This is a genomic window from Escherichia sp. HH091_1A, from assembly GCF_030295175.1.
GTDB lineage: Bacteria > Pseudomonadota > Gammaproteobacteria > Enterobacterales > Enterobacteriaceae > Escherichia > Escherichia coli_F.
Genome location: NZ_AP025747.1, coordinates 4887698 through 5003040, shown reverse-complemented (window position 1 = coordinate 5003040; position 115343 = coordinate 4887698). Strand labels below are relative to the sequence as shown.

Sequence of the window (115343 nt, the reverse complement as noted above, 5' to 3'; positions counted from 1 at the left end):
ATTTCCCACCACGTTCGAAGCGGCGGAAGCTTCGCGCAAGCATGGCATGAATGTATTGATGGGCGCGCCCAATATCGTGCGCGGCGGTTCGCACTCCGGCAACGTGGCGGCAAGTGAGCTGGCGCAGCTTGGCCTGCTGGATATCCTCTCTTCCGACTACTACCCTGCCAGCCTGCTGGATGCGGCGTTCCGCGTCGCCGATGACGAGAGCAACCGCTTTACGCTGCCGCAGGCGGTGAAGCTGGTGACCAAAAACCCGGCCCAGGCGCTGAATCTTCAGGATCGCGGGGTGATTGGCGAGGGCAAACGCGCCGACCTGGTGCTGGCGCACCGCAAGGGCAATCACATTCATATCGACCACGTCTGGCGTCAGGGAAAAAGGGTGTTTTGATGATGGGAAAACTGATTTGGTTGATGGGGCCGTCCGGCTCCGGGAAAGATAGCCTGCTGGCGGAGCTCCGCCTGCGGGAACAAACTCAGTTACTGGTGGCGCATCGCTACATCACGCGCGATGCCAGCGCCGGAAGCGAAAATCATATCGCCCTGAGTGAGCAGGAGTTTTTTGCCCGCGCGGGGCAGCAACTCTTCGCATTAAGCTGGCATGCTAATAGCTACTATTATGGTGTCGGGCTGGAGATTGACCTCTGGCTGCACGCCGGATTCGACGTGGTGGTCAATGGCTCACGTGCGCATCTGCCGCAGGCGCGGGCGCGCTATCAATCGGCGCTGCTGCCCATCTGTTTACAGGTTTCGCCAGAGATCCTGCGCCAGCGCCTGGAAAACCGTGGCCGTGAAAACGCGACAGAAATTAACGCCCGCCTGGCGCGCGCCGCCCGCTATACTCCTCAGGATTGCCATACGCTCAATAATGACGGCAGCCTGCGCCAGTCGGTCGACACGCTGCTGACGCTGATTCATCAGAAGGAGAAACACCATGCCTGCTTGTGAGCTTCGCCCGGCTACGCAGTACGACACCGACGCAGTTTACGCGCTGATTTGTGAGCTAAAACAGGCGGAGTTTGACCACCACGCGTTTCGCGTGGGGTTTAACGCCAACCTGCGCGACCCGAACATGCGCTACCATCTGGCGCTGCTGGATGGCGAAGTTGTCGGCATGATCGGCCTGCATTTGCAGTTTCATCTGCATCATGTCAACTGGATCGGCGAAATTCAGGAACTGGTGGTGATGCCGCAGGCGCGCGGTCTGAACGTCGGCAGTAAATTACTGGCATGGGCCGAAGAAGAAGCCCGCCAGGCCGGGGCCGAAATGACCGAGCTTTCCACCAACGTCAAGCGCCACGACGCGCACCGTTTCTATCTGCGCGAAGGCTACGAGCAGAGCCACTTCCGCTTCACCAAGGCGCTGTAACATGAGCCTGACCCTTACGCTCACCGGCACAGGCGGCGCACAGGGCGTTCCCGCATGGGGCTGCGAGTGCGCGGCCTGCGCCAGAGCGCGGAGCTCGCCGCAGTATCGCCGCCAGCCCTGCAGCGGCGTAGTGAAGTTTAACGAGGCGATCACCCTGATCGACGCCGGGCTGCACGATCTCGCCGATCGCTGGTCGCCCGGATCGTTCCAGCAATTTTTACTGACACACTACCATATGGATCATGTGCAGGGGCTGTTCCCGCTGCGCTGGGGCGTGGGTGATTCGATCCCGGTCTACGGCCCGCCGGATGAACAGGGCTGCGACGATCTGTTTAAACATCCGGGCCTGCTTGATTTCAGCCACACGGTGGAGCCATTTGTGATGTTTGATTTGCAGGGATTACAGGTCACGCCGCTGCCGCTCAACCATTCGAAACTCACTTTCGGCTATCTACTGGAAACGGCACATAGCCGGGTGGCGTGGCTGTCTGACACCGCAGGCCTGCCGGAAAAAACGGTGAAATTTTTACGCAATAATCAGCCGCAGGTGATGGTGATTGATTGCAGTCACCCACCGCGCGCGAATTCGCCACGCAATCACTGTGATTTAAACACCGTGCTGGCGCTGAATGAAGTTATCCGCTCGCCGCGCGTGGTTCTGACACATATCAGCCATCAGCTTGATGTGTGGCTGATGGAGAACGTACTGCCGTCAGGGTTTGAGGCGGGGTTTGATGGGATAGAGATTGGGGTGGAGTGATGGGTGAGGGGCGATGCCTGCTCTAAACTCAACATCACCGCCCATACTCATCTTCCATTCTCCGCTCTTCATCTTCTAGCTGCCGACGCTCCTGATCCAGCTGGCGCTGGCGATCGTCCAGCTGCCTGCGGCGATCTTCAAACTGGCGGCGGCGATCGTCATATTGTCTGCGCCGATCGTCGTTCACTTCACGCTGCCAGCCGTCGTCGCGCGAATCTTCATAGTCTCGCCCACGGTCAGGGTTATAAGCATCGTTAATCGCCTGCTGAATATTGCCAATGGTGTCGTCGATAATATCGGCCTGGGCCGGAACGGTGGACAGCGTGAGCAGGGTGAATAAAAGAAATAGCGGAAAACGTTTCATTAGCCAACCTCAAAAAGAAACTCTATCCACATTAGTCATTACTCATCCATGCAAGTAGTGGATGAATCTCAATTTTTCCGCTGCTCTATTGCCGTAATCGCCTCCACGCGTTGTTGATGACGACCGCCTTCGTACTGCGCGCCCAGCCACGCATCCACAATCATTTTTGCCAGTTCGAGGCCAACCACTCGTGAACCAAAAGCCAGTGCAACTTCACTGGCGTAATGCGGATAATCAGTGCGCTCTGACGACCTGGTTTCTTTATCAATCCCCTCACTCATTGACCATGAATAAAAGGCTGGCACAGCAACGCAGAATCCTGCGGTGCCAGCGACATGACCGCCCATTGCTCCGGTACGTTTTTTAATAAGAAACACCGGTTGCATTGATTAATTGTGCTCAGTATTTGCCGAAGTACAATATATATAATAAATATATAAAACACCTCATATTATTTACAGAGATAATGAATTCGCGTACTTTTCCCTCTTCAGCACAAATGCCTAATAAAATGGCTCGTTCCGCTCACACTTCCACTTATTAAAGTCGCAAATTCCCAATTATGATAACGCCAGCTTTAAATGACGTATTTTGCATGGATTACATATTTACGACATAAATGATAAATGGAGATTTATATGAATAACTCTCGGTTATTCCGTTTGAGCAGGATTGTTATTGCGTTAACTGCCGCCAGCGGCATGATGGTAAATACCGCTCACGCAACAGATGAAGCGAAAGCCGCGACTCAATATACCCAGCAGGTTAATCAGCATTACGCAAAATCATTACCGTTTAGCGATCGTCAGGACTTTGACGATGCCCAGCGCGGATTTATCGCCCCGCTGCTGGATGAAGGTATTCTGCGCGATGCGAATGGCAAAGTTTACTACCGCGCGGATGATTACAAATTTGATATTAATGCCGCTGCGCCGGAAACCGTAAACCCCAGCCTGTGGCGTCAGTCGCAGATCAACGGCATTTCTGGCCTGTTCAAAGTCACCGATAAAATGTATCAGGTACGCGGCCAGGATATCTCTAACATTACATTCGTTGAGGGCGAGAAAGGCATTATTGTTATCGACCCACTGGTAACGCCGCCTGCCGCAAAAGCCGCACTTGACCTTTACTTCCAGCATCGTCCGCAAAAACCGATTGTTGCTGTGATTTACACCCACAGCCACGCCGACCATTATGGCGGTGTGAAAGGCATTATCTCTGAAGCGGATGTTAAATCTGGCAAAGTGCAGGTGATCGCTCCGGCAGGCTTTATGGACGAAGCCATCAGCGAAAACGTGCTGGCGGGTAACATCATGAGCCGCCGTGCGCTCTACTCTTACGGTCTGTTACTGCCGCACAACGCGCAAGGCAACGTGGGCAACGGCCTGGGCGTGACGCTGGCAACGGGCGACCCGAGCATTATTGCGCCAACCAAAACGATTGTCAGAACTGGCGAGAAGATGGTTATCGACGGTCTGGAGTTTGACTTTCTGATGACTCCGGGTAGCGAAGCGCCAGCCGAAATGCACTTCTATATTCCGGCCCTGAAAGCCCTGTGTACCGCCGAAAACGCCACGCATACCCTGCACAACTTCTACACCCTGCGCGGCGCGAAAACCCGCGATACCAGCAAGTGGACAGAGTATCTGAACGAAACGCTGGATATGTGGGGTAACGACGCGGAAGTACTGTTTATGCCGCACACCTGGCCGGTCTGGGGCAATAAGCATATCAATGATTATATTGGTAAATATCGCGATACTATCAAATACATTCACGACCAGACCCTGCACCTGGCGAATCAGGGTTACACCATGAATGAAATCGGCGACATGATTAAGCTGCCACCTGCGCTTGCCAATAACTGGGCCAGCCGCGGCTATTACGGTTCTGTTAGCCACAACGCCCGTGCAGTGTATAACTTCTATCTCGGCTATTATGACGGCAATCCAGCTAACCTACATCCGTACGGTCAGGTGGAGATGGGCAAACGTTACGTGCAAGCGCTGGGCGGTTCCGCCCGTGTCATCAACCTGGCGCAAGAAGCGAACAAGCAAGGGGATTACCGCTGGTCAGCAGAGTTGCTGAAACAGGTGATTGCTGCCAATCCGGGTGACCAGGTGGCAAAGAATCTGCAAGCGAATAACTTTGAGCAGTTGGGTTATCAGGCCGAGTCCGCCACCTGGCGCGGTTTCTACCTGACCGGCGCGAAAGAACTGCGCGAAGGAGTGCATAAGTTCAGCCACGGCACCACCGGTTCTCCGGACACCCTTCGCGGGATGTCGGTCGAAATGCTGTTCGACTTTATGGCCGTTCGCCTCGATAGCGCGAAAGCCGCAGGTAATAATATCAGCCTGAACTTCAATATGAGCAACGGCGATAACCTCAACCTGACGCTGAACGATAGCGTGCTTAACTACCGTAAAACGCTGCAACCTGAAGCCAACGCCTCTTTCTACATCAGCCGTGAAGATCTTCACGCCGTGCTGACCGGACAAGCCAAAATGGCGGATCTGGTAAAAGCGAAGAAAGCCAAAATTATTGGCAATGGCGCGAAACTGGAAGAAATTATTGCCTGTCTGGATAATTTCGATTTGTGGGTGAATATCGTAACCCCAAATTAATGCCACTCACTTTTGGGGGCGCTTAAGCCCCCAAAAGTATTTATTTTAAAAATACATACAACCAATTAATACATAAAATATATAAGTTATGAATGCGGTGGCTGAATAAAGCTATTTTTATTCATCGAGAAAATAGCCATACTGACGCCTTCAATGGATATTGATATTCACTACAGATATTGTTCGCAGCAGACAGGATGTATTTAATATGCCAACAGTTCTCTCTCGCATGGCGATGCAACTCAAAAAAACAGCCTGGATAATTCCCGTCTTCATGGTTTCGGGATGCTCATTATCTCCGGCAATCCCGGTGATCGGCGCTTATTATCCCAGCTGGTTTTTCTGCGCCATTGCCAGCCTTATTTTGACGCTCATCACGAGGCGAATTATTCAGCGGGCAAATATCAATCTGGCATTTGTCGGAATTATTTATACCGCCCTTTTTGCTCTCTACGCCATGCTGTTCTGGCTGGCATTTTTCTAATCTATTTGAGACGCGCTCATGGAAAGTACGCCGAAAAAAGCTCCTCGCAGTAAATTCCCTGCTCTGTTAGTGGTTGCGTTGGCGCTGGTTGCCCTTGTTTTCGTTATCTGGCGCGTAGACAGTGCGCCATCAACTAATGACGCCTACGCGTCAGCAGATACCATTGATGTGGTGCCGGAAGTCAGCGGTCGCATTGTAGAACTGGCGGTCACCGACAACCAGGCGGTGAAACAGGGCGATTTGCTGTTCCGCATCGACCCGCGCCCGTACGAAGCCAATCTGGCGAAAGCCGAAGCCTCCCTCGCGGCACTGGATAAGCAAATTATGCTCACCCAACGTAGCGTTGACGCACAACAGTTTGGTGCCGACTCGGTTAATGCCACGGTAGAAAAAGCCCGTGCCGCCGCGAAACAGGCCAGTGATACATTACGCCGCACCGAGCCATTACTGAAAGAAGGTTTCGTCTCAGCGGAAGACGTTGACCGTGCAAGAACGGCGCAGCGCGCCGCAGAAGCCGATCTTAACGCCGTATTGTTGCAGGCGCAGTCAGCCGCCAGCGCCGTCAGCGGCGTGGATGCGCTGGTGGCGCAACGTGCGGCAGTGGAAGCGGATATTGCGTTGACGAAACTGCATCTGGAAATGGCGACCGTTCGCGCGCCGTTTGATGGCCGGGTCATTTCCCTCAAAACCTCCGTCGGGCAATTTGCTTCTGCCATGCGCCCTATTTTCACCCTAATCGACACCCGTCACTGGTACGTGATCGCCAACTTCCGCGAAACCGATCTGAAAAATATTCGCTCGGGTACACCCGCAACGATTCGCCTGATGAGCGACAGCGGCAAAACCTTCGCAGGTAAAGTGGATTCGATTGGCTACGGCGTGCTACCGGATGACGGCGGCCTGGTGCTGGGCGGCCTGCCGAAAGTGTCTCGTTCTATTAACTGGGTCCGCGTTGCCCAGCGTTTTCCGGTCAAAATCATGGTTGAAAAACCTGACCCGGAAATGTTCCGCATCGGCGCTTCGGCAGTCGCTAATCTTGAGCCGCAATAATGAGCGCGCTCAACTCCCTGCCATTACCGGTGGTCAGGCTGCTGGCGTTCTTTCATGAAGAGTTAAGCGAGCGGCGACCAGGCCGCGTGCCGCAGACTATGCAACTCTGGGTAGGCTGCTTGCTGGTGATTCTGATCTCGATGACTTTTGAGATCCCTTTTGTGGCGTTATCACTGGCAGTGCTGTTTTACGGTATTCAGTCGAACGCGTTTTACACCAAATTTGTCGCGATCTTGTTTGTGGTCGCCACGATGCTGGAAATCGCCAGCCTGTTTTTGATCTACAAATGGTCATATGGCGAACCGTTGATCCGATTGATCATTGCCGGACCGATCCTGATGGGCTGTATGTTTTTGATGCGCACCCATCGGTTGGGGCTGGTTTTTTTCGCCGTCGCCATTGTCGCCATTTACGGGCAAACATTCCCCGCCATGCTCGACTATCCGGAAGTGGTCGTGCGCTTAACGCTGTGGTGTATCGTTGTCGGCCTCTACCCGACGTTATTGATGACGTTAATCGGCGTGCTGTGGTTTCCCAGCCGCGCTATCACGCAGATGCATCAGGTGCTTAATGATCGGCTTGATGATGCCATTAGCCACCTGACGGACAGCCTCGCACCGCTACCCGAAACGCGGATTGAAAGAGAGGCGCTGGCGCTGCAAAAACTCAATGTCTTTTGCCTCGCGGACGATGCCAACTGGCGAACTCAGAGCGCATGGTGGCAAAGCTGCGTGGCAACGGTAACCTACATTTACTCGACGCTGAATCGCTACGATCCCACCTCTTTTGCTGATTCTCAGGCAATTATTGAATTTCGGCAAAAATTAGCCTCAGAAATCAACAAACTGCAGCATGCCATTGCCGAAGGTCAGTGCTGGCAAAGCGACTGGCGGATCACTGAAAGTGAAGCGATGGCGGCACGGGAATGTAACCTGGAGAATATCTGCCAGACATTGTTGCAACTGGGTCAGATGGACCCGAATACGCCGCCAACGCCCGCCGCCAAACCGCCATCAATGGTCGCCGATGCTTTTACCAATCCAGACTATATGCGCTACGCGGTAAAAACGCTGCTCGCCTGTTTGATCTGTTACACCTTCTACAGCGGCGTGGACTGGGAAGGCATTCACACCTGTATGCTGACCTGCGTGATCGTCGCTAACCCGAATGTTGGTTCGTCGTATCAGAAAATGGCGCTGCGTTTTGGCGGTGCCTTCTGCGGTGCAATTCTGGCGCTGTTATTCACGTTACTGGTCATGCCCTGGCTGGACAATATTGTCGAATTGCTATTTGTGCTGGCACCGATTTTCCTGTTGGGCGCATGGATTGCCACCAGCTCTGAACGCTCTTCTTATATCGGCACACAGATGGTGGTCACCTTCGCGCTCGCCACGCTCGAAAACGTTTTTGGCCCGGTGTACGACCTGGTGGAAATTCGCGATCGCGCCCTGGGTATCATCATTGGTACCGTGGTGTCCGCGGTGATTTACACCTTTGTCTGGCCTGAAAGTGAAGCGCGCACACTGCCGCAAAAACTGGCTGGCGCGCTGGGTATGTTGAGTAAAGTAATGCGGATCCCACGCCAGCAGGAAGTCACGGCTCTGCGCACTTATCTGCAAATTCGCATAGGTCTGCATGCGGCGTTTAATGCCTGTGAAGAGATGTGCCAACGCGTGGCGCTGGAGCGTCAACTGGACAGCGAAGAACGCGCTTTACTGATTGAACGTTCGCAAACGGTTATTCGTCAGGGCCGCGATATTCTTCACGCCTGGGATGCAACCTGGAACTCGGCGCAGGCACTGGATAACGCACTACAGCCGGACAGAGCAGGTCAGTTTGCCGACGCACTGGAGAAATACGCCGCCGGTCTGGCAACCGCACTCAGTCGTTCTCCTCAAATAACGCTTGAAGAAACACCCGCCTCGCAGGCCATCCTGCCGACCTTATTAAAACAGGAGCAACACGTCTGCCAGCTTTTCGCCCGCTTGCCAGACTGGACAGCCCCGGCATTAACGCCCGCCACGGAACAGGCACAAGGAGCCACGCAATGATCAATCGTCAACTTTCACGCCTGCTGTTATGCAGCATTCTCGGCAGCACGACGCTGATTTCCGGCTGTGCCCTGGTACGTAAGGATTCTGCCCCGCATCAACAGCTCAAACCGGAACAAATCAAACTGGCCGATGATATTCATCTTGCCAGCTCCGGCTGGCCGCAGGCGCAGTGGTGGAAACAACTCAATGACCCGCAGTTGGATGCTTTGATCCAACGGACGCTAAGTGGTTCACATACCCTCGCCGAAGCGAAACTGCGGGAAGAAAAAGCGCAGTCGCAGGCGGATTTGTTAGATGCCGGTTCACAATTACAGGTGGCAGCGTTAGGGATGCTAAACCGTCAGCGCGTTTCGGCGAACGGCTTTTTAAGCCCTTATGCTATGGATGCGCCAGCACTGGGTATGGACGGGCCGTACTATACGGAAGCCACAGTCGGTTTGTTTGCCGGACTGGATCTTGATTTGTGGGGTGTGCATCGCTCAGCGGTTGCCGCCGCCATTGGCGCGCATAATGCAGCGCTGGCAGAAACCGCAGCAGTAGAGCTATCGCTGACCACGGGCGTAGCGCAGCTTTATTACAGTATGCAGGCCAGCTATCAGATGCTCGATCTGTTAGAACAAACACGCGATGTGATTGATTACGCGGTGAAAGCGCACCAGAGTAAAGTGGCGCACGGTCTGGAAGCGCAAGTGCCTTTCCACGGCGCGCGGGCACAGATTCTGGCGGTCGATAAACAAATTGCTGCCGTTAAAGGGCAAATCACCGAAACGCGAGAATCTCTGCGTGCATTGATTGGCGCAGGAGCCAGCGATATGCCGGAGATCAAACCGGTGGCATTACCGCAAGTCCAGACCGGCATTCCAGCGACACTCTCTTATGGGTTGCTCGCCAGACGCCCGGATCTGCAAGCCATGCGCTGGTATGTTCAGGCGTCATTAGATCAGGTGGATTCCGCGCGGGCGCTGTTCTATCCGAGCTTTGATATCAAAGCGTTTTTCGGCCTGGATTCTATCCACCTGGATACCTTATTCAAAAAAACCAGTCGCCAGTTCAACTTTATCCCAGGTCTGAAATTGCCGCTGTTTGACGGTGGACGGTTGAATGCCAATCTCGAAGGCACTCGCGCCGCCAGCAACATGATGATTGAACGTTACAACCAGTCAGTGCTGAATGCGGTGCGCGACGTTGCAGTCAACGGCACGCGTCTGCAAACGCTCAACGACGAGCGGGAGATGCAGGCAGAACGCGTAGAAGCAACGCGCTTCACCCAGCGCGCTGCCGACGCCGCCTACCAACGCGGCTTAACCAGTCGCTTACAGGCCACCGAAGCCCAGTTGCCGGTGCTTGCCGAAGAGATGTCATTACTGATGCTGGACAGCCGCCGGGTGATCCAAAGCATTCAGTTGATGAAATCGCTGGGTGGCGGGTATCAGGCGGCTCCCGTCGTCGAGAAAAAATAAAATGTCAGCCGCGTGATGGCTGTCACGCGGTATTTCGTTTCGTCACGTCAAAACTGACGACAGCCTGTTTTTCGTCAGAGTTTTGAATAAATAGTGCCCGTAATATCAGGGAATGACCCCAAATAAAATGTGGCATAAAAGATGCATACTGTAGTCGAGAGCGCGTATGCGTGATTTGATTAACTGGAGCGAGACCGATGAAAAAAGTCGTCACGGTTTGCCCCTATTGCGCATCAGGTTGCAAAATCAACCTGGTCGTCGATAACGGCAAAATCGTCCGGGCGGAGGCAGCGCAGGGGAAAACCAACCAGGGTACCCTGTGTCTGAAGGGTTATTATGGCTGGGACTTCATTAACGATACCCAGATCCTGACCCCGCGCCTGAAAACCCCCATGATCCGTCGCCAGCGTGGCGGCAAACTCGAACCTGTTTCCTGGGATGAGGCACTGAATTACGTTGCCGAGCGCCTGAGCGCCATCAAAGAGAAGTACGGTCCGGATGCCATCCAGACGACCGGCTCCTCGCGTGGTACGGGTAACGAAACCAACTATGTAATGCAAAAATTTGCGCGCGCCGTTATTGGTACCAATAACGTTGACTGCTGCGCTCGTGTCTGACACGGCCCATCGGTTGCAGGTCTGCACCAATCGGTCGGTAATGGCGCAATGAGCAATGCTATTAACGAAATTGATAATACCGATTTAGTGTTCGTTTTCGGGTACAACCCGGCGGATTCCCACCCTATCGTGGCGAATCACGTAATTAACGCTAAACGTAACGGGGCGAAAATTATCGTCTGCGATCCGCGCAAAATTGAAACCGCGCGCATTGCTGACATGCACATTGCACTGAAAAACGGCTCGAATATCGCGCTGTTGAATGCGATGGGCCATGTCATTATTGAAGAAAATCTGTACGACAAAGCGTTCGTCGCTTCCCGTACAGAAGGCTTTGAAGAGTATCGTAAAATCGTTGAAGGCTACACGCCGGAGTCGGTTGAAGATATCACCGGCGTCAGCGCCAGTGAGATTCGTCAGGCGGCGCGGATGTATGCCCAGGCGAAAAGCGCCGCCATCCTGTGGGGCATGGGTGTAACCCAGTTCTACCAGGGCGTGGAAACCGTGCGTTCTCTGACCAGCCTCGCGATGCTGACCGGTAACCTCGGTAAGCCGCATGCGGGTGTAAACCCGGTTCGTGGTCAGAACAACGTGCAGGGTGCCTGCGATATGGGCGCGCTGCCGGATACGTATCCGGGATACCAGTATGTGAAAGATCCGGCTAACCGCGAGAAATTCGCCAAAGCCTGGGGCGTGGAAAGCCTGCCTGCTCATACCGGTTATCGCATCAGCGAGCTGCCGCACCGCGCAGCGCATGGTGAAGTGCGTGCCGCGTACATTATGGGCGAAGATCCGCTACAAACTGACGCGGAGCTGTCGGCAGTACGTAAAGCCTTTGAAGATCTGGAACTGGTCATCGTCCAGGACATCTTTATGACTAAAACCGCATCAGCGGCGGACGTTATTTTACCGTCCACCTCGTGGGGCGAGCATGAAGGCGTGTTTACTGCGGCTGACCGTGGCTTCCAGCGTTTCTTCAAGGCGGTTGAACCGAAGTGGGATCTGAAAACGGACTGGCAGATTATCAGTGAAATCGCCACCCGTATGGGTTATCCGATGCACTACAACAACACCCAGGAGATCTGGGACGAGTTGCGTCACCTGTGCCCGGATTTCTACGGTGCGACTTACGAGAAAATGGGCGAACTGGGATTCATTCAGTGGCCTTGCCGCGATACTTCAGATGCCGATCAGGGGACTTCTTATCTGTTTAAAGAGAAGTTTGATACTCCGAACGGTCTGGCGCAGTTCTTCACCTGCGACTGGGTAGCGCCAATCGACAAACTCACCGACGAGTATCCGATGGTACTGTCAACGGTGCGTGAAGTCGGTCACTACTCTTGCCGTTCGATGACCGGTAACTGTGCGGCACTGGCGGCGCTGGCTGATGAACCAGGCTACGCACAAATCAATACCGAAGACGCCAAACGTCTGGGTATTGAAGATGAGGCATTGGTTTGGGTGCACTCGCGTAAAGGCAAAATTATCACCCGTGCGCAGGTCAGCGATCGTCCGAACAAAGGGGCGATTTACATGACCTACCAGTGGTGGATTGGTGCCTGTAACGAGCTGGTTACCGAAAACTTAAGCCCGATTACGAAAACGCCGGAATACAAATACTGCGCCGTGCGCGTCGAGCCGATCGCCGATCAGCGCGCCGCCGAGCAGTACGTGATTGACGAGTACAACAAGTTGAAAACTCGCCTGCGCGAAGCGGCACTGGCGTAATACAGTCCTTTCTACAGCCTCCTGTCGGAGGCTGTTTTTTTATCCATTCGAACTCTTTATACTGGTCACTCCCTACCCAATCGTATTATCAAAATGAAAAAAATTATCGCATTGATGTTGTTTTTGACATTCTTTGCCCATGCGAACGGCTCCGAGCCTGGCAGTCAGTATCTCAAGGCTGCAGAGGCTGGAGACCGACGCGCACAATATTTTCTTGCCGACAGCTGGTTTAGCTCCGGCGATTTGAGCAAAGCCGAATATTGGGCACAGAAAGCCGCCGACAGCGGTGATGCTGATGCCTGCGCGCTGTTGGCGCAGATCAAAATCACCAATCCGGTCAGTCTGGACTATCCACAAGCAAAAGTTCTTGCAGAGAAAGCGGCGCAAGCGGGCAGTAAAGAAGGTGAAGTAACGCTGGCGCATATTCTGGTAAATACGCAAGCGGGTAAACCGGATTATCCAAAGGCGATTTCGCTGTTAGAAAACGCCTCTGAAGATCTGGAGAACGACTCCGCCGTCGATGCTCAGATGCTGCTTGGTTTGATTTACGCTAACGGCGTGGGCATTAAGGCCGACGATGAGAAGGCAACCTGGTATTTCAAACGCAGCTCTGCGATTTCACGAACCGGTTATTCCGAGTACTGGGCGGGAATGATGTTCTTAAATGGTGAAGAAGGTTTTATCGAGAAGAACAAACAGAAGGCGCTGCACTGGCTGAACCTGAGCTGTATGGAAGGGTTTGATACCGGGTGTGAAGAGTTTGAAAAATTAACTAACGGTTAATGTAGGCCTGATAAGGCGCGCCAAGCGTCGCATCAGGCATTGATGTCGGATGCGGCGTAAACGCCTTATCCGACCTACAAAATCACGCTAAATCAGGCTATTGCGCAGTCTGGCGTAGGCCTGATAAGACGCGGCAAGCGTCGCATCAGGCATTGATGTCGGATGCGGCGTAAACGCCTTATCCGACCTACAAAATCACGCTAAATCAGGCTATTGCGCAGTCTGGCGTAGATACTGTTATGGCCTGCAAGTTTTTTTCTACCCTGGTTTCCCAGATTGCAGGCATGCCAGACACAGCGCCGTCAGGCGCTGTTTTTTTCATCCCTTCCGCGATTTTTACGCAGCTACCGGATTATGCCGTGACGCATCGAACGGTACGCCTGACTTCAGCACTCCATACGCCACCTGTGCCAGCTTGCGCATCATCGCGCCGAGAATCACTTTTCCTTTCTTGCCATTAGCCGCCAGACGGTCGCGGAACGCCCGTCCCCACTCAGTCTTACTGGTGGCTACCATTGCAGGCATATACAACGCCCTGCGAAGCGACACATGTCCGGCTTTACTCAACCGGCTTGCCCCTCTCACACTACTGCCTGATTCATAACGCCGTGGTGTCAGACCCGCAAAAGCGGCGAACTGTCTGGCATGGGCGAAGCGGTCCTTCAGACCGATATAAGCCAGTAATACCGCAGATGTTTTCTCTCCGATACCCGGGATACTTTCCAGCAGTTTCCTGCGGTGTTTCATATCCGGATCATCGTCTGTCAGGTCTTTTATCTGCTTCTCAAGACGCTTCAGCTCTGCTTCAAGCCACAGAAGGTGAGCATCAATGCTCGGTCTCTGGACTTCCCGCGCCGTTTCAGTGCGGTTCAGTTCCTGCGTGTGCATATCTGTCAGCGCCTGGTGGCGTACTACCAGGGCACGCAACGCGCGTTCAAGCGGGTGAGGCGCTTCCCAGGCTGCAGGGCGCTTCTGACGACAGAACTCTGCCAGCATGCGCGCATCCACGGTATCAGTCTTGTTACGCAGTCCTTCACTCTGAGCGAAAGCTTTACCCAACGCAGGATTAATGACTGACACTATGTAGCCTGCATCGTAAAGGCACTCTGCGACAGGTTCCATATAGGTGCCGGTCGCTTCGATGCAGATATGCGCATGGTCAATCTTGTGACCCTTCAGCCAGCTCACCAGCTCATCGTGCCCTTTAGTGGTGTTAGCGAATTTTTTGGTGCGATGACGACCATCAGGACGCAACACATCGACATCCAGTTTCTCTTTAGCGGTGTCGATACCGATATAATGAAGTTCATGTTCCATCGTGAAACCAACCTTGCAAATACGGATTACCGGGAAAACCGGTCCATGATACTGTCCGGTTTATCACTTTGGGAGAAAGGCAGTCCGCTGCATAAATCTACGCAACAGGTTGAAAACCTAAGGCCCGATACGGCATGCGGACTGCAGGCAGAGAAAACTGGCCGATTTTCTCTGCACAGGAGGGATAATACAAGGCCTGATAAGACGCGGTAAGCGTCGCATCAGATATTGATGTCGGATGCGGCGTAAACGCCTTATCCGACCTACAAAATCACCCTAAATCAAGCTATTGCGCAGTCTGGCGTAGGCCTGATAAGACGCGGCAAGCGTCGCATCAGGCATCCACACATTGCCGGGTGTATGTCCCCGGCAATCCTCAATTATTGATCCGCAGTTTTATCAAATTTGCCCAGCACTTCGCGCTCATAAGCCAGCGCTTTCTTACGGTCAAATTTGTGTTCCCACTTGGCAATCACCAGCACCGCCAGCGCATTACCCACCACGTTCAGCGCAGTACGCGCCATGTCGAGGATACGGTCAACACCGGCAATAAACGCCAGACCTTCCAGCGGGATCCCTACGCTGCCCAGCGTTGCCAGCAACACCACAAACGACACGCCCGGCACGCCAGCAATCCCTTTCGAGGTCACCATCAGCGTCAGCACCAGAATGATTTCCTGCCAGATGGACAGGTCAATGCCATACAACTGCGCGATGAAAATAGCGGCAATACTTTGATATAGCGTTGAACCGTCAAGGTTAAAAGAGTAACCGGTCGGCACCACGAAACTGGTGATCGACGCCGGTGCACCATAGGCTTCCATCTTCTCAATAATTCGCGGCAGCACGCTTTCAGAGCTGGCAGTGGAGTACGCCAGAATCAGCTCATCTTTCAGAATACGAATCAGGATCCAGACGCTTAACCCGCACAGGCGCGCCACAATTCCCAGCACTACCAGCGCGAAGAACAGAATGGCGAAATGCACCAGCAGCACCAGTTTCGCCAGTGGCCACAGAGACGAGAAACCAAAGTTAGCCACCGTCACCGCAATCAGCGCAAACACACCCACCGGCGCATAACGCATCACCATATGAGTCACTTTAAACATGGTTTCAGAGATGGAGCGGAACACGGTCACCAGCGGTTCACGATGCGTTGCGGGCAGGGAGGAAAGCCCCAGACCAAACAGTACCGAGAAGAAGATGATCGGTAACATTTCGCCTTTCGCCATCGACGCCACAATGTTCGTCGGCACCAGCGACAAAATCGTGCCCATAATGCCGTGGGAACTGCTCTGTACCGCTTCTGTAGTGCTCTGATATTTCGAGATATCGACGGTCGCCAGCTGCGACATATCCACCCCGGCACCGGGCTGGAAGACGTTCGCCAGAGTGATCCCCAGAATGATGGCGACAGTGGTGATCACCTCGAAGTAAATAATGGTTTTCGCGCCAATACGCCCGAGCTGTTTGGCATCACCAACACCCGCAATACCCACCACCAGCGTGGAGATCACAATCGGCACAACAATCATTTTGATCAGATGGATGAAGATATCACCCGCCGGAGAGAGCAAATTGACGACCAGCCATTCGCGACTGTCGCTATGGTAGTGCAGGTAGCTTCCCAGGAGAATGCCCAGCACCATAGCAAACAGAATCTGCCAGGCCAGGCTGAATTTTATATTTTTCATCAGAATAACTTCCTCAATGGAGCGCCGTTCCCGTTCAGAAACGCGAGAACGTGACATACTGCCAGGGCATGAATTGTGTTGCGTTGGTTTGTAGATTTTTTTAACGCTTATAATCAGTATCATTTGCGCGGTATGTTGCGCAACCCTTTAACAACAGAGCTTTTCGCTGCATTAATGCATAATAACGCGAGTTTATGGTAGGATTAATGAATAACCATTTGTTATGGAAAGATTTTTATTTGTTTAATCCGCAATAATACTGATTGGTGATTATTTTTGGTATATGTTCATTCGATTGTTTTTTATGCAGCTCAATAACATAATCTTCATCACCAAATGATTAATCCGATCTTCGCTGCAACAATTTCGCCATATTAATCGACTCGACCAGCTGTGTCCGGTTGATCCGGGGTGAGTTGAGATCCATCACTTTTTGCCATAATCCGATGGCCTGCGCGTAGTTCGCCTGCATAAACGCATCGGAAGCCAGCAGCATCAGAGCGGTGATTTCGTTAGAGTCCAGCGCGAGGGCTTTGTCGATCATTGCGCGAGTCTGGGCGGTCATATGCTGGCTGGCCTGGTAATACAGCACCGTCGCCAGCGCCGCATACAGTTCAGCGTTATCGCCACGTAGTTGCAACGCCTGACGGTACGCCAGCAGCGAATTGCTGTAATCGTTTTGCCACAGATAATACTCGCCCAGTAACGCCCACTGTTCGCTGTTTTGTGGATTAGCGCGAATTTTATCCTGTAATGCCTGAAGCTGCGCTTCCGGGGTTTGCTGGCTGGCAAACTGATGTAGCGGATCGCGCTGACGCTGATACTCCGCACGTACCGCCTGCCATTTTGGGCTTAACAGATAACTGCCGATACAGAGAAATACCATCAATATCGTGAGTGTTGTCAGCATTTTCACCGGTATTTGAGGCTGTTTCATCGCTTCGCCCTTACCCGCCAGAGGATCAGTATCATCAGCAGTAACAACACCACTGGCAGCGCCCACAACACCAGCGTCTGACCGGTTAACGGTGGGTTATAGCGAACAAAATCTCCGTAGCGTTCGGTCATCCAGCCAATGATTTCGACTTCACTTTTCCCCTCCGCCACCATGCTGTAAACCTGATGGCGCATACTGACTGCCACCGGCGCATTGGATTCCAGTAAGTTCTGATTCTGGCATTGCGGGCAGCGTAACTGGCTGGCAATAGTTAACGCCTGTTCCTGTTGTTGCGGGTTGGCGAATTGCCATGTGTCTACGACCTGAGCGCGCGCAAAACAGGTAAATAACAGCAGTAGCGTGAGAAGACCTTTATTCATCGCGCTTCCTTCCCCGCCATCCGCTTAACAATGCGCCCACAATCATCAACAATCCTCCCCCCCAGATCCAGCGCACACCGCTTTGTACATACAAACGAAAAGCGTAACGATCCGCTCCGGTTTTCTCGCCCATGACCGCATACCAGTCATGGATGCCGTTCCAGCGAATTGCCGGTTCCATCATTTGCTGACGACGTGCTTCGTAAAAACGCCGCTCCGGCGTCAGTTCACCAATGCGTTGCTGATGGTCAAACAGCGCCACTATCGCTTTTTCGCTGGTGTAATTACCTTTGGCTTGCAGATCGAGGCGCTCAAAACGGAAGGCATATCCTGCCAGAGTCACCTGCTGACCCGGCTGTAAATTCAGGCTGATCTCCTGACGGCTGACGCTTGAAACCACGATCCCCGCGGCAAATAACAGCACGCCCGCATGAGCCAGCAGCGCCGGAAGCTGCACGCGTTTGCCAGAGACAAACGTCGCCAGCACAATCACCACCAGCATCAACAGACCAAACGGTAACGTCGCGCGGTTAAAATACGGCGCGCCAACGGAGAGGCGTCCCCAGCCCAGCAGGCCGTAAATCATCGGATAAAGCGTTCCCACCAGCACGATCAGTAGCACTGCGCAAAACAGCAACAGCGTAGCGAGGATTAACATTTCCCGCGATAACCCCGAAAAATGCACCGCCGGGCCACCGTCCCGCGCTCGCCAGCCATACAGAGCCAGAGACACAAGGCTAATCAACGCAAACAGGCTGAACAACGGCACGGCGCGGACGTTATCCAGCGCGAACGCATGAACCGAAACCAGAATGCCAGAACGAACAATTAAGGTGCCCAGCAATGACAGCATCAGAGTAACTATCGCCAGTAACAGCGACCAGTGGCGGAAAATCCCCCGCTGGCGTGTCAGGGACAAACTGTGCAGCAGCGCAGTGGCAGAAAGCCAGGGTAATAAAGAGGCGTTTTCCACCGGATCCCAGAACCACCAGCCGCCCCAGCCCAGTTCGCAATAGGCCCACCAGGAACCTAGGATGATCCCCGCCGTTAATGCGCTCCAGCCAGGTAGTGCCCAACGCCAGCAAATTCGGGCGCTGACACCATCAAACTCGCCGCGCAGTAGACTCGCCAGCGCCACGCTCGCCGCTACCATCAAACCGCCATAGCCAAGATAAAGCAGGGGCGGATGGAAGATAAGGCCAGGATGTTGCAGCATCGGATTGAGATCGCGACCTTCGATTGCTGGCGGAAATATCCGCGCAAACGGATCGGACCACAGCACCACAAACAGCAACAGTGCGGCGAGCATAAGAGATAAAACGGCTAATGTCAGCGGAAATAGCGGATCGGTTTGCTGCCGATAATGCCAGGCAAACAGCGCACTCCACGCGGAAAGGAGTAGCACCCAAAGTAGCAACGAACCTTCATGCCCTCCCCACACTGCCGCCAGTTTGAGTTCCCACGACAGCAGGCTATAGCTATGTTGGGCGACATAAATGACCGAGAAATCGCTGATGAGAAAACAATACGTCAGTACGCCAAAGGCGAGCAGCAGGAGCGCGAACTGCGCCAGAATGCCGATGCAAGTGAGTCGCATCATGGCAGGCCAGCGCAACCGCACTCCCGCAAAGGTTGTCAACGGGGTCAACACGTTGACCCCAAGACTTAACAACAACGCCAGAAAACCGACTTCAGGAAGGAATACGTCCAGAAACCACCTCTTTTCTGGCTTACGCCACCGTTAACTGCCCGGCGTAGAGAATGAAAAAGCGCAGCATCAACACCCCGACCAAGCTGGCCCCACACGCCGCCAGCACGGCAGGAATGCCGGAACTGCGATTCACACACGGTTTGAGCAACATTGGCACAATCAGCCCCAACCCGGCGACACCAAGCCAGAACCACCACGTCCAGAAACCACCGCCCAATGCTGCCACCAGCGCACGCACTTTGCCGTCATCGCCCAGCGCCAGTCCAACAAAAAACGCCACCAGCAGGAAGATTTCGCCCCATACCACAGGGATTTCCATACGGTGAACAAAGTGCGCTTCCGTGGAATGCGGATTACTGCGCTGGCGTATCGCCATAGCGATCAACGCCACCGCCGCACCGGACGAAATGCCGGAGAAGAGGAACAGCACCGGTAAAATCGGATTATTGAGGAACGGATATGATTTCAGCGCAGACAGCAGAAAGCCGGTATAAGCCCCCAGCAACACCGCCAGCACCAGCATCAGCGTTTCCAGTCCGCGGTGAACGGGCGTCAGCAGGCTCAGAACCTTTTGCACAATTCCCAGCTTCGGCAACCAGCGTTGTTGCAGGGCAAGCAAATCATGTTCAAAGATTTTCGCCAGCCACAGCACCAGCACCACCATGTAGAGCTGAAACAGCATCACCCCCATCGACATCACCGAGGTAAAACTGTAATGGAACATCAGCTTCCAGAAGGTCCACGGTCTTGTCAGGTGGAAGACGAGAATCAACAGACCGAGGATCACCGCGCCAGGCCCGACAATCAGCGTGGTTCGCAGCAACGTACTGTCTGCACCACCCGCCTGCGGGTAGAAGCGACGTAACAGCACGGCCAGCGTCACCAGACCGGCAGAAATACCAATCAAAAACAGGTAGATGGCAATCGGCCAGTCCCACACCAGCGATTCAAAATGAAATGCGGAAGTCTGCGTCATTGGCTCACCTCCCCGTATTTAAACGGTACGCGGTACAGCTTCGGTTTGGTTCCCAGCGCCAGCTTGTAGCGGTAAGTGGGCTTCTGGCATAGCAGTTGCGAAATCTCACTGTTGGGATCGTCCAGATTGCCAAACGTCAGCGCCTTCGTCGGGCAAGCCTCAACGCACGCGGGGAGCTTACCGGCCTGCAAATTGGTCTTACGGCAGAAATCGCATTTGTCCGCCGTCTTCGTGACCGGATGGATAAAGCGCACGCGGTACGGACAGGCGGCGATGCAGTACTGACAACCGACGCAGAGATCCGGGTTAACATCGACAATCCCGCTGGCAGCATCGCGAAAAGACGCACCCGTTGGGCAGACGTCAACGCACGGTGCATGGTCGCAGTGCTGGCAAGACTTACGAAAGAAGCGATATTTCACATCAGGAAATTCGCCCTGCGGCTCGCTACGAATAATTGTCAGGCGCGAGACGCCTTCCGGCACCTTATTCACTTCCCGACAAGCATCCATACAGGCAGTACAGCCGATGCATAACGACTCGTCATGCACCATGCCGTAACGCACCCCATTGATATTCAACGTTTTCGCCACCACGCGTCCTGCGGTGCCGCTGACGGCTGCCAGCACGCCGACGCCGGTGAGAAACTGGCGACGAGACCAGGTCATGGCTGCTCCTTAAGCAACGGAACAGACGCCGGGTTAAAGTTCGGATTGGTGCGCTGATCGCTGTGGCAATCGACGCAAATCTTAATCCGTCCTTTGTCACTTAACGTCTGCATCGTATCTTGCTGTGGATGCAGGGAATGGCAGCTGGCGCACGCCACTTTGGTTACGTGGACATCGTGCGGCCAGAACGCTTTTTGCAACTGTTCCGGCAGATGGCAGGACATACAGACGCTGTTCTGCTCTCCAACCTTGTACATCGGCTCGTTAAAGCGCATCACATCTTTCACCCCTTCGCGGTGTTGCGGTGATGGCTGGCCGTGACAGTTGGTGCAGGTGACCGGCAGTTTGTTATTCGGGTTGATAACGGAAGCATGTTTGCCATGCATACCTTCGGTATCTGGTTTATGACAGTCCAGACAGGCGACATCCGGGTTACGCTGCTGGGTAACTTCGTAGCGATCACCAGATGCCTGCGCCGCAGGGGTAGCGGTAATTCCGTTCAGGCTCCACAACAGGCCCGACGCCAGCACCCCGGCAGTTAATAACGAACGTAATACGCTCATATTCACTCCATTGTGTTTTCCGCCCCTTGCGAGGCGGAACGGGGTTATTGGCTTAACAGACCGTTTTTACGTGCCTGCGCTTCCCACTGCGGGATCACCGTTTTGATGAAGTCCTGCTTCTCAGCCTTGATTTGTTCCATGTTCAGGCCAATTGCCTGCTGGGCTTTCTCTTTGGTTGAGATATCCGGGATCGGGATTTCATGGGTGATGCCTTTGGTCGCCAGCAGGCGCGCCAGTTTGGTGCGCGCATCCGCCGCTTTATCCATCGCCGTACCGAGCATCCTCAGACCTTCTTCCGGTGCGTGCATATGAATGCCGTGGGAAGCGATCGCCAAATCCCAACGCCACTGAGCATGACGGATATCGTCCTGAATCGGTTTCATTTCGGCTTCCGTCGCGCCTGCATCCAGCGCCGCTTTCGCTTCGAAGTGAGCGTGAACCAGTTGATCTTCAACCTTGATTTTCAGGTCGTTAATTGACTGCTTACGTTCCGCAACCACTTTTTGCAGGGCAGCTTTGTCCTGGGTATGGCAGTTCGCACAAGTCTGGGCGAAGTTATCAAACGGATTACCAATTTTATGGTCGGTGTAGAGTTTGCCTTCAGCGTTCTGCACTTTTGGCATATGGCAGTCGATACAGGTCACGTTGTTTTTGCCGTGAATGCCCACTGTCCAGGTTTCATATTCCGGGTGCTGCGCTTTCAGCATTGGCGTTTTCGACAGGGAGTTAGTCCAGTCAGAGAAGGCAATTTTGTCGTAATACTGCTCCATATTTTCGACTTTCATGCCGTCATCCCACGGGAATTTAACGGCTTTGTTTTTGCCATCGAAGTAATACTCCACATGGCACTGACCGCAAACCATCGATTGCTGGTCGAAGCGTCCGGCTTTCTCAAAAGGTTTACCAATGGCTTCCATCGCGCGAGCCGCATACGGACGGGAAAGGGTTAACTCCGGTTTGCCTTTGGCGAACTCTGGTGAGGCAGTGTTATGGCAATCGGCACAACCTAAGTTGTTGACGATTTCCGGGCCGCCGCGCGCCCATTTACCGTGGAAGTAGCCATCTTCGCCGTCTTTCTGGATCAGACGCGCCACATCCGGGCTTTTACAACTCCAGCATGCCATCGGTAGCGGACCATCTTCAGCGTTTTTCGGCGCACCGGTACGCAGGGTTTCACGAACATCGGTTACCGCAAAGGCATGTCCGCGCGGCTTGTTGTAATCGCGCGAGAAAGGATACCCCGCCCACAGAATCACCAGTCGTGGATCTTCCGCCAGGGCGTCAACACGCTCTGACTGTTCCGAGGTGGCTTTCCAGGAGAGATATTGATCGGGATGCTGCGGAGCGAAGGTTTCATTCTTCGCTTCCACGGTTACAGGTTTCGTGGGAGCGGCCGTTTGTTCAGCGTGAACAGAAGTGAAAAAGAAAAAAGGAATCAACAAGCTGAAGATACGGCGTGCGTTTATTTTTATCCTTGTCATAGGGGCTTCATCCGAATTGCGCCATTGTTGCAATGGCGGTTTTTATTGTTTTTCACGACAGTAACCGCACCTACACTGTCATGACATTGCTCGCCCCTATGTGTAACAAATAACCACACTGTGAATGTTGTCTTTAATCAATTGTAAGTGCATGTAAAATACCACTTTAGAGTTAGTCAGTATTTTCCTCTTTTTCAATAGCATGCATAACTGCATGTTCCTCAAAGAATTAATCAACTTTTGTTGCTGACCTTCAAAAATTACCCTGCCGTTTATTTGCACAATTCTACTTTTGCGTGATCTGTCGCCCAAATACTAAACAAAACTGCCAATACCCCTACATTTAACGCTTATGCCACATATTATTAACATCCTACAAGGAGAACAAAAGCATGAGTCAAATTCACAAACACACCATTCCTGCCAACATCGCAGACCGTTGCCTGATAAACCCTCAGCAGTACGAGGCGATGTATCAACAATCTATCAACGCACCAGATACCTTCTGGGGCGAACAGGGAAAAATTCTCGACTGGATCAAACCTTACCAGAAGGTGAAAAACACCTCCTTTGCCCCGGGTAATGTGTCCATTAAATGGTACGAGGACGGCACGCTGAATCTGGCGGCGAACTGCCTTGACCGCCATCTGCAAGAAAACGGCGATCGCACCGCCATCATCTGGGAAGGCGACGACGCCAGGCAGAGCAAACATATCAGCTATAAAGAGCTGCATCGCGATGTTTGCCGCTTCGCCAATACCCTGCTCGAGCTGGGCATTAAAAAAGGTGATGTAGTGGCGATTTATATGCCAATGGTGCCGGAAGCTGCGGTCGCAATGCTGGCCTGCGCCCGTATTGGCGCGGTGCATTCGGTGATTTTCGGCGGCTTCTCACCAGAGGCCGTTGCCGGACGCATTATCGATTCCAACTCACGGTTGGTGATCACTTCTGACGAAGGTGTGCGCGCCGGGCGCAGTATTCCGCTGAAGAAAAACGTCGATGACGCGCTGAAAAATCCGAATGTCACTAGCGTTGAGCATGTGGTGGTACTGAAGCGTACTGGCGGAAAAATTGACTGGCAGGAAGGGCGCGATCTGTGGTGGCACGACCTGATTGAGCAAGCGAGCGATCAGCACCAGGCGCAAGAGATGAACGCTGAAGATCCGCTGTTTATTCTCTACACTTCCGGTTCTACCGGGAAGCCGAAAGGCGTGCTGCACACTACCGGCGGTTATCTGGTGTACGCGGCGCTGACTTTTAAATATGTCTTTGATTATCATCCGGGCGATATCTACTGGTGCACCGCCGATGTGGGCTGGGTTACCGGGCACAGTTATTTGCTGTACGGCCCGCTGGCATGCGGCGCGACCACGCTGATGTTTGAAGGCGTACCGAACTGGCCGACGCCTGCCCGTATGGCCCAGGTGGTGGACAAGCATCAGGTCAATATTCTCTATACCGCGCCCACGGCGATCCGCGCGCTGATGGCAGAAGGCGATAAAGCGATCGAAGGCACTGACCGTTCGTCGCTGCGCATTCTCGGTTCCGTAGGCGAGCCAATCAACCCGGAAGCGTGGGAGTGGTACTGGAAGAAGATCGGCAACGAGAAATGTCCGGTAGTCGACACCTGGTGGCAGACCGAAACCGGCGGTTTCATGATCACGCCACTGCCTGGTGCTACCGAGCTAAAAGCAGGTTCTGCAACGCGTCCGTTCTTCGGCGTGCAACCGGCGCTGGTCGATAACGAAGGTAACCCGCTGGAAGGGGCTACCGAAGGCAGCCTGGTGATCACTGACTCCTGGCCGGGTCAGGCGCGCACGCTGTTTGGCGATCACGAACGTTTTGAACAGACCTACTTCTCCACCTTCAAAAATATGTATTTCAGCGGCGACGGCGCGCGTCGCGATGAAGATGGTTATTACTGGATCACCGGGCGTGTGGACGACGTGCTGAACGTCTCGGGTCACCGTCTGGGAACAGCGGAGATTGAGTCGGCGCTGGTGGCGCATCCGAAGATTGCCGAAGCCGCCGTAGTAGGTATTCCGCACAATATTAAAGGTCAGGCGATCTACGCCTACGTCACGCTTAATCACGGGGAGGAACCGTCACCAGAACTGTACGCAGAAGTCCGCAACTGGGTGCGTAAAGAGATTGGCCCGCTGGCAACGCCAGACGTGCTGCACTGGACCGACTCCCTGCCAAAAACCCGCTCCGGCAAAATTATGCGCCGTATTCTGCGCAAAATTGCGGCGGGCGATACCAGCAACCTGGGCGATACCTCGACGCTTGCCGATCCTGGCGTTGTCGAGAAGCTGCTTGAAGAGAAGCAGGCTATCGCGATGCCCTCGTAACTCTCAATTGCCGGATGCGATCCGGGCAACAAGTCGGAAACGATTTGTAGGCCTGATAAGACGCGACAGCGTCGCATCAGGCATTGATTGCCGGATGCGGCGTATAACGCCTTATCCGGCCTACATAAGGCAAGGGTTACCTGGGCGTTAACCCGCTCCCATAAGGGCGCGGGAATTAAAACAATCCCTACATTACCTCTGGAGAATCTGTGATGAATGGCACTATTTATCAGCGGATAGAAGACAATGCGCATTTCAGGGAGTTAGTCGAAAAACGGCAACGGTTTGCCACCATCCTGTCGATTATTATGCTGGCAGTTTATATCGGCTTTATTTTACTGATCGCCTTCGCGCCCGGCTGGCTGGGCACTCCGCTGAATCCGAACACCAGCGTCACACGCGGTATTCCGATTGGTGTTGGAGTAATTGTGATCTCCTTTGTTCTCACTGGTATCTACATCTGGCGGGCGAACGGCGAATTCGACCGTCTTAATAATGAAGTCCTGCATGAGGTACAAGCATCATGAAAAGAGTTCTGACGGCGCTTGCCGCCACACTCCCTTTCGCAGCTAACGCCGCGGATGCTATTAGCGGGGCCGTAGAGCGCCAGCCAACGAACTGGCAGGCGATTATTATGTTCCTGATTTTCGTCGTGTTTACGCTCGGCATTACCTACTGGGCGTCAAAACGCGTACGTTCGCGTAATGACTACTACACCGCAGGCGGCAATATCACCGGTTTTCAGAACGGGCTGGCGATTGCCGGGGACTATATGTCCGCTGCCTCATTCTTGGGGATCTCCGCGCTGGTGTTTACCTCCGGCTATGACGGCTTAATTTACTCGCTGGGCTTCCTGGTGGGCTGGCCGATCATTCTGTTCCTGATTGCCGAACGTCTGCGTAACCTCGGTCGCTACACCTTTGCCGATGTAGCCTCGTACCGCCTGAAACAGGGGCCTATCCGTATTCTTTCGGCCTGTGGTTCTCTGGTGGTGGTGGCGCTTTACCTTATCGCTCAGATGGTAGGCGCAGGTAAACTCATCGAACTGCTGTTTGGCCTTAACTATCACATTGCGGTAGTGCTGGTCGGCGTGCTGATGATGATGTACGTCCTGTTCGGCGGTATGCTGGCGACCACCTGGGTACAGATTATCAAAGCTGTGCTGTTACTGTTTGGTGCCAGCTTTATGGCCTTTATGGTGATGAAACACGTCGGCTTTAGCTTCAACAATCTGTTCAGCGAAGCGATGGCGGTACACCCGAAAGGTGTCGATATCATGAAGCCGGGCGGATTGGTGAAAGATCCTATCTCCGCGCTGTCGCTGGGTCTGGGGCTGATGTTTGGTACGGCTGGCTTACCGCACATTCTGATGCGTTTCTTTACGGTCAGCGATGCCCGAGAAGCGCGTAAGAGCGTGTTCTACGCCACCGGATTTATGGGCTACTTCTATATCCTGACCTTTATTATCGGCTTTGGTGCGATCATGCTGGTCGGTGCGAATCCGGAATATAAAGACGCGGCGGGCCATCTGATTGGTGGTAACAACATGGCGGCAGTTCACCTGGCCAATGCTGTGGGCGGCAACCTGTTCCTCGGCTTTATTTCAGCGGTTGCTTTCGCCACCATTCTTGCGGTGGTTGCGGGACTGACGCTGGCGGGTGCTTCTGCGGTTTCGCATGACCTGTACGCTAACGTCTTCAAAAAAGGTGCGACCGAACGTGAAGAGCTACGGGTATCGAAAATCACCGTGCTGATCCTCGGCGTGATTGCCATTATCCTCGGCGTGCTGTTTGAGAATCAGAACATCGCATTTATGGTGGGCCTGGCGTTTGCCATCGCGGCGAGCTGTAACTTCCCGATCATTCTGCTTTCCATGTACTGGTCGAAACTGACCACCCGTGGCGCGATGATGGGAGGCTGGCTGGGGCTGATTACCGCAGTGGTACTGATGATTCTCGGCCCTACCATTTGGGTACAGATCCTCGGTCACGAAAAAGCCATCTTCCCGTACGAATACCCGGCGCTGTTCTCTATCAGTGTGGCATTCCTCGGCATATGGTTCTTCTCGGCAACCGATAACTCAGCGGAAGGTGCGCGCGAGCGTGAACTGTTCCGTGCGCAGTTTATCCGTTCCCAGACCGGCTTTGGCGTTGAGCAAGGCCGCGCGCATTAATCTCTCCCCTTCCCCGGTCGTCTGACCGGGGAATACTCTTCCTCTCCAATATGCATCATCTTTTCCCATAATATTAAACAAATAAACTCATTAAAAAAATGAGCGATTTTTGACAGTCGTAGAAAATGATAATGCAGAGAATATGCCTTTTCTTTCTTGTTAATTATAAGGATATTTTATGCGCTATAATGGTTTAAATAATATGTTTTTCCCTCTTTGCCTGATTAACGATAACCACCCTGTCACAAGTCCATCACATACAAAGGAAACAAAATCAGATAATTATAGCAAACATCATAAAGACACGTTAATTGACAATAAAGCCCTCTCTCTTTTCAAAATGGATGATCATGAAAAAGTGATAGGCTTGATTCAGAAAATGAAAAGAACTTATGATACTTTACCATCAGGAAAAATCACTAAAGAAACTGACAGGAAAATTCATAAATATTTTATAGATATAGCTTTATATGCAAGTAATAAATATGACGATAGAATTACGAGAAGAGTTTACCTTAATAAAGATAAGGAAGTGTCAATTAAGGTAGTGTATTTTATAAATAATGTCACTGTCCATAATAATACTATCGAAATCCCACAGACAGTAAATGGTGGTTACGATTTTTCACACCTTAGCCTGAAAGGTATCAGGATTAAAGATGAAGATTTATCCAATTCGGATTTTGCAGGTTGCAGACTACAAAATGCTATTTTCCAGGGCTGTAATATGTATCAAACGAATTTTAATTTTGCCATAATGGAAAAAATAATTTTTGATAATTGTATTCTCGATGACTCAAATTTCGCTCAGATAAAAATGACTGACGGAACTCTAAATGCATGCTCCGCTATGCATGTTGAATTCTTCAATGCAACAATGATTAGAGCTAAAATTAAAAATACCTTCCTTGACTATTCAAATTTTTATATGGCGTACATGGCTGAGGTGAATCTTTATAAAGTAATAGCGCCATATGTTAATTTATTTAGAGCCGACCTTAGTTTCTCTAAACTCGATTTAATTAACTTTGAACATGCTAATCTTTCTCGCGTCAACCTGAACAAAGCAACCCTCCAGAATATAAACTTAATTAATAGCAAACTCTTTTTTACGCGGCTGACAAATACGTTCCTCGAAATGGTTATATGTACCGATTCTAATATGGCTAATGCTAATTTTAATAATGCCAATTTAAGCAATTGCCATTTCAACTGTTCTATTTTAACAAAAGCCTGGATGTTTAATACCCGTTTCTATCGGGTTAATTTCGATGAGGCTATCGTCCAGGGAATGGGCATATCCATTCTCCGTGGGGAGGATAATATTCCCATTAATAGTGATATCCTGATAACACTACAGCAACTCTTTGAAGAGGATTGTGCCACTCATACTGGCATGTCACAAACTGAGCATAATATTCAGGAAGTGTCTATGAATACCACTGAAGATACTATGCAATACGCAGATTGAGATTAAGCCGAAGAATAGCCAATGAATTGACTTTAAAAGAGAGATACTCACGGACTTCTGACTTATTTATTTTAGAATCATGAATGTTAGCCCGAGGTAATCTGAAAAAGGTGCAAAAGATTGCACCTTTTTCAGATTACCTCGGGCTTGGTTACGTCGCTTTCGGCTTACTGATTTTCCTCAATCAACAACGCTTCAAGCAAATCGAGATCGTGCAATAATTTTTGCAGCGTTTCATTGCTGATCTCCCGCGTGGCGCGCAGGTGGTACAGTTCAGCACGTTCAGAACGCAATGCCGCCAGACGGAAGCGACGCTCAAGGTTCTCTTCCTGCACGGAACTTTCAACGTCGTTACGTCCATCGGCGCGACGACGCAGGTTACCAATGACGCGAGAACTGACCTCCGTGAGCAGCTGGTTATCGATATTCTCTTCGGTATCCGCCGCCAGACGCTCCTCCATTTTCTGGATTGCCACAATCGCCACTTCTGCCGTTGCCGCTCGCGCAATACGCTCCTCTTTCAACTGCTGCGAATGGTCTGCGACTTCAATGTGTTGCAGCAAAATGGGCAACATCACCACGCCGACAAACAGCGAGAAGAGAATGACGCCAGCCGCCAGGAACACCAACTCATAGCGCGCCGGGAAGACGTTGCCATCCGGCAAGAGCAGCGGGATAGAGAGCACACCGGCTAGTGTGATCGCCCCACGCACCCCGGCAAAAGACGCAATCAGGATTTCTCGTGTGGTCCACGAACCAAACTCCATCGGCTTCTTCTTCAGAAAACGGTTGCTGAACTTTTTCATCGTCCACAGCCAGCCAAAACGGACCAGCATCAGCGCCGCATAAATCAGAATGATATCGGTAAACAGCATCCAGATTTCGACGTTAGGGTCGATTTCTGCCGCCATCAGCGACGTCTCCAGAATACCCGGCAACTGCAGACCTAACAGCAGGAATACCATGCCGTTGAAGACAAATTCCAGCATCGCCCAGGTGCTGTTTGCGCGCAGGCGCATCGCCAGCGGCGCACGGCGCATTACACCGGAGCGGGTGATGGTCATCCCGGCGGCAACCGCAGCAAGAATACCGGAAACGCCAATATGTTCGGCAATCAGATAAGAAGCGAATGGCAGCAGGAACAGCAGTACAATCTGCGTCGCGGGTTCATCACCGCCCCAGCGGCTGAGGAATCGCAGCGAACGACCATACAGCCAGCTCACCACAAAACCGGCGAGAATACCGCCTATTGCCACTTTCATAAATTCCACCGTTGCACCGCCGACGGTGAAGATCATCGTCCCCATCGCCACTGCCACAGCAAACTTTAATGACACCAGGCCGGAGGCGTCATTCATCAACGCTTCGCCCTGCAAAATACCCATGATTTTTTTCGGGATGCGCCCTTCGCCAACAATACCGGAAAGCGCCACAGCATCGGTCGGAGAAAGCACCGCCGCCAGCGCAAAGGCGGGAATCAGCGGAATGCCCGGCACCACCCAGTAAATAAGGAAGCCAATGCCAACCACGGTGACCACCACCAGCGCCAGCGCGAGGCCGAAAATCTCCCGACCATGTTCGAGAAATTCACGGGTCGGCGTTTTCCAGCCATCTGCGAACAGCAACGGCGGGATAAACAAGACTAAAAAGAGTTCAGGATCAAACTCCACATGCAAACCAAACGTCGGCCACGCCAGTAGCGCACCGATGGCGATTTGCATAAGCGGAAGCGGGATCTGAAAGGGCATGACACGAGTGACCACCCCGGACAGCGAGACCACGAGGGTCATTATCAGTATGGTGAAGAAGATTTCCATGCGTTCCCTGTTTGCGATGTTTTTTTATGATCTGAGAAAGGCGTTATGCCTGAATTCTCATTTTTTCAGAATATCGCAAAAGCTCACACAATGTGCGGAGAAAATAAAAACGGGCAGCCATTGCCACCCGTTTTCAGAATCTTATTAAAGCTTAGATAGCCCAGCCGCCCGCATAGAAGGTCACCAGCGCCACGGCGATAACGACCGTACCGATGTTCAACTTGCGCCATTCGCCGGAAACCAGACGACCAATCACCAGAGTCGCGAAGCCGATCATGATGCCTGTTACGATGTTACAGGTCAGCACGATGAATACCGCCGTAACCAGACCCGCCATCGCATCAACAAAATCAGCAAAGTCGATTTTCGCCACGTTGCTCAGCATCAGCAGGCCCACGTACATCAGCGCCGGAGCCGTTGCGTACCCAGGAACGAGGTAAGAGAGTGGAGAGAGGAACAGAATCAGCAGGAACAACACGCCAACGGTGATAGCCGTCAGACCGGTTTTTCCGCCCGCCGCTGTACCCGCCGCAGACTCGATGTATACCGCTGCCGGTGCTGCACCCACAAGGCCAGAGAAAACACTGCTCATGGAGTCGGTGGTCAGTGCTTTCCCGCCGTCGATAATTTGCCCGTCTTTATCCAGCAGGTTTGCCTGGCCCGCGACGGCACGGATAGTTCCGGTGGCATCAAATACTGCCGTCATCACCAGTGCCAGCACGCTCGGCAGAACCACAGGGTTCAGCGCGCCCATAATGTCCAGGCTGCCAATCAGTGAATTGCCGTTTTCATCGCTCAATGAAGGCATGGCGAAAACGCCAGAGAAGTGGACGTTAGGATCGAAGATCAAACCGACAATTGAGATACCGATAATGGTCAGCAGAATGCCACCGGGGACTTTCAGTTTTTCCAGGCCGATGATCACAGCCAAACCTACCAGTGACATAATCACCGGGAAGGTCGCGAAATCACCCAGCGCAACAGGCAGACCATCAAGCGGGTTTTTAATCACCAGACCGACACCATTAGCGGCAATGAGCAGCAGGAAAAGACCGATACCGATCCCCGTGCCGTGCGCCACACCGTGCGGCAAGTTGCGCAAAATCCAGCTACGAATACCCGTGGCAGAAATTATCGTAAACAGCACACCCATCAGGAACACGGCACCCAGCGCGACAGGTACGCTAATATGTTGCCCCAGCACCAGACTGAATGCGGTAAACGCCGTCAGGGAGATAGCGCAACCAATTGCCAGCGGCAGATTAGCCCACAGCCCCATCACGATAGAACCGAGTCCAGCAACCAGACAGGTTGCAACGAAAACTGCCGCTGGCGGAAAGCCCGCTTTACCCAACATGCCTGGAACGACGATAACCGAGTAGACCATCGCCAGAAACGTTGTTAACCCGGCAACCACTTCCTGACGGACAGAGCTTCCACGTTGTGAAATTTTAAACCAGGCGTCGAGTGAACCGCCGGTACGCGCTGATGGCGTAGACATAAGAAAACATCCCCTGAGAGTTTAATTTTCGTCAAGATGCGTGGCGGACAATCCCCTGCCAGCGAAACGTTATCTTCCTGCTCCAGGTTTGCGACAAATTGGTGCGTCGCAAAAAAGCAAACGTTTAGCTCCGCGCATACAAAACGGGTGGTAAAAAAAGCAAACGATTATCCGGCGATCATAGCGGCTTTTTCAACCGAAGTTTGCTGCTTTTTTCTCTTTTATGGTCTTGACGATGAAAAACCAGGCAATTGATGCGCAAACGTTATCGTCGATGCGCAAGATTGCAGCGTTATCGAGCCGTATACCGTTCACGATTGCGATAAAAAATCGTCTGAGATGACAAAAATATTGCGGCTAAAAAGTATACTTTTACACTGGCGAAGAAACGCCGGTGACATACAATTAAAGCATCAACACCAACCGGAACCTCCACCACGTGCTCGAATGAGGTGTGTTGACGTCGGGGGAAACCCTCCTGTATACCAGCGGGATAGAGAGAAAGACAAAGACCGGAAAACAAACTAAAGCGCCCTTGTGGCGCTTTAGTTTTGTTCATCTTCCAGCAAGCGTGCGCCTGTGCCTTCTTCTCCTAAGCGGTCGCCCGGGTTACGCAATGGGCAATCACTGCGCGAAAGGCAGCCACAACCAATACATCCGTCCAGTTCGTCACGCAGCGCCACTAAGGTATGAATGCGCCGATCCAACTCTTCTCGCCATTGGGACGAAAGCTGTTTCCACTCTTTCGCACTTAATGTATGCCCTTCGGGCAACACGCCAAACGCTTCACGAATGGTCGCCAGCGGAATGCCAATACGCTGAGCAATTTTGATGATTGCGACATATCGCAACACATCACGTTTATATCGCCGCTGATTGCCACTATTACGAATACTGCTAATCAACCCTTTGCTTTCATAGAAATGCAGCGCCGATACCGCCACACCGCTGCGTTTTGCCACTTCGCCGGGGGTTAGCAGCGCTTTAATGCGGGGTAATTTCTTTTCCATAAATCGCTTTACCTCAAGTTAACTTGAGGAATTATACTCCCCAACAGATGAATTAACGAACTGAACACTGAAAAGAGGCAGATTTATGTCCCATCAGAAAATTATTCAGGATCTTATCGCATGGATTGACGAGCATATTGACCAGCCGCTTAACATTGATGTCATCGCAAAAAAATCAGGCTATTCAAAGTGGTACTTACAGCGGATGTTCCGCACGGTGACGCATCAGACACTTGGTGATTACATTCGCCAACGCCGCCTGTTACTGGCCGCCGTTGAGTTGCGCACCACCGAGCGTCCGATTTTTGATATCGCAATGGACCTTGGTTATGTCTCGCAGCAGACTTTTTCCCGCGTTTTCCGTCGGCAGTTTGATCGCACTCCCAGCGATTATCGCCACCGCCTGTAGTTTTATTGCCCGCGCGTTAACTCCTGCGCGGGTGATTGCTCCATCCATTGCATGAACACCTGCGGTGGCATCGCCTTAGCAAAGAACCATCCCTGGCAATAGCGCACGCCGCGTTTACGCAACCAGTTAACCTGATCCTCAGTTTCTACCCCTTCTGCAATCGTTTTCAGCCCCAGGCTGTGCGCCAGCTCGATGATGTGTTCCGCAATCAAATGGCTGGTTTTGTGGGTAGTCAGCGTCTCAACAAATGATTTGTCGATTTTCAAAATATCAACATTCAATGATTTAAGGTTATGCAAGTTAGAGTAGCCAATACCAAAATCATCAATTGCCACTTCGTAACCGGCCTGGCGGAAAGCCAGAATAATCGGCGTCATTTTGTCGACATCAAGAAATGCATGTTCAGTCACTTCAAATTTAATTTGCTGTGGACGCACCGCGTATTGCTCTGTTTTCTGATTGGTTCGCGCTATCAACCGTGACGTATGAAAATCGGAGGCCGACAGATTAATAGAAACATAGCGATCGGCATGTGTTGCCAGGTACGCGCCCAGATCGCGGAAGACATTATCAATAACATAATCAGTTACCTGTCCGATCATTCTCTCCTTTTCTGCCAGCGGAATAAACTCTGCCGGATTCATTACTTGCCCCTGCTCACCAGGCCAACGTAACAATGCTTCAGCGCCGATACATTTTTCTGTTTTGATATCGATTATTGGCTGGTAATAAAGGCAAAGTTGATGTTTTTCGAGGGCGCGTTGCAATTTGCGTTTGGGAGACAAATAGTTTTGTCGAATACGTAGCCAGAGTAATAACAGAACAAGACTCCCCAAAATACCGGCGGGTAACGCAAAAATAAGATGATTATAAAAATGCGCTATAAGACGTTGATATGAAGTCGCAACAATGGCTGCAATTGGGCGTTTTGTCGAATAAACTGTCGCATATAAATAGCCATTTCTTTGTACGGTTAAATCATTCAAATGAATCAGCGGAGAAAACGTTGCTGCCGAGGCCTCGTTGCTTAACGAGAAAAAGGTTTTCGTTACCGTATCATACATACCCCATTGCAATGTCGGATCATCAGACATCACTTCACTCCAGAATAGAGGGTTGATGACCGCCACATAATTTCCCCGCTGCATATAGGTCATTTTATAGCCAGAGAAAAAAGGCGTATCGCGGTAATAATAGATAGAAACGTTAGGTTCACGCTTATAATCGGCCGGTGCAATCGTATAACCGTTTACAGGCGCTATCAGCGATGAGCATAAAAAATGGTTATCACGGGCATAGATCAATTCATTAATATAAAGATAGCCACGAATAATATTCAACATTCGCTTTTGATGGGCCGGAGTGCAAACTTGCCCCTGATAGCGTTCTGCTGCATCGCTCACTAAATCTGCCTGGCGAATGACCAGCTCGGATTTATCCAGCGCCAGCTGAGCAAAAGTTTGGAGCTGACTATTCACTTCTGATTTTGCCCAAAGGAAGGCAATCCATAGCGACAGAATGATGGGAAAGAGAACTAAAAAGATAATGCCCGGCAACGCCAGTAATTGGTGTCGTGCATGATGACTCATTGCTATCAATTTCCTGCCTGTTTATACCCGGTCATTGCAAGGCGAGAACCCTGGTTATCGACGTCTTTAGATAAATCTTACGGTATAAATAGCACTTTTGCCTGATTTGAAATTGATACCTTTTTAATCGTCACCTGAATAAAAATAATTCATTGATATTCAAAATTAATTTCCTACAGGAATGCAGAGGCGGCGGGAAGATATGCCCTTAATGCCGCTGAAAAAACACATAATCTGTACGGCAATAAAAGTCACGGCCTAATCTGGCTAACAAACAATCAATTGTGATATAGTTCACAAAATTAATGAAACAAACAGAGTGTTTCTTTTTTGTGTTCTGCAAGCCCCGCGATAGCCAGATTGTATCACGCCTCCCGTGAACAACGCCGCGCTGTCCAGGGCATCGGCTCTTTTCAGAGGAATTGTTTGATGGCTACCCTCACCACTGGCGTGGTTCTTCTTCGCTGGCAACTTCTTAGTGCCGTAATGATGTTTCTGGCCAGCACGCTCAACATCCGTTTTCGTCGGTCTGATTATGTCGGGCTTGCAGTGATCAGCAGCGGTCTGGGCGTGGTTTCCGCCTGTTGGTTCGCAATGGGGTTGCTTGGCATCACAATGGCGGACATCACCGCCATCTGGCACAACATCGAGTCGGTGATGATAGAAGAGATGAATCAGACACCGCCACAATGGCCAATGATTTTGACTTGATATGTAGAAGCCTTCATAACGGAGGCTTCTTTTTTTATGGCTGGCAGATGCTTTAATCATCCACCTTAAAACAATATAACCTATTGGTTTAATGACAAATCAGAACGGAATATCGTCATCAAAGTCCATCGGCGGCTCATTAGACGGTGCTGCCGGAGCAGACTGCTGCGGGCGAGACTGCGCGCCGCCGCTGAACTGATTGCCGCCCTGCGGCTGCTGAGGCTGACCCCAACCGCCCTGCGGCTGACCACCACCGATATTGCCACCTGCAGGTGCGCCACCGCCCTGACGACCACCCAGCATCTGCATGGTGCCGCCAACGTTCACCACGACTTCTGTGGTGTAGCGATCCTGACCGGATTGATCGGTCCATTTGCGGGTACGCAGCTGACCTTCGATATAAACCTGAGAACCTTTACGCAGATATTCGCTGGCTACTTCTGCCAGTTTGCCGAACAGCACAACGCGGTGCCATTCAGTCTGCTCTTTCATCTCGCCGGTCGCTTTATCACGCCAGGATTCGGAAGTAGCCAGCGTAATGTTGGCAACTGCGCCACCATTTGGCATGTAGCGTACTTCCGGGTCCTGACCCAGATTACCAACGAGAATAACCTTGTTTACGCCTCTGCTGGCCATGTTCGTGTCTCCTGAAAAAAAATCGTTCTGAATAAGTGTAAACGCGCGATTGTACCATTACCAATAGCGCTTTTACTATGTTGTGACCTCGGTTCAGGGAAACAAACCTGGCCAGACATTGTTACACAACACTCCGGGTAATGCATTCCAATACTGTATATTCATTCAGGTCAATTTGTGTCATAATTAACCGTTTGTGATCGCCGGTAGCACCATGCCACCGGGCAAAAAAGCGTTTAATCCGGGAAAGGTGAATGGATAAGATCGAAGTTCGGGGCGCCCGCACCCATAATCTCAAAAACATCAACCTCGTTATCCCCCGCGACAAGCTCATTGTCGTGACCGGGCTTTCGGGTTCTGGCAAATCCTCGCTCGCTTTCGACACCTTATATGCCGAAGGGCAGCGCCGTTACGTTGAATCCCTTTCCGCCTACGCGCGGCAGTTTCTGTCACTGATGGAAAAGCCGGACGTCGATCATATTGAGGGGCTTTCTCCTGCCATCTCGATTGAGCAGAAATCGACGTCTCATAACCCGCGTTCTACGGTGGGGACAATCACCGAAATCCACGACTATTTGCGTTTGTTGTTCGCCCGCGTCGGTGAGCCGCGCTGCCCGGACCACGATGTACCGCTGGCGGCGCAAACCGTCAGCCAGATGGTGGATAACGTGCTGTCGCAGCCGGAAGGTAAACGCCTGATGCTGCTCGCGCCAATCATTAAAGAGCGCAAAGGCGAACACACCAAAACGCTGGAAAATCTGGCAAGCCAGGGTTACATCCGTGCTCGTATTGATGGCGAAGTCTGCGATCTTTCCGATCCGCCGAAACTGGAACTGCAAAAGAAACATACCATTGAAGTGGTGGTTGATCGCTTCAAGGTGCGTGACGATCTCACCCAACGTCTGGCAGAGTCGTTTGAAACCGCGCTGGAGCTTTCCGGTGGTACCGCGGTAGTTGCCGATATGGACGATCCAAAAGCGGAAGAGCTGCTATTTTCCGCCAACTTCGCCTGCCCAATTTGCGGCTACAGTATGCGTGAACTGGAACCACGCCTGTTTTCGTTTAACAACCCGGCGGGTGCCTGCCCGACCTGTGACGGCCTTGGCGTACAGCAATATTTCGATCCTGACCGCGTGATCCAGAATCCGGAACTGTCGCTGGCAGGTGGTGCGATCCGAGGCTGGGATCGCCGCAACTTCTATTACTTCCAGATGCTGAAATCGCTGGCAGATCACTATAAGTTCGACGTCGAAGCGCCGTGGGGCAGCCTGAGCGCGAATGTGCATAAAGTGGTGTTGTACGGTTCTGGCAAAGAAAACATTGAATTCAAATACATGAACGATCGTGGCGATACCTCCATTCGTCGTCATCCGTTCGAAGGCGTGCTGCACAATATGGAGCGCCGTTATAAAGAGACGGAATCCAGTGCGGTACGCGAAGAATTAGCCAAGTTTATCAGCAATCGCCCGTGCGCCAGCTGCGAAGGAACGCGTCTGCGTCGGGAAGCGCGCCATGTGTATGTCGAGAATACGCCGCTGCCTGCTATCTCCGACATGAGCATCGGTCATGCGATGGAATTCTTCAACAATCTCAAACTCGCAGGTCAACGAGCGAAGATTGCGGAAAAAATTCTTAAGGAGATTGGCGATCGCCTGAAATTCCTCGTTAACGTCGGCCTGAATTACCTGACACTTTCCCGCTCGGCAGAAACGCTTTCTGGCGGTGAAGCCCAGCGTATCCGTCTGGCGAGCCAGATTGGTGCGGGCCTGGTTGGCGTTATGTACGTGCTCGATGAGCCGTCTATCGGCCTGCACCAGCGCGATAACGAGCGCCTGCTGGGTACGCTTATCCATCTGCGCGATCTCGGTAATACCGTGATTGTGGTGGAGCACGACGAAGACGCGATTCGCGCCGCTGACCATGTGATCGACATTGGCCCGGGCGCAGGTGTACACGGCGGTGAAGTAGTCGCGGAAGGTCCCCTGGAAGCGATTATGGCGGTGCCTGAGTCGTTAACCGGGCAGTACATGAGCGGCAAACGCAAGATTGAAGTGCCGAAGAAACGCGTTCCGGCGAATCCGGAAAAAGTGCTGAAGCTGACAGGCGCACGTGGTAATAACCTGAAAGACGTGACGCTGACGCTGCCAGTCGGTCTGTTTACCTGCATCACAGGGGTTTCAGGTTCCGGTAAATCGACGCTGATTAACGACACACTGTTCCCGATTGCCCAACGCCAGTTGAATGGTGCGACCATCGCCGAACCGGCACCTTATCGCGATATTCAGGGGCTGGAGCATTTCGATAAAGTGATCGATATCGACCAAAGCCCAATTGGTCGTACTCCGCGTTCTAACCCGGCGACCTATACCGGCGTGTTTACGCCTGTGCGCGAACTGTTTGCGGGCGTACCGGAATCCCGTGCGCGCGGTTATACACCAGGACGATTCAGCTTTAACGTTCGCGGCGGACGCTGCGAAGCCTGTCAGGGCGATGGCGTGATCAAAGTGGAGATGCACTTCCTACCGGACATTTACGTACCGTGCGACCAGTGCAAAGGTAAACGCTATAACCGTGAAACGCTGGAGATTAAGTACAAAGGCAAAACCATCCACGAAGTGCTGGATATGACCATCGAAGAGGCGCGTGAGTTCTTTGATGCGGTACCAACTCTGGCACGTAAGCTGCAAACATTGATGGACGTTGGCCTGACGTATATTCGTCTGGGTCAGTCCGCAACCACGCTTTCTGGTGGTGAAGCCCAGCGCGTGAAGCTGGCGCGTGAGTTGTCAAAACGCGGCACCGGGCAGACGCTGTATATTCTCGACGAGCCGACCACCGGTCTGCACTTCGCCGATATTCAGCAACTGCTCGACGTACTGCATAAACTGCGCGATCAGGGCAATACCATCGTGGTGATTGAGCACAATCTCGACGTGATCAAAACCGCTGACTGGATTGTCGACCTGGGGCCGGAAGGCGGCAGTGGCGGCGGCGAGATCCTCGTCTCCGGTACACCAGAAACCGTCGCGGAGTGCGAAGCATCACACACGGCACGCTTCCTTAAGCCGATGCTGTAATCGTTAAGGCCGCTTTCTGAGCGGCCTTTTCCTTTCAGAGTTGCACCAGCAATTTACGTTTTTCTTCCGGCAGTAAATTCACCGCCTGCTGATAAGACGCATCCACCAGATAATAGATTTGCGAATCTGGCAGCGAACCGTCGAGATACACGGTGCTCCAGTGCGCTTTATTCAGATGGCGGCTTGGACGCACATCGCTGTGCTGCTGACGTAGCAGCTCCGCCAGCTCCGGGCTGGTTTTCAGCGAAACAGCTGGGCGATTTTCTACTTCTTTCACCATCGCAAACAGTACATCTTCCACTTTGATCTGCGTCGCTTTCCAGTCGTTATGCACGCTCTGTTCTGCGCCTGGTTTTGCCATGCAATATTGTAGCAACTCCGAAATGGTCATTTTTTACTCCCCTTGTAGTGTCGCGATGATGCGACGCGATCCGCCGTGGATGCGATGTTCCCCCAGCCAGATGCCTTGCCAGGTGCCGGTCTGAATACGCCCTTTATGCACCGGCAATACAAGCGATGTTCCCAACATTGAGGATTTGATATGAGAAGGCATATCGTCGGCCCCCTCATAGTCATGCTCATAATTTCCGTTATCGGGAACGGTGCGGAGGAAAAAACGCTCCATGTCCTGGCGTACGGTGGGATCGCAGTTCTCATTAAGTGTCAGAGAGGCGGAGGTATGTTGCAGCAACAGATGCAGTAAGCCGATGTTAACACGCGGCATATCAGCCAGCTGATGCAGTATTTCATCCGTTACCAGATGAAATCCACGAGATTTGGCGCTAAGCGTGAGCGTCTTTTGATACCACATGTGCTGCTCCTTGATAAAACTCTCTTAATCAGTTTGCAGCAAGACAGCGAAAGGATAAAGGTGTGATTAAAAAAACAGCATTCGGGAGAGCATCACGCTCTCCCGCTCTGTCAGTATTCTGAATTGACGATCACCTCTTCACCAAACGCACCCGCTTGTGGCAAGGGTTTGTAGGTAGAGTTGGAGGCGCGTAGAATGCGGATACCACGAGCGCCGACTTCGCGTGCGGCGGTAATATCGTTATCGGAATCGCCATAAAAAATTCGGATATTTTTATCCTGTAGCCATTGCGATTTTGTATTTTGACCTGGTTTATCGCCTGCAAAAATTACCGGATTCATGTTGGTGGCAGGAATATGAAAATTATCCGCCAGCGTTTTTGAAACCGTTTCTGTTTTCGTCGGGCTACGACCAGTCACAAAGAAGATCGCGTCACCGCGGCGTACATGCATATCAATCAGCTGGCGAGCGACCTCTTTTGGAATGCTGAATTCATCCCAGCCATTGTTCATTTTTTCCCAGAACACAGGATTTTTCAGATAATCTTCGCTTTCTGGCGAGAAGGTTTTTTTGCCGCGCCAGAAGCCCGGACTGGAAAAAAGTACCGTGTCATCGATATCAAACCCCACCGCCATTGGCGGACGCCCTGCGAGGCTATTTTCAATTTGTGCGACCGAAACCCAATGAATTGGTGCCTGTTCAGCAAGCCTGGCAACGTTAGTACCAGGATTAAGCGGTGAAGGTGACGAGGCCAGGGCAACAGCGGAACTGTTTAGAGCGAACAATAAGCAAACGGCACTGATTGCCTGTGTGATCTTGCGCATATTTTTCCCTAAATAGTCAGTCTATTGAAACGTTTTATTATGAGATTTGTTGCAAAAACCATCTGACCATAACGCCAGCTGCCAGGGAATAAAAGGATTATCTACGGCTTTTGTTAAGAAAGGGAGCAGGATCACATGCGATCAGACTATGTTTGTTGTATTTAATAACTTAATGGCTCTCTATTGTGTAAAAATATTCGGATATAAAAACTTCTATTTTCTCAGTAGGAAATATCGATTATCAGAACCCATTCCTTTGTACGATTAGCCGAAAAAATACGTATACCCACTTATTGATGATTGAGCAGGCGGCTGTTCATCCGCCTGCCAACGACATTACATCACCGCAGCAAACGCCTTTGCCACACGTTGTACATTTGCCGTATTTAACCCGGCGACACACATGCGACCGCTGGCGATGAGATAGACACCAAATTCTTCACGTAGTCGGTCAACCTGAGCGGCACTTAAACCGGTATAACTGAACATACCGCGCTGATTAAGCAGATAATCGAAATTGCGTTCTGGCATTTCTGTGCTCAATACCTTCACCAGTTCCTGACGCATCGCCAGAATGCGAGTACGCATCTCTTCTACTTCCGCCAGCCAGCTGGCTTTCAATGCCTCGTCATTCAGCACCGCAGCCACCACCTGCGCACCAAAATTCGGCGGGCTGGAGTAGTTGCGGCGAACTGTTGCTTTCAATTGCCCCAGTACGCGGCCTGCGGCTTCGGCATCTTCACACAGCACAGAAAGTCCGCCGACGCGCTCGCCGTAAAGGGAGAAAATTTTCGAGAACGAATTGCTCACCAGAGCGGGTAATCCAGCGCTGACAATGGCGCGAATGGCGTAGGCATCCTCTTCCATACCGGCACCAAATCCTTGATAGGCAATATCAAGAAATGGGATAAGCTCGCGGGCTGTGAGAATTTGAATCACCGCATCCCACTGGTCATTAGTGAGATCGGCACCCGTTGGGTTGTGGCAACATGGGTGCAGCAACACAATACTGCGGGCAGGTAATGTTTTTAGCGTCGCCAACAGGTCATTAAAGCGCACGCCGTTAGTCGCTTCGTCATACCAGGGGTAAGTACTCACTTCGAATCCAGCCCCGGCGAATATTGCTACGTGGTTTTCCCAGGTAGGATCGCTGACCCAGACGCCTGATTCCGGGAAGTAACGCTTCAGGAAGTCAGCGCCCACTTTCAATGCCCCTGAGCCGCCAAGGGTTTGAATGGTTGCTACGCGCTGTTGTTGCAGTACCGGATGGTCCGCACCAAACAGCAGCGGCGCAATGGCATGGCGATAGCTATTAAGCCCTTCCATCGGTAAATAAAGCGAAGCGCCATGAGGCTGCGCATTCAGGCGCGCTTCCGCATCCGCCACGGCTTTCAGTTGGGGAATAATTCCGTCTTCGTTGTAGTACAGACCGATACTTAAATTCACTTTGTCGCTGCGAGGGTCTTCTTTGAAACGCTCCATAAGCGTAAGAATCGGGTCGCCAGCGTAGGCGTCAACTTTTTGAAACACGCGATGGTTCTCCAGGTTTACGGGCAGGTGGTTAAACCACAATAAACCGGAAGGTGGGGAAGATCGAGAGGATGTTCAGGGGTGAACGACAATTAGCAACAAAAAGTGACCAATGACAAACGCACATTCGCCAGAGGCACGACCTTTATAACAGCATGAAATAATATCAATTTATTGAATTAGTAAGATTTTATTAGCCGGATAGGCATTCATACCACATCCGGCACAGATAATCAGATATTACAGAACGATTAATCCACGTATTTCATCGCGACCCTTGAGGTCAGGCGCGTGATAAGTTCGTAAGCGCTCACTTTCGTCATTTCAGCGATACGTTCTACGGGCAAACCTTCGCCCCATAAAATGACCGGGTCCCCGGCTTTATCCTGCGCCTGTGGACCTAAGTCGACGCAGATCATATCCATCGCGACTCGCCCGACAATCGGCACTTCGCGACCGTTCACCAGCACTGGCGTACCGGACGGCGCGGCGCGCGGATAACCATCGCCATAACCCATAGCGACTACGCCAAGACGGGTATTACGTTCGCTTACCCAGGTTCCACCATAACCGACAGGCTCTCCGGCTTTATGCTCACGCACAGCAATCAGGCTGGAGGTCAATGACATTACCGGCTGACAGCCAAAATCGGCACCGGTGGAGCGATCTTCCAGCGGCGAGACACCGTAAAGAATGATGCCCGGGCGCACCCAGTCAAAATGTGACTGTGGCCACAGCAGAATGCCCCCCGACGCGGCAATGGAACGTTGACCAGGTTTGCCTTCACAAAAGGTATTAAAGATATCGAGTTGTTTCTCGGTTGCACCGCATTTTGGCTCATCCGCGCGCGCAAAATGGCTGACAATATTCACCGGCTGACGAACGTTTTTGCACCGCGTCAGACGATGATAAAACGCCTCAGCCTGTTCCGGCCTTACACCCAGACGGTGCATACCAGTATCGAGTTTCATCCAGACGGTAACCGGCTCGTCCAGGCTGGCCTCTTCCAGCGCAGCAAGCTGTTCTTCGTTATGCACGGCGGTATGAAAATGTTGCGCAGAAATCGTCGGTAGATCTCTGGCATCAAAAAAGCCTTCGAGTAAAAGTACAGGTTTGGTGATTCCCCCCGCACGCAGTCGCAGAGCTTCTTCGAGACGGGCTACGCCAAAGGCGTCAGCATCGGGGAGCGTTCGCGCGGTCTCAAGAAGACCGTGACCATAAGCGTTCGCTTTCACCACCGCAACCATTTTACTGGCAGGTGCCAGTTCACGAAGACGTTGCAGGTTGTGTCGCAGAGCGCGGCGGTTAATCACAACAGTTGCCGCTTGCATTTGTGTTCCTTGATAAGTGTTTGCTTTAATTACCTAATTCATAAAATAATTATTATTCGTCGTCGTACTGCGGCCCCGCATAGTTGTCGAAGCGCGACCATTGACCGTTAAAGGTCAGGCGTACCGTCCCGATTGGGCCGTTACGTTGTTTACCGATAATAATTTCCGCGATGCCTTTTAAATCACTGTTTTCGTGATACACCTCATCACGATAGATAAACATGATCAAGTCCGCATCCTGCTCGATAGAGCCAGATTCACGCAGGTCGGAGTTGACCGGGCGTTTGTCGGCACGTTGTTCCAGAGAACGGTTCAACTGGGACAGCGCCACCACCGGCACGTTCAGTTCTTTCGCCAGTGCTTTCAGCGAGCGGGAGATTTCTGCAATTTCCAGCGTACGGTTATCGGAAAGCGCCGGTACGCGCATCAGTTGCAGGTAGTCGATCATGATAAGCCCAATGCCGCCATGTTCTCGGGCAATACGCCGCGCGCGGGAGCGCACTTCCGTTGGTGTCAGACCGGAGGAATCATCAATATAGATATTACGTTTTTCCAGCAAAATGCCCATCGTGCCGGAAATGCGCGCCCAGTCTTCATCATCCAGTTGCCCGGTACGAATTTTAGTCTGGTCAACGCGCGACAGCGACGCCAGAGAACGCATCATAATCTGTTCTGATGGCATCTCAAGAGAGAAGATAAGTACCGGTTTATCTTGCAACATCGCCGCGTTTTCGACGAGGTTCATCGCAAATGTCGTTTTACCCATCGACGGACGCGCTGCGACGATGATCAAATCCGACGGCTGCAAACCAGCGGTTTTTTTGTTGAGATCGTCATAACCGGTGTTTACCCCGGTAACGCCATCGTGTGGCTGCTGAAACAGCTGCTCAATACGCGCCACGGTTGCGTCGAGCACATCGGCGATGTTCTTCGGCCCTTCGTCTTTGTTTGCACGACTTTCGGCAATTTTAAAGACGCGGGATTCAGCCAGGTCCAACAGGTCTTCGCTGGTTCGCCCCTGCGGATCAAAACCGGCTTCGGCAATCTCATTCGCAACCGAGATCATCTCACGGACAACGGCACGTTCACGCACGATGTCCGCATAGGCACTGATGTTCGCCGCACTTGGCGTATTTTTTGACAACTCTGCCAGGTAAGCAAAACCACCAACGCTGTCGAGTTGTCCCTGACGTTCCAGCGATTCCGCAAGGGTAATCAGATCGATAGGACTACCGCTTTCCTGCAAACGCGCCATTTCAGTAAAGATATGACGGTGTGGGCGGGTGTAAAAATCGTCTGCCACCACACGCTCGGCTACATCGTCCCAGCGTTCGTTATCCAGCATTAAACCGCCCAACACCGACTGCTCCGCTTCGATCGAGTGCGGAGGCACTTTCAGCCCGGCAACTTGTGGATCGCGTTCGCGGGGTTCAGCCTGCTGTTTGTTGAAGGGTTTATTTCCTGCCATAGTGAATGGAGTTACCGAGATAAAGAATGGGTCGAAACTTTACCATATGAAGCAGACCCTGACGATACGTTCTGGAGGACACATGGCAACACGAATTGAATTTCATAAGCACGGTGGCCCGGAAGTACTTCAAGCCGTAGAGTTCACTCCTGCCGATCCGGCGGAGAATGAAATCCAGGTCGAAAATAAAGCCATCGGCATCAATTTTATCGACACGTATATCCGCAGCGGCCTTTATCCGCCGCCATCGCTACCCAGCGGATTAGGTACCGAAGCGGCAGGCATCGTGAGTAAAGTCGGCAGTGGTGTAAAGCATATTAAGGCAGGCGATCGCGTAGTCTATGCACAGTCGGCATTAGGCGCTTACAGCTCTTTGCATAACGTCAATGCCGATAAAGCGGCGATTCTGCCCGCGGCAATTTCTTTTGAGCAAGCGGCGGCATCATTCCTGAAAGGCTTAACGGTTTATTATCTGCTGCGCAAAACCTATGAAATTAAACCCGACGAACAGTTCCTGTTCCACGCTGCTGCTGGCGGCGTTGGCTTGATTGCCTGCCAGTGGGCAAAAGCCCTGGGCGCGAAGCTCATCGGTACCGTGGGAAGCGCGCAAAAAGCGCAGAGTGCGCTAAAAGCGGGGGCGTGGCAGGTGATTAACTATCGCGAAGAAAACCTGGTCGAGCGGTTAAAAGAGATCACCGGCGGTAAGAAAGTGCGCGTGGTGTACGATTCCGTCGGCAGAGACACCTGGGAACGGTCGCTGGATTGCCTGCAACGTCGCGGCTTAATGGTGAGTTTTGGCAACTCATCAGGCGCGGTTACCGGTGTGAACTTAGGCATTCTCAATCAGAAAGGCTCGTTGTATGTGACACGCCCTTCCCTGCAAGGCTATATCACCACGCGGGAGGAATTAACCGAGGCCAGTAATGAACTGTTCTCTTTGATTGCCAGCGGTGTGATTAAGGTCGATGTCGCCGAACAACAGAAATATCCGCTGAAGGATGCACAGCGTGCGCATGCGATTCTGGAAAGCCGGGCGACGCAAGGCTCCAGCCTGTTGATTCCATAAAAGAAATAGGGCTTCCACCTGGGAAGCCCTTTCTTTTTATAGTTCGGCTGTATGTAGGGTACAGCACGATGAATCTGTTAGAGGCGCAATAGTGACAGATTTGATTATCAATTCCTATTTTGTTCTAAGGATAAAACCTTAGGTTGTGATCGTCCGCACAATCCCTTAGTAACACCAACGGTCATAGCGCTGATATTTCGGCACTTTTGGTGCTTTAATCGCCTTAATAACCCACACCACCGCAATCGCCAATAACAGCCACGGCAGCAACTTAATCATCAATGCCAGCATACCGCCGAGGAACATAATGGCCGTCGCCACAACCAGCGCAGCGATAATACCCAGCAACGAAACGCCGGTGACCATCAGCATGACAAAAAAGCCAATCACAAAAAGTAGTTCCAGCATGATGCTCTCCCAAATATGAAATCTCTTGCTGGCATTACAAGAATCATGCCAAAAATAATCTATTGATTTAACAGCAAAACGCCCCGCGACGGTGCGCAGGGCGTGGTGAATTTGACTACTTTTTGGTGAAAAGTTAACGCTTATCTGCCACCAGTTTGAGCGCGTGTTCCAGCACGTTAATGTCAGCACCCGCTTTATGGGCATTTTCACTTAAATAACGCCGCCACTGCCGCGCGCCAGGAATACCCTGGAACAGCCCCAGCATATGCCGGGTAATATGGCCGAGATACGTCCCCTGGCTGAGTTCACGCTCAATGTACGGATACATGGCACGCACCACCGCCACCGGATCGGCATCGGTATCCGAGGAACCAAAAATCTCTCGGTCTACCGCCGCCAGAATACCCGGATTCTGATACGCCTCGCGCCCTACCATCACGCCATCCATATGTTGCAAATGCGCTTTAGCCTCTTCCAGCGACTTGATACCACCGTTAATCGACATCGTCAGATGCGGAAAGTCACGCTTCAGTTGATACACACGCGGATAATCGAGCGGCGGGATTTCACGGTTTTCTTTCGGGCTTAACCCAGAAAGCCAGGCTTTACGTGCGTGGATGATGAACATCTCACACTCGCCTTTGCCGGAAACGGTGTTGATGAAATCGCAGAGAAATTCATAGCTGTCCTGGTCATCGATGCCAATACGCGTTTTCACCGTCACCGGAATCGATACGACATCGCGCATCGCTTTCACGCAGTCGGCAACCAGCTGCGCATTGCCCATCAGGCACGCACCAAACATGCCGTTCTGTACCCGGTCAGACGGGCAGCCGACATTCAGGTTGATCTCATCATATCCGCGCGTTTCTGCCAGCTTCGCACACTGCGCCAGCGCCGCCGGATCGCTACCGCCCAGTTGCAACGCTACCGGATGTTCTTCTTCACTGTACGCCAGGTAATCACCTTTACCGTGAATAATCGCCCCTGTGGTCACCATTTCTGTATACAGCAACGTATTGCGGGAAAGCAGACGCAGGAAATAACGGCAGTGTCTGTCCGTCCAGTCGAGCATTGGTGCAACGCTAAACCGACCACTCCAGTGAACGTCGGTTTTTTCAGGCATTGCGCTGGTTTGGTTGATTTTTTGCATTTCAGAATTACCGTGCATTTTCAAATGTAGAGATTATTTTAACGATATATCATGGAGTTATGTTATTCAGCATCACTGTTCAGGAGGCTCAATAGCGGGGTACTATACCATAACAACAGGAAGCGCCTGGCTCTTTGAAAAAGAAAAATGAGATTCCTTCAAAGCGTGACGCTCTCGCGAATTGAAGAAATAATCTTATTAGATGTTAGCGTGTGAAAAGCAATGATAAACAATTCAGTTTCGACGATAAATAAAAAATCACACATAAAACCGTGTTGAACTATCTCGCGGCGAATGGCATTGATAGATAAAAAAGAACCCAAGCAATGTTGGGTTCTTTTATGTAAAAAATCCCATACTACAGAGAAAATTCACATTTTATTTTTTTAACACAATATCGAATAGGTCATAAATGAACTTAATAATATCTTCGTTAATGAGATCGTTGTCATTTATATCTTTGTCATTCATATCTTTGCCAATTACAATGGGTCCCGTTGAGTCTGGGTCAAATGATTGAACGAATTTAATTAACGTCTCACCTGCAGTCTGCATTTTTGTAATGTCTGTGATGTCTTTATTGTCTTCTTCAGCCTTCTTTTTCCTCTCATTCAGAATTAAATTAAAATCCAGTTCATTTTTATCTACTAATTCTTTCATATCCCTCAGGCTTTTTTTCATCACTTGACGAGATAATATTTTTATCTTACTTGTTATGTGGTTTTCACAATAATCATTAACTCTTCGTGCTGTTGCTATGATATCAGCTGATGCACTACCATATGAGAATGAAAGTAAAAGGGAAGCCAAGGGTTTTAAGCGAGCATCGTTCTTTGCTTTATATGCATTTTCCAAATTTAAAAAACCTTCGCTTACAGTTTTTAGATGTAATGACGCTACAGGTACTTTACCATAGGGTTTATCATAAAATAGCTGAATTGCGGAGGGAAGGTCATTCTGATTTATTACATCGAAAGTACACCTGTCTATTAGAGTTGCATCGCTATTTTCCATTGGATTACAAACAAAATCCATCGCATAATGAAAAATCGCCCGTTCTACAAATGCAGAAATATAGTCACGATCACCTAATTGCTCATTAGTGCACTCTACAATACACTCGTCAACCCAATCTTTGAGAGCATTTATTCGTCCAATTAAGGAAACATTCTTTTCACTTGCAGTCCATAAATTATGGGTAATCCTCTGAATAAACAAATCTATTTTTGCAATAATCGCAGCGCGATTACTCATCGTTGCATAATCAACCGATTTATTATACAGATCCTTAAGTTTTCCCGAGCTTACATCTTTATTATCGTATTGATTTGAGTTGAGGCTTTTATTAAAGTAATCTCTTGAACTTCCTATTATACTTGACATAATTTATCCACCTTTTTACCGAGCTGTATCATTCATATAATTCATTTGACAAAAAGTCACTATCAAAAATCGCTCATAATTTCTGATCTGTAGGCATACTTTCAAACGCATTTAAATAAATAGCGAGTTAACTTCAAGCAATGTATTTAAAAATGGAGTAATAATTATTGTCATGTTGATAATGGTGTCACCTGGCTATACAACACCTTACCTATGAAACAGAAAATCAACATTACAACAACAATAAGGGTTCTCGGTGTTTTTCCTGGAACATGGTAAAGTAAGGACATTCTTAACCCACACCTTGAGGTGCCCGATGGAAAAGACCACAACGCAGGAATTATTAGCGCAGGCTGAAAAACTCTGTGCGCAGCGTAATGTGCGCCTGACCCCGCAGCGCCTGGAAGTGTTACGCCTGATGAGTCTGCAGGATGGCGCTATCAGCGCTTACGATCTGCTTGATTTGCTGCGCGAAGCTGAACCGCAAGCCAAGCCGCCAACGGTTTATCGCGCGCTGGATTTTCTGCTTGAGCAAGGTTTTGTGCATAAGGTGGAATCCACCAACAGTTATGTGCTCTGTCATCTGTTCGACCAGCCCACCCATACTTCAGCCATGTTTATTTGCGATCGCTGCGGCGCAGTGAAAGAAGAGTGTGCAGAAGGCGTGGAAGACATTATGCATACGCTGGCGGCAAAAATGGGGTTTGCCCTGCGGCATAATGTGATTGAAGCACATGGGCTCTGTGCGGCATGCGTGGAAGTGGAAGCGTGTCGTCATCCTGAACAGTGCCAGCATGATCACTCTTTGCAGGTGAAAAAGAAACCGCGTTAAGAGGGCGTACATCCTTGTACACGTCGGGCAGGAGGGATTAATTACCAGCGATATTCATTGCGGGTTTCCCAATCCACGACCTCTTTTTCTGCCTGATCTTTCTGATAACCATAACGTTCCTGGATTTTACCGACCAGTTGATCACGTTTACCTTCAATGATCGTCATATCATCATCGGTCAGTTTGCCCCATTGCTCTTTCACTTTACCTTTAAACTGTTTCCAGTTACCGCCGGCTTCATCTTTATTCATAATCAAGACCTCATCGTTAGGTTGTGAATGAGAGTACGCTCACTTTTCTTCTGAACGTGAGATTAAGTGTAGTCAGGAATTTTACCCAGGATTATTTATTCAGAATTTTTAACCGTCACGTTGCTGCAAACCAGGTACCGTTGCGCCAGTGACGCTGCCAGATAGCTGCCAGAGAAAGCCCGCGCAGCGCCAGAAAGACAGTTAACGCCAACCACAAACCATGATTGCCCAGCCACGGCAGCGTAAGGAGCGTCAGGGCAAAACCTGCTGCTGCTACCGCCATACTGTTACGCATTTCAGCCGCACGCGTTGCGCCTATAAACATGCCATCCAGTAGATAACACCAGACACCGACCAATGGCAAAATCACCTGCCAGATAAGATAGCAGTCGGCCAGCTGCTGAATCTGGGTTAACGACGTCAACAACGCAATGATGTGTTCCCCTGCCAGTAAATAAATCACCGAAAACAGCAGTGCAACGATCCCCGACTGGCGGCACGCTGCGCGCCAGACCTCCAATAGCTGGCTCCCGTCGCGCGCACCGTACGCCTGACCTGAATGCGCTTCAACCGCGTAGGCAAAACCATCAAGCGCATAGGCGGTAAAGGTGAGTAGAGTCATCAGAACCGCGTTTACCGCGATGATGTCACTTCCAAGTCGTGCGCCAAGTACGGTGATCGCACCAAAACAGAGTTGCAGCAACAGCGAGCGCAGCATGATATCGCGGTTAAGCGCCAGCAAACGGCGGAAATTACCTCGCCAGGCTTTTTTCAGCATTTCGCCGGAGATACCGCGTGTTTTGATGATTTTACGCACTAGTAGCAGACCAATCAGCAATGTTGCATATTCCGCAATAACCGTCGCCAGCGCAGCGCCCTGCACGTTCATATGCAGCCCCATCACCAGCCAGACATCCAGCACTATGTTGAGAATATTGCCGGCTACTAACAAAATTACTGGCGCACGGGCATATTGCACGCCGAGTAGCCAGCCAAGTAACACCAGATTCGCCAGCGACGCCGGTGCGCTTAACCAGCGGATTTCAAGAAAGCGCCGCGCCTGTTCCAGCACTGCTTCGCTACCGCCAACAATATGCAGCGCCAGATCGATAATCGGCGTACGCAGTAGCGCAATTAACGCCCCAGCCCCCAGAGCCAACAGCAACGGCTGTACCAGCGCACGGGCTAATGCCTGGGGATTTTGGGCACCATAAGCCTGCGCAGTAAGCCCGGTGGTGCTCATGCGCAAAAACAGCAACAGCATAAAGAGAAAGCTGGTCGCCGTTGCACCAACCGCCACACCGCCCAGATAAACCGGACTATCAAGATGACCAATAACCGCCGTATCGACCAGCCCAAGCAACGGGACGGTGATATTGGAGAAAATCATGGGTAAGGCGAGATGCCAGAGTGCTTTATCAGATGAAGTGAGGAATGCCATGCAGACAAGCCTGATGAAGAGAGATGAAAAACAAACCGCGACGCCAGGCGGCATCGCGGTCTCAGAGATATGTCACAGCCAGTCGCCGTTGCGAATAACCCCAACCGCCAGCCCTTCAATCGTGAAGCTTTGCTGACGAAGGTCAACGACAATCGGTTTAAACTCACTGTTTTCTGGCAACAGTTCGACTTTATTGCCCTGTTTTTTCAGACGCTTAACGGTAACTTCGTCATCAATACGAGCGACGACGACCTGACCATTACGTACGTCCTGAGTTTTATGCACAGCCAGCAAGTCGCCATCCATAATGCCGATATCTTTCATCGACATCCCGCTGACGCGCAGCAGGAAATCCGCATTCGGTTTGAACAAGGAAGGATCAACCTGATAATGACCTTCAATGTGCTGCTGCGCCAGAAGCGGTTCACCGGCAGCCACACGACCTACCAGTGGCAACCCCTCTTCCTCTTCCTGTAACAGACGAATCCCGCGTGATGCGCCGGAAACAATTTCAATAACGCCTTTGCGTGCCAGCGCTTTCAGATGTTCTTCAGCCGCGTTTGGGGAACGGAACCCCAAACGCTGCGCGATTTCCGCACGCGTCGGCGGCATACCTGTCTGGCTGATGTGATCACGGATGAGATCAAACACCTCTTGCTGCCTGGCCGTTAACGCTTTCATTCCGCCCCCTGGGTGTATATACAGTTATGCTGTGAGTATATACAGCAAAAGGCGATTTTGGAACCATAAACTGCACAATAAACCAGAGATTTATCGAATTCTGGAAGGGTTATCCAAAATGCGACCATAACAGGATGCACCAGGTAATCACGGCGACGATAATCGCGATCAGTACCGCAGCGGACCCCATATCTTTAGCGCGTCCGGAAAGCTCATGGTATTCAGAGCCAATTCGGTCAACCACGGCTTCAATGGCACTATTGAGAATTTCCACAATCATCACCAGCATGACGGAGCTGATAAGCAGCACGCGAGTAATCGCGTCCACATCCAGCCAGCAGGCGATGACCACCGCCAACAATACCGCTACGCCTTCCTGACGGAATGCCGCTTCGTTGATCCATGCCGCGCGTAACCCCTTCCAGGAATAGCCAGCAGCTTTGATAATTCGAGTGAATCCAGTGGTATTATTGGCCATTGAAAGAACCTTTTTACATTATGAGCGTCAATATCAGTGTACCGTTAAATCCGATGATTCGGGTTTGCGTAACGCCGCGCGAAACATGAGCGGATACCACAGAATTTCCCATGAGTTTCTGCTATCCTTGCCGCGCATTTGCATTATTAACCAGAGGCTTTACATCGTTTATGTCCGGCTGGCCACGAATTTACTACAAATTACTGAATTTACCATTAAGCATCCTGGTAAAAAGCAAGTCTATTCCGGCAGATCCTGCCCCGGAACTGGGACTGGATACCTCTCGTCCAATTATGTACGTTTTACCGTACAACTCGAAAGCAGATTTGCTGACGTTGCGCGCCCAGTGTCTGGCACATGACCTGCCTGACCCCTTAGAGCCGCTGGAGATTGACGGCACGCTACTGCCGCGCTATGTGTTCATTCACGGCGGGCCGCGTGTTTTCACCTATTACACACCGAAAGAAGAGTCCATTAAGCTGTTCCACGACTATCTTGATTTGCATCGTAGCAATCCAAATCTGGATGTGCAGATGGTGCCAGTATCGGTGATGTTCGGTCGCGCGCCTGGGCGGGAAAAAGGTGAAGTGAACCCACCGCTGCGTATGCTAAATGGCGTGCAGAAATTTTTCGCCGTACTGTGGCTCGGTCGCGACAGTTTTGTGCGTTTCTCACCGTCAGTTTCTCTGCGCCGCATGGCCGATGAACACGGCACGGATAAAACTATCGCCCAGAAACTAGCGCGCGTGGCACGTATGCACTTTGCTCGTCAGCGTCTGGCTGCCGTAGGTCCACGTCTTCCTGCCCGTCAGGATCTGTTTAATAAGCTGCTCGCCTCCCGCGCCATTGCCAAAGCGGTAGAAGATGAAGCGCGCAGCAAAAAAATCTCCCATGAAAAAGCGCAGCAGAACGCCATTGCACTGATGGAAGAGATTGCGGCGAATTTCTCTTACGAGATGATTCGCCTGACTGACCGTATTCTGGGCTTCACCTGGAACCGACTTTATCAGGGCATTAACGTCCATAACGCTGAGCGCGTTCGCCAGCTGGCTCATGACGGTCATGAGTTGGTATATGTGCCTTGCCACCGCAGTCACATGGACTACCTGCTGCTTTCTTACGTGCTCTATCACCAGGGGCTGGTGCCACCGCATATCGCCGCCGGGATCAACCTGAACTTCTGGCCTGCCGGGCCGATTTTCCGCCGTCTGGGTGCGTTCTTTATTCGCCGTACGTTTAAAGGCAATAAGCTCTATTCCACCGTTTTCCGTGAGTATCTAGGCGAACTGTTCAGCCGTGGTTATTCCGTCGAGTATTTCGTGGAAGGCGGTCGTTCCCGTACGGGGCGTTTGCTGGATCCGAAAACCGGTACGCTGTCGATGACCATTCAGGCGATGCTGCGTGGCGGCACGCGTCCGATTACGCTGATTCCGATCTACATCGGTTATGAGCACGTCATGGAAGTGGGTACTTACGCCAAAGAACTGCGCGGTGCAACGAAAGAGAAAGAGAGCCTGCCGCAGATGCTGCGCGGTTTAAGCAAGCTGCGTAATCTCGGTCAGGGTTACGTCAACTTCGGTGAACCAATGCCGTTGATGACCTACCTTAACCAGCACGTACCAGACTGGCGTGAATCTATCGATCCCATCGAAGCGGTGCGTCCGGCCTGGTTAACGCCGACGGTCAATAATATTGCTGCCGATCTGATGGTACGCATTAACAACGCAGGCGCGGCAAACGCCATGAACCTGTGCTGTACTGCGCTTCTGGCGTCACGTCAGCGCTCACTCACCCGCGAGCAGTTAACCGAGCAACTCAACTGCTACCTGGATCTGATGCGCAATGTACCTTACTCCACGGACTCTACCGTTCCTTCAGCCAGCGCCAGCGAGCTTATCGATCACGCGCTGCAAATGAACAAGTTTGAAGTCGAGAAAGACACTATCGGCGACATCATCATTCTGCCGCGCGAGCAAGCGGTGCTGATGACCTACTATCGCAACAACATTGCGCATATGTTGGTGCTGCCTTCGCTGATGGCGGCAATTGTCACCCAGCATCGCCACATCTCCCGCGACGTATTGATGGAGCACGTCAATGTGCTTTACCCAATGCTGAAAGCGGAGCTGTTCCTGCGCTGGGATCGCGACGAATTGCCAGACGTTATTGATGCGCTGGCAAATGAGATGCAACGTCAGGGGCTGATTACCCTGCAAGATGATGAGTTGCATATCAACCCGGCGCATTCTCGCACGCTACAGCTGCTGGCCGCAGGCGCGCGCGAAACGCTGCAACGTTATGCCATCACCTTCTGGCTGTTGAGCGCCAACCCGTCGATCAACCGCGGTACGCTGGAAAAAGAGAGCCGCACCGTCGCGCAACGTCTCTCCGTGCTGCACGGTATCAACGCGCCGGAGTTCTTCGACAAGGCGGTGTTCAGTTCTCTGGTGCTGACACTGCGTGATGAAGGGTATATCAGCGATAGCGGCGACGCCGAACCGGCAGAAACGATGAAGGTGTATCAGTTGTTGGCGGAGTTGATTACATCAGACGTGCGTTTGACGATTGAGAGTGCGACGCAGGGCGAAGGGTAATCAGTGAGAATTGCCGGATGCGGCGCAAACGCCCTATTCGGCCTACCATGATCTGCAAATTCAATAAATTGCGATCTGTTGTGTAGGCCTTAGAAGCGCAGCGCATCAGGCAGTTTTGTCCACAAAAAAGCCGGATAATCCTCCGGCTTTTTCACATCATCAAATATGCCAGTAACTCATTGCCAGCCCTAAAAACAGCACCAGGCCAACATAGTTATTATTCATAAATGCTTTAAAGCAGGCTTCGCGCTCGCGGTTAGCAATCAGTTTTTGTTGATAAACAAACAGCGCACCTGCCACCAGAATTGACCAGTAATATCCCCAGCCTAAGCCATTTAACTCACCGATTATCGCCATCAGCACCAGTACGCCAATCTGCAAAATACCAATAATCAATTTATCGTACTGGCCGAACAAGATTGCAGTGGACTTAATGCCAATCTTCACATCATCATCGCGGTCAACCATCGCATACTGCGTGTCGTAAGCCACCGCCCAGAGAATATTGGCGAGGAACATTAACCAGCAACTCAACGGCACCGACTCACTCACAGCGGCAAAAGCCATTGGAATCGACCAGCCAAACGCCGCCCCCAGCACCACTTGCGGTAGATGGGTATACCGCTTCATAAACGGGTATACCCACGCCAGCGCCAGCGCGGCAATCGACAACAGAATGGTCATCGTATTCAGCGTCAGCACCAGTAAAAACGAAATCAGTACCAGCACGACAAACAGCGCACGCGCCTCTTTCTCCGTTACCGCGCCGCTGGGAAGTGGTCGGTTCGCCGTACGCTTAACATGACCATCAAACTTGCGGTCAGCATAATCATTCACCACACAACCAGCAGCGCGCATCAGCCAGACACCCGCGACAAACACCGCCAGGATCCAGAGCTGGGGAACGCCCGGCGTCGCTACCCACAGTGCCCATAATGTTGGCCAGAGCAGCAGTAACGCGCCAATTGGCTTATCCGTACGCATTAAGCGATGAAACGCCAGCAGCTTATTCTGCGTCAGACTCCACTCCATATTTTTTTCCTCTTAGTACAACGGTGACGCCGGTAAAAACAGTTCGGTTAGCAACAGCGGTTTACCGCTTAATCGCAGGCGGGAACGTCGCCCCCACAGTCCGGCATCACGGCCTATCTCAATAAAGTCCCGGGTTAATGTCGATGATGTGAACAGATAGCGTCCTAACGGCGTTTTACCCAATTTTTGTAACGCCAGCTCCGGCCCGCTTAACGTTGACTCAGGAACGACGGTACGACCGGCAAGCCACGGTTCACCATCGGCACATAACAAAATTTCACGTAACCAGTAACGGGACTCTTTCGGCAACAATGGCAGTTCTTCGTGGATTTCATTCTGCCCGACAAACCCTTCGCGGATCATCGTCACGCTCACTGTTTTTCCCTGCTGCTCAAAACGTTTCGTCATGGAATCTTCCAGCAACAACCAGTCGAGCAGTTGCGGATCCAGGGAAGGGATCTCTGTAAAATAGCGCAGCGCACGCAGTTGCGTTAACGCGGGGTGTGACATGCCGAACTCTCCGTTACATAACGTAAAGGCATTGTATCGCAGAAAAGTGTTTACGGGAGATGTATAGCAAATTAAGTGATCTAATGCGCAACAAAAACGCAACAATCGCATGAAGTGATAAAACGCTGTTGAACCTTACGCTTTGCCGATGCCCGTGCTGGCAAGAGCAACCAGAGGGGCATCACCGCCCGGGACGCCAGGAATGGTGATGTTTTCCTTTACTCACACACCTTTATTCTTTTTATGGATAGCTCGCCAACTTGCAGTAAAAATTGGGAAAAGCGCATGTTCATCATGAGATGTGGAGCCGAAAAGTGTTTCCGGAGTAATATTAACAGGCAGCATTTCATGTCTGGATTTAAAGATATAGGGGGAATTCCAATGGGTATCTTTTGTAGGATTCAACATATCATGTAAGCGCTGGGAGCTTACCACCATAACTGGCCCATCATCGACAGAGGAAAACAAGATAAAGATATTGTCGTTTTGTGTTAATTGCTTGGCGTTAAATGTTCTTAAATAATCGTCAACTTCTTTAAATATAGGTGATATATTATCACTGCGTATCCACTCTTTATAAAGATACCAGGCATTTTCTCTGATAATCTCATCCGATGATCGTAGAGCCTGATCGATAAGTTGGATAAAAAAATTATTATTTTGATCAATCAACCATTTATTCACACGAAATCTATTAATGAAAGTATTCATCTGTGTGACATCAAATTTCACCTTACTAAAACGATGTTGACGCATAAAAATATCGAACTTATCATCTTCATCATGATATAAATAGCTACGTATAATTGGATTGCTCACATAAGGATAATGACTAAATGTGTTTTTCATATTCTCAATAAAGTTTTTATTAACAATATTAAGAATTTTTAATTGTATCACCAGTTTGACTGCCAGAACGGATTTTAATTTCACTGCATTATCAGGCAACGTATTAATCATTTGGATAATGCCATTGATATAACCATCAAGATCTTCATTACCAAATATATCTGAGTAATCAATCGTTAATGCCAATTTCTCTGTAATGCAGTCTTTAAAATTCCCTGTCGACATTCGCACATTATCAAACATAACATTAGTCAGATTCGATTTAATAAATGATATTTCCTTATCAGAAAGAAAATATGCTCTGGTGAAGTGCGAAGCATAAAGATAACAATTATCGAAGTTTGAATTTTTAATCTGACATTCGCGAAAATTACTATGACCAAGTTGACTCTGCGAGAAGTCAACGGTATCAAGAATATTTTGGCTAAAATCAACACATTCGCCACTCGTTTTGAGAAAAATCACATTGTGTAAACGTCGACATTTAAATATGACATTATTAACTGTTGCCTTAGTAAAATTGCAATTCTCAATTTCTTTACATTCGAAAATTGCATGTTGTAGATTTGACGATAAAAAAGACACCTCCGAAATAACGTTACCTTTAAAATGGCAACTTGTTAAATCCAAATCAGACAGGTCGATATACCCCTGCGCATCTTTATCCATCAGAAAATCACAAGCACATTCTATTTCTTCATTTCTATAAAATTTTACGCTTATAATATCATTACTGATTGAGACTTCACGAAACATATTTATTGCATGATTTTTTTCGTTCCGTTGTTTTATATTTAAAAATATATCACTGATATAAATAAAATTTTCTCGATTTAAACCTGGCACCCCATTAAAATTACGTAGTAAATCAAGATCTAATTTATTATTTCCTTGCACCACATCATGTTTCATCAAAGAGTTATTGCCGCCAGAATTTGTGATATGACCTATCATAAAACCTCTGTATTACAGAAATAAAATAACCTGGAAAAGTAGCCTGAGCGTCCAGACACTACCGGCGAAAGGAAAAGAATCTCTGATATGGCATTGAGATAATGCACATTCTTAGTGAAGAAGAAGTGACGTACTATAAAAAATCGCTCATATCCCAGGAAAGAAGCACAAAAAAAGGTGCGCCAGGAGACGCACCAGTTGTTGCAAAATCAGCACTGTGGGGCGTAATTACCCCTTGCCTTTTACACTGCTGATAAAGGTGGAACGGGCAGATGTTGACCCCAGGCGTTCAGCTTCATCAAGCAGTTTTAACGCCTTATCAACATCACCTTTCGCGACAGCGTTTTTGATCGCGGTATTAAAATAACTTTCCGTGTCGTTGAGCATCGGCTCGCTTTTCTTCACCGGTGCCGGAGCGGGTGCGGCCACTGCTGGTGCTGCCGTGTTGCCTACCGTAACCGGAGCAGGCGCGGAAGAACCAAATAGAGGCCCCACCAACACGCTGGAACTGGAGTTCGTTTTCACTTTCAGTTTCAGTAAGCCATCGGTGGTATGACGAGCAACCGGATCGGGAATATCCGGGATCGAGTTACCGACGCCTTTGGCATAGGCTTTTGCCGGGTCGAGCAGTTGGGTCGTCTGCTGGAGATCTTTTTCCGTGGTAAAGACCAGTACATAAAGTTTCTGCTGCCCCAACGCCGGTGTCAGGCGCATAACGCCTTCCAGACGGTCTGCACTCATCACGCCTGGTTCCTGGTAGGTGAAATAACTGCTGGGGAAGAAGGCTGATGGGGTCATGTTCTGATCAAGAATCAGCACGTTCGGCGCAAATACGCTGGTTTGTTTGTTCACTTCGCTGGTCAGCGTTAGTGTCAGTTCGCCAATGTTTGCCGGGACGCTGTACGCAGCAACCGGACCACTGATGCCGGGGACTTTCAGTTGTTGGCCGCCGGTCGCCAGTTGGGTGGTCTGGGTTTTAGATTGATCGACCGGTGTCCAGGTGAGTTGTTGCAGCGCGGCAGATGGAATGGCTGGCGCGTCGCTGGTGTTTTGCGGTACGTAGTTAACATCGGCAAGGCTGATTCCAGGCGCGCTTGCCAGCAACCCTGCTGATAAACAGAGGGCGATGAGACTTTTATTCATTTTCATTGTTTTCACCTCAAAATCTGGAGTTCAGCGGTAGCCAGGCAATAGCGCGCCAAACCCGATAATCAGAGGGGCTTTCGCCCCTTTCAGATAATGACAACCTGTTTTTATGCCGGATGCGGCGCGAACGCCTTATCCGGCCCAGGTTTTGCTATTACCACCAGATTTCCATCTGGGCACCGAAGGTCCACTCGTCGCTGTCGCCACGTCCGAAGCTGCCGCCGTTGAAATCAGCTGGAACAGCTTTGCCGTAGTATGGGTTGGTTGAAGAGCTACCGTTGTAGTCGTAACCCCATTTCTCATCCCACTTGGCGTAGGTTGCGAAGACACGAATAGCCGGGCGTGACCAGATGCTGTCGCCAGCTTGCCATTGTTGTGCGAGGGTAATTTTGTACTGATTGTTCTTGTCACCAGTGCGCTGGGATTCGACGTTGTCGTAGCCGATTTCCATCACGGTGCTCATGATTGGCGTCCACTTGTACATCGGGCGAATACCAACGGTCCACCATTTGGTGCCGTTGTCGTTATCCCAGTTGATATCCTGGTACATACCCACGTACATCATGTCCCAGTTGTCGCCCATGGAGATCGCACCGTGGTCGAGGATACGAAGCATGTGACCGTTGTTATTGATATTGTAGGCGAATTTCTCGTTATCAAACGCAACGCCAGAACCCTGCGACAGACCTTTACCCTGTGAGGTCATCGAGTCAGTAGCGTACTGAACAACAAACTTGTTAAAGCCCTTCAGGACACTCTGAGTATGTTCTGCAGTGAATAACCAGCCATCTTTCGATGCACCATCAACCAGACGATAGTTATCACGCAGATTGGCACGACCGTAGTCGACACCCAGCTCTAACGTGCCGCCCGGGTTGATTTCCATCTGCGCTAAACGTACGTCGAATACGTCGTTCGCGGTTTCGTTGGTATAGTCATAAATATTATTGCTGGCGAAAGAGGAAGAACCACCAGCTTCAGAGGAACGGGTTGCTGCCAGAGAGAGTTTACCAAACCCAACATCGATGTTTTCCAGACCGGCACCAGGACCAGAAATATCCCAGTAGTAGAAGTCGATCATATGAACGTCATGACGTTGGTAGAAACGCTTACCTGCCCAGATGGTGGAGCCTGGCAGCCATTCAATCAGGTTTTTACCCTGCACGTTTGCTTCACGGAAGGCTGGATCGGTAGCTTCCCAGTCATTTTGTTGCGCGACGGAATAGGCCACGTTAGTGTCGAAATAGAAGCTCTTATCGCCTTCTTTCCACACTTCCTGACCCAATTTTAATTCAGCATAAGTTTCACATTCGTTGCCAAGACGGTATTTACTTTGAGCACCGGTAGTCTGGAAACACTGTTGTTCGCCGCCGCTACCTGTCCAGCCAATACCGGAACGTGCATAGCCGTGGAAATCAACAGCCATTGCCTGAGCAGACATTACGCCCGCTGCGACGGCAACCGCCAGAGGAAGTTTGCGCAGAGTAATCATCATTCTATCTCCTGAGTCATTGCTTTTCTTTTTTCACATCACCTGTGACAGGCTTTGTGTGTTTTGTGGGGTGCTTAAACGCCCGGCTCCTTATGCAGTCGACGACATGCAGTGCCATCCTCACGGAACAGATGGCAACGCTCTGGCGGCAGACCGATAGCGAATGTGGCACCTTCTTCTACCAACACCACGTCGTTCTGGCGGTACACCAGGTTTTGACGAATGGAAGGGATCTGGATATGGATTTGAGTTTCGTTGCCGAGCTGCTCGACGACCTGAACTTCACCCTCAAGGATGACGTCAGCGATATCACTCGGCAGTAGATGTTCCGGGCGAATACCCAGCGACATATTGGCTCCAACCTGGACATCACGGCTTTCAACCGGCAGCCAGACTTGCTGACGATTCGGCATCGGCAGTTCCACCTGCACTTGATCGATTGCGGTGGCGGTCACTTTTACCGGCAGGAAGTTCATCTTTGGCGAACCGATGAATCCGGCGACAAAGCGGTCTGCCGGATAGTGGTACAGCTCCAGCGGTTTCCCAACCTGCGCCACGCGACCGGCGTCCAGTACCACGATTTTGTCGGCCAGCGTCATCGCTTCGACCTGATCGTGGGTGACATAAATCATTGTGCGGCCCAGGCGTTTATGCAGACGGGAGATTTCGATACGCATTTGCACACGCAGTGCAGCATCGAGATTGGAGAGCGGTTCATCGAGCAAAAATACACTTGGCTCGGCCACCAGCGTACGGCCAATCGCCACACGCTGACGCTGACCACCAGAGAGCGCTTTCGGTTTGCGATCCAGCAAATGCGCCAGTTGCAGCACTTCCGCCACCTGGTTGACGCGTTGGTTAATCACCTCTTTTTTTGCGCCTGCCAGTTTCAGGCCAAATGACATGTTTTCTGCTACTGACAGGTGGGGATAGAGCGCGTAAGACTGGAACACCATACCAACGCCGCGTTCTGCTGGCGGAGTGTCATTCATCCGTTTCTCACCGATGAACAGGTCGCCGCTGGTGATCGTCTCAAGCCCGGCAATCATGCGCAGTAAAGTCGATTTTCCGCAGCCAGACGGCCCGACAAACACCACGAATTCACCTTCATGGATGTCGAGATTGATATCTTTCGATACCACGACCTCGCCCCAGGCTTTCGTTACATTTTGCAGCTGTACGCTCGCCATGCCCTTCTCCCTTTGTTACAACCTGTCATCGACAGCAACATTCATGATGGGCTGACTATGCGTCATCAGAAGATGGCTTAAATCCTCCACCCCCTGGCTTTTTTATGGGGGAGGAGGCGGGAGGATGAGAACGCGGCTTCTGTGAACTAAACCGAGACCATGTAAGGAATTTCGTGAAGTTGCTTGCAAAAATCGTGGCGATTTTATGTGCGCATCTCCACATTACCGCCAATTCTGTAACAGAGATCACACAAAGCAACGGAGGGGCGTAGGGGCAAGGAGGATGGAAAGAGGTTGCCGTATAAAGAAACTAGAGTCCGTTTAGGTGTTTTCACGAGCACTTCACCAACAAGGACCATAGATTATGAAAATAAAAACAGGTGCACGCATCCTCGCATTATCCGCATTAACGACGATGATGTTTTCCGCCTCGGCTCTCGCCAAAATCGAAGAAGGTAAACTGGTAATCTGGATTAACGGCGATAAAGGCTATAACGGTCTCGCTGAAGTCGGTAAGAAATTCGAGAAAGATACCGGAATTAAAGTCACCGTTGAGCATCCGGATAAACTGGAAGAGAAATTCCCTCAGGTTGCGGCAACTGGCGATGGCCCTGACATTATCTTCTGGGCGCACGACCGCTTTGGTGGCTACGCTCAATCTGGCCTGTTGGCTGAGATCACCCCGGACAAAGCGTTCCAGGACAAGCTGTATCCGTTTACCTGGGATGCCGTACGTTACAACGGCAAGCTGATTGCTTACCCAATTTCTGTCGAAGCGTTATCGCTGATTTATAACAAAGATCTGCTGCCGAACCCGCCAAAAACATGGGAAGAGATCCCAGCGCTGGATAAAGAACTGAAAGCGAAAGGTAAGAGTGCGCTAATGTTCAACCTGCAAGAACCGTACTTCACCTGGCCGCTGATTGCTGCTGACGGGGGTTATGCGTTCAAGTACGAAAACGGCAAGTACGACATTAAAGACGTGGGCGTGGATAACGCTGGCGCGAAAGCGGGTCTGACCTTCCTGGTTGACCTGATTAAAAACAAACACATGAATGCGGACACCGATTACTCCATCGCAGAAGCCGCCTTTAATAAAGGCGAAACAGCGATGACCATCAACGGCCCGTGGGCATGGTCCAACATCGACACCAGCAAAGTGAATTATGGTGTAACGGTACTGCCGACCTTTAAGGGCCAGCCATCCAAACCGTTCGTGGGCGTACTGAGCGCGGGTATTAACGCCGCCAGTCCGAACAAAGAGCTGGCGAAAGAGTTCCTCGAAAACTATCTGCTGACTGACGAAGGCCTGGAAGCGGTTAATAAAGATAAACCGCTGGGTGCAGTAGCGCTGAAGTCCTATCAGGATGAACTTGCGAAAGATCCTCGTATTGCCGCCACCATGGATAACGCTCAGAAAGGTGAAATTATGCCGAACATCCCGCAGATGTCCGCTTTCTGGTATGCCGTGCGTACTGCCGTGATCAACGCCGCCAGCGGTCGTCAGACTGTGGATGCAGCGCTGAAAGATGCACAGACTCGTATCACCAAGTAATGCAGTGAAATGCCGGATGCGGCGTAAACGCCTTATCCGGCCTACAAAACCGAAACGTATGTAGGCCTGATAAGACGCGTCAGCGTCGCATCAGGCAGTTGTTGTCGGATAAGGCGTAAATGCGTTATCTGTCCTGGAATGAGGAAGAACCCCATGGATGTCATTAAAAAGAAACATTGGTGGCAAAGCGACGCGCTGAAATGGTCAGTGTTAGGTCTGCTCGGCCTGCTGGTGGGTTACCTTGTTGTTTTAATGTACGCACAAGGGGAATACCTGTTCGCCATTACCACGCTGATATTGAGTTCAGCGGGGCTCTATATTTTCGCCAATCGTAAAGCCTACGCCTGGCGCTATGTCTATCCGGGAATGGCTGGGATGGGGCTATTCGTCCTTTTCCCTCTGGTCTGCACCATCGCCATTGCCTTCACCAACTACAGCAGCACTAACCAGCTGACTTTTGAACGTGCGCAGGAAGTGTTGTTAGATCGCTCCTGGCAAGCAGGCAAAACCTATAACTTTGGTCTTTACCCGGCGGGCGATGAGTGGCAACTGGCGCTCAGCGACGGCGAAACTGGCAAAAATTACCTCTCCGACGCGTTTAAATTTGGCGGCGAGCAAAAACTGCAACTAAAAGAAACAGCCGCCCAGCCTGAAGGCGAGCGCGCGAATCTGCGTGTGATTACCCAGAATCGTCAGGCACTGAGTGACATTACTGCCATTCTGCCGGATGGTAACAAAGTGATGATGAGCTCCCTGCGCCAGTTTTCTGGCACGCAGCCGCTCTACACACTCGACGGTGACGGCACGCTGACGAATAACCAGAGCGGTGTGAAATATCGGCCGAATAACCAAATTGGTTTTTACCAGTCCATTACCGCCGACGGCAACTGGGGCGATGAAAAGTTAAGCCCCGGTTACACCGTGACCACCGGCTGGAAAAACTTTACCCGCGTCTTCACCGACGAAGGCATTCAGAAACCGTTCCTCGCCATTTTCGTCTGGACCGTGGTGTTCTCGCTAATCACCGTCTTTTTAACAGTGGCAGTCGGCATGGTTCTGGCGTGTCTGGTGCAGTGGGAAGCGTTGCGCGGCAAAGCGGTCTATCGTGTCCTGCTGATTCTGCCCTACGCGGTGCCATCGTTTATTTCAATCTTGATTTTCAAAGGGTTGTTTAACCAGAGCTTCGGTGAAATCAACATGATGTTGAGCGCGCTATTTGGCGTGAAGCCTGCCTGGTTTAGCGATCCGACCACCGCCCGCACGATGCTGATTATCGTCAACACCTGGCTGGGTTATCCGTACATGATGATCCTCTGCATGGGCTTGCTGAAAGCGATTCCGGACGATCTGTATGAAGCCTCAGCAATGGATGGCGCAGGTCCATTCCAGAACTTCTTTAAAATTACGCTGCCGCTGCTGATTAAGCCGCTCACACCGCTAATGATCGCCAGCTTCGCCTTTAACTTTAACAACTTCGTGCTGATTCAACTGTTAACTAACGGCGGCCCGGATCGTCTTGGCACTACCACGCCAGCCGGTTATACCGACCTGCTCGTTAACTACACCTACCGCATCGCCTTTGAAGGCGGCGGTGGTCAGGACTTCGGTCTGGCGGCGGCAATTGCCACGCTGATCTTCCTGCTGGTGGGTGCGCTGGCGATCGTCAACCTGAAAGCCACGCGAATGAAGTTTGATTAAGGGAGATAACAAAAATGGCAATGGTCCAACCGAAATCGCAAAAAGCACGTTTGTTTATTACTCATCTGCTACTGCTACTTTTTATCGCGGCGATTATGTTCCCGCTGCTGATGGTCGTCGCTATCTCTCTGCGTCAGGGGAACTTCGCGACTGGTAGCCTGATCCCGGAACAAATCTCCTGGGATCATTGGAAACTGGCGTTAGGTTTTAGCGTTGAACAGGCTGATGGGCGCATTACGCCACCGCCGTTCCCGGTACTGCTGTGGCTGTGGAACTCAGTAAAGGTTGCCGGAATTTCCGCGATTGGCATTGTTGCGCTCTCCACCACCTGCGCCTACGCTTTCGCCCGTATGCGCTTTCCTGGCAAAGCGACACTGCTGAAAGGCATGCTGATTTTCCAGATGTTCCCGGCGGTGCTTTCACTGGTAGCGTTGTATGCGTTATTTGATCGTTTGGGTGAGTACATTCCATTCATCGGCCTGAATACTCACGGCGGCGTAATCTTCGCGTACCTGGGGGGGATTGCGCTGCATGTCTGGACCATCAAAGGCTATTTCGAAACCATCGACAGTTCGCTGGAAGAAGCGGCGGCGCTGGATGGTGCAACACCGTGGCAGGCCTTCCGCCTTGTCCTGTTGCCGCTGTCAGTGCCGATTCTGGCGGTGGTGTTCATCCTGTCGTTTATCGCTGCCATTACTGAAGTTCCGGTCGCGTCGCTATTACTGCGTGACGTAAACAGCTACACCCTGGCTGTGGGGATGCAGCAATACCTCAACCCGCAAAACTACCTGTGGGGTGACTTTGCCGCCGCTGCCGTGATGTCTGCATTACCGATCACCATCGTCTTCTTGCTGGCTCAACGCTGGCTGGTCAACGGACTGACGGCAGGTGGTGTGAAAGGTTAAAGATGTTGTTCTGCCAATGTTATGCCGCTACACCCTCAACTTACGTTATCCCAACTTGTGACTGTTATTCGGCGCTCTATGGAGCGCCTTTTTTTACTCCCGCTTCAGCCGTTTCGAATTACACAGCCATAAGGTGATCACCAGTAGCAGGATCGCAGCCGAGTAGATCAACACATCCAGTGGTGATTTATGATCGACGATGATCAAGCGCACAATGGCGGTGATCCCGATATAGACAAAATAACGTAAGGGAAAGTGAAAACCGGACTGAAAGTACTTCACAATCAACGCGATAAATTCGAAATAGAGAAAGTAAACCACCAGTCCTTCTACCAGCTCATATTTACTGGTTTGTTCTGGCGCGAACAGCACATCAGCCAGATGCACCGTTTCTTTGCCGAGGAAGACAACCAAAATCAGGCCGAGGCACAACAGGCCAAGATTGAGTACGGTCTGCAAAATGGTGGAGATAAACTCCACGCGCGGACGAGAGAGTGACGTCATAGCAGTACCTCCTTCACAATGGCGAGCTTCCTGTATAACGTAAAAATGTGACGGAGATCTATATTTTTTGTGTATGTTTTGTTCAGATCGATTAAATGGGCATCTCCCAACCAACGCCGGATGCGGCGTGAACGCCTTATCCGTCCTACCCGTAGGCCGGATAAGCCGCGCCTGGCGGCGCATCCGGCAAGACAAACCGCACCATAGCCTGTAATGCAAAAATCACCCATTCAGGTGATTCCCAGCCACCAGCAATGCGCGAAAAATCGACAATGTTCCTCTGGAACAAATGAAACGTAACCTGATAAAGGTGGTAAAAATGAAGCCTTATTTTGCTGCTTTGATGTTATCAGTCTCTGTTCTTCCTGCTTATGCTGGTCCGCTCGGTACTGCTGATAAAGCCGACCTACCGCAAAGCAATGTCTCCAGCCCAATGATGGCCCAGTCGCTCAGGCAACCAGACCTGCAACCAATATCGACGGACAGGAAAACAGAATGTTTTCGCCTTTACACACCAGATCGCAAACCGGGGGTGAACTGCGTTCCTGATGGCTCGACAGGCCATTAAGAATGAAGGTGCCAGTGAGTGCGAAAACTGGCACCTTTCCTCTGACTTAGCGGAAATTGACGCTTCGGTCGCTGGTCATGTCATACAACTGGAACTTACGCCCAAGTTGCTGACCACCGTCACGCGTCAGCGGCGTCCAGCCAATTGCCGCTCGGCTACGAGTCGGGCCAGACGAGAAGAGATCCAACGGTACAGAGATATACACGCCTTTGGTGAAGTCCCCTTCGCCGTACTCCTCTTTCGAAACATTCGTGATCGTGGCATACCCACCCACTACCACGCCGCTATCAAAGCGTTTGGCGATTTCCAGCGTGCCGCCTTTATCCCCTGCCAGATATTGCCCGACGCTGGCTTTCACTAACACATCCTGAGCGAAAGATGGCGTCCAGTAGGCGGTCAGATATCCGGTTTTCACGCTGTAATCGGTGAATTTCATCATATCTTTCGCGCTACGCCAGTCGCGCTGTTTAACGTAGTTAGCATCCAGACCAAACGCCCAGTTGCTATCCAGCGGGCGATACAATACTTCTGCCCCTGCGCCGCCAAACATGGTTTCGAGATAACCACCGTAGACCTGACCGTAGAAGCCGTTGCCCAGATGCTGGAAGTAGTTGGCTTGCAGGTTATTCACATAGACATCATTCTGCACATACTCACGCACATGGGTACGAACGCGCGGTAAGTGCGAGTCCTGCGGTGGATTGGTGTAATTAAACTTGTCGTAATTGTTCGCCAGGTTAGCAAACAGACTACCGGTGGTCAGCAGATGGTCCGTCAGCCACAAATCCGCCGTTCCCATCACGCCCAGCTGGTACATGTAAAAGTTTTCCGGGCCACCGACCGACTGGTTCAGCACCGGATCGATATGGAAATCAAAGCGTGATTTGTCTATATACCAGCCCTGCTCGGTGGACGCAGGAACTACCGGCTCGATGCGTTTTTGCGCCAGCGTCGTTTCGTGGCCCAACGGCTCTCCGGCAAGATGATTTTTCAGGCTGGCTACATCGGTTTCCGTCGTCACCTGCGGCATGTTAAGGCGATTTTCTGTAACGCGGATCGTCTTGATCCCCTCCGGCAGATCGTTCATCACGATCCGATTAGCACGGATGATCCCTTCACGCGAATCACGATATTTCACCTGCTCACCGGTGACGTACAGCGTATCGCCTTTCGTCTGGATCTGCGGATCGGCCAGTCCGGCGTTGTATTTCAACAGCGTTAACTGATTCGCCACCACCGAATGCTGCAAAATGGCATCCTGCGGCTGCGGTTGATATTGCGGACGGGCGTTATCATTGTAGGACGGGCGTAGATCGTTAAAGTTGGTACGCAGCGTGACGCCAAACATAAAGGTGTTACCGCGTTCATAGCTAAGGTTAACGTCGGCCCAATCGGTAACGCGATAAATCGCCCCGACGTTAAACTTACTTTTTTGCTCCAGCTTCCCGGCAAAATCCTGCTGATAATTATTGCCTTCATACTCCAGTTTCAGACGCAGCGGCTGCCAGGGCGTCTGGTATTCCACGCCGCCAAACAGTGAGGCCGGACCGTGGAACATCTGGCTGCCGTCGATAGATCCCGCTTGTTTGTAGCTGTTATCGCGATAGCAATATTTGTCACTGGCTGAACAGAGCGGATTTTTCACGTTACCGCTGGTGCCCAGATATCCCCAGCCCAGGCCGAGCGTAAAATCGAATGGCCCCCAGGCTTTGCTGGCGACAAGATATTCCGCATCGAACAGCCCCGTACCGCCGATATCCCGCGCACCAACCGCCACCTGTGGCAGCCAGTAACTCTCTTCCCATAAACGCAGTTTGAGATCGAAGGCTTTATCTTTATACGTTTGATCACCAGAGAACGCTTCGACGCTGCTGTACTGCCGAGTGCGCACATCGGTATAACGCAGTGTTGTTTCCAACCACGGGAAGAGTTGCACCGAAGCAGAGTAATAACGGTACTGATCGTTATCGCGATAGTTCAGACTCAACTCCCCTTCCCGCGCCATGCGCGCAGTAGGTGTTTGTAATAATCCTACGCCACCGAAATCCGATTGCGACGGACCAATGGGCGAAGGATATGTTTCGCCGTAGCAAGCCGTGCTAATGCCCAGCGCCAGTAAACTAAGCAGATGTCTTTTTTTCATTATTGCGGTATCCGCTGCGTCAGAGTCTGAAGAATGTCAGCGTTAAGGGCATCAGGCGTCTCACTCCAGACGGAGTCCGCGAGGCCAACATAAATAATGCTGCCGGGCATCGGCTCTACGTGACGCTTGTTCCAGTAAGCCACCGGAGCTTTTTGCGTGCGTCCATCCGGATAAACGACCCACGCGTAGCTGCGATCCGCACCGCTGAGCAGGCTCTGGTCAGAGAGATAGCTCGCCACGTCGCGACCGGGAGTGAATGGCTGATTGCCAGGACGGCTGATAAGCCCGAATAACGTGACCGTGGACGGTGGTGGTCCGACCCACAGCGTGTAGTTGCCCTGCAACGGCGGGTTACCGCGTTCGGCAACGCGCACGATATCAGGATCAAGATTGATTTTTTGTCTGCCCGTCACCTTCAACGCCTGAATTTGCTGGCGTAAGGCGTTAATGGCGGCGGCATCGTCGGTGCTGGATTCTGAGGCCAGGTCTGCCAGCCTTGTCAGCAACGCCTGCTGCTGCCGTAATGCCGCCGCCGTTGCCAGCTCTTCGCTAATCACCGCACCGGGCCACCAACTGTTTGCGAGCCGCGGTTGACCTACCAGATCAATTAAATGCTCTGCGCCCGTTAGCGTTTTGGCCTCACTGCTGCCATTGCTGAACACCTTGACGGTTCCTGCCGCAAAGCCCGATGACGCTCCAACACTCAAAAGCAACGCAGCAATAGTTTGTTTAATCATTGTTTTGCCGCCTTGATGAGAGTGGTTTTCACCGGGAAATAATCCGCGCCGAGATACTGTTCCGACTGGCGAATTTGCCCTTCGCTGTCGATCCAATAGCGGTTATGCCAGCGTGCCTGGTCGGTGGAGACTTCTTCGTCCAGCACACGAACCGGAGTTTCATCGCTACCGACTTTGACGGTATCGGTGCCATCCCATTTGAAAACCGAGCGTGCGGTGGCGTAGCGCACCTGCTGGTACTCGGTCCAGCCCATCGTGCGCGTCCAGGTTGCGCCATCAACAATTTGTGCGGGTTTTATCAGCGGGTCGGCGGCAAGGTTATTCACTTCAATCAGGTTGTCGCCGCCAAGTAAAGTCTTCACCAGACGACCATGTTGTGTGACGAGAGTGGCTTGATCCTGAGTAACCCATTTTTGTTGTCCGTCTTCAGCGAAGGCCAGCACCACAAACAACTGCGGCCCACCATTAAGCTGCATGTACTGGCTGGCATAGGGCATATTTTGAATATCATCGTCCGTCAGCTGTACGCCTGGCGTACCGAACAGACTGTCCCACAGTGAATTGCCCAGCTCTTTAGTCGTGGCTGAACAAGCCTGTAATAGCAGGCAGATAAGAATGAGTGCAGGTCGCTTCACGACTCTTCTCCAGAGGGGCAGAATAACCACACCGGAGTGTGGTTATGGTTAATCCCCGTCATACTTCAAGCCACAGATGCGATGACTCGAATTATTTTAGGGATACATACTTTATTACTGGGTACTGGTGGTCGTGGTTGTGGTGGTCCCGGTATTAGAACCATCACCGCCACCGGTTGCCGCGAGCGCGACACCCACCGCCGAGCTTACGGTGCTGACGCTGGTCGCGGAGGAGCTACCCGCCGAAACCGACGTTGCTGCCGCCCCTGCCGCTTCGCCCACCTGTACAGGTGCAGCCCACGCAGAAGTCGCCGCAAGCGCAGATATGGCAAAAATGCCATACAGAACTTTTTTCATAACAATTTCCCTTCATTGAATGAATGGAGATTTACCCAAAAACATTTCGGGCGGGATTGAGTATACACAACTAAAGCATGCGAATTACGGCGTGGGGAATTAGTGATGGGGTTTTAAGATAATTGGAATGAATATCAAATATAAGTTTCAACTTATATATAAATAATATTTAAAATCAAAAATTTAAAACAAAATCAAAAATAATTAACCTACGTATTTTCCGAAATCAATCATGATTAAAAATCTATTTTAGGATTAACCTCACGGTATGATTTTCGTTAAATCACAGACAAGGGGATTTATCTGATAAAACAATGCCGACTTATAGTCAGCATTGTTATTAAGGTTATTTAATTAACCGCGCCACGCTTTATAGCGGTTAATCAGACCATTGGTCGAGCTATCGTGGCTGCTGATTTCTTTGTCATCTTTCAGCTCTGGCAGAATACGGTTCGCCAGCTGTTTACCCAGCTCCACGCCCCACTGGTCGAAGGTGAAGATGTTCAGGATCACGCCCTGAGTAAAGATTTTGTGCTCATACAGCGCAATCAACGCACCCAGGCTGAACGGAGTGATTTCGCGCAGCAGGATAGAGTTGGTTGGGCGGTTACCTTCGAACACTTTGAACGGTACCACGTAGTCAAGCGTGGCCGGATCTTTACCCTGATCGCGATATTCCTGCTCAACCACTTCGCGGGATTTACCAAACGCCAGCGCTTCGGTCTGAGCGAAGAAGTTAGACAGCAGTTTCTGGTGATGATCAGAGAGCGGGTTATGGGTGATAGCCGGGGCGATGAAATCGCATGGCACCATCTTCGTACCCTGGTGGATCAGCTGGTAGAACGCGTGCTGACCGTTCGTGCCAGGTTCACCCCAGATAATCGGGCCAGTCTGGTAATCCACAACGTTACCGTTACGGTCTACATACTTGCCGTTGGACTCCATATTGCCCTGCTGGAAGTACGCTGCGAAACGGTGCATATACTGGTCGTACGGCAGAATCGCTTCAGTTTCCGCGCCAAAGAAATTGTTGTACCAGATGCCGATCAGCGCCAGCAGTACAGGCAGGTTTTTCTCTGCAGGCGTGGTGGAGAAATGCTTGTCCATCGCGTGTGCGCCGGAAAGCAGTTCAACGAAGTTATCAAAGCCGATGGAGAGAACAATCGACAAGCCAATCGCTGACCATAAAGAGTAACGACCGCCGACCCAGTCCCAGAACTCGAACATGTTGGCGGTATCAATACCAAACTCACCAACGGCTTTGGCATTGGTTGAGAGCGCCGCAAAGTGTTTCGCAACGTGTTTCTCATCACCTGCCGCTTTCAGGAACCAGTCACGCGCGCTATGGGCGTTGGTCATGGTTTCCTGAGTGGTGAAGGTTTTAGATGCTACCAGGAACAGCGTGGTTTCCGGGTTTACTTTTTTCAGCACTTCCGCGATGTGAGTTCCATCGACGTTAGAAACAAAGTGCATGTTCAGGTGATTTTTGTACGGACGCAGTGCTTCGGTCACCATGTACGGCCCGAGGTCAGAACCGCCGATCCCGATGTTCACTACGTCAGTGATTGCTTTGCCGGTATAGCCTTTCCACTCACCGGAAATAATCGCTTCCGAGAAGGTTTTCATCTTCTCCAGCACGGCGTTAACTTCCGGCATGACATCTTTGCCATCAACCAGAATCGGGGTATTGCTACGGTTACGCAACGCTACGTGCAGTACGGCGCGGTTTTCAGTGCGGTTGATCTTCTCGCCAGAGAACATCGACTTAATCGCACTCGCCAGATCGCACTCTTTCGCCAGATCCTGTAATTTCGCCAGCGTCTCTTCAGTGATGCGGTTTTTGGAGTAATCCACCAGCATCTGATCGTCGAAGGTTGCGGAGAACTTAGAAAAACGATCGCCGTCTTTAGCAAAAAGATCGGCGATCGTAACGTCTTTCATTTCATCGAAGTGTTTCTGTAGTGCCTGCCAGGCCGCGGTCTGCGTTGGATTGATGTTTTTCATTAGCAATACTCTTCTGATTTTGAGAATTGTGACTTTGGAAGATTGTAGCGCCAGTCACAGAAAAATGTGATGGTTTTAGTGCCGTTAGCGTAATGTTGAGTGTAAACCCTTAGCGCGATGAAGCATTTATTAGTTGAACTACTGACCGCCAGGAGTGGATGAAAAATCCGCATGACCCCATCGTTGACAACCGCCCCGCTCACCCTTTATTTATAAATGTACTACCTGCGCTAGCGCAGGCCAGAAGAGGCGCGTTGCCCAAGTAACGGTGTTGGAGGAGCCAGTCCTGTGATAACACCTGAGGGGGTGCATCGCCGAGGTGATTGAACGGCTGGCCACGTTCATCATCGGCTACAGGGGCTGAATCCCCTGGGTTGTCACCAGAAGCGTTCGCAGTCGGGCGTTTCGCAAGTGGTGGAGCACTTCTGGGTGAAAATAGTAGCGAAGTATCGCTCTGCGCCCACCCGTCTTCCGCTCTTCCCTTGTGCCAAGGCTGAAAATGGATCCCCTGACACGAGGTAGTTATGTCTGAAATTGTTGTCTCCAAATTTGGCGGTACCAGCGTAGCTGATTTTGACGCGATGAACCGCAGCGCTGATATTGTCCTTTCTGATGCCAACGTACGTTTAGTTGTCCTCTCAGCTTCTGCTGGTATCACTAATCTGCTGGTCGCTTTAGCTGAAGGACTGGAACCTGGCGAGCGATTCGAAAAACTCGACGCAATCCGCAATATCCAGTTTGCCATTCTGGAACGTCTGCGTTACCCGAACGTTATTCGTGAAGAGATTGAACGTCTGCTGGAGAACATTACTGTTCTGGCAGAAGCGGCGGCGCTGGCAACGTCTCCGGCGCTGACAGATGAACTGGTCAGCCACGGCGAGCTGATGTCGACCCTGCTGTTTGTTGAGATCCTGCGCGAACGCGATGTTCAGGCACAGTGGTTTGATGTACGTAAAGTGATGCGTACCAATGACCGATTTGGTCGTGCAGAGCCAGACGTAGCCGCGCTGGCGGAACTGACCGCGCTGCAGCTGCTCCCGCGCCTCAATGAAGGCTTAGTGATCACCCAAGGATTTATCGGCAGCGAAAGTAAAGGTCGTACAACGACGCTTGGCCGTGGAGGCAGCGATTATACGGCAGCCTTGCTGGCGGAGGCTTTACACGCTTCTCGTGTTGATATCTGGACCGATGTCCCAGGCATCTACACCACCGATCCACGCGTGGTCACCGCAGCAAAACGCATTGATGAAATCGCGTTTGCCGAAGCGGCAGAGATGGCAACTTTTGGTGCAAAAGTACTGCATCCGGCAACGTTGCTACCCGCAGTACGCAGCGATATTCCGGTGTTTGTCGGCTCCAGTAAAGACCCACGTGCAGGTGGTACGCTGGTGTGCAATAAAACTGAAAATCCGCCGCTGTTCCGTGCCCTGGCGCTTCGTCGTAATCAGACTCTGCTCACTTTGCACAGCCTGAATATGCTGCATTCTCGCGGTTTCCTCGCGGAAGTTTTCGGCATTCTCGCGCGGCATAATATTTCGGTGGATCTCATCACCACCTCCGAAGTGAGCGTGGCGTTGACACTTGATACCACCGGTTCCACCTCCACTGGCGATACATTGCTGACGCAATCCCTGCTGATGGAGCTGTCTGCACTATGCCGGGTAGAAGTGGAAGAAGGTCTGGCACTGGTCGCGTTAATTGGTAATGACCTGTCAAAAGCCTGCGGCGTTGGCAAAGAGGTATTTGGCGTACTGGAACCGTTTAACATCCGCATGATTTGCTACGGCGCATCCAGCCATAACCTGTGCTTCCTGGTGCCCGGCGAAGATGCCGAGCAGGTGGTGCAGAAGCTGCATTTTAATTTGTTTGAGTAAACACAGTATGGCCCGAAAGACATTATTTCGGGCCGTATGTTTTTCTTGTCATTATGCCCATCAATAAACGAGTCTATTCCCTGTTAACCAGCATCTTTATCTGAGAATAATTACCTTTAATTTTTTATCTGCATCTCTAGCTAATTATCGAGAGAGATAAATATTTAAGAGAAGGCAAAATGAATATTATCAGTTCTGCTCGCAAAGGAATTCCCGTACACTGAACTCTCCGGCTCACTGAGGGCACCATCATGGCACTCCCCCGTATTACCCAAAAAGAGATGACTGAACGCGAGCAGCGTGAACTTAAAACACTGCTGGATCGGGCGCGTATTGCGCATGGTCGCGTGCTGACCAACTCGGAAACTAACAGCATTAAGAAAGAGTACATCGATAAATTAATGGTTGAGCGTGAGGCTGAAGCAAAAAAAGCCCGCCAGTTGAAGAAAAAGCAGGCTTATAAACCCGATCCCGAAGCATCGTTTAGCTGGTCGGCAAATACGTCGACGCGTGGTAGGCGCTGATTAGCGCCCCTTCTTTTTGCGCCCCGGCGAGGTGAAACGTTTACCGTTGGACGCCGGGCGACCACCTTTTTCCGCCGTTTTTTCCATCTTAACGACTGGACGTTTGATGCCCGCCGTTTTCGGTTTGGCTTTCGCTTTAGGTTTTGCCTCGGAAGAGGAATTTTCGATGAGTTTAAAGAGGTCGATTAACTCATCGTCGGTTAAATCGCGCCACTCCCCCAGCGGAATGCCGCTTAAGCTGACGTTCATAATGCGCGTACGCTCCAGCTTTTTCACTTCGTAACCAAAGTGCTCGCACATGCGACGGATCTGACGGTTCAGTCCCTGCACCAGGGTAATGCGAAAAACAAACGGCGCTTCTTTTTTGACTTTGCACTTTTTCGTCACCGTCCCGAGGATCGGCACCCCCGCCCCCATACCACGAATAAACTCATCGGTGACTGGTTTATCGACCGTAACCAGATACTCTTTCTCATGATCGTTACCCGCACGGAGGATCTTATTCACCAGATCGCCGTGATTGGTGAGGAAAATCAGCCCCTGGGAATCTTTATCCAGGCGGCCAATCGGGAACACGCGTTTGCTGTGGTTAACAAAATCGACAATGTTATCGCGCTCGCCATCTTCGGTGGTGCTGACAATACCGACGGGCTTGTTCAGGGCGATAAGTACCAAATCTTCGGCTTCCCGAGGCTCAATCAACTGACCATTTACTTTCACAACGTCGCCGGGTTTCACCTGATCGCCAATGGTGGCTCGCTTGCCATTAAGGAACACATTGCCTTGCTCGATATAGCGATCCGCTTCGCGGCGTGAGCAAATTCCGCTTTCGCTGATGTATTTATTTAAACGGACTGATGAGTCGGGCAGCATAAATTCTCCTGTAAAAAACGGAATATACCGTACCTTTGGGTTGATAAAAAATAGTCATGAGCGAACTATTTGTTATTTCCATTGGCTTGAATTCGTTACCTGCTCAAATCACTTTCCAGAAGCAATGTGCGACATCGTGAGCCATGTCAGTAAGCGATTAAAATCACAGTGATAGCATGCCTCCCGTGATTTCTTACTAACCGGAGAAGTAATGGAACTGCTTTTATTGAGTAACTCGACGCTGCCGGGTAAAGCCTGGCTGGAACACGCGCTGCCGCTGATTGCTGAACAGTTGCAGGGTCGCCGTTCAGCGGTATTTATTCCTTTCGCGGGCGTAACGCAGACCTGGGATGATTACACAGCGAAAACGGCTGCGGTTCTCGCTCCGCTGGGTGTTTCTGTCACCGGTATTCATAGCGTTGTCGATCCCGTTGCCGCGATTGAAAATGCTGAGATCGTGATTGTCGGCGGCGGTAATACTTTCCAGTTGCTGAAACAGTGCCGCGAGCGCGGGCTGCTGACACCCATCACTGACGTGGTGAAACGTGGCGCGCTGTATATTGGCTGGAGCGCAGGCGCTAACCTTGCTTGCCCAACCATTCGTACCACCAACGATATGCCGATTGTCGATCCGCAAGGTTTCGATGCGCTAAATCTGTTCCCGCTGCAAATCAACCCGCACTTCACCAACGCGCTGCCGGAAGGCCATAAAGGTGAAACCCGTGAGCAGCGTATTCGCGAACTGCTGGTCGTCGCGCCAGAACTGACGATTATTGGTCTGCCGGAAGGTAACTGGATCACAGTAAGTAAAGGTCACGCTACGCTGGGTGGCCCGAACACCACTTATGTGTTTAAGGCTGGTGAAGAAGCGGTGCCGCTGGAAGCGGGTCACCGTTTTTAAGTGAATTGCCGGATGCATGATCCGGCATCTTGTACATAGTGCCTGATGCGACGCTTTACGCGTCTTATCAGGCCTACAGGGGCACGGTATTAATACTCGTCCCGTCCTTCATCTTCATCCGGCTGTTCCAGCACACTGTAAGCCACCGAACAAAACAGCGAGTTCAGACGCTGCATATCTCCCAGTAAGCCTAAATGAAGCGAACTGGTTTCAATGCTCTGCACGTTTTGCTGATGCAGGCGATCGACGTGGGCGTGGGAATAGCGGCGATTAAGAATGCGAAAACGATGTTTGCTGCGGCGCAAACGACGGGCGCTGGTAACATCGCCAGAGAAGAAAACCGACATTGCCAGTTTTAAATTACTGAGCAATTGCTCATAGAGCGCATCCAGTTCCTTCAAGCCATCAAGCGAAAATGCTCGCCTTGCAGCCAGCGATTTGTCGGCAATTTCACTCCCCATGCGCTCGACGATATCGGAGGCCTGTTCAAGGTTGAGCGACATTTCGATGATCTCCGCCCAGCGGCGCGACTCTTCTTCTGCCAGTTCCTCTTTTGGCATTCGCGCCAGATACAGCTTAATGGCGGTATAGAGAACATTGATATCATCTGCCAACTTACGCAGCTCTTTCTCCTGCCGTGGCTCGCCGTGCATCACTTTATTCAACCCTTCCATCATCTGTTCCATGGCGTCGCCAATGCGCAGGGTTTCGCGGGCAGCGTTCGCCAGAGCAAGCGTGGGCGTATCTAGCGCGCTGACATCCAGATGTTTAGGCCGTAGCTGGGTATCCAGTTCCGGTTCATCGCGAATAATCGTTTTGCAAAACCGTGCCATCGGGTCAACAAATGGCAGCATGACCAGGCAGCGTACAAGGTTGTAGAAGACGTGGAAATAGATCACCAGTTCCGCTTTTGGCAATGACAACTTCCCCATTGTCTCTGCCAGCAAATGAACAAACGGCAGGATAATCAGGCTACCCACCAGCTTAAACAGCAGACTACCCAGCGCGACACGGCGGGCTGCGGCATTGGCGGCACTGTTGTTGAGCATCGCCAGCAGGCCGGAACCGAGGTTAGCACCAATCACCAGACAGAGCGCCACCGGGAAGGAGATAATGCCTGCGGCGGTCAGAGTCGCGGTCAGCAGTACAGCAGCAAGGCTGGAGTAGCTGATAATGGCGAACATCGCGCCAATCAGCGCATCCAGCAGAATATCGCCGGTTAGCGAGGCAAAGATCACCTGAACGCCGTTTGCCTGGGTGATCGGCGTTACGGCCTGCACAATCAATTCCAGCGCCAGTAAAATCAGCCCAAGACCAATACCGACACGGCCTAGTTGCCCGGCGCGTGACTGTTTGCGGCCGAGGAAAAAAATCACGCCGATAAAAATAAGTAACGGTGACAGCCAGGATAAGTCGAAGGTGAGAATACGCGCCATTAGCGCCGTCCCGACATCTGCACCCAGCACAATCACCAGCGCAGGCGCGAGAGCAACCAGATCCTGGGCGACAAACGAGGTCACCAGCATGGTGGTGGCATTACTGCTCTGCACCAGTGCTGTAACGCCGATCCCCGCGCAAAAGGCAAGCGGCTTCTTTTCGACGCTTCGGCTAAGAACAGTACGCAAACGCGCGCCGAAGACGCGCATTACGCCGGTTCGAACAATATGAGTCCCCCAGACCAGCAGGGCGACGGCAGAAAGCAGGTGAAGCAGCGTTAACACGAGTTCAGGTTCTCCTTATCGTTATATGTTCCTGAAGCAATTGAATGACCAAAGGACCGGAAACACGCTGACTGGCATCTTTACTGTGCCTTTTGACCTTCGTTTTTCCGGCTAAGATTATTCCAGCCTGATTCCAGTATAAGTGTTTCATATTAATAAAGAGACAGGGCACTCATTGAGCGCCCTGTTTGTTGTAAGGAAAAGTGACAGATTTGTGAATCAGTCCGCGTCATACCCCAGATTCGGTGCCAGCCAGCGTTCAACATCTGAGACGCTCATACCTTTACGGCGGGCATAGTCTTCGACCTGGTCGCGCTGAATTTGCGCTACCGCGTAATACTTGCTGTCCGGGTGGCTGAAGTACCAACCCGAAACCGATGCACCGGGCCACATGGCGAAAGATTCTGTAAGTTTCATGCCGGTATGTTTTTCCACTTCCAGCAACTCCCAGATGGTGGCTTTTTCCGTATGTTCCGGGCAGGCCGGGTAGCCTGGTGCCGGGCGGATTCCCTGATAGTTTTCGCGGATCAGCTCTTCGTTGCTGAGGTTCTCGTTCGGCGCATAGCCCCAGTAGACTTTACGCACACGCTCATGGAGATACTCCGCAAAGGCTTCGGCTAAACGGTCGGCAAGCGCTTTCACCATGATTTTGTTGTAATCATCGTGCTGTGCTTCAAAGGCATCAGCCAGTGCGTCCTCTTCCAGTCCGCCAGTCACGGCAAATGCGCCGATGTAATCTGCTTTACCAGAAAGCTTCGGCGCAACGAAGTCAGCGAGACAGTAGTTAGCGAAGCCCGTTTTTTCGGTCTGTTGACGCAGATGGTGGCTGACGTTGATCACATGGGTACGCGTTTCGTCACGGTAGATTTCAATGTCATCGCCCACACGGTTTGCCGGGAACAGCCCCACCACGCCACGCGGATTCAGCGTTTTCTCGGCGCTTAATTTATCCAGCATGTCGTTGGCGTCTTTAAACAGCCGCTGCGCCTCTTCACCCACCACTTCATCTTCCAGAATGCGCGGATACTTCCCAGCCAGTGACCAGGTCATAAAGAACGGCGTCCAGTCGATGTAATTACGCAGCGTTTCGATGCTGGCTTCCACTTCCTGCACGCCGAGACGGTGCGCCACCGGCGGCGTATAAGCCTGCCAGTCAAAAGCGAAGTCGTTATCGCGCGCCGCTTCCAGCGTGACTGGCAGTGTGCGCGGTTTCTTGCGCCCATGTTGAATACGTACGGTTTCGTACTCTTTACGGGTACGAGCGACAAAATCATCACGCTGAGTGTCAGAAAGCAGCGCCGCCACCACACCAACGGTGCGTGAGGCGTTCTGCACATACACCGTCGGGCCACTGTAGTTTTGCTCGATTTTCACCGCCGTGTGCGCTTTAGAGGTGGTCGCGCCGCCGATCAGTAACGGAATGGTGAAACCCTGACGCTCCATCTCTTTCGCCACGTTAACCATTTCATCCAGCGACGGCGTGATCAATCCTGAAAGGCCAATCAAATCAGCATTCACTTCTTTGGCGGTACGGAGAATTTTTTCCGCAGGCACCATCACGCCGAGATCAACAATTTCGTAGTTGTTACATTGCAGCACCACGCCAACGATATTTTTACCGATATCGTGGACGTCGCCCTTCACTGTAGCGATCACCATCTTGCCGTTGGTTTTGCCCTGCTCTTTGCTGGCTTCAATAAACGGTTCGAGATACGCCACCGCCTGTTTCATGACGCGCGCCGATTTCACCACCTGCGGCAGGAACATTTTCCCTTCGCCAAACAGATCGCCGACCACGTTCATGCCGTCCATCAACGGGCCTTCAATCACTTCAATCGGGCGCGTAGCCTGCTGGCGGGCTTCTTCGGTATCCTGCTCGATAAACTCGGTAATGCCTTTGACCAACGAGTATTCCAGACGTTTATTCACTTCCCACGAGCGCCACTCCGCCTGCTGGGCGTTAGCGGTGTCGTCGGTTTTGCTGCCGCGATATTTCTCGGCAAGCTCCAGTAAACGCTCGGTGCCATCGTCGCGACGATTAAGAATCACATCTTCCACCGCGTCGCGCAGTTCAGCGGGTAGGTCGTCGTAAATCGCCAGTTGCCCGGCGTTGACGATCCCCATATCCATGCCATTGCGAATAGCGTAGTAGAGGAACACCGCGTGAATGGCTTCGCGCACCGGATCGTTGCCACGGAATGAGAACGAAACGTTAGAAACGCCGCCGGAAATCAGCGCGTGCGGCAGTTCACGTTTGATGTCTTCACACGCGCCGATAAAGTCCTGCGCGTAGTTGTTGTGCTCTTCAATGCCAGTTGCGACCGCGAAGATGTTCGGGTCAAAGATGATATCTTCTGGCGGGAAGCCAACCTCTTCGGTGAGGATTTTGTACGCCCGACGGCAAATCTCGATTTTCCGTGCGCGGGTATCGGCCTGGCCCTGTTCGTCAAAGGCCATCACCACGACTGCCGCACCGTAGCGACGCAACAGTTTCGCGTGATGAATAAAGGCATCGACGCCCTCTTTCATCGAGATAGAGTTAACAATGCCTTTGCCCTGGATACACTTCAGACCTTTTTCAATGACCTCCCATTTTGAGGAGTCGATCATAATCGGCACGCGAGCGATATCCGGTTCACCGGCAATCAGATTGAGAAAACGCACCATCGCCGCTTCGGCGTCGAGCATCCCTTCATCCATGTTGATATCGATAATCTGCGCACCGTTTTCCACCTGCTGACGCGCCACATCCAGCGCCTCGCTGTATTTCTCTTCTTTGATCAGGCGCTTGAACTTAGCGGAACCGGTGACGTTGGTGCGTTCACCCACGTTCACAAACAGGCTATCGTCGCCAATGTTCAGCGGCTCCAGGCCAGACAAACGGCAGGCTACGGGAATTTCCGGCAGTTTGCGCGGCGCTAATCCTTCTACAGCACGACTCATCGCTGCAATATGTTGTGGCGTGGTGCCACAGCAGCCGCCGACGATATTGAGAAAGCCCGCTTGTGCCCATTCACGTATTTGTTTTGCCATCGTGTCGGCGTCGAGATCGTATTCACCAAAGGCGTTGGGCAGCCCGGCGTTCGGGTGCGCGGTGACGTAGCATTCCGCAATCCGTGACAGCTCCTGCACGTACTGGCGCAGTTCATCTGGCCCCAGCGCACAGTTCAGGCCGAAAGTCAGGGCTTCGGCGTGGCGCAATGAGTTGTAAAATGCTTCGGTGGTCTGCCCGGAGAGCGTGCGCCCGGAGGCGTCGGTGATGGTGCCGGAGATCATAATCGGCAGCTCAACGCCCAGCGCTTCAAACTCCGTTTTCACCGCAAAGACCGCCGCTTTGGCGTTAAGGGTGTCGAAAACGGTTTCAATCAGGATCAGGTCCGCACCACCTTCCACCAGCGCTTTGGTGGATTCACGATAGGCCGCCACCAGCTGGTCAAAAGTGATGTTGCGGAATGCCGGATCGTTGACGTCCGGAGAAATAGACGCCGTGCGATTGGTTGGGCCGAGAACGCCGGCAACATAGCGCGGTTTCTCCGGCGTACGGGCGGTCCACTCGTCAGCACAGGCACGCGCCAGCTTCGCCGCCGCAAAGTTGATTTCCGCCGACAGGGATTCCATCTGGTAATCCGCCATCGCAATGGTCGTGGAGTTGAAGGTGTTGGTTTCGATGATATCCGCACCCGCTTCAAAGTAGGCGTTGTGGATAGCGGCGATCACTTCCGGTTTGCTGAGCACCAGTAGGTCGTTGTTGCCTTTGAGATCGCATGGCCAGTCGGCAAAGCGTTCACCACGAAAATCGGCTTCGTTCAGTCGATAGCTCTGGATCATAGTGCCCATACCGCCGTCCAGCACCAGAATACGTTCATTTAACTGCGCACGCAGTTGTTCCACTTTGCTGCTCACACTTGCTCCCGACACGCTCAACCCAGATTTAATAAAAATTCAACAAACCATACTGGCATAAACGCATCTGTGGTAAAAGCGAGCACCACGCAACATGAGATTTGTTCAACATTAACTCATCGGATCAGTTCAGCAACTATTGCATTAGCTAACAATAAAAATGAAAATGATTTCCACGATACAGAAAAAGGAGACTGTCATGGTCGCACCCATTCCCGCGAAACGCGGCAGAAAACCCGCCGTTGCCACCGCACCAGCGACTGGGCAGGTTCAGTCTTTAACGCGTGGTCTGAAATTACTGGAGTGGATTGCCGAATCCAATGGCAGTGTGGCACTCACGGAACTGGCGCAACAAGCCGGGTTACCCAATTCCACAACCCACCGCCTGCTAACCACGATGCAACAGCAGGGTTTCGTGCGTCAAGTCGGCGAACTGGGACACTGGGCAATCGGCGCACATGCCTTTATGGTCGGCAGCAGCTTTCTCCAGAGCCGTAATTTGTTAGCCATTGTTCACCCTATCCTGCGCAATCTAATGGAAGAGTCTGGCGAAACGGTAAATATGGCGGTGCTTGATCAAAGCGATCACGAAGCGATTATTATCGACCAGGTACAGTGTACGCACCTGATGCGTATGTCCGCCCCTATTGGCGGTAAATTACCGATGCACGCTTCCGGTGCGGGTAAAGCCTTTTTAGCCCAGTTAAGTGAAGAGCAGGTGACGAAGTTACTGCATCGCAAAGGGTTACATGCCTATACCCACGCAACACTGGTGTCTCCTGTACATTTAAAAGAAGATCTCGCCCAAACGCGAAAACGGGGTTATTCATTTGACGATGAGGAACATGCGCTGGGGCTGCGTTGCCTCGCAGCGTGTATTTTCGACGAGCACCGCGAACCATTTGCGGCAATTTCGATTTCCGGACCGATTTCACGTATTACCGATGATCGCGTAACCGAGTTTGGTGCGATGGTGATTAAAGCTGCGAAGGAAGTGACGCTGGCCTACAGCGGGATGCGGTGACATTTTCGCCTCTGATTTATACGAATCGCACGCTAAACCGTTGCCTGCGCCGGTACGCATAAACATCTTCCACATGCCCTTCACGTATGCGGTTTTGTAGTGCGCGCCAGTAATCGGCGCGGAACAGGTCGGCGTGCATCTCTTCAAACAGCGGACCAATGCGCGGATCGGCGCAAAGCCAGTGGCGGAATTCTTCCGGGAAAACATCGCCCGGCGAGACGCTGTACCACGGTTCGCTGGCAAGTTCGTCCTCCGGGTAGCGCGACGGTGGGATGTCGCGGAAGTTTACTTCCGTCATGTAGCAAATTTCATCGTAATCATAAAACACCACGCGCCCGTGACGGGTGACACCGAAGTTTTTAAACAGCATGTCGCCGGGGAAGATGTTGGCGGCAGCAAGCTGGCGAATGGCGTTGCCGTATTCTTCAATGGCGTCGCGCAACTGCTGACCTTCCACTTGTTCCAGCCAGATATTGAGCGGCACCATCCGCCGCTCAATATAAAGATGGCGAATCACAATTTGTTCGCCGAGAACGGTGATTTTTTCCGCTGCTTCCTGGAGCAGTAATGCCATTAATGCCGGGGAAATATGCCGCTTCTCCAGCACAAAGTTTTCAAACTCCTGGGTGTCCGCCATTCGACCCACGCGATCGTGCTCTTTAACCAGTTGGTAGCAGGCACGAACGTGAGCGGCAGACATCTCTTTCTGCGGCGCGAACTTGTCTTTAATCACTTTGAACACCCGGTCAAAACCTGGCAGCGTGAACACCAGCATCACCATCCCACGAATACCCGGCGCTTCAATAAACTGCTCATTACAGCCCTGTAGATAAACGAGATATTCGCGGTAGCTCTCGGTTTTAGCGTGCTTCTGGCAGCCGATAGCCATATACAATTCTGCGGTCGTTTTACCTGGCAGAATTTCCCGTAGCCACTCGACCAGTGCTGCGGGCAGCGGTGCATAAACCATAAAATAGGAGCGTGCGAAGCCAAAGACGATGCTCGCTTCGGCGGTCGTCGTCAGGCAAGTATCAATAAATAACTCGCCGTCGTCCGTCTGGTGGATCGGCAGCAAAAATGGCAATGTGCCGAAAGGCGTGATCAGTTTGCCCACCAGCCAGGCGGCTTTATTGCGATAAAACAGTTCGTTCGCCACCTGTAAATGGCTTTCCGCGAGGTTGTCTGTCCCCAGCGTTTCCGTCAGATGGCGAACGATGTAATGAATGTCACGGCTTTTATTTTGCCAGCGCAGACGCAACGGCAGATCGCTGATAACGCGCATCAGCAGAGATTCCCAGCCGTGATCGGGGTGAAAGTCTTTCGCCAGCGGGCGGGGAATGGTACGAAAACGGCGCTCTGGCTGGGAGCTAAAGATAAAAAGCCGCTCGGGAGTAAGCGAGCGGTGGTCAAATAACCGACAGTACACGGAGTTAAAAAAGCTCTCCGCAATCTCGAAACGCGGGTAGTCCGGCAACAGCCGGGTGTAATGCTCTTTAACGCGCAGTAAAAATGCCGCGTCCGTGCTTTGACCGTTAGTAATGCAGCGCAGTTGCTCCACCACCAGACCCACGTGATGATCGTAAAGATGGATACGGTTTTTCATCGCCTGCTGGACAGCGTGCCAGTCGGCTTGTTCGAAACGCTGCTGCGCCCCGGAAGTCACTTCGAGGAATCGACCATACTGAGCGTCGAAGCCTTGCAGAATGGTTTGTGCAATCAGTAATTCCAGGCCACGCGGCATTTGTTGCCCTCATCAGGAGCAGTGAATTGCCGGATAAGACGCGCAAATCGTCGCATCAGGCGTTGATTGCCGGATGCGGCGTGAACGTCTTATCCAGCCTACGGTCAGCAACGGTTGTAGGCCTAATAAGACGCGCAAGCGTCGCATCAGGCATCGTGCACCGATTGCCGGATGCGGCGTGAACGCGTTATCCGGCCTACAATCAGCAACGTGTATCAGTTGCTTAGAACTGCGATTCTTCGGTGGAGCCGGTCAGCGCGGTGACTGAAGACGTGCCGCCCTGAATAATGGTCGTCACTTTATCGAAATAACCTGTACCCACTTCCTGCTGGTGAGATACGAAGGTGTAGCCATCTTTCGCGGCGGCAAATTCCGGTTGCTGCACTTTTTCAACATAGTGCTTCATACCTTCGCCCTGGGCATAGGCGTTTGCCAGGTCGAACATGTTAAACCACATGCTGTGGATGCCTGCCAGGGTGATGAACTGGAACTTGTAGCCCATATCCGACAGCTGCTGCTGGAAGCTGGCAATAGTTTTGTCGTCGAGATTTTTCTGCCAGTTGAAGGACGGCGAGCAGTTATAAGCCAGCAGTTTGCCTGGATATTTCGCGTGGATAGCTTGTGCAAAGCGACGCGCCAGTTCCAGATCCGGCGTAGAGGTTTCACACCAAACCAGGTCAGCATATGGCGCATACGCCAGGCCACGGCTGATTGCTTGCTCAATGCCTGCATGAGTACGGAAGAAGCCTTCGTTGGTGCGCTCGCCGGTAATAAATTCGCTGTCATACGGGTCGCAATCGGAGGTGATCAAATCCGCCGCATCAGCATCGGTACGTGCAACCAGCAGGGTTGGAACGCCCGTAACGTCGGCAGCCAGACGCGCCGCAACCAGTTTCTGGATTGCTTCCTGAGTTGGCACCAGTACTTTACCGCCCATATGACCGCATTTCTTCACTGATGCCAGCTGATCTTCGAAGTGAACTGCCGCTGCACCGGCTTCAATCATCGCTTTCATCAGTTCAAAGGCATTCAGGACACCGCCAAAACCGGCTTCCGCATCGGCAACGATCGGCAGGAAGTAATCGACATAGCGCGGATCGCCCGGCTCAATGCCCGCGGACCATTGGATCTGATCCGCACGGCGGAAGGTGTTGTTGATCCGCTCCACCACAGCTGGCACCGAGTTTGCCGGATAGAGCGACTGATCCGGATACATGCTGGCCGCCAGGTTAGCGTCCGCCGCTACCTGCCATCCCGACAGATAGACTGCTTCAATACCCGCTTTCGCCTGTTGCAGCGCCTGACCGCCAGTCAGTGCACCGAGGCTGTTGATGTAGCCTTTTTTCGACTCGCCATGCAGCAGACGCCACATTTTCGCCGCGCCCAGTTGCGCCAGCGTGCATTCAGGATTGACTGAACCGCGTAATTTCACCACATCTTCCGCGCTGTATGGGCGAGTAATGCCTTCCCAACGCGGTTGAGTCCACTCTTTCTGTAATTCTTCAATTTGTTGTGTACGGGTTTTCATGTGCAGATGCTCCATAGTTATGTGGTGGTTTACGCTAACAGGCGGTAGCCTGGCAGGGTCAGGAAATCAATTAACTCATCGGAAGTGGTGATCTGTTCCATCAAGCGTGCGGCATCGTCAAAACGCCCCTGGGAGAAACGTTCTTCGCCCAGTTCGCTGGCAATGACTTTCATCTCTTCGCCCAGCATCTGGCGGAACAAGGCTTTGGTCACCGGTTTGCCATTACTCAACGTTTTTTGGTGATGGATCCACTGCCAGATGGAGGTACGGGAAATTTCAGCCGTCGCCGCATCTTCCATCAGGCCATAAATCGGCACGCAGCCGTTGCCGGAGATCCATGCTTCGATGTACTGCACAGCCACGCGAATGTTGGCGCGCATACCTTCTTCGGTGCGTTCACCATCACAAGGTGCCAGCAGCTGATCGGCAGTAATCGGCGCGTCTTGTTCGCGCATCACTTCAAGCTGATTTTTACGGGAGCCGAGAATGTCGTTGAATACCGCCATTGCCGTATCCGCAAGGCCCGGGTGGGCAATCCATGTGCCATCGTGACCGTTATTGGCTTCCAGCGATTTATCCGCTTTTACTTTGTTGAGCACCTGGTTATTGCGCTCTTCATCTTTGCTCGGAATAAACGCTGCCATGCCGCCCATCGCAAATGCGCCGCGTTTATGGCAGGTTTTGATTAACAGGCGTGAATAGGCATTAAGGAACGGTTTATCCATCGTCACAGCCTGTCTGTCTGGCAGGACGCGATCGGGATAGTTTTTCAACGTTTTGATATAGCTGAAGATGTAATCCCAACGACCGCAGTTCAGACCAACAATATGGTCACGCAGCGCGTGAAGGATTTCATCCATCTGGAACACGGCGGGCAGCGTTTCAATCAGCAACGTCGCCTTGATGGTGCCGCGCGCCAGATTAAAGCGATCTTCTGCATAGCTGAAGACTTCGCTCCACCAGGCCGCTTCCTGCCAGGACTGGGTTTTTGGCAGATAGAAATAGGGGCCACTGCCTTTTGCCAGTAAGGCCTGGTAGTTGTGAAAGAAGTAGAGCGCAAAATCAAACAGGCTGCCAGGGATTGCCTCACCACGCCAGGTGACATGTTTTTCCGGCAAGTGCAGACCGCGTACCCGACAAATCAACACCGCTGGATTGGGCTTGAGCTGGTAAATTTTGCCTGCTTCATTGGTGTAACTGATGGTGCCATTAACTGCATCGCGCAGGTTAATTTGCCCATCGATCACTTTGTTCCAGTCCGGGGCCAGTGAATCCTCAAAATCGGCCATAAAGACTTTCACATTGGCGTTGAGCGCGTTGATCACCATCTTGCGCTCTACGGGTCCGGTAATCTCTACCCGACGATCTTCTAAGTCCGCAGGAATACCACGAATTTTCCAGTCAACATCACGAATGGAAGCTGTTTCCGAAATAAAATCAGGCAATGTTCCGTTATCGATATCCTGCTGCTGCTGAATGCGCGCTGCCAGAAGTTTATTGCGTTGTGGCGTAAAATGCGTCACCAGCTCAGTCAGAAACTCTACCGCTTCGGCAGTAAGAATTTGCTTCTCCTGCTCGCCATACGGCCTTGTGAAAACCAGTTCATCGGTTGTTGTTGCCTGTTCAGTCATCGTGCTGCTCCTCGTCATGGATCCGAAAACTTCCCCACTGTGAACGAAGGATCGTTGTGCGCTTTTCGTTCAGCACAACTAAGACTACTCATTTAAAATGCAAAATCAAAAACAATTTCCATTTAAATTAAAAATACTTAATAACTTATTGATAACAATATAAATAAAATTTGTTCACCTACTAAGGTGCGTTTCGGAAATAAAAAAGGCACCCGAAGGTGCCTGAGGTAAGGTGCTGAATCGCTTAACGATCGACTATCACAGATGATTAATCCAGCGTTGGATTCATGTGCCGTAGATCGTATGGCGTGATCTGGTAGACGTAATAGTTGAGCCAGTTGGTAAACAGCAAATTACCGTGACTACGCCAGCTCGCTCGCGGTGTATTTTGCGGATCATTATGCGGGAAATAGTTATACGGTACATCCGGGTCTAGTCCGGCTTCCACATCGCGGAAAAATTCCTGCGCCAGCGTTTGCGCATCATATTCGGGATGGCCCGTCACAAAGGCAATGCGCTTATCTTTGCTGGCAAACAGATAGGCATCCCCTTCTTCTGTCTCCGCCAGAATTTCCAGATCGGTGTAATCACGAATCAACGCTGCCGGAAAGTCAGCATAGCGCGAATGCGGTGCCAGGAATGAATCATCAAAGCCACGCGTCAGAAGCGCATGAGGATGGAGAATATGATGCTCGTAAACGCCAGATAGTTTGTCGGTGCGGGTTTGCTTAGGAATGCCGTAGAGGATATTGAGCGCGGCCTGGACCGCCCAACAGACAAACAGCGTTGAGGTGACGTGATCTTTCGACCACTCCAGCACCTGTTTGATCTGCGGCCAGTAAGCGACGTCATTAAACTCCACCAGTCCCAGCGGCGCGCCGGTAACTATCAGACCGTCAAAGTTTTGTTCCTGAATATCTTCAAAGTTACAGTAGAAGTTATTCAGATGCTCTGCGGGCGTGTTGCGCGATTCACGGGAATCGATGCGCAACAGCTGAATATCGACCTGCAAAGGTGAGTTTGAAAGCAGGCGCAAAAACTGATTTTCAGTTTCGATCTTCTTCGGCATCAGGTTAAGGATAAGCACCTTTAGCGGACGAATTTCCTGACCAGACGCGCGAGAAGTTGTCATCACAAAGACGTTTTCTTCACGCAAGAAATTGACGGCGGGTAGCTCGTCCGGCACACGAATCGGCATAACCTGATTACCTCACTACATACGCTTATACGTTTAGACATCCAGATAGCTGAAGATAACCAGAAAATTTGCCAATGTCGAGCCTGCATGTTGAAGGTGAGAAAGTTTCAAGGAAAAGGCTACGTTAGAATATAAGAATGACGAAAAGGAGAGAAAATGGTTATTAGTATTCGCCGCTCACGGCATGAGGAAGGGGAAGAACTGGTTGCGATTTGGTGCCGTTCTGTCGATGCCACTCACGATTTTTTATCAGCAGAGTATCGGGCCGAGCTGGAAGAGCTGGTACGTTCCTTCCTGCCGGAAGCGCCGTTGTGGGTCGCGGTTAATGAGCGGGATCGGCCGGTTGGGTTTATGTTGTTAAGTGGGCAGCATATGGATGCGCTGTTTATCGATCCTGATGTGCGCGGCTGCGGCGTGGGTCGGATGCTGGTGGAACATGCGCTCTCGATGGCACCGGAACTGACAACCAATGTTAATGAGCAAAATGCCCGGGCGGTAGGGTTCTATAAGAAGTTGGGATTTAAGGTTACGGGACGCTCTGAGGTGGACGATTTGGGGAAACCGTATCCGTTGCTGAATCTGGCGTATGTGGAGGCGTAGGCATTTTTTTTCTCATCCCGGTGAGCTGAACTTCAGGTTTCGTACCCACCAATGGTGACATGATTATTTCTGCTTAAGCATTGCCATGACCGCACTATCACTGAGCACCACTGATTGCGCATGGATGTGGAAATGGCGATATTTCATTAACGTTGCACCAGCGACCACTTCATGAAGAATGCGTTCCTCAACCTGTGACAAACCGCCCTCATTCATTTCCAGCGCGCTCACAACAATATCCATACGTTTTGCTGGCAAAAAAGAGTACCAGGGTGAACGTGGGTGGAGTTGCAAAACAAGATCTTGCAGAACTTTTTCTGCAACAAAGAAATTGGCGATTAACAGGCGCTGGTTACTGAAGGCAGCCTCTCCTGACACTTCACGTTTGCTTTCAAGATCGCGAACAGTAATTTGATTACGACGAATTTGGATATACAGAACTGACATGAGATTCCCTTCATCATGCAAATAATTGATATGCAAAAAACCCCGGCCTTATGGACCGGGGTTTTTCTAATTTGATGCCTGGCAGTTCCCTACTCTCGCATGGGGAGACCCCACACTACCATCGGCGCTACGGCGTTTCACTTCTGAGTTCGGCATGGGGTCAGGTGGGACCACCGCGCTACGGCCGCCAGGCAAATTCCTGTGCTCTGTCCTGTGTCTTTTGTGCTGATACTGCGTTGGCTGCATTCGCGAAAATCAGTCACATACTTCAGTATGCTCCTTCCTTCGCTTCATTTGCCGCCTTGTCTCAGCGCAAAATCCTTCGGACTCTGGATCCAAGCTGAAATTCTCTCAATCCGCCAAAACATCTTCGGCGTTGTAAGGTTAAGCCTCACGGTTCATTAGTACCGGTTAGCTCAACGCATCGCTGCGCTTACACACCCGGCCTATCAACGTCGTCGTCTTCAACGTTCCTTCAGGACCCTTAAAGGGTCAGGGAGAACTCATCTCGGGGCAAGTTTCGTGCTTAGATGCTTTCAGCACTTATCTCTTCCGCATTTAGCTACCGGGCAGTGCCATTGGCATGACAACCCGAACACCAGTGATGCGTCCACTCCGGTCCTCTCGTACTAGGAGCAGCCCCCCTCAGTTCTCCAGCGCCCACGGCAGATAGGGACCGAACTGTCTCACGACGTTCTAAACCCAGCTCGCGTACCACTTTAAATGGCGAACAGCCATACCCTTGGGACCTACTTCAGCCCCAGGATGTGATGAGCCGACATCGAGGTGCCAAACACCGCCGTCGATATGAACTCTTGGGCGGTATCAGCCTGTTATCCCCGGAGTACCTTTTATCCGTTGAGCGATGGCCCTTCCATTCAGAACCACCGGATCACTATGACCTGCTTTCGCACCTGCTCGCGCCGTCACGCTCGCAGTCAAGCTGGCTTATGCCATTGCACTAACCTCCTGATGTCCGACCAGGATTAGCCAACCTTCGTGCTCCTCCGTTACTCTTTAGGAGGAGACCGCCCCAGTCAAACTACCCACCAGACACTGTCCGCAACCCGGATTACGGGCCAACGTTAGAACATCAAACATTAAAGGGTGGTATTTCAAGGTCGGCTCCATGCAGACTGGCGTCCACACTTCAAAGCCTCCCACCTATCCTACACATCAAGGCTCAATGTTCAGTGTCAAGCTATAGTAAAGGTTCACGGGGTCTTTCCGTCTTGCCGCGGGTACACTGCATCTTCACAGCGAGTTCAATTTCACTGAGTCTCGGGTGGAGACAGCCTGGCCATCATTACGCCATTCGTGCAGGTCGGAACTTACCCGACAAGGAATTTCGCTACCTTAGGACCGTTATAGTTACGGCCGCCGTTTACCGGGGCTTCGATCAAGAGCTTCGCGTTACCGCTAACCCCATCAATTAACCTTCCGGCACCGGGCAGGCGTCACACCGTATACGTCCACTTTCGTGTTTGCACAGTGCTGTGTTTTTAATAAACAGTTGCAGCCAGCTGGTATCTTCGACTGATTTCAGCTCCACGAGCAAGTCGCTTCACCTACATATCAGCGTGCCTTCTCCCGAAGTTACGGCACCATTTTGCCTAGTTCCTTCACCCGAGTTCTCTCAAGCGCCTTGGTATTCTCTACCTGACCACCTGTGTCGGTTTGGGGTACGATTCGATGTTACCTGATGCTTAGAGGCTTTTCCTGGAAGCAGGGCATTTGTTGCTTCAGCACCGTAGTGCCTCGTCATCACGCCTCAGCCTTGATTTTCCGGATTTGCCTGGAAAACCAGCCTACACGCTTAAACCGGGACAACCGTCGCCCGGCCAACATAGCCTTCTCCGTCCCCCCTTCGCAGTAACACCAAGTACAGGAATATTAACCTGTTTCCCATCGACTACGCCTTTCGGCCTCGCCTTAGGGGTCGACTCACCCTGCCCCGATTAACGTTGGACAGGAACCCTTGGTCTTCCGGCGAGCGGGCTTTTCACCCGCTTTATCGTTACTTATGTCAGCATTCGCACTTCTGATACCTCCAGCATACCTCACAGTACACCTTCGCAGGCTTACAGAACGCTCCCCTACCCAACAACGCATAAGCGTCGCTGCCGCAGCTTCGGTGCATGGTTTAGCCCCGTTACATCTTCCGCGCAGGCCGACTCGACCAGTGAGCTATTACGCTTTCTTTAAATGATGGCTGCTTCTAAGCCAACATCCTGGCTGTCTGGGCCTTCCCACATCGTTTCCCACTTAACCATGACTTTGGGACCTTAGCTGGCGGTCTGGGTTGTTTCCCTCTTCACGACGGACGTTAGCACCCGCCGTGTGTCTCCCGTGATAACATTCTCCGGTATTCGCAGTTTGCATCGGGTTGGTAAGTCGGGATGACCCCCTTGCCGAAACAGTGCTCTACCCCCGGAGATGAATTCACGAGGCGCTACCTAAATAGCTTTCGGGGAGAACCAGCTATCTCCCGGTTTGATTGGCCTTTCACCCCCAGCCACAAGTCATCCGCTAATTTTTCAACATTAGTCGGTTCGGTCCTCCAGTTAGTGTTACCCAACCTTCAACCTGCCCATGGCTAGATCACCGGGTTTCGGGTCTATACCCTGCAACTTAACGCCCAGTTAAGACTCGGTTTCCCTTCGGCTCCCCTATTCGGTTAACCTTGCTACAGAATATAAGTCGCTGACCCATTATACAAAAGGTACGCAGTCACCCCATAAAGAGGCTCCCACTGCTTGTACGTACACGGTTTCAGGTTCTTTTTCACTCCCCTCGCCGGGGTTCTTTTCGCCTTTCCCTCACGGTACTGGTTCACTATCGGTCAGTCAGGAGTATTTAGCCTTGGAGGATGGTCCCCCCATATTCAGACAGGATACCACGTGTCCCGCCCTACTCATCGAGCTCACAATATGTGCATTTTTGTGTACGGGGCTGTCACCCTGTATCGCGCGCCTTTCCAGACGCTTCCACTAACACACACACTGATTCAGGCTCTGGGCTCCTCCCCGTTCGCTCGCCGCTACTGGGGGAATCTCGGTTGATTTCTTTTCCTCGGGGTACTTAGATGTTTCAGTTCCCCCGGTTCGCCTCATTAACCTATGGATTCAGTTAATGATAGTGTGACGAATCACACTGGGTTTCCCCATTCGGAAATCGCCGGTTATAACGGTTCATATCACCTTACCGACGCTTATCGCAGATTAGCACGTCCTTCATCGCCTCTGACTGCCAGGGCATCCACCGTGTACGCTTAGTCGCTTAACCTCACAACCCGAAAATGTTTCTTTCGATTCATCATCGTGTTGCGAAAATTTGAGAGACTCACGAACAACTCTCGTTGTTCAGTGTTTCAATTTTCAGCTTGATCCAGATTTTTAAAGAGCAAATATCTTAAACATGACTCGTAAGTCATCTTTAACGATATTAAGGTCGGCGACTTTCACTCACAAACCAGCAAGTGGCGTCCCCTAGGGGATTCGAACCCCTGTTACCGCCGTGAAAGGGCGGTGTCCTGGGCCTCTAGACGAAGGGGACACGAAAATTGCTTATCACGCGCTGCGTGATATTTTCGTGTAGGGTGAGCTTTCATTAATAGAAAGCGAACGGCCTTATTCTCTTCAGCCTCACTCCCAACGCGTAAACGCCTTGCTATTCACTTTTCATCAGACAATCTGTGTGAGCACTGCAAAGTACAGTTCTTTAAGGTAAGGAGGTGATCCAACCGCAGGTTCCCCTACGGTTACCTTGTTACGACTTCACCCCAGTCATGAATCACAAAGTGGTAAGCGCCCTCCCGAAGGTTAAGCTACCTACTTCTTTTGCAACCCACTCCCATGGTGTGACGGGCGGTGTGTACAAGGCCCGGGAACGTATTCACCGTGGCATTCTGATCCACGATTACTAGCGATTCCGACTTCATGGAGTCGAGTTGCAGACTCCAATCCGGACTACGACGCACTTTATGAGGTCCGCTTGCTCTCGCGAGGTCGCTTCTCTTTGTATGCGCCATTGTAGCACGTGTGTAGCCCTGGTCGTAAGGGCCATGATGACTTGACGTCATCCCCACCTTCCTCCAGTTTATCACTGGCAGTCTCCTTTGAGTTCCCGGCCGGACCGCTGGCAACAAAGGATAAGGGTTGCGCTCGTTGCGGGACTTAACCCAACATTTCACAACACGAGCTGACGACAGCCATGCAGCACCTGTCTCACGGTTCCCGAAGGCACATTCTCATCTCTGAAAACTTCCGTGGATGTCAAGACCAGGTAAGGTTCTTCGCGTTGCATCGAATTAAACCACATGCTCCACCGCTTGTGCGGGCCCCCGTCAATTCATTTGAGTTTTAACCTTGCGGCCGTACTCCCCAGGCGGTCGACTTAACGCGTTAGCTCCGGAAGCCACGCCTCAAGGGCACAACCTCCAAGTCGACATCGTTTACGGCGTGGACTACCAGGGTATCTAATCCTGTTTGCTCCCCACGCTTTCGCACCTGAGCGTCAGTCTTCGTCCAGGGGGCCGCCTTCGCCACCGGTATTCCTCCAGATCTCTACGCATTTCACCGCTACACCTGGAATTCTACCCCCCTCTACGAGACTCAAGCTTGCCAGTATCAGATGCAGTTCCCAGGTTGAGCCCGGGGATTTCACATCTGACTTAACAAACCGCCTGCGTGCGCTTTACGCCCAGTAATTCCGATTAACGCTTGCACCCTCCGTATTACCGCGGCTGCTGGCACGGAGTTAGCCGGTGCTTCTTCTGCGGGTAACGTCAATGAGCAAAGGTATTAACTTTACTCCCTTCCTCCCCGCTGAAAGTACTTTACAACCCGAAGGCCTTCTTCATACACGCGGCATGGCTGCATCAGGCTTGCGCCCATTGTGCAATATTCCCCACTGCTGCCTCCCGTAGGAGTCTGGACCGTGTCTCAGTTCCAGTGTGGCTGGTCATCCTCTCAGACCAGCTAGGGATCGTCGCCTAGGTGAGCCGTTACCCCACCTACTAGCTAATCCCATCTGGGCACATCCGATGGCAAGAGGCCCGAAGGTCCCCCTCTTTGGTCTTGCGACGTTATGCGGTATTAGCTACCGTTTCCAGTAGTTATCCCCCTCCATCAGGCAGTTTCCCAGACATTACTCACCCGTCCGCCACTCGTCAGCAAAGCAGCAAGCTGCTTCCTGTTACCGTTCGACTTGCATGTGTTAGGCCTGCCGCCAGCGTTCAATCTGAGCCATGATCAAACTCTTCAATTTAAAAGTTTGATGCTCAAAGAATTAAACTTCGTAATGAATTACGTGTTCACTCTTGAGACTTGGTATTCATTTTTCGTCTTGCGACGTTAAGAATCCGTATCTTCGAGTGCCCACACAGATTGTCTGATAAATTGTTAAAGAGCAGTTGCGACGCGGCTTTCAGCTCACTGTCGCGAGGTGGCGTATATTACGCTTTCCTCTTTCAGAGTCAACCCTGAATTTCAGGATTTTTCTCTTCAACCGAACCGGCTGTTTGTGTGAAGTGATTCACATCCGCCGTGTCGATGGAGGCGCATTATAGGGAGTTCTCCGCAGGCCGCAATAGAAAAATTGCAGAAAAATGACTGACTGCTGCATTCCCCAGCAAAACCCCGCTTTATACCTTTTTATGCACAGAGTTATCCACAATCATCAATGTAATTTCTGTATTTTTCCCACGGTAAACACTGTCAAAATTGTGATCACCATTGAAAGAGAAAAATTCGCGAGCGTTGCGCAAACGTTTTCGTTACAATGCGGGCGAAAAATAAGGATGCCCCGTTAGGGGCGTTAGCTGAGTTTTTCGCGAAAAATTCAGCTAACGCTCTCTGTAATAGTCAAATCCAGGGGATTTACCATGCAACAACGTCGTCCAGTCCGCCGCGCTCTGCTCAGTGTTTCTGACAAAGCCGGTATCGTCGAATTCGCCCAGGCACTTTCCGCACGCGGTGTGGAGCTGCTGTCTACAGGGGGCACTGCCCGTCTGTTAGCAGAAAAGGGTCTGCCGGTAACCGAAGTTTCCGATTACACCGGTTTCCCGGAGATGATGGATGGACGCGTGAAGACCCTGCATCCAAAAGTGCATGGTGGCATTCTGGGCCGTCGCGGCCAGGACGATGCCATTATGGAAGAACATCAGATCCAACCTATCGATATGGTAGTTGTTAACCTCTATCCGTTCGCCCAGACCGTTGCCCGTGAAGGCTGCTCGCTGGAAGATGCGGTTGAGAACATCGATATCGGTGGTCCAACGATGGTGCGCTCCGCCGCCAAGAACCATAAAGATGTCGCAATCGTGGTGAAGAGCAGCGACTACGACGCCATTATTAAAGAGATGGATGCCAACGAAGCATCGCTGACGCTTGCAACCCGTTTCGATCTCGCTATCAAAGCCTTTGAACATACCGCCGCCTACGACAGCATGATTGCCAACTACTTCGGCAGCATGGTCCCAGCCTATCACGGTGAAAGCAAAGAAGCCGCCGGTCGCTTCCCGCGTACGCTGAACCTGAACTTCATTAAGAAGCAGGATATGCGCTACGGCGAGAACAGCCACCAGCAGGCTGCCTTCTATATAGAAGAGAATGTGAAAGAAGCCTCCGTTGCCACCGCAACCCAGGTTCAGGGTAAAGCCCTCTCTTATAACAACATCGCCGATACCGATGCGGCGCTGGAGTGCGTGAAAGAGTTCGCCGAGCCGGCATGTGTGATTGTGAAGCACGCCAACCCTTGCGGTGTGGCTATCGGCAATTCCATTCTTGATGCTTACGATCGCGCGTATAAAACCGACCCCACCTCGGCGTTCGGCGGCATTATCGCCTTTAACCGCGAGCTGGATGCTGAAACCGCACAGGCCATCATTTCTCGTCAGTTTGTTGAAGTGATTATTGCGCCGTCCGCCAGCGAAGAAGCGTTGAAAATCACCGCCGCTAAACAGAACGTACGTGTCCTGACATGTGGTCAGTGGGCCGAGCGTGTTCCAGGCCTTGATTTCAAACGCGTGAACGGCGGTCTGCTGGTTCAGGATCGTGACCTGGGGATGGTTGGTGCAGAAGAACTGCGCGTCGTCACCAAACGTCAGCCGACCGAACAGGAGCTGCGTGATGCGCTGTTCTGCTGGAAGGTGGCGAAGTTCGTGAAATCTAACGCCATTGTCTACGCCAAAAACAATATGACCATCGGTATTGGCGCAGGCCAGATGAGCCGCGTGTACTCCGCGAAAATCGCCGGTATTAAAGCTGCCGATGAAGGCCTGGAAGTGAAAGGTTCGTCAATGGCTTCTGACGCATTCTTCCCGTTCCGCGACGGTATTGATGCCGCGGCCGCTGCGGGCGTGACCTGCGTAATCCAGCCTGGCGGTTCTATCCGTGATGACGAAGTGATTGCCGCCGCCGACGAGCACGGTATTGCGATGCTCTTCACCGACATGCGCCACTTCCGCCATTAATGGAGCGACAGATGAAAGTATTAGTGATTGGTAATGGCGGGCGCGAGCACGCGCTGGCCTGGAAAGCGGCCCAGTCGCCGCTGGTTGAGACTGTTTTTGTTGCTCCGGGTAACGCAGGCACTGCACTGGAACCCGCGCTGCAAAACGTCGCTATCGGCGTGACCGATATCCCGGCACTGCTAGATTTCGCGCAAAATGAAAAGGTAGATTTAACCATCGTCGGCCCGGAAGCGCCGCTGGTGAAAGGCGTGGTCGATACCTTCCGCGCCGCCGGGCTGAAAATCTTCGGACCAACCGCAGGCGCCGCACAACTGGAAGGCTCGAAAGCGTTTACCAAGGATTTCCTGGCCCGCCATAAGATCCCTACGGCGGAATACCAGAACTTCACCGAGGTAGAACCTGCACTGGCGTATCTGCGTGAGAAAGGCGCGCCAATCGTCATTAAAGCGGACGGTCTGGCTGCCGGGAAAGGCGTTATCGTAGCGATGACGCTGGAAGAAGCCGAAGCGGCCGTTCACGACATGCTGGCAGGCAACGCTTTTGGCGACGCGGGTCATCGTATTGTTATCGAAGAGTTCCTCGACGGCGAAGAAGCGAGCTTTATCGTGATGGTGGACGGTGAGCATGTGCTGCCAATGGCCACCAGCCAGGATCACAAACGCGTAGGCGATAAAGATACCGGGCCGAACACGGGCGGTATGGGCGCTTACTCCCCTGCGCCAGTGGTGACCGATGAAGTTCATCTGCGCACGATGGAACGTATCATCTGGCCAACCGTGAAAGGTATGGCGGCGGAAGGCAACACCTACACCGGTTTTCTCTATGCGGGCCTGATGATCGACAAACAGGGTAATCCGAAGGTTATCGAATTTAACTGCCGCTTTGGCGATCCGGAAACCCAGCCGATTATGCTACGCATGAAGTCCGATCTGGTTGAGCTTTGCCTGGCGGCCTGTGAAGGTACGCTTGACGAGAAAACGTCCGAGTGGGATGAACGCGCTTCTCTCGGCGTGGTGATGGCTGCGGGTGGATATCCGGGCGATTACCGCACCGGCGATGTGATCCACGGCCTGCCGCTGGAAGAAGTGTCTGACGGCAAAGTGTTCCACGCGGGCACAAAACTGGCGGATGACGAGCAGGTGGTAACCAGCGGCGGGCGCGTACTGTGCGTCACCGCGCTGGGTCATACCGTGGCAGAAGCGCAGAAACGCGCTTATGCCTTAATGACCGATATCCATTGGGACGATTGCTTCTGCCGGAAGGATATCGGCTGGCGCGCCATCGAACGCGAGCAGAACTAACGCGACAGTTTTGCCAATAGCGTTTTGCGCGTAATCCCTAACTGACGGGCGGCTTCGGTTTTGTTGCCGCCCGTTTTCTCCAGCGCCGCCAGAATCACTTCCTTTTCGACTTCCACCAGCGGCTGAATATCCTGACTTTGCACCAGCGGGATCGGCGTACTGGCAATCGCCAGCGGCAGCTCGCGTTCGGAAATATATTCCCCGGTCAGCAGCACCACCGCCCGTTCCACCGCGTTTTCCAGTTCACGAATATTTCCCGGCCAGTCGTAGTGAATCAGCAGATCCATCGCCTGGGGAGTAAACCCTTTTACCGCCTTGCGATTGCGTTCGGCAAAGCGCTGCAGAAAATGGTTAGCCAGCAGTGGAATATCTTCCCGCCGTTGCCGTAGCGAAGGTACTTCAATCGCCACCACATTCAGGCGATAGTAGAGATCCTGACGAAAACGCCCGGCCTTTACCTCAGCGGCAAGATCGCGATGAGTCGCCGCAATCAGCCGGACATCAACCGAGATAGTCTGATTGCTACCGACACGCTGGACTTCGCGCTCCTGAATCGCACGCAGTAGACGAACCTGCATCATCAGTGAGATATCGCCAATTTCATCGAGAAACAGCGTGCCGCCGTCTGCCTCCACAAAGCGCCCTTCCCGCCGTTTGTCGGCTCCGGTAAACGCCCCTTTTTCGTGACCGAACAATTCAGATTCCAGTAAGGATTCGTTGAGTGCCGCACAGTTGAGCGTTACCAGCGGCTTTTCACTCCGTGCGCTACTGGCGTGAATCGCCCTGGCGACCAGCTCTTTACCGGTGCCGGAATCGCCGTGGATCAGCACCGTGGCTTCCGATGGCGCGACAAGGGCGATTTCACTGAGCAGGTGTTGCATCGCCGGGCTTTTACCGACCATACCGAACTGGCTGGCAGACACCGCAGGCGTTTCAGCATCAACACTGTGCGTATGCGCAAGCGCCTTTTCCAGGGTTGCCTGCAGGTTATCGAAATCCAGCGGCTTGATGAGATAATCCAGCGCCCCGGTTTTCAACGCCTCTACCGCCGTCTCGACGCTGGAGTACGCGGTCATAATCAGTACCGGAATTGCCGGATTTAACGCTTTGATCTCTTTCAGCGTGGCGATGCCATCCATCTCTGCCATTCGCACATCACAAAGCACAAGATCAAAAACCTGTTCCCGCACTTGCTCCAGCGCTTGTCGCCCGCTGTTCGCCAGCGCGACGTTATAGCCCCAGCCGCGCAGCAATGCCTGCAAGATAGTGCAGTGGCTAATGTCATCATCCACCACCAGAATATCGATATTATCGTGCGTCATCCTTGTGGGTCCTTACGCGTAATATTGACCGGAAGCCAGAGGGTGAACGTTGCACCTTTCCCCTCCTGGCTTACGACCTGAATTGTACCACCGTGTTGTTCAACAATATTATGCACAACCGCCAGCCCCAGTCCGGTGCCTTCGGCTTTGGTGGTGAAGTACGGGGTGAAGATGGCTTCAAGCTGATCCGCCGCAATTCCCTTACCGCTGTCGGTTACGCTTATTTTAACGCCTGCGCTGCTTTCGCTGGCCGTCACGCTAATCACGCCATGCTGACCAATAGCCTGAATAGCATTGAGATAGAGATTCAACAGGACCTGAGTCAGTCGGTCCGGATCGGCCTGTATCTCCGGCAATGCGTCGTTGGCGGTAAAGCGTAATTGGATCTCCCTACTGTTTGCATCCTGGCTTACCAGTTGTAATGAGTGGTTAATCAGCGTGTTGAGATCCACCGCCTGCAAAGCCAGATGCGTTGGCTTAACCAGCTCCAGCAGCTCGCTTACCACGCGGTTTAAACGGTCGGCTTCTTTCGCCATCACCTGCGCCAATTGATGTGCTTCTCCTCCTGCTGGTGCGCGTTCGGCAAAATATTTCGCCAGCCCTTTAATCGAGGAAAGCGGGTTACGGATTTCATGGGCGACGCCTGCGGCCAGATGTCCCAGCGCCACCAGCTTCTCTTTACGCTTCATTTCATCCTGTAACAGCTGGCGCGAGCGAAGATAGCGGCGATACCAGAAGAATGACAACACGCTTGCCAGCAAGACCGTCGCCAGGGCGAAGAGGATAATCAGGGTGTTTCTCTGCTCACGCTCTTCGGCACTCACAATGTTACTGGCGTCGAAAGCGATAAAAATTGCTTGTGGTGTCGTGGCATACTGCTGCATATGGCGCATCCGGTGCATTCCAGCAGCAAACATCGGTTGAAACTGGCGATAAATTTCCAGAACAGGCTCGCCGTCTGCGCTATCGATCCGCCGCCACGCTTCTTCGTCTCCCGGATGTAACTGCTGCATTTCCTGCGGGGAATAAAGCTGTTTTCCCACCATGCCGGAGTTGCTATGCATCACGATTGTTCCTTGTTCATCCGTGACCGCAAACCAACGCACTCCTGGCTGCCCAGCCATTTCTTCCAGTAAAGCCTGCTGCTGCGCATGATGCATGCGCATCCCCATACCGACGCGCGAGCCGGATTCGAGAGCGCGGATAAGTACACTGCCTTTTTCCAGCAGAGTTTGTCTGGCGGCGGCAGTCTCGCGCCCATAATCGCGAATCACGGTCACCGCAAACAACCCCACCAGTCCAACAATGACTACGGGAAGGATCGCGCTTAACCATTTTGCTAAGGCATCTTTTGATCGCTGCATAAAACGCATCTTCTTCTTTGCCTGTTCATCCCTTTTTGACAGCAGAAATCATGCCATCTTTTATTAGCACTTACCCTGCGCTTTAACACAAAGGCTTAAGTTTCAATGAGTAAAAATGACTCGCTACACACAGCAGGCGAGTCATTTTTACTCGTTTATCATGTCATATTGCCCGTCATATCAGCGTTTCGCCGTTGGCACGAAAGATGCAATACCCGAAGTAAGACAACCACTGGAGGATTAACCATGAAACGGAACACGAAAATTGCCCTGGTGATGATGGCGCTTTCAGCAATGGCGATGGGATCGACATCTGCATTTGCTCACGGCGGACACGGTATGTGGCAGCAAAATGCCGCGCCTTTGACCAGCGAACAACAGACAGCGTGGCAGAAAATCCATAATGACTTTTACGCTCAAAGCAGCGCACTGCAACAGCAACTGGTGACGAAGCGTTATGAATACAATGCCCTGTTAGCCGCGAACCCACCGGATAGCAGCAAAATTAACGCGGTCGCCAAAGAGATGGAGAATTTGCGTCAGTCGTTAGATAAGTTACGGGTGAAACGAGATATTGCGATGGCTGAAGCGGGTATTCCGCGCGGTACCGGAATGGGTTACGGCGGCTGCGGTGGTGGCGGTCATATGGGTATGGGCCACTGGTAAATCAGAACGTTTTCTCGTTGGGTTGCCAGCGACAGAAATCAGAGTTTGCCACTAACAGTAATTGCGAACCTTCGGGCGCTTCCAGCCATGCCACGCTGACATCAACAGAAGAGCGGCTCTGGCGGCGCTCGATATGCGCTATCGCCTGCGAATCTAAATCAGGTTTAATGGTTTGCCCTTCGCAGGTGGTCACGGTCTGTTCCATCGCATGCCAGCGCCCCTGGCGCAGCACGACTCTCCCCTGACGTAAGGCATCGCTAATCTGGCGGATCTGGTCAGCTCGATAACGGTATAAATCGATTTGGTCGTTAGAAAGCTGCTGCTTTTCCCCATCGGATTCACGTTGCATAAAGCTCAGATCGCCGCGATCGTCAAAACGCGCGCGAATGTTCACCGGCGGTTTGCTGTAAACATTGATATTGATGAGCGTGAGGTTATCGCCCTGCCAGCGATACTCTCGCGTCGTGGTATCGCCACTGCGCCACGGGCTAAACACAGCAAGCAGATGCACATTATCGCCACTGTCTTTTCGCCAGATACGTACCGCGCCCTGATCTTCAGCAAATCCACTGGCGGTAAAGGGAGGAAGTGAAGAGTTGTGGCTACAGGCAGTGAGAAACAGAGCGCCCGCCAGCATCAATGATCGATGCCAGAAAGACAAAAGGGGTGAAACCACCCCTTCGTTAAAACTGTTCACTGCCACGCAATCTTACTTAACTGCGTCTTTCAGTGCCTTGCCAGAAACAAATGCCGGCACGTTAGCTGCGGCAATTTTGATTTCTTTACCGGTCTGCGGGTTGCGGCCAGTACGCTCAGCGCGGTGGTTCACTTTGAAGGTACCGAAACCAACCAGTTGTACAGCATCGCCTTCTTTCAGAGACTCAGTAATTGCAGCCAGAGTGGACTCCAGAGCAGCTTTAGCCTGGGTTTTGGACAGTTCTGCTTTCTCTGCAATTACATCAATCAGTTGAGTCTTGTTCATAAGTTATCCTTACAATGTGTTTATCGCTTGCTAAGCATCGAGTGCGACGGAAATGCCAGAATAGCACTCTCCTGCATACACGCACCGATAGCCACTTTTTTTCGCCCCCCAAATGTAGACCAGACGGGGGGCGAAAGGGAAGACTCCAGGTACGACAAATCAGGCGTTAAATCACGTTTTCTGGTCTTATTGCTGAAAAATTATACCAATATTGCTCTCACCCGCCTCACGCAGGTCTGCCCTAAGGCCTTTTATCAGCTCGATATCGCGTTCTTCGCACTCAGCTAAAAGTCGGAATATTTCCCACTGAATGTCCCACTCTTGCTCTACAGCTGGGTTTTCTTTGAGCTCTTCATCGCTCATTTCACGGCCAGCCTGAGTCATTTCCAGCATCGCCACGGTCGTGATGGAGGTCTTACTCACTTCTACCGCGTGTTCGAGCGTTTCGCCACTCAAACGCGAATGGACCAGTTCACTTAACGCCACGCAGGCATCGATTGCCGGATAAACGCCGTACAGATCGAAATCGTCCGCTGAAGGAATCGCTTCTTCAAATTTCTCCAGTTGGCTATCGAAATTCACTTTTGCGTCTTTGACGGTCAGTGTTTCCCAGATGAGATCGAGAATGCGGCGGTAAATTTGCCCATCACCAAAACCGGTTTGCTGGCAGAACATGGCGTAATTGGGGTACATGCGTTCGCATAAGCAAGCCATGAAAGTGACGTGCTGCCAGCTTTCCAGGCGCTCCAGACGCAGATGAATTGGGTTTTGTAACATGTTGAGTTCTCAAATACGGAAATTATCCGCAGTTTACCTGAATTAGGGCTGATTTGCTGTATAGCGCACGAACGCCGGACGTTCCGAAGCCACCGCGTCTGCCCAGCGCGTTGGCTCCGGCAGACGATAGCCTTTCATGCAGCGTTGTACCCAGGCCAGCGCACTATCCATGCTGACACGATGGCCAGTTGCGATAAATAGCGGGTTACAGCGCGCTTTACTGCGCCAGACCCAGGCCAGCTGCTCGCCTTTATCCATCAACGGTGCCAGCGCGCCCGGTTCGCTGGAGAGCGGCTCGAATTTACCGCATAACCGCTTTTTCGCTACGCCAATGGTCGGTACGTCCACTAATAAGCCAAAATGGCTGGCGACGCCAAGACGGCGAGGATGCGAGATCCCGTGACCATCGACAAACACTAAATCCGGCTTTTGCGACAGCATCTCCCACGCTGCCAGCAGCGCAGGATATTCGCGGAAGGAGAGAAAACCTGGAATGTAAGGCATGGTAGTGGCGATGCGGGCCACTTTATACTCCACCAGCTCAAGCGAGGGGTATTTCAACAGCACCATCGCCGCTCGCGTCACTTCTCCGCCCTGCTCAAACCCGACATCGGCTCCGGCGATCAGATCCGGCGGATCTTTACCAAGTCGATCCTCACGGATCACAGAAGAAGCCAGTTCGATTTGTTGAGCGCGTAATGACGCGAGATCCATAATCACTCCTTAGCGGTGATATTGTTCAGACAAACGATGCACAGCCTCCACAAACACGCCAGCATGTTCTGGCGGCACATCCTGATGAATACCGTGACCAAGGTTAAAGACATGACCTTCGCCGTGACCGAAACCTGCAAGTATAGTCGCGACTTCTTCTTCAATGCGGGCAGGTGGCGCGTATAGCATCGACGGATCCATATTACCCTGCAGCGCGACTTTATTGCCCACGCGGCGGCGCGCATCGGCGATATCCGTTGTCCAGTCGAGGCCCAGCGCATCGCAACCCGTTTCCACCATAGCTTCCAGCCACTGTCCACCGCCTTTGGTAAACAGGGTGACCGGTACACGGCGACCGTCGTTTTCACGCAGTAAACCATCAACTATTTTATGCATGTAATAGAGCGAAAACTGTTGATAATCGCGCCCGGTGAGCACGCCGCCCCAGGTATCGAAGATCATCACGGCCTGAGCACCAGCTTTAATTTGCGCATTCAGATACAAAGTGACGCTTTTCGCCAGTTTATCGAGCAGAGCGTGCAGCGCCTGTGGATCGGCATACATCATCTTTTTGATCACGGTGAACGCTTTGCTGCTGCCACCTTCCACCATATAGGTCGCCAGCGTCCACGGGCTGCCGGAAAAACCAATCAGCGGCACTTCGCCTTTCAGTTCGCGGCGAATAGTACGCACCGCGTTCATCACATAACCCAGCTCATCTTCCGGGTCCGGAATTGGCAGTTTATCAACGTCAGCTTTGCAGGTGACTGGCGAGGTAAAACGCGGACCTTCTCCGGCTTCAAAATAGAGCCCTAACCCCATCGCGTCCGGCACGGTGAGGATATCGGAAAAGAGGATCGCCGCATCCAGCGGATAGCGACGCAGCGGTTGCAAAGTCACTTCGCACGCCAGCTCTGCATTTTTGCACAGCGACATAAAATCGCCCGCCTGGGCGCGCGTGACTTTATATTCCGGTAGATAGCGACCCGCCTGGCGCATCATCCATACTGGAGTGACATCAACGGGCTGGCGCAGCAGCGCCCGCAGATAACGATCGTTTTTGAGTTCGGTCATTTTGGCTGTTCCTTAGTGCGTCAGGCGGTCAGTGTATCATCACTCATACTCTGCCCGACACATCGCCACCGTATCTTCTATCAGACGGCGCGCCACGGTGCCGGGCGGCGGAAGTAACGGTAAATCATCGTAGCGATACCAGTTCGCCTCGAGCAGCTCTTTCGGATCAATCACGATGTCGCCGCTGTCATATTCCGCCATAAATGCGGTCATCAGCGACTGGGGAAACGGCCACGGCTGGGAAGTCACGTACCGCAAGTTTTTAACTTTAATTCCGCTCTCTTCCATCACTTCCCGCGCGACCGCCTGCTCGAGGGTTTCGCCCACTTCGACGAATCCGGCAAGTACCGTATGGACACCGTTACGATGGCGGGTATGCTGGGCGAGGAGGATCGAATCATCGCGACGGATGGCAACAATAATGCAGGGGGCGATTTGCGGGTAGTAACGCTCACGGCAATGGCTGCACAGCATCGCCCATTCGGTTTTGCTTGGATACATTTCATGCCCGCAGTAACCACAGTATTTATGCGATCGGTAAAACTCCGCCAGTTGCACGCCACGTCCGGCCAGTTGAAACAGCCCAACATCGAGATCAATGACCTGACGTACCGACCCCATATCGTGACGCCGCTGCTGTTGTACTAACCAAACAGGTTCCCCCTGCCATTCGCCGATTTGTAGTGCGCGCTGACCCACAAGATCGAAATTTGCCGCTTCGCCATATGGCAATTCTCCCTTCGGCAACCATAATTTTTGTTCATGGCTGACGACCCACCAGCCGTGATCTAATTTTTCAATTATACGATCCATAGCTCTTGCACTACCTTTGCATCACTGGCATGTTTAACATGGTTTTTACATTTCTCACTGAGCAGTTTTTGAATACAAACTTGCGGAGTCAATCATGCTTAACCAGCTCGATAACCTGACGGAGCGCGTCAGAGGAAGTAACAAACTGGTTGATCGCTGGCTACATGTACGTAAGCATCTGCTCGTGGCTTACTACAATCTGGTTGGCATTAAGCCTGGCAAAGAATCGTACATGAGGCTAAACGAAAAAGCCCTTGATGATTTTTGTCAGAGCCTGGTCGATTACTTGTCTGCCGGACATTTCAGTATTTATGAGCGCATTCTTCATAAACTGGAAGGCAATGGGCAACTCGCACGCGCCGCGAAGATTTGGCCACAACTCGAAGCCAATACCCAACAGATTATGGATTACTACGATTCCAGCCTGGAAACCGCTATCGATCATGATAATTACCTTGAGTTTCAACAGGTTTTATCTGACATCGGCGAGGCCCTGGAAGCGCGCTTTGTGCTGGAAGATAAGCTGATTCTGCTGGTGCTTGACGCCGCCCGCGTCAAACATCCTGCTTGAGTTCTGCGCTGTTAACGCGTAATTTACATTCAACGCCCCGTTTGCGGGGCTAATTTCTTGTCGGAGTGCCTTAACTGGCTGAGACCGTTTATTCGGGATCCGCGGAACCTGATCAGGCTAATACCTGCGAAGGGAACAAGAGTTAATCTGCTATCGCATCGCCTTTGCGGCGATCGTCTCTTGCTTCATCCGTCGTCTGACAAGCCACGTCCTTAACTTTTTGGAATGAGCTATGTCTGCAACAAAACTGACCCGCCGCGAACAACGCGCCCAGGCCCAACATTTTATCGACACCCTGGAAGGCACCGCCTTTCCGAACTCAAAACGCATTTACATCACTGGCACACAACCCGGCGTGCGCGTGCCGATGCGTGAGATCCAGCTTAGCCCGACGCTAATCGGCGGTAGCAAAGAACAGCCGCAGTACGAAGAAAACGAAGCGATTCCGGTCTACGACACCTCCGGTCCGTATGGCGATCCACAGATCGCCATTAACGTGCAGCAAGGACTGGCAAAACTGCGCCAGCCGTGGATCGATGCGCGCGGCGATACCGAAGAACTTACCGTGCGCAGTTCCGATTACACTAAAGCGCGACTAGCAGATGATGGCCTCGACGAGCTACGTTTTAGCGGCGTATTAACCCCAAAGCGCGCCAAAGCAGGACGCCGCGTCACCCAACTGCACTACGCCCGCCGGGGCATCATCACGCCCGAAATGGAATTCATCGCCATTCGCGAGAATATGGGTCGCGAGCGCATACGTAGCGAAGTTTTGCGCCACCAGCATCCGGGAATGAGCTTTGGCGCACGTCTGCCGGAAAATATCACTGCGGAATTTGTCCGTGATGAAGTTGCTGCCGGACGTGCGATTATCCCGGCCAACATTAATCATCCGGAATCGGAGCCAATGATTATTGGCCGTAACTTCCTGGTAAAAGTTAACGCCAATATCGGCAACTCGGCGGTCACCTCTTCCATCGAAGAAGAAGTGGAAAAGCTGGTATGGTCTACGCGCTGGGGGGCGGATACAGTGATGGATCTTTCCACCGGTCGCTATATTCACGAAACTCGCGAATGGATTTTGCGTAACAGCCCGGTACCGATTGGTACAGTGCCGATCTACCAGGCGCTGGAGAAGGTTAATGGGATCGCTGAAGATCTTACCTGGGAAGCGTTCCGCGACACGCTGCTGGAACAAGCCGAGCAAGGTGTGGATTACTTCACTATCCATGCGGGCGTACTGCTGCGCTATGTGCCGATGACCGCGAAACGCCTGACTGGTATCGTCTCTCGCGGCGGTTCGATTATGGCGAAATGGTGCCTCTCCCATCATCAGGAAAATTTCCTCTATCAACACTTCCGCGAAATTTGTGAAATCTGTGCCGCTTATGACGTTTCGTTGTCGCTGGGCGACGGCCTGCGCCCTGGTTCTATACAGGACGCCAACGATGAAGCGCAGTTTGCCGAGCTACATACGCTGGGCGAACTGACCAAAATCGCCTGGGAATATGACGTGCAGGTGATGATTGAAGGTCCAGGCCACGTGCCGATGCAGATGATCCGCCGCAATATGACCGAGGAGTTAGAGCACTGCCACGAAGCACCGTTCTATACCCTCGGGCCGCTAACTACTGATATTGCGCCGGGTTATGACCACTTCACATCGGGGATTGGCGCGGCGATGATTGGCTGGTTTGGCTGCGCGATGCTCTGTTACGTAACGCCAAAAGAGCATCTGGGTCTGCCTAATAAAGAAGATGTTAAGCAGGGGCTTATCACCTATAAGATTGCCGCCCACGCCGCCGACCTGGCGAAAGGGCATCCGGGCGCGCAAATTCGCGATAACGCCATGTCGAAAGCCCGCTTCGAATTTCGCTGGGAAGACCAGTTTAATCTGGCCCTCGACCCGTTTACCGCCCGCGCTTATCACGATGAAACCCTGCCACAAGAGTCCGGTAAAGTCGCCCATTTTTGCTCCATGTGTGGGCCGAAATTCTGCTCGATGAAAATCAGCCAGGAAGTGCGTGACTATGCCGCCGCGCAAACCATTGAAGTGGGAATGGCGGATATGTCGGAGAACTTCCGTGCCAGTGGTGGAGAAATCTACCTGCGTAAGGAGGAAGCGTGATGTATCAGCCTGATTTTCCTCACGTACCTTTTCGTTTAGGACTGTACCCGGTAGTGGACAGCGTACAGTGGATCGAACGTCTGTTGGATGCAGGCGTGCGTACTCTCCAGCTGCGCATCAAAGATCGGCGCGATGAAGAGGTGGAAGCCGATGTCGTAGCAGCAATTGCGCTGGGCCGCCGCTATAACGCACGGCTGTTTATCAACGATTACTGGCAGCTGGCGATTAAGCATCAGGCGTATGGCGTCCATTTGGGGCAGGAAGATTTGCAATCTACCGATCTCAATGCCATCCGCGCGGCAGGCCTGCGGCTGGGCGTTTCGACACATGATGATATGGAGATCGACGTCGCGTTGGCAGCACGTCCTTCTTATATCGCGCTAGGACATGTGTTCCCGACGCAAACCAAACAGATGCCTTCTGCACCGCAGGGGCTGGAACAGCTGGCACGGCATGTTGAGCGCCTGGCGGATTATCCCACCGTGGCGATTGGCGGTATCAGTCTGCCGCGCGCGCCTGCGGTGATAGCAACGGGTGTCGGCAGTATCGCCGTTGTCAGCGCCATTACTCAAGCCGCAGACTGGCGTTTGGCAACAGCACAGTTGCTGGAAATTGCAGGAGTTGGCGATGAATGACCGTGACTTTATGCGTTATAGCCGCCAAATCCTGCTCGACGATATCGCTCTTGACGGGCAGCAAAAACTGCTCGACAGCCAGGTGCTGATTATCGGTCTGGGTGGGTTGGGTACACCTGCTGCGCTATACCTGGCGGGAGCTGGTGTCGGGACGCTGGTACTGGCAGATGACGACGATGTGCATTTGAGCAATCTGCAACGACAAATCCTCTTTACGACTGAAGATATCGATCGCCCGAAATCGCAGGTCAGCCAACAGCGACTGACACAGTTGAATCCCGACATTCAACTGACAGCATTACAACAACGGTTAACGGGTAAGGCGTTAAAAGATGCGGTAGCACGGGCCGATGTGGTACTCGACTGTACCGACAACATGGCGACTCGCCAGGAGATTAATACCGCCTGCGTAGCACTTAACACACCGCTTATCATCGCCAGCGCGGTCGGATTTGGTGGTCAGTTGATGGTGCTGACACCGCCCTGGGAACAGGGGTGTTACCGCTGCCTGTGGCCGGATAACCAGGAGCCAGAACGCAACTGCCGCACGGCGGGCGTGGTTGGCCCGGTGGTCGGGGTCATGGGCACGTTACAGGCACTGGAAGCAATTAAGCTATTGAGTGGTATAGAGACCCCTGCGGGATATCTTCGACTGTTTGACGGTAAATTAAACCAATGGCGCAACCTGGCGTTGCGCCGTGCCAGCAGTTGCCCAGTATGCGGAGGAAGCAATGCAGATCCTGTTTAACGATCAACCGATGCAGTGCGTCGCCGGACTAACTGTTCACGAACTGCTGGAGCAACTCGATCAACAACAAGCAGGTGCGGCACTGGCAATTAATCAGCAAATCGTCCCGCGGGAGCAATGGGCGCAACATATCGTGCAGGATGGCGACCAGATCCTGCTTTTTCAGGTTATTGCAGGGGGTTGAGATGTTACGTATTGCGGGCAAAACGTTTGATTCACATCTGTTTACCGGCACCGGGAAATTCGCCTCTTCACAATTGATGGTGGAGGCGATCCGCGCTTCCGGCAGCCAACTGGTGACGCTGGCGATGAAACGTGTCGACTTGCGCCAACACAACGATGCTATCCTCGATCCACTTATCGCGGCGGGTGTGACCCTGCTGCCAAATACTTCTGGGGCGAAAACTGCGGAAGAAGCCATTTTCGCCGCTCATCTGGCACGTGAAGCGTTAGGCACAAACTGGCTAAAATTAGAGATTCACCCTGACGCCCGCTGGCTGTTGCCCGATCCCATCGAAACCCTGAAAGCCGCCGAAATGTTGGTGCAACAGGGATTTGTCGTGCTGCCTTACTGCGGTGCCGATCCAGTGTTGTGCAAACGTCTGGAGGAAGTGGGCTGTGCAGCAGTAATGCCGCTCGGCGCACCAATTGGCTCTAATCAGGGACTGGAAACCCGCGCCATGCTGGAGATTATTATCCAGCAAGCCACGGTTCCGGTGGTCGTTGATGCTGGCATTGGCGTTCCCAGCCATGCCGCGCAGGCGCTTGAAATGGGAGCCGATGCGGTGTTAGTGAATACGGCGATTGCCGTCGCGGACGATCCCGTCAACATGGCGAAGGCATTTCGTCTGGCGGTAGACGCCGGCCTGCTGGCACGTCAGTCCGGGCCGGGCAGTCGCAGTCATTTTGCTCATGCCACTAGCCCGCTGACCGGATTTCTGGAGGCATCGGCATGAAAACCTTCAGCGATCGCTGGCGACAACTGGACTGGGACGACATCCGCCTGCGTATCAACAGCAAAACGGCTGCTGACGTAGAGCGGGCGCTCAATGCCTCGCAACTCACTCGCGACGATATGATGGCATTGCTATCACCTGCCGCCAGTGAATACCTGGAACCACTGGCTCAACGGGCGCAGCGTCTGACCCGTCAGCGATTTGGCAACGTCATCAGCTTCTACGTCCCGCTTTATCTCTCTAATCTTTGCGCTAACGACTGCACTTACTGCGGATTTTCCATGAGCAATCGCATCAAGCGTAAAACGCTGGATGAAGCGGATATCGCCAGGGAAAGCGCCGCTATCCGGGAGATGGGCTTTGAACATCTATTGCTGGTCACTGGTGAACATCAGACGAAAGTGGGGATGGATTACTTTCGTCGTCATCTCCCTGTCCTGCGTGAACAGTTCTCTTCACTACAGATGGAAGTACAGCCACTGGCGGAAGCGGAATACGCCGAGTTAAAGCAACTTGGTCTGGATGGGGTGATGGTTTATCAGGAGACATATCACGAGGCGACATACGCCCACCATCATCTGAAAGGGAAAAAACAGGACTTCTTCTGGCGGCTGGAAACGCCGGATCGGCTGGGCCGTGCGGGGATAGATAAGATAGGCCTCGGCGCGCTAATCGGCCTTTCCGACAGCTGGCGCGTTGACTGCTATATGGTTGCCGAACATTTGCTATGGCTGCAACAACATTACTGGCAAAGCCGTTACTCTGTCTCCTTCCCGCGCCTGCGCCCGTGTACTGGCGGGATTGAGCCAGCGTCGATTATGGATGAACGCCAGTTAGTGCAAACTATCTGCGCCTTCCGCCTACTTGCGCCGGAGATTGAACTGTCACTCTCCACGCGGGAATCACCGTGGTTTCGCGATCGCGTTATTCCGCTGGCGATCAATAACGTCAGCGCCTTCTCGAAAACGCAACCAGGTGGTTATGCCGACAATCATCCCGAGCTGGAACAGTTCTCACCGCACGACGATCGCAGACCAGAAGCGGTGGCCGCCGCGTTAACCGCTCAGGGTTTGCAGCCGGTGTGGAAAGACTGGGACAGCTATCTGGGACGCGCCTCGCAAAGGACATGAGACAAAATGTAAGAACGTAAATTTATTCCGAGCAGCTACGGAAGATGAAAAACGCAAGGTTGTTGAAAGCGTTGCGTTTTTTTATGTTAGTACCGTCAGCAGGAATGTTGTCCAGGGCGAAAAGCTTCTTCCTCGTTTCGCCCTGCCTTTCTTAAAAATTCCGTAATGCAAAGTCTGAAGCCATCGCCTGTTGAGCAATGAAAGAGATCTGATTGTAAGAGAGTAAATACTCAACTATCATAGAGACGAAAATAAGAACACATGTTCTCATCTTCCAGGATGCAGCAGACTGAAGAAATTCAGACATCCCGCAACCTGCGATTATCGCAAGGTCAAGGCAAAGTCCGGTAATGGCGTTCTGAATACCAGAGATAATTCTCTGGCGAAACCCACCTTAAGGTGGGTTTTGTTATTTTGATGGCTGAGGA

Annotated in this window: 98 protein-coding genes, 1 tRNA gene, 3 rRNA genes, 1 pseudogene and 2 riboswitches (2 of these 105 running past the window's edge); of the genes and pseudogenes, 40 read left to right on the top strand and 63 right to left on the bottom strand. The window is 51.9% G+C overall.

Annotated features, from left to right (window positions below; genetic code table 11):
- The 4 genes in view from phnM to phnP are tightly spaced (at most 1 nt apart) and all read left to right on the top strand, a layout consistent with a single transcriptional unit that may run on beyond the window.
- Positions 1-391, top strand: the 3' end of a protein-coding gene (gene phnM / locus QUF14_RS24740) for an alpha-D-ribose 1-methylphosphonate 5-triphosphate diphosphatase (RefSeq protein WP_000586293.1). Its footprint begins 746 nt before the window's first position; the window shows 391 of its 1137 coding nt (coding positions 747-1137); its start codon lies beyond the left edge, outside the window; its stop codon occupies positions 389-391.
- Complete coding sequence (gene phnN / locus QUF14_RS24735) at positions 391-948, top strand: ribose 1,5-bisphosphokinase (protein WP_000971879.1); 558 nt, start codon at positions 391-393, stop codon at positions 946-948. The genes phnM and phnN overlap by 1 nt, the downstream gene beginning before the upstream one ends.
- Positions 935-1369, top strand: coding sequence for an aminoalkylphosphonate N-acetyltransferase (gene phnO / locus QUF14_RS24730; RefSeq protein WP_001110490.1), 435 nt, complete (start codon positions 935-937; stop codon positions 1367-1369). Before phnN ends, phnO begins: the two co-directional genes overlap by 14 nt.
- A gap of 1 nt (position 1370) precedes the next feature.
- Positions 1371-2129 (top strand): phosphonate metabolism protein PhnP, encoded by a 759-nt coding sequence (gene phnP, locus QUF14_RS24725; protein WP_000059936.1) that lies wholly within the window; start codon positions 1371-1373, stop codon positions 2127-2129.
- Positions 2130-2163: 34 nt separating this feature from the next.
- Here the strand turns inward: phnP and yjdP are convergent, their stop codons facing one another.
- A complete protein-coding gene (gene yjdP, locus QUF14_RS24720; RefSeq protein ID WP_000819739.1) occupies positions 2164-2493 on the bottom strand; it encodes a DDRRRQL repeat protein YjdP in 330 nt (109 codons plus the stop codon).
- A gap of 68 nt (positions 2494-2561) precedes the next feature.
- Positions 2562-2879: an RpiB/LacA/LacB family sugar-phosphate isomerase gene (locus tag QUF14_RS24715; RefSeq protein ID WP_001183291.1), complete on the bottom strand. Its 318-nt coding sequence runs from the start codon at positions 2877-2879 to the stop codon at positions 2562-2564.
- 252 nt (positions 2880-3131) lie between these two features.
- On the opposite strand from QUF14_RS24715, the gene yjcS reads away from it, so the two are divergent.
- The 7 genes from yjcS to yjcO all read left to right on the top strand — a co-directional run bounded on the left by yjcS (position 3132) and on the right by yjcO (position 13293).
- Complete coding sequence (gene yjcS / locus QUF14_RS24710) at positions 3132-5117, top strand: alkyl sulfatase YjcS (protein ID WP_024212265.1); 1986 nt, start codon at positions 3132-3134, stop codon at positions 5115-5117.
- 208 nt (positions 5118-5325) lie between these two features.
- Positions 5326-5601, top strand: coding sequence for a YtcA family lipoprotein (locus QUF14_RS24705; protein ID WP_001305715.1), 276 nt, complete (start codon positions 5326-5328; stop codon positions 5599-5601).
- Between the two features lie 18 nt (positions 5602-5619).
- Positions 5620-6651 carry a multidrug efflux transporter periplasmic adaptor subunit MdtN gene (gene mdtN, locus QUF14_RS24700; protein WP_000446358.1) on the top strand — a complete coding sequence of 344 codons (1032 nt, stop codon included), beginning with the start codon at positions 5620-5622 and terminating at the stop codon, positions 6649-6651.
- Positions 6651-8702 carry a multidrug efflux transporter permease subunit MdtO gene (gene mdtO, locus QUF14_RS24695; protein ID WP_001275162.1) on the top strand — a complete coding sequence of 684 codons (2052 nt, stop codon included), beginning with the start codon at positions 6651-6653 and terminating at the stop codon, positions 8700-8702. Before mdtN ends, mdtO begins: the two co-directional genes overlap by 1 nt.
- Positions 8699-10165: a multidrug efflux transporter outer membrane subunit MdtP gene (gene mdtP, locus QUF14_RS24690; RefSeq protein ID WP_000610567.1), complete on the top strand. Its 1467-nt coding sequence runs from the start codon at positions 8699-8701 to the stop codon at positions 10163-10165. Before mdtO ends, mdtP begins: the two co-directional genes overlap by 4 nt.
- A gap of 197 nt (positions 10166-10362) precedes the next feature.
- Complete coding sequence (gene fdhF / locus QUF14_RS24685; protein ID WP_001300547.1) at positions 10363-12510, top strand: formate dehydrogenase subunit alpha; 2148 nt, start codon at positions 10363-10365, stop codon at positions 12508-12510.
- Positions 12511-12603: 93 nt separating this feature from the next.
- Positions 12604-13293: a Sel1 family TPR-like repeat protein YjcO gene (gene yjcO / locus QUF14_RS24680; protein WP_000719894.1), complete on the top strand. Its 690-nt coding sequence runs from the start codon at positions 12604-12606 to the stop codon at positions 13291-13293.
- A gap of 336 nt (positions 13294-13629) precedes the next feature.
- Here the strand turns inward: yjcO and QUF14_RS24675 are convergent, their stop codons facing one another.
- From QUF14_RS24675 to nrfA, 9 genes are all read right to left on the bottom strand, one after another.
- The gene (locus QUF14_RS24675) at positions 13630-14610 is read right to left on the bottom strand and encodes an IS110-like element IS621 family transposase (protein ID WP_000399629.1); all 981 of its coding nucleotides are present in this window, start codon (positions 14608-14610) and stop codon (positions 13630-13632) included.
- A 380-nt stretch (positions 14611-14990) separates the two neighbouring features.
- Positions 14991-16304, bottom strand: a complete 1314-nt coding sequence (gltP, locus tag QUF14_RS24670) for a glutamate/aspartate:proton symporter GltP (RefSeq protein WP_001361135.1) — start codon at positions 16302-16304, stop codon at positions 14991-14993.
- 340 nt (positions 16305-16644) lie between these two features.
- Entirely contained in the window at positions 16645-17241 is a 597-nt protein-coding gene (nrfG, locus tag QUF14_RS24665) for a heme lyase NrfEFG subunit NrfG (RefSeq protein ID WP_000812976.1), read from the bottom strand.
- On the bottom strand, positions 17238-17621 hold the full coding sequence (gene nrfF, locus QUF14_RS24660) for a heme lyase NrfEFG subunit NrfF (RefSeq protein ID WP_001032540.1): 384 nt from the start codon (positions 17619-17621) through the stop codon (positions 17238-17240). The genes nrfG and nrfF overlap by 4 nt, the downstream gene beginning before the upstream one ends.
- Complete coding sequence (locus QUF14_RS24655) at positions 17614-19332, bottom strand: heme lyase CcmF/NrfE family subunit (RefSeq protein WP_071988145.1); 1719 nt, start codon at positions 19330-19332, stop codon at positions 17614-17616. Before QUF14_RS24655 ends, nrfF begins: the two co-directional genes overlap by 8 nt.
- A gap of 19 nt (positions 19333-19351) precedes the next feature.
- Positions 19352-20308, bottom strand: coding sequence for a cytochrome c nitrite reductase subunit NrfD (gene nrfD, locus QUF14_RS24650; protein WP_000195166.1), 957 nt, complete (start codon positions 20306-20308; stop codon positions 19352-19354).
- Positions 20305-20976 (bottom strand): cytochrome c nitrite reductase Fe-S protein, encoded by a 672-nt coding sequence (gene nrfC, locus QUF14_RS24645; protein WP_000220277.1) that lies wholly within the window; start codon positions 20974-20976, stop codon positions 20305-20307. Before nrfC ends, nrfD begins: the two co-directional genes overlap by 4 nt.
- Positions 20973-21539: a cytochrome c nitrite reductase pentaheme subunit gene (gene nrfB / locus QUF14_RS24640; RefSeq protein WP_024212047.1), complete on the bottom strand. Its 567-nt coding sequence runs from the start codon at positions 21537-21539 to the stop codon at positions 20973-20975. Before nrfB ends, nrfC begins: the two co-directional genes overlap by 4 nt.
- A gap of 44 nt (positions 21540-21583) precedes the next feature.
- The gene (gene nrfA, locus QUF14_RS24635) at positions 21584-23020 is read right to left on the bottom strand and encodes an ammonia-forming nitrite reductase cytochrome c552 subunit (protein WP_024212046.1); all 1437 of its coding nucleotides are present in this window, start codon (positions 23018-23020) and stop codon (positions 21584-21586) included.
- 392 nt (positions 23021-23412) lie between these two features.
- Between nrfA and acs the strand changes: the two genes are divergently transcribed.
- From acs to QUF14_RS24615, 4 genes are all read left to right on the top strand, one after another.
- Positions 23413-25371, top strand: coding sequence for an acetate--CoA ligase (gene acs, locus QUF14_RS24630; protein ID WP_000078197.1), 1959 nt, complete (start codon positions 23413-23415; stop codon positions 25369-25371).
- Between the two features lie 212 nt (positions 25372-25583).
- The gene (locus QUF14_RS24625) at positions 25584-25898 is read left to right on the top strand and encodes a DUF485 domain-containing protein (protein ID WP_001014565.1); all 315 of its coding nucleotides are present in this window, start codon (positions 25584-25586) and stop codon (positions 25896-25898) included.
- Complete coding sequence (actP, locus tag QUF14_RS24620) at positions 25895-27544, top strand: cation/acetate symporter ActP (protein WP_000832550.1); 1650 nt, start codon at positions 25895-25897, stop codon at positions 27542-27544. The genes QUF14_RS24625 and actP overlap by 4 nt, the downstream gene beginning before the upstream one ends.
- Positions 27545-27722: 178 nt before the next feature.
- On the top strand, positions 27723-29015 hold the full coding sequence (locus QUF14_RS24615) for a pentapeptide repeat-containing protein (protein WP_001270077.1): 1293 nt from the start codon (positions 27723-27725) through the stop codon (positions 29013-29015).
- A 167-nt stretch (positions 29016-29182) separates the two neighbouring features.
- Here the strand turns inward: QUF14_RS24615 and QUF14_RS24610 are convergent, their stop codons facing one another.
- From QUF14_RS24610 to soxR, 3 genes are all read right to left on the bottom strand, one after another.
- Positions 29183-30832, bottom strand: a complete 1650-nt coding sequence (locus tag QUF14_RS24610; protein ID WP_000402207.1) for a Na+/H+ antiporter — start codon at positions 30830-30832, stop codon at positions 29183-29185.
- 151 nt (positions 30833-30983) lie between these two features.
- Entirely contained in the window at positions 30984-32333 is a 1350-nt protein-coding gene (gene ghxP / locus QUF14_RS24605; RefSeq protein ID WP_000106863.1) for a guanine/hypoxanthine transporter GhxP, read from the bottom strand.
- 545 nt (positions 32334-32878) lie between these two features.
- On the bottom strand, positions 32879-33343 hold the full coding sequence (gene soxR / locus QUF14_RS24600; protein WP_000412424.1) for a redox-sensitive transcriptional activator SoxR: 465 nt from the start codon (positions 33341-33343) through the stop codon (positions 32879-32881).
- An 85-nt stretch (positions 33344-33428) separates the two neighbouring features.
- Here soxR and soxS point away from each other — a divergent pair, with 85 nt between their 5' ends.
- Positions 33429-33752, top strand: coding sequence for a superoxide response transcriptional regulator SoxS (gene soxS / locus QUF14_RS24595; protein WP_000019353.1), 324 nt, complete (start codon positions 33429-33431; stop codon positions 33750-33752).
- Between the two features lie 2 nt (positions 33753-33754).
- On the opposite strand, the gene pdeC is transcribed toward soxS, so the two are convergent.
- Entirely contained in the window at positions 33755-35341 is a 1587-nt protein-coding gene (gene pdeC, locus QUF14_RS24590) for a cyclic di-3',5'-guanosine monophosphate phosphodiesterase PdeC (protein WP_000017976.1), read from the bottom strand.
- Positions 35342-35770: 429 nt separating this feature from the next.
- On the opposite strand from pdeC, the gene QUF14_RS24585 reads away from it, so the two are divergent.
- Positions 35771-36052: a YjcB family protein gene (locus QUF14_RS24585; RefSeq protein ID WP_001295689.1), complete on the top strand. Its 282-nt coding sequence runs from the start codon at positions 35771-35773 to the stop codon at positions 36050-36052.
- Between the two features lie 99 nt (positions 36053-36151).
- Here the strand turns inward: QUF14_RS24585 and ssb1 are convergent, their stop codons facing one another.
- The gene (gene ssb1 / locus QUF14_RS24580; protein ID WP_000168305.1) at positions 36152-36688 is read right to left on the bottom strand and encodes a single-stranded DNA-binding protein SSB1; all 537 of its coding nucleotides are present in this window, start codon (positions 36686-36688) and stop codon (positions 36152-36154) included.
- 254 nt (positions 36689-36942) lie between these two features.
- Here ssb1 and uvrA point away from each other — a divergent pair, with 254 nt between their 5' ends.
- The gene (gene uvrA, locus QUF14_RS24575) at positions 36943-39765 is read left to right on the top strand and encodes an excinuclease ABC subunit UvrA (protein WP_100733838.1); all 2823 of its coding nucleotides are present in this window, start codon (positions 36943-36945) and stop codon (positions 39763-39765) included.
- Positions 39766-39799: 34 nt separating this feature from the next.
- Here uvrA and QUF14_RS24570 read toward each other — a convergent pair whose 3' ends face one another.
- From QUF14_RS24570 to dnaB, 6 genes are all read right to left on the bottom strand, one after another.
- Positions 39800-40156: an MmcQ/YjbR family DNA-binding protein gene (locus tag QUF14_RS24570; protein ID WP_000155657.1), complete on the bottom strand. Its 357-nt coding sequence runs from the start codon at positions 40154-40156 to the stop codon at positions 39800-39802.
- Positions 40157-40159: 3 nt separating this feature from the next.
- Positions 40160-40576, bottom strand: coding sequence for a secondary thiamine-phosphate synthase enzyme YjbQ (locus QUF14_RS24565; protein WP_000270365.1), 417 nt, complete (start codon positions 40574-40576; stop codon positions 40160-40162).
- Positions 40577-40686: 110 nt separating this feature from the next.
- Positions 40687-41400, bottom strand: a complete 714-nt coding sequence (gene aphA, locus QUF14_RS24560; protein ID WP_001226929.1) for an acid phosphatase AphA — start codon at positions 41398-41400, stop codon at positions 40687-40689.
- Positions 41401-41736: 336 nt separating this feature from the next.
- Complete coding sequence (tyrB, locus tag QUF14_RS24555) at positions 41737-42930, bottom strand: aromatic amino acid transaminase (RefSeq protein ID WP_000486941.1); 1194 nt, start codon at positions 42928-42930, stop codon at positions 41737-41739.
- A gap of 251 nt (positions 42931-43181) precedes the next feature.
- On the bottom strand, positions 43182-44261 hold the full coding sequence (alr, locus tag QUF14_RS24550) for an alanine racemase (RefSeq protein ID WP_001147340.1): 1080 nt from the start codon (positions 44259-44261) through the stop codon (positions 43182-43184).
- A 52-nt stretch (positions 44262-44313) separates the two neighbouring features.
- On the bottom strand, positions 44314-45729 hold the full coding sequence (dnaB, locus tag QUF14_RS24545) for a replicative DNA helicase (protein WP_000918363.1): 1416 nt from the start codon (positions 45727-45729) through the stop codon (positions 44314-44316).
- 82 nt (positions 45730-45811) lie between these two features.
- Here dnaB and QUF14_RS24540 point away from each other — a divergent pair, with 82 nt between their 5' ends.
- Positions 45812-46795, top strand: coding sequence for a quinone oxidoreductase (locus tag QUF14_RS24540; protein WP_000235507.1), 984 nt, complete (start codon positions 45812-45814; stop codon positions 46793-46795).
- Between the two features lie 165 nt (positions 46796-46960).
- On the opposite strand, the gene pspG is transcribed toward QUF14_RS24540, so the two are convergent.
- The 3 genes from pspG to QUF14_RS24525 all read right to left on the bottom strand — a co-directional run bounded on the left by pspG (position 46961) and on the right by QUF14_RS24525 (position 49739).
- Positions 46961-47203, bottom strand: a complete 243-nt coding sequence (pspG, locus tag QUF14_RS24535) for an envelope stress response protein PspG (RefSeq protein ID WP_072646688.1) — start codon at positions 47201-47203, stop codon at positions 46961-46963.
- A gap of 133 nt (positions 47204-47336) precedes the next feature.
- Positions 47337-48374: a tRNA dihydrouridine(20/20a) synthase DusA gene (dusA, locus tag QUF14_RS24530; RefSeq protein ID WP_001355080.1), complete on the bottom strand. Its 1038-nt coding sequence runs from the start codon at positions 48372-48374 to the stop codon at positions 47337-47339.
- Between the two features lie 360 nt (positions 48375-48734).
- Positions 48735-49739 carry a DUF2713 family protein gene (locus QUF14_RS24525; RefSeq protein ID WP_000094901.1) on the bottom strand — a complete coding sequence of 335 codons (1005 nt, stop codon included), beginning with the start codon at positions 49737-49739 and terminating at the stop codon, positions 48735-48737.
- Between the two features lie 316 nt (positions 49740-50055).
- Between QUF14_RS24525 and zur the strand changes: the two genes are divergently transcribed.
- Positions 50056-50571, top strand: a complete 516-nt coding sequence (gene zur, locus QUF14_RS24520) for a zinc uptake transcriptional repressor Zur (RefSeq protein WP_001355078.1) — start codon at positions 50056-50058, stop codon at positions 50569-50571.
- Between the two features lie 41 nt (positions 50572-50612).
- Here the strand turns inward: zur and QUF14_RS24515 are convergent, their stop codons facing one another.
- The 4 genes from QUF14_RS24515 to dgkA all read right to left on the bottom strand — a co-directional run bounded on the left by QUF14_RS24515 (position 50613) and on the right by dgkA (position 53422).
- Positions 50613-50822, bottom strand: coding sequence for a CsbD family protein (locus tag QUF14_RS24515; protein WP_001030593.1), 210 nt, complete (start codon positions 50820-50822; stop codon positions 50613-50615).
- Positions 50823-50937: 115 nt separating this feature from the next.
- Complete coding sequence (gene dinF / locus QUF14_RS24510) at positions 50938-52263, bottom strand: MATE family efflux transporter DinF (protein ID WP_145960270.1); 1326 nt, start codon at positions 52261-52263, stop codon at positions 50938-50940.
- Positions 52264-52335: 72 nt separating this feature from the next.
- Positions 52336-52944 (bottom strand): transcriptional repressor LexA, encoded by a 609-nt coding sequence (gene lexA / locus QUF14_RS24505; RefSeq protein ID WP_000646078.1) that lies wholly within the window; start codon positions 52942-52944, stop codon positions 52336-52338.
- Between the two features lie 109 nt (positions 52945-53053).
- On the bottom strand, positions 53054-53422 hold the full coding sequence (dgkA, locus tag QUF14_RS24500; protein ID WP_000002907.1) for a diacylglycerol kinase: 369 nt from the start codon (positions 53420-53422) through the stop codon (positions 53054-53056).
- Positions 53423-53592: 170 nt separating this feature from the next.
- Here dgkA and plsB point away from each other — a divergent pair, with 170 nt between their 5' ends.
- Positions 53593-56016 carry a glycerol-3-phosphate 1-O-acyltransferase PlsB gene (gene plsB / locus QUF14_RS24495; RefSeq protein WP_000017354.1) on the top strand — a complete coding sequence of 808 codons (2424 nt, stop codon included), beginning with the start codon at positions 53593-53595 and terminating at the stop codon, positions 56014-56016.
- A gap of 159 nt (positions 56017-56175) precedes the next feature.
- Here the strand turns inward: plsB and ubiA are convergent, their stop codons facing one another.
- The 6 genes from ubiA to malK all read right to left on the bottom strand — a co-directional run bounded on the left by ubiA (position 56176) and on the right by malK (position 63189).
- A complete protein-coding gene (gene ubiA / locus QUF14_RS24490; protein ID WP_000455231.1) occupies positions 56176-57048 on the bottom strand; it encodes a 4-hydroxybenzoate octaprenyltransferase in 873 nt (290 codons plus the stop codon).
- A 12-nt stretch (positions 57049-57060) separates the two neighbouring features.
- Entirely contained in the window at positions 57061-57558 is a 498-nt protein-coding gene (gene ubiC / locus QUF14_RS24485; RefSeq protein ID WP_001353542.1) for a chorismate lyase, read from the bottom strand.
- A gap of 222 nt (positions 57559-57780) precedes the next feature.
- Positions 57781-59361: a SopA family protein gene (locus tag QUF14_RS24480; protein WP_000579102.1), complete on the bottom strand. Its 1581-nt coding sequence runs from the start codon at positions 59359-59361 to the stop codon at positions 57781-57783.
- Positions 59362-59589: 228 nt separating this feature from the next.
- Positions 59590-60510 carry a maltose operon protein MalM gene (gene malM / locus QUF14_RS24475; RefSeq protein WP_001355073.1) on the bottom strand — a complete coding sequence of 307 codons (921 nt, stop codon included), beginning with the start codon at positions 60508-60510 and terminating at the stop codon, positions 59590-59592.
- Between the two features lie 151 nt (positions 60511-60661).
- Entirely contained in the window at positions 60662-62002 is a 1341-nt protein-coding gene (gene lamB, locus QUF14_RS24470) for a maltoporin LamB (RefSeq protein WP_000973662.1), read from the bottom strand.
- 71 nt (positions 62003-62073) lie between these two features.
- On the bottom strand, positions 62074-63189 hold the full coding sequence (gene malK / locus QUF14_RS24465) for a maltose/maltodextrin ABC transporter ATP-binding protein MalK (RefSeq protein WP_000179165.1): 1116 nt from the start codon (positions 63187-63189) through the stop codon (positions 62074-62076).
- 364 nt (positions 63190-63553) lie between these two features.
- Here malK and malE point away from each other — a divergent pair, with 364 nt between their 5' ends.
- The 3 genes from malE to malG all read left to right on the top strand — a co-directional run bounded on the left by malE (position 63554) and on the right by malG (position 67347).
- On the top strand, positions 63554-64744 hold the full coding sequence (gene malE, locus QUF14_RS24460) for a maltose/maltodextrin ABC transporter substrate-binding protein MalE (RefSeq protein ID WP_000695398.1): 1191 nt from the start codon (positions 63554-63556) through the stop codon (positions 64742-64744).
- Between the two features lie 153 nt (positions 64745-64897).
- The gene (gene malF, locus QUF14_RS24455; RefSeq protein WP_001353545.1) at positions 64898-66442 is read left to right on the top strand and encodes a maltose ABC transporter permease MalF; all 1545 of its coding nucleotides are present in this window, start codon (positions 64898-64900) and stop codon (positions 66440-66442) included.
- A 14-nt stretch (positions 66443-66456) separates the two neighbouring features.
- Positions 66457-67347, top strand: a complete 891-nt coding sequence (gene malG, locus QUF14_RS24450) for a maltose ABC transporter permease MalG (protein ID WP_001252058.1) — start codon at positions 66457-66459, stop codon at positions 67345-67347.
- Positions 67348-67440: 93 nt separating this feature from the next.
- Here the strand turns inward: malG and psiE are convergent, their stop codons facing one another.
- Both psiE and QUF14_RS24440 read right to left on the bottom strand, forming a co-directional pair.
- The gene (psiE, locus tag QUF14_RS24445) at positions 67441-67851 is read right to left on the bottom strand and encodes a phosphate-starvation-inducible protein PsiE (RefSeq protein WP_000202902.1); all 411 of its coding nucleotides are present in this window, start codon (positions 67849-67851) and stop codon (positions 67441-67443) included.
- A 145-nt stretch (positions 67852-67996) separates the two neighbouring features.
- Positions 67997-68140, bottom strand: a complete 144-nt coding sequence (locus tag QUF14_RS24440) for a hypothetical protein (RefSeq protein WP_000487760.1) — start codon at positions 68138-68140, stop codon at positions 67997-67999.
- Between QUF14_RS24440 and QUF14_RS24435 the strand changes: the two genes are divergently transcribed.
- A complete protein-coding gene (locus QUF14_RS24435; protein ID WP_001295279.1) occupies positions 68141-68419 on the top strand; it encodes a periplasmic protein in 279 nt (92 codons plus the stop codon).
- 46 nt (positions 68420-68465) lie between these two features.
- On the opposite strand, the gene QUF14_RS24430 is transcribed toward QUF14_RS24435, so the two are convergent.
- From QUF14_RS24430 to pgi, 5 genes are all read right to left on the bottom strand, one after another.
- Positions 68466-70562, bottom strand: coding sequence for a YjbH domain-containing protein (locus tag QUF14_RS24430; protein ID WP_100733670.1), 2097 nt, complete (start codon positions 70560-70562; stop codon positions 68466-68468).
- Positions 70562-71299: a capsule biosynthesis GfcC family protein gene (locus QUF14_RS24425; protein ID WP_000595515.1), complete on the bottom strand. Its 738-nt coding sequence runs from the start codon at positions 71297-71299 to the stop codon at positions 70562-70564. The genes QUF14_RS24430 and QUF14_RS24425 overlap by 1 nt, the downstream gene beginning before the upstream one ends.
- Positions 71296-71934, bottom strand: coding sequence for a YjbF family lipoprotein (locus QUF14_RS24420; RefSeq protein WP_001296632.1), 639 nt, complete (start codon positions 71932-71934; stop codon positions 71296-71298). Before QUF14_RS24420 ends, QUF14_RS24425 begins: the two co-directional genes overlap by 4 nt.
- 114 nt (positions 71935-72048) lie before the next feature.
- Positions 72049-72291: an exopolysaccharide production protein YjbE gene (yjbE, locus tag QUF14_RS24415; RefSeq protein WP_000757329.1), complete on the bottom strand. Its 243-nt coding sequence runs from the start codon at positions 72289-72291 to the stop codon at positions 72049-72051.
- 354 nt (positions 72292-72645) lie between these two features.
- Positions 72646-74295: a glucose-6-phosphate isomerase gene (gene pgi, locus QUF14_RS24410; protein WP_000790001.1), complete on the bottom strand. Its 1650-nt coding sequence runs from the start codon at positions 74293-74295 to the stop codon at positions 72646-72648.
- Positions 74296-74531: 236 nt separating this feature from the next.
- Positions 74532-74728, top strand: a riboswitch (Lysine riboswitch).
- 91 nt (positions 74729-74819) lie between these two features.
- Between pgi and lysC the strand changes: the two genes are divergently transcribed.
- The gene (gene lysC / locus QUF14_RS24405) at positions 74820-76169 is read left to right on the top strand and encodes a lysine-sensitive aspartokinase 3 (protein WP_001290333.1); all 1350 of its coding nucleotides are present in this window, start codon (positions 74820-74822) and stop codon (positions 76167-76169) included.
- A gap of 251 nt (positions 76170-76420) precedes the next feature.
- Positions 76421-76693, top strand: a complete 273-nt coding sequence (locus QUF14_RS24400) for a YjbD family protein (RefSeq protein WP_001207638.1) — start codon at positions 76421-76423, stop codon at positions 76691-76693.
- Here the strand turns inward: QUF14_RS24400 and rluF are convergent, their stop codons facing one another.
- Positions 76694-77566: a 23S rRNA pseudouridine(2604) synthase RluF gene (rluF, locus tag QUF14_RS24395; RefSeq protein WP_000936380.1), complete on the bottom strand. Its 873-nt coding sequence runs from the start codon at positions 77564-77566 to the stop codon at positions 76694-76696.
- A 211-nt stretch (positions 77567-77777) separates the two neighbouring features.
- Here rluF and pepE point away from each other — a divergent pair, with 211 nt between their 5' ends.
- Positions 77778-78467 carry a dipeptidase PepE gene (gene pepE, locus QUF14_RS24390; RefSeq protein WP_000421766.1) on the top strand — a complete coding sequence of 230 codons (690 nt, stop codon included), beginning with the start codon at positions 77778-77780 and terminating at the stop codon, positions 78465-78467.
- An 89-nt stretch (positions 78468-78556) separates the two neighbouring features.
- Here the strand turns inward: pepE and QUF14_RS24385 are convergent, their stop codons facing one another.
- On the bottom strand, positions 78557-80188 hold the full coding sequence (locus QUF14_RS24385) for a Na/Pi cotransporter family protein (RefSeq protein ID WP_000956830.1): 1632 nt from the start codon (positions 80186-80188) through the stop codon (positions 78557-78559).
- 219 nt (positions 80189-80407) lie between these two features.
- Positions 80408-84091 (bottom strand): methionine synthase, encoded by a 3684-nt coding sequence (gene metH, locus QUF14_RS24380; protein WP_100733669.1) that lies wholly within the window; start codon positions 84089-84091, stop codon positions 80408-80410.
- Positions 84092-84290: 199 nt separating this feature from the next.
- On the opposite strand from metH, the gene iclR reads away from it, so the two are divergent.
- Positions 84291-85115, top strand: coding sequence for a glyoxylate bypass operon transcriptional repressor IclR (iclR, locus tag QUF14_RS24375; protein ID WP_000226404.1), 825 nt, complete (start codon positions 84291-84293; stop codon positions 85113-85115).
- A 16-nt stretch (positions 85116-85131) separates the two neighbouring features.
- On the opposite strand, the gene aceK is transcribed toward iclR, so the two are convergent.
- The 4 genes from aceK to metA form a co-directional block, all read right to left on the bottom strand.
- Positions 85132-86856 carry a bifunctional isocitrate dehydrogenase kinase/phosphatase gene (gene aceK / locus QUF14_RS24370; RefSeq protein WP_100733668.1) on the bottom strand — a complete coding sequence of 575 codons (1725 nt, stop codon included), beginning with the start codon at positions 86854-86856 and terminating at the stop codon, positions 85132-85134.
- Between the two features lie 223 nt (positions 86857-87079).
- Positions 87080-88384, bottom strand: a complete 1305-nt coding sequence (gene aceA / locus QUF14_RS24365) for an isocitrate lyase (RefSeq protein WP_000857849.1) — start codon at positions 88382-88384, stop codon at positions 87080-87082.
- 29 nt (positions 88385-88413) lie between these two features.
- Complete coding sequence (gene aceB, locus QUF14_RS24360; protein ID WP_000138924.1) at positions 88414-90015, bottom strand: malate synthase A; 1602 nt, start codon at positions 90013-90015, stop codon at positions 88414-88416.
- Positions 90016-90283: 268 nt separating this feature from the next.
- Entirely contained in the window at positions 90284-91213 is a 930-nt protein-coding gene (metA, locus tag QUF14_RS24355; protein WP_001122782.1) for a homoserine O-acetyltransferase MetA, read from the bottom strand.
- A 156-nt stretch (positions 91214-91369) separates the two neighbouring features.
- On the opposite strand from metA, the gene QUF14_RS24350 reads away from it, so the two are divergent.
- Complete coding sequence (locus QUF14_RS24350) at positions 91370-91813, top strand: acetyltransferase (RefSeq protein WP_000236983.1); 444 nt, start codon at positions 91370-91372, stop codon at positions 91811-91813.
- Between the two features lie 63 nt (positions 91814-91876).
- Here QUF14_RS24350 and QUF14_RS24345 read toward each other — a convergent pair whose 3' ends face one another.
- From QUF14_RS24345 to QUF14_RS24325, 5 genes are all read right to left on the bottom strand, one after another.
- Positions 91877-92260, bottom strand: coding sequence for a YjaA family stress response protein (locus QUF14_RS24345; protein WP_001353546.1), 384 nt, complete (start codon positions 92258-92260; stop codon positions 91877-91879).
- 76 nt (positions 92261-92336) lie between these two features.
- Positions 92337-92452 (bottom strand): 5S ribosomal RNA (gene rrf, locus QUF14_RS24340).
- A gap of 188 nt (positions 92453-92640) precedes the next feature.
- Positions 92641-95545 (bottom strand): 23S ribosomal RNA (locus QUF14_RS24335).
- A gap of 194 nt (positions 95546-95739) precedes the next feature.
- Positions 95740-95815: transfer RNA gene (locus tag QUF14_RS24330), tRNA-Glu, on the bottom strand.
- Between the two features lie 171 nt (positions 95816-95986).
- Positions 95987-97528 (bottom strand): 16S ribosomal RNA (locus QUF14_RS24325).
- The 16S, 23S and 5S rRNA genes sit together here with 1 tRNA gene alongside, the layout of an rRNA operon.
- Before the next feature lie 616 nt (positions 97529-98144).
- Here QUF14_RS24325 and purH point away from each other — a divergent pair.
- Both purH and purD read left to right on the top strand, forming a co-directional pair.
- Entirely contained in the window at positions 98145-99734 is a 1590-nt protein-coding gene (gene purH / locus QUF14_RS24320) for a bifunctional phosphoribosylaminoimidazolecarboxamide formyltransferase/IMP cyclohydrolase (RefSeq protein ID WP_100733996.1), read from the top strand.
- A gap of 11 nt (positions 99735-99745) precedes the next feature.
- Positions 99746-101035 carry a phosphoribosylamine--glycine ligase gene (gene purD, locus QUF14_RS24315; protein ID WP_000866832.1) on the top strand — a complete coding sequence of 430 codons (1290 nt, stop codon included), beginning with the start codon at positions 99746-99748 and terminating at the stop codon, positions 101033-101035.
- Here purD and zraR read toward each other — a convergent pair.
- Complete coding sequence (gene zraR, locus QUF14_RS24310) at positions 101032-102357, bottom strand: sigma-54-dependent response regulator transcription factor ZraR (RefSeq protein WP_000148521.1); 1326 nt, start codon at positions 102355-102357, stop codon at positions 101032-101034. The two genes, purD and zraR, sit on opposite strands and share 4 nt — an antisense overlap.
- A complete protein-coding gene (zraS, locus tag QUF14_RS24305) occupies positions 102354-103730 on the bottom strand; it encodes a two-component system sensor histidine kinase ZraS (protein ID WP_001211883.1) in 1377 nt (458 codons plus the stop codon). The genes zraR and zraS overlap by 4 nt, the downstream gene beginning before the upstream one ends.
- Before the next feature lie 237 nt (positions 103731-103967).
- On the opposite strand from zraS, the gene zraP reads away from it, so the two are divergent.
- Entirely contained in the window at positions 103968-104387 is a 420-nt protein-coding gene (zraP, locus tag QUF14_RS24300) for a zinc resistance sensor/chaperone ZraP (RefSeq protein WP_024212236.1), read from the top strand.
- A gap of 1 nt (position 104388) precedes the next feature.
- Here the strand turns inward: zraP and QUF14_RS24295 are convergent, their stop codons facing one another.
- From QUF14_RS24295 to nudC, 6 genes are all read right to left on the bottom strand, one after another.
- Complete coding sequence (locus tag QUF14_RS24295; RefSeq protein WP_038813416.1) at positions 104389-105084, bottom strand: DUF1481 domain-containing protein; 696 nt, start codon at positions 105082-105084, stop codon at positions 104389-104391.
- Between the two features lie 12 nt (positions 105085-105096).
- Positions 105097-105369, bottom strand: a complete 273-nt coding sequence (gene hupA, locus QUF14_RS24290; protein ID WP_001044513.1) for a nucleoid-associated protein HU-alpha — start codon at positions 105367-105369, stop codon at positions 105097-105099.
- Between the two features lie 186 nt (positions 105370-105555).
- Positions 105556-106146, bottom strand: coding sequence for a YjaG family protein (locus QUF14_RS24285; RefSeq protein ID WP_000940106.1), 591 nt, complete (start codon positions 106144-106146; stop codon positions 105556-105558).
- A gap of 42 nt (positions 106147-106188) precedes the next feature.
- On the bottom strand, positions 106189-106860 hold the full coding sequence (nfi, locus tag QUF14_RS24280) for a deoxyribonuclease V (protein WP_100733995.1): 672 nt from the start codon (positions 106858-106860) through the stop codon (positions 106189-106191).
- A 9-nt stretch (positions 106861-106869) separates the two neighbouring features.
- Complete coding sequence (gene hemE / locus QUF14_RS24275; protein ID WP_100733994.1) at positions 106870-107934, bottom strand: uroporphyrinogen decarboxylase; 1065 nt, start codon at positions 107932-107934, stop codon at positions 106870-106872.
- 39 nt (positions 107935-107973) lie between these two features.
- Entirely contained in the window at positions 107974-108747 is a 774-nt protein-coding gene (nudC, locus tag QUF14_RS24270; RefSeq protein WP_000373940.1) for an NAD(+) diphosphatase, read from the bottom strand.
- Positions 108748-108841: 94 nt separating this feature from the next.
- On the opposite strand from nudC, the gene rsd reads away from it, so the two are divergent.
- The 7 genes from rsd (at position 108842) to thiH (ending at position 114915) form a co-directional block, all read left to right on the top strand.
- Complete coding sequence (gene rsd, locus QUF14_RS24265; RefSeq protein WP_000934302.1) at positions 108842-109318, top strand: sigma D regulator; 477 nt, start codon at positions 108842-108844, stop codon at positions 109316-109318.
- A 51-nt stretch (positions 109319-109369) separates the two neighbouring features.
- Positions 109370-109470: riboswitch (TPP riboswitch) on the top strand.
- Positions 109471-109550: 80 nt separating this feature from the next.
- Positions 109551-111446, top strand: a complete 1896-nt coding sequence (thiC, locus tag QUF14_RS24260; RefSeq protein WP_001276913.1) for a phosphomethylpyrimidine synthase ThiC — start codon at positions 109551-109553, stop codon at positions 111444-111446.
- Positions 111446-112081, top strand: coding sequence for a thiamine phosphate synthase (gene thiE / locus QUF14_RS24255; RefSeq protein WP_000284575.1), 636 nt, complete (start codon positions 111446-111448; stop codon positions 112079-112081). The genes thiC and thiE overlap by 1 nt, the downstream gene beginning before the upstream one ends.
- Positions 112074-112829, top strand: coding sequence for a thiazole biosynthesis adenylyltransferase ThiF (gene thiF, locus QUF14_RS24250; RefSeq protein ID WP_000999746.1), 756 nt, complete (start codon positions 112074-112076; stop codon positions 112827-112829). Before thiE ends, thiF begins: the two co-directional genes overlap by 8 nt.
- Positions 112813-113013, top strand: a complete 201-nt coding sequence (gene thiS / locus QUF14_RS24245; RefSeq protein ID WP_001166248.1) for a sulfur carrier protein ThiS — start codon at positions 112813-112815, stop codon at positions 113011-113013. Before thiF ends, thiS begins: the two co-directional genes overlap by 17 nt.
- A gap of 1 nt (position 113014) precedes the next feature.
- Positions 113015-113785: a thiazole synthase gene (gene thiG, locus QUF14_RS24240; protein ID WP_000944128.1), complete on the top strand. Its 771-nt coding sequence runs from the start codon at positions 113015-113017 to the stop codon at positions 113783-113785.
- Positions 113782-114915 carry a 2-iminoacetate synthase ThiH gene (gene thiH, locus QUF14_RS24235; protein WP_000847470.1) on the top strand — a complete coding sequence of 378 codons (1134 nt, stop codon included), beginning with the start codon at positions 113782-113784 and terminating at the stop codon, positions 114913-114915. Before thiG ends, thiH begins: the two co-directional genes overlap by 4 nt.
- A 409-nt stretch (positions 114916-115324) precedes the next feature.
- On the opposite strand, the pseudogene yjaZ reads toward thiH, so the two are convergent.
- Positions 115325-115343 (bottom strand): annotated as a pseudogene (yjaZ, locus tag QUF14_RS24230) (stationary phase growth adaptation protein YjaZ) (it continues 521 nt past the right edge of the window).

Coding starts and splice junctions, on each gene's coding strand:
- phnN (WP_000971879.1), top strand. CDS start 391: ATGATGGGAAAACTGATTTGGTTGATGGGGCCGTCCGGCTCCGGGAAA.
- phnO (WP_001110490.1), top strand. CDS start 935: ATGCCTGCTTGTGAGCTTCGCCCGGCTACGCAGTACGACACCGACGCA.
- phnP (WP_000059936.1), top strand. CDS start 1,371: ATGAGCCTGACCCTTACGCTCACCGGCACAGGCGGCGCACAGGGCGTT.
- yjdP (WP_000819739.1), bottom strand. CDS start 2,493: ATGAAACGTTTTCCGCTATTTCTTTTATTCACCCTGCTCACGCTGTCC.
- QUF14_RS24715 (WP_001183291.1), bottom strand. CDS start 2,879: ATGCAACCGGTGTTTCTTATTAAAAAACGTACCGGAGCAATGGGCGGT.
- yjcS (WP_024212265.1), top strand. CDS start 3,132: ATGAATAACTCTCGGTTATTCCGTTTGAGCAGGATTGTTATTGCGTTA.
- QUF14_RS24705 (WP_001305715.1), top strand. CDS start 5,326: ATGCCAACAGTTCTCTCTCGCATGGCGATGCAACTCAAAAAAACAGCC.
- mdtN (WP_000446358.1), top strand. CDS start 5,620: ATGGAAAGTACGCCGAAAAAAGCTCCTCGCAGTAAATTCCCTGCTCTG.
- mdtO (WP_001275162.1), top strand. CDS start 6,651: ATGAGCGCGCTCAACTCCCTGCCATTACCGGTGGTCAGGCTGCTGGCG.
- mdtP (WP_000610567.1), top strand. CDS start 8,699: ATGATCAATCGTCAACTTTCACGCCTGCTGTTATGCAGCATTCTCGGC.
- yjcO (WP_000719894.1), top strand. CDS start 12,604: ATGAAAAAAATTATCGCATTGATGTTGTTTTTGACATTCTTTGCCCAT.
- QUF14_RS24675 (WP_000399629.1), bottom strand. CDS start 14,610: ATGGAACATGAACTTCATTATATCGGTATCGACACCGCTAAAGAGAAA.
- gltP (WP_001361135.1), bottom strand. CDS start 16,304: ATGAAAAATATAAAATTCAGCCTGGCCTGGCAGATTCTGTTTGCTATG.
- nrfG (WP_000812976.1), bottom strand. CDS start 17,241: ATGAAACAGCCTCAAATACCGGTGAAAATGCTGACAACACTCACGATA.
- nrfF (WP_001032540.1), bottom strand. CDS start 17,621: ATGAATAAAGGTCTTCTCACGCTACTGCTGTTATTTACCTGTTTTGCG.
- nrfD (WP_000195166.1), bottom strand. CDS start 20,308: ATGACGCAGACTTCCGCATTTCATTTTGAATCGCTGGTGTGGGACTGG.
- nrfC (WP_000220277.1), bottom strand. CDS start 20,976: ATGACCTGGTCTCGTCGCCAGTTTCTCACCGGCGTCGGCGTGCTGGCA.
- nrfB (WP_024212047.1), bottom strand. CDS start 21,539: ATGAGCGTATTACGTTCGTTATTAACTGCCGGGGTGCTGGCGTCGGGC.
- nrfA (WP_024212046.1), bottom strand. CDS start 23,020: ATGACAAGGATAAAAATAAACGCACGCCGTATCTTCAGCTTGTTGATT.
- acs (WP_000078197.1), top strand. CDS start 23,413: ATGAGTCAAATTCACAAACACACCATTCCTGCCAACATCGCAGACCGT.
- QUF14_RS24625 (WP_001014565.1), top strand. CDS start 25,584: ATGAATGGCACTATTTATCAGCGGATAGAAGACAATGCGCATTTCAGG.
- actP (WP_000832550.1), top strand. CDS start 25,895: ATGAAAAGAGTTCTGACGGCGCTTGCCGCCACACTCCCTTTCGCAGCT.
- QUF14_RS24615 (WP_001270077.1), top strand. CDS start 27,723: ATGCGCTATAATGGTTTAAATAATATGTTTTTCCCTCTTTGCCTGATT.
- QUF14_RS24610 (WP_000402207.1), bottom strand. CDS start 30,832: ATGGAAATCTTCTTCACCATACTGATAATGACCCTCGTGGTCTCGCTG.
- ghxP (WP_000106863.1), bottom strand. CDS start 32,333: ATGTCTACGCCATCAGCGCGTACCGGCGGTTCACTCGACGCCTGGTTT.
- soxR (WP_000412424.1), bottom strand. CDS start 33,343: ATGGAAAAGAAATTACCCCGCATTAAAGCGCTGCTAACCCCCGGCGAA.
- soxS (WP_000019353.1), top strand. CDS start 33,429: ATGTCCCATCAGAAAATTATTCAGGATCTTATCGCATGGATTGACGAG.
- pdeC (WP_000017976.1), bottom strand. CDS start 35,341: ATGAGTCATCATGCACGACACCAATTACTGGCGTTGCCGGGCATTATC.
- QUF14_RS24585 (WP_001295689.1), top strand. CDS start 35,771: ATGGCTACCCTCACCACTGGCGTGGTTCTTCTTCGCTGGCAACTTCTT.
- ssb1 (WP_000168305.1), bottom strand. CDS start 36,688: ATGGCCAGCAGAGGCGTAAACAAGGTTATTCTCGTTGGTAATCTGGGT.
- uvrA (WP_100733838.1), top strand. CDS start 36,943: ATGGATAAGATCGAAGTTCGGGGCGCCCGCACCCATAATCTCAAAAAC.
- QUF14_RS24570 (WP_000155657.1), bottom strand. CDS start 40,156: ATGACCATTTCGGAGTTGCTACAATATTGCATGGCAAAACCAGGCGCA.
- QUF14_RS24565 (WP_000270365.1), bottom strand. CDS start 40,576: ATGTGGTATCAAAAGACGCTCACGCTTAGCGCCAAATCTCGTGGATTT.
- aphA (WP_001226929.1), bottom strand. CDS start 41,400: ATGCGCAAGATCACACAGGCAATCAGTGCCGTTTGCTTATTGTTCGCT.
- alr (WP_001147340.1), bottom strand. CDS start 44,261: ATGCAAGCGGCAACTGTTGTGATTAACCGCCGCGCTCTGCGACACAAC.
- dnaB (WP_000918363.1), bottom strand. CDS start 45,729: ATGGCAGGAAATAAACCCTTCAACAAACAGCAGGCTGAACCCCGCGAA.
- QUF14_RS24540 (WP_000235507.1), top strand. CDS start 45,812: ATGGCAACACGAATTGAATTTCATAAGCACGGTGGCCCGGAAGTACTT.
- pspG (WP_072646688.1), bottom strand. CDS start 47,203: ATGCTGGAACTACTTTTTGTGATTGGCTTTTTTGTCATGCTGATGGTC.
- dusA (WP_001355080.1), bottom strand. CDS start 48,374: ATGCACGGTAATTCTGAAATGCAAAAAATCAACCAAACCAGCGCAATG.
- QUF14_RS24525 (WP_000094901.1), bottom strand. CDS start 49,739: ATGTCAAGTATAATAGGAAGTTCAAGAGATTACTTTAATAAAAGCCTC.
- zur (WP_001355078.1), top strand. CDS start 50,056: ATGGAAAAGACCACAACGCAGGAATTATTAGCGCAGGCTGAAAAACTC.
- QUF14_RS24515 (WP_001030593.1), bottom strand. CDS start 50,822: ATGAATAAAGATGAAGCCGGCGGTAACTGGAAACAGTTTAAAGGTAAA.
- dinF (WP_145960270.1), bottom strand. CDS start 52,263: ATGGCATTCCTCACTTCATCTGATAAAGCACTCTGGCATCTCGCCTTA.
- lexA (WP_000646078.1), bottom strand. CDS start 52,944: ATGAAAGCGTTAACGGCCAGGCAGCAAGAGGTGTTTGATCTCATCCGT.
- dgkA (WP_000002907.1), bottom strand. CDS start 53,422: ATGGCCAATAATACCACTGGATTCACTCGAATTATCAAAGCTGCTGGC.
- plsB (WP_000017354.1), top strand. CDS start 53,593: ATGTCCGGCTGGCCACGAATTTACTACAAATTACTGAATTTACCATTA.
- ubiA (WP_000455231.1), bottom strand. CDS start 57,048: ATGGAGTGGAGTCTGACGCAGAATAAGCTGCTGGCGTTTCATCGCTTA.
- ubiC (WP_001353542.1), bottom strand. CDS start 57,558: ATGTCACACCCCGCGTTAACGCAACTGCGTGCGCTGCGCTATTTTACA.
- QUF14_RS24480 (WP_000579102.1), bottom strand. CDS start 59,361: ATGATAGGTCATATCACAAATTCTGGCGGCAATAACTCTTTGATGAAA.
- malM (WP_001355073.1), bottom strand. CDS start 60,510: ATGAAAATGAATAAAAGTCTCATCGCCCTCTGTTTATCAGCAGGGTTG.
- lamB (WP_000973662.1), bottom strand. CDS start 62,002: ATGATGATTACTCTGCGCAAACTTCCTCTGGCGGTTGCCGTCGCAGCG.
- malK (WP_000179165.1), bottom strand. CDS start 63,189: ATGGCGAGCGTACAGCTGCAAAATGTAACGAAAGCCTGGGGCGAGGTC.
- malE (WP_000695398.1), top strand. CDS start 63,554: ATGAAAATAAAAACAGGTGCACGCATCCTCGCATTATCCGCATTAACG.
- malF (WP_001353545.1), top strand. CDS start 64,898: ATGGATGTCATTAAAAAGAAACATTGGTGGCAAAGCGACGCGCTGAAA.
- malG (WP_001252058.1), top strand. CDS start 66,457: ATGGCAATGGTCCAACCGAAATCGCAAAAAGCACGTTTGTTTATTACT.
- psiE (WP_000202902.1), bottom strand. CDS start 67,851: ATGACGTCACTCTCTCGTCCGCGCGTGGAGTTTATCTCCACCATTTTG.
- QUF14_RS24435 (WP_001295279.1), top strand. CDS start 68,141: ATGAAACGTAACCTGATAAAGGTGGTAAAAATGAAGCCTTATTTTGCT.
- QUF14_RS24430 (WP_100733670.1), bottom strand. CDS start 70,562: ATGAAAAAAAGACATCTGCTTAGTTTACTGGCGCTGGGCATTAGCACG.
- QUF14_RS24425 (WP_000595515.1), bottom strand. CDS start 71,299: ATGATTAAACAAACTATTGCTGCGTTGCTTTTGAGTGTTGGAGCGTCA.
- yjbE (WP_000757329.1), bottom strand. CDS start 72,291: ATGAAAAAAGTTCTGTATGGCATTTTTGCCATATCTGCGCTTGCGGCG.
- pgi (WP_000790001.1), bottom strand. CDS start 74,295: ATGAAAAACATCAATCCAACGCAGACCGCGGCCTGGCAGGCACTACAG.
- lysC (WP_001290333.1), top strand. CDS start 74,820: ATGTCTGAAATTGTTGTCTCCAAATTTGGCGGTACCAGCGTAGCTGAT.
- QUF14_RS24400 (WP_001207638.1), top strand. CDS start 76,421: ATGGCACTCCCCCGTATTACCCAAAAAGAGATGACTGAACGCGAGCAG.
- rluF (WP_000936380.1), bottom strand. CDS start 77,566: ATGCTGCCCGACTCATCAGTCCGTTTAAATAAATACATCAGCGAAAGC.
- pepE (WP_000421766.1), top strand. CDS start 77,778: ATGGAACTGCTTTTATTGAGTAACTCGACGCTGCCGGGTAAAGCCTGG.
- iclR (WP_000226404.1), top strand. CDS start 84,291: ATGGTCGCACCCATTCCCGCGAAACGCGGCAGAAAACCCGCCGTTGCC.
- aceK (WP_100733668.1), bottom strand. CDS start 86,856: ATGCCGCGTGGCCTGGAATTACTGATTGCACAAACCATTCTGCAAGGC.
- aceA (WP_000857849.1), bottom strand. CDS start 88,384: ATGAAAACCCGTACACAACAAATTGAAGAATTACAGAAAGAGTGGACT.
- aceB (WP_000138924.1), bottom strand. CDS start 90,015: ATGACTGAACAGGCAACAACAACCGATGAACTGGTTTTCACAAGGCCG.
- metA (WP_001122782.1), bottom strand. CDS start 91,213: ATGCCGATTCGTGTGCCGGACGAGCTACCCGCCGTCAATTTCTTGCGT.
- QUF14_RS24350 (WP_000236983.1), top strand. CDS start 91,370: ATGGTTATTAGTATTCGCCGCTCACGGCATGAGGAAGGGGAAGAACTG.
- QUF14_RS24345 (WP_001353546.1), bottom strand. CDS start 92,260: ATGTCAGTTCTGTATATCCAAATTCGTCGTAATCAAATTACTGTTCGC.
- purH (WP_100733996.1), top strand. CDS start 98,145: ATGCAACAACGTCGTCCAGTCCGCCGCGCTCTGCTCAGTGTTTCTGAC.
- purD (WP_000866832.1), top strand. CDS start 99,746: ATGAAAGTATTAGTGATTGGTAATGGCGGGCGCGAGCACGCGCTGGCC.
- zraR (WP_000148521.1), bottom strand. CDS start 102,357: ATGACGCACGATAATATCGATATTCTGGTGGTGGATGATGACATTAGC.
- zraS (WP_001211883.1), bottom strand. CDS start 103,730: ATGCGTTTTATGCAGCGATCAAAAGATGCCTTAGCAAAATGGTTAAGC.
- zraP (WP_024212236.1), top strand. CDS start 103,968: ATGAAACGGAACACGAAAATTGCCCTGGTGATGATGGCGCTTTCAGCA.
- hupA (WP_001044513.1), bottom strand. CDS start 105,369: ATGAACAAGACTCAACTGATTGATGTAATTGCAGAGAAAGCAGAACTG.
- QUF14_RS24285 (WP_000940106.1), bottom strand. CDS start 106,146: ATGTTACAAAACCCAATTCATCTGCGTCTGGAGCGCCTGGAAAGCTGG.
- nfi (WP_100733995.1), bottom strand. CDS start 106,860: ATGGATCTCGCGTCATTACGCGCTCAACAAATCGAACTGGCTTCTTCT.
- hemE (WP_100733994.1), bottom strand. CDS start 107,934: ATGACCGAACTCAAAAACGATCGTTATCTGCGGGCGCTGCTGCGCCAG.
- nudC (WP_000373940.1), bottom strand. CDS start 108,747: ATGGATCGTATAATTGAAAAATTAGATCACGGCTGGTGGGTCGTCAGC.
- rsd (WP_000934302.1), top strand. CDS start 108,842: ATGCTTAACCAGCTCGATAACCTGACGGAGCGCGTCAGAGGAAGTAAC.
- thiC (WP_001276913.1), top strand. CDS start 109,551: ATGTCTGCAACAAAACTGACCCGCCGCGAACAACGCGCCCAGGCCCAA.
- thiE (WP_000284575.1), top strand. CDS start 111,446: ATGTATCAGCCTGATTTTCCTCACGTACCTTTTCGTTTAGGACTGTAC.
- thiF (WP_000999746.1), top strand. CDS start 112,074: ATGAATGACCGTGACTTTATGCGTTATAGCCGCCAAATCCTGCTCGAC.
- thiS (WP_001166248.1), top strand. CDS start 112,813: ATGCAGATCCTGTTTAACGATCAACCGATGCAGTGCGTCGCCGGACTA.
- thiG (WP_000944128.1), top strand. CDS start 113,015: ATGTTACGTATTGCGGGCAAAACGTTTGATTCACATCTGTTTACCGGC.
- thiH (WP_000847470.1), top strand. CDS start 113,782: ATGAAAACCTTCAGCGATCGCTGGCGACAACTGGACTGGGACGACATC.